This window comes from Paenibacillus sp. ACRRY (assembly GCF_022346995.1).
Taxonomy (GTDB): domain Bacteria; phylum Bacillota; class Bacilli; order Paenibacillales; family Paenibacillaceae; genus Paenibacillus.
The window spans coordinates 112,020-227,362 of sequence record NZ_JAKRNM010000006.1 but is presented as its reverse complement, the minus strand read 5'-3'; the positions used below and the strand labels follow the sequence as shown (position 1 = coordinate 227,362).

The following is a 115,343-nucleotide window of genomic DNA, read 5'->3' as shown; positions in this document are numbered from 1 at the left end:
ACCGTTATAGAACCTGAAGCATCGCCATCGCCCTCATTACTATTTGAACCTTCTCCCGTATCTCCGATCCATACGCGTTCAGCGGCAGCAGCCTGAATCCGTAATGCTTTGCCGAGGAAAGGCACTTTAATCGGCAGTTCATAACTGAGCTCCAGTCTGAAATACGGATTCGTTTTGTTCTTGAGATCCGGCACAGATATCCCGTTAACATGTATACGCTCCATATCCAGCAATACCGGATCTATAAAAGGTTGAAGCAAAGGTTTTACAGCTGGATCAAGTACAGTCTCGATAACGGATGTCTTAATCTCCTGCAAAGGCTGCTCCCCACTGGCTGCGGCCGCACGCACCCAATTGCTTAGCGGTTCCGGCAGAGACGAGGCATACTCTTCAGCCCACTCCGTCAGAGACAACTCTGGTATGCTCCAGCCGCTTCCCGTCTCTCCACCACCAGCGGAATCCGATGGAGTGAAGACAAGTGAGACTGGATAGATCTTGGTGGAGAGCTGCTTTACGGCTTCACCCGCTGTACTTTGCAGGGCTGTCGTGATCAGTGTCATTTGCACAATGTAGACGAGGAACATGACAAAGAACAGAAACACAGGCAGAACGAGCGAAGCTTCCAATACGATGCTCCCCTGTTCCTTTTGCGAAGAGTTTGCCTTCTTCGGCAGAGATTTCAATTGTCCCAGTTTCCGCAACCGTGTTAATCGAAGCAGCCATCGCGCATATTCTTTTTGTTCTAGCTCCTGCTTCTCCATAATCCCTCCACCTGAAAAGATACTGCTTGAATCAATAGGAATAATCTGTCCTCCGGTCTATGAACAATCGTCCATCTTCAACCTGGTCTGCATTCCCCATAACTGCACCTATACTTTTAATCACCCCTGGCAAAAACCATAACTTTACACTGCTGCGTATGTTCCCTGATGCATACGTTTGTTTTTCATCCGGATTAACGCCTGTATTCAGCCGAATCAATGCCAGCATTCTGGACATTTTTCTTTCATTGTTACTGTGCATTAAAAGGAATAGTCTTAGATGGTCCCTGTATGTAAGCTTAACCTTGATAAATTTGGACAACTCCACACTGCCCTCTTTGGAGAGCTTCACCATATCCGCAATAGCGTGGGTAATTCCGTATAATATTGCAGCCGATAACACCAGAAGGGGATTACCGAGTTTACTGTTCTCAATTAATCCTTCTGCGGTTCGAATCGCCAAGCGCATACCAAATATCTCTGCATATGCAGCCGCAATGTTGCCTGAAGGATTGTGAAACCCGTAAATGATATATTCCAGCTCCTGATTCTCCAGTTTGAAGACCTCACTCGAATCCCCGCTCCCTTCAGTCCAATCGAGCAGCTGTCCAAAATCCATCGAATTAAAATAAGCGAGTGCGTATTCATTCTGGAATAATTCATCCCCTAGACTATCCAGCAGGCCAGACATACCGCCAAATAAACTGTCCATTCCATTCATGGCGTCACCGCCTGAATCGTAAGGATCACCTGCAATTTTCGCCTTTTTGGCCTCCTCCCGGTTAGCCTGGTTAAATGCAATGTTGGCATTATAATATTGCTCCAACTGCTTGAATGCTTCCGTTGATCCGGAATGTCCATTTTCAATCTGTGACAATATGCGCTTTATGTCTTTTAATTTTGCCTTGGACTCCTTGTCGTTGGCCTTGCGCTGCGCATCAGATCCCCGACCTTCCTCAAGCAGCTGTTTGCTTTGAAGAATGACATTGGATGCACCATTTCGTACATAAGAGTCCATGTATCGTTCTGTGACCTGACTTGCCTGTCTCACAGCAGGCTTAACAGGCACACCGCTCTGACCCGTCACATTGCGAAGCTGTGTATTCAGCTCAAGGCTGTCTTTTCTAACCTGATTAAAGTCTGAGGTCTGGGAGCGGATATGTCCTTTTAACTGATCAAACAATGAATCGGCTCTCACCAACTCAGAGGCAAGTGAACGAGTATCTTTGGCTTCGCTGCCTGATCCGGTAGATGGTGGACTCTGCCCAGGGAGGCTTGAATTCCCAACCTTTTCATAACTCGCATTTTGCGAACGGTTCTCCCCTTCAGCGATAACCCGCTTCATTTCCTCGTTAAGATTACGTGCTTCTTCAATTAGAGTCTGAGCTTCCTCGAGTTTCGTCTGATGCGCCTGTTGTGCCGACTGCAGAACCATACTTATGCCGGTCACCACATTACCAACACCTGTCCGGTAACGAGCCAGCTCCAGAATATACTGCTGCTGATTGAATGGCAGTCCTTCATCTGCTTGTTTTTTGCTTAGATAATCCGTATAACGTGCTGCGATCTCGCCAGCAGTCTCCGGCGTTTCTTCCATCATTTCATCGTAAATGGCAGGTGAGGGAGGGCTCATGATCAGATCAGGAAGATCTTTCAATGTATTCGCCGAATCAATCTGATTGGCTATCGCCTCATCCAGCAATTCTTCTCTTTTGTCATATAGCTTCTGTAATTTCTTGAGCAAGTCTACCGTATGCGCGGCTTCTTTCATTTCCTCCGACATTGGCTTGAAGCGATTGACCACCTCTAACGTGAAATCAACCGGAGCCCGATATTTCATGTCCTCCTGGATCTGCCGATTGAAGATATCATACCTGCCTAGTTCCCGTTCCATGCTTAGGGAGGTTGTGTCCCACTGGATATCCAAAATGGGGAATCCATCCTTCACAGCCGATGGCTTCACGCTATCATTCAGCACCTTAGCCATAATGGCTTCACCACTGCTATCTCCATAACCAAACAGGCCATACTCCCGGAGTGAAGTGTCGTATGCAGACATCACCGATCTCAACGCTGCATGAGCCATGCGTTCTGACTGAACTTTGAAGGCGGCTATCCGGGCATAATCAATGAATACCGCGACAAACATGTAGATTCCCGCCAGGATTAAGATCAAGAACAGGGTCACAGCACCTGATTCACCGTCTTTTTTTCTGAACAGCGCTGGTCTCCTCCTCTCTCTACTTTTTGGTTTTGCCAAAATGCTGCAGGACTTGTCCTGCTTCAGCTGCTGTACCGGTTGCCACGCCGCCATTCCCTTTGAATTTGGCAGCGTAATAACGGACCAAATCCACCGTTCGGATAAATTCCGCCGGCTCGACAACCGCTGATGAACCTTGCGTCAGAACGCGGTTACCCGAATCAAACAAAAAAGAAGGCAGCGGCAAAGAAATAACCTGCTCCAGCTTGGTCGTAACTTTCCGCTGTATCAAGGAGTTCTGATATTCAATCGTCCCGCGCATCCCACCGGGCATGCCTTGAACGGCTTGGGACAACTTCTGTTCAGTCAAGCTCCCGCCTTCACCAGCGGGCACGGAGACACTGATCTGATTATCCGCGCCAGCCCAGCCAAACAGAGCTCCGAGCAATCGGTCATCCGTTAATCTCCAGTAGAGATTGTCATGTTCGCCTGCCGCTACTTCACCTGTCATGGCCTGCTTGTGACTGTTATCCCAACTGTAGGCGGCTCGTTCCGATGCTGCATAGGCATGCTGGTTTAAAAAGGTTTTTTGATACATATACATCGTGAAAAACAGAATTAACACAAGAATAAACAGCACCACCGGGAAGACCAGGGAAGCCTCGATCGTGAAGCTTCCATCTTCCCTTTTGAATCGTTTACTCAAAGAATTCATCACTCTTCTTGCTAACTTGACCAAGTAAACGAGTTACCAAGGTTTTAATTTGATCTTTGAAAATCAATGCAATAATAATGATGACGCCAATAATCAGAATCAGCTCCAGCGTACCCAGACCGTCCTCTTCGTTCCAAAATGTACTTGCTTTGCTTTTCAATATCTCCTGCATTTCCATTCCTCCTACATATTCATCATCATAAAAGCAGGTGCTCCGATCATTACCACAATCGTAAAAAAGATCAGAACCATCGGAAACACCAATTTGGAAGATGCCTGTTCTCCCTTTGCCCGACTGACAGCCTTGCGTTTCTCCCACAACACATGTGACAGATCCCGCAGCGCGAGTACAAAGTCACCTCCCCCACGCCGGAAATTCAGCAGGACTGTCGTCGTAAAAATCGTAACTTCCTGCACACCACAGCGGCGGCTGAACTGTTCAAACGACTGTTGAAAAGAGTAGCCATTATTCCAATCCCCGACCGTCTTTCGCAGCTCGTTGTAGAGCGGATGGTCTCGCTCACCCTGACTTGCCACACAGTGAACGATAGCCCTTTGCACGGTTTCCCCTGCCCCAACAAGCAGCACAATCCGGTTTAACAACTCGGGCAGCTCCATAAGAATATCCTGGTCTCTTCGCTGTACCTTGGTATGAAGATCTTTATAGAGTGCAAAAGGCAGTGCAACCGCGAGGGCAAGCCCGCCTAACAGACCTCCATTTCCCATATCGCCAACGAGTGATAACAAGCAGCCCACAAGCAGCATCAGCCAGGCATACGTCAGCATTTCAGCACTATAGAGCATCGTTTTCTCTCCGCTGTGCTGTATGCCGTACATTTTCTGGATGGCATGCTGCATGCGGTACATCAGCACGGGCAATCTTCGGCCTACCTCGTATCTGTCCAGTAAAAACAGAAAGGGACCATGCAGTTTTTTCAGACGCAGTCCTTCCATATGAAGTTTGCGCAGATGACGATAGGTCTGTCCTCGCGTTCGATCCAGCACCAGCCACCCCGCTCCGAGCACCCCTCCGAATATAACGGGAAGCAGCATCGAATCAGCTCCTTATACTTTGATATCCATAATGCGTGTAATCCACAGATAACAGCAGGCGAGCAATACCAAAGCCACGCTGGAGATCAGATATCCCATACCGCTATACAGTGGTTCCATGAAATCCTTGGCCGTCAAATTCAAAAAAATAAGAAAAATAAAAGGCGCAGCAAACATCGCCTTGGACTCAAACCTTTTCTGTGCCACAGCGACCATGATATCCTGCTGGATGTCCAACTTCTCGCCAATCACAGCAGAGGTTCGGCGAACCACCTCGACCAGGTCTCCACCAGTCCGCTTGCACGTGATGAATACGTCTGCAAAATTCGTTATATCCTCGATGCCAGCCCGATCAGAAAAGTCCTGCAGCGCCTCCTCAATCGGTTGCCCATATTCCATTCTTGTCCGCAAAATAGTGAACTCCCGAATGAGATCGGTATCCGCTTCAGGATTGAGCATCCGCAGATCTTCTACCGATTCCTTAAATCCATTCTCCACGGATTTCCCCGCAGCCAGGGCGGAGGATAACGCATATAGCGCTTGTTTAAAATGTAAACTCAGTGTCATTCGTCTTCGTTCCAGCAGTACCTTTGTCCAGTGTTTTGGCACCCATATGCATCCCGCAGCCAATATCACCCCTGCCAGCCAGTGGTGATAGAACAAAATACCGACACCGAAAAATAGCAGTCCACTAATCAACATGCAGACGGTTTGTTGTCTACCGGATAGCGTGTATACGGTATAATCTGTTAACACCTGCCTGGACTCACCCAACCTAATCACCTTCTAACCGCTTCAATTTACCTTGTTATCCGAAACTTCTAATTGCTTATAGTACCGCCCTATGTATTCACTCAGCCAATCCCCAAGCCCGGCCATTTGGATTTTCTCAACCTGCTTCAACTTTCCAACCTGTACCAACCCTCCAATGATCTTGCCTTCCCTTTCATCCCGTTCCTGGAATCGAAAGAGTGGATTTAGCAGCACTTCTCCGTCCTTCATGCCAATGACTTCACTGATTTCCGTCACTCGTCTTGAACGGTCTCTCAGCCGTGATAGATGAACGAAGATATCAATTGCCGAGCTAATCTGCTGCCGCACAACTGAAATAGGAAGTTCGGCCCCGCTGAGTACCATCGTCTCCAATCTGCTGATCATGTCCGAGATGTTATTGGCATGCCCTGTAGACAATGATCCATCATGCCCGGTATTCATGGCCTGCAGCATATCGAGTGCCTCTGCCCCCCGAACCTCACCGATCACAATCCGGTTGGGTCTCATCCGTAGTGAGGACTTGATCAGATCCCGGATGGAAATTTCACCCTTGCCCTCGGTATTGGCGTTCCGCGTCTCCAGCGACACCAGATTCGGCACCGTGACAATCTGCAGCTCGGCGGAATCTTCAATCGTAATAATCCGTTCATCCGGAGGGATAAACTGTGATAATGCATTCAGAAAGGTCGTTTTCCCTGACCCGGTTCCTCCCCCGATGAAGATATTGAATTTGCTGCGCACCAACTGCTGCAGCAGCTCTGCCGCTTCCTCATGCAAGGCACCTTTTCCAATCAGGTCCGACATGGTCATCGGTTCACTTGGGAACTTCCGAATCGTCATGGTGGGACCTTTTAGCGCAATTGGCGGTAACACAATATTGACCCGTGAACCGTCCTTGAGGCGCGCATCCACAATAGGGGAAGACTCATTTACGATCCGGTTCACCCCGGAGACGATCATCTGGATAATATCCTCCAGCCGTTCTCTGGATTCGAATTCGAGCTGAATTTGGCTAACTTCCCCTTCCTGCTCGACAAAGATCTCCCGGTGACTATTAATCATAATCTCCGTAATGTCAGGATGATCCACCAGGGGTTGAAGAATATCCAACCCGCGAAACGAATCAAACAGCCTCTGCACCAGCGCATGTCGTTCTCCAGATGTCAGGTCATCCAGTTCCGGATCAGATAACACCTTGCGCTCAATCCCCTGCCACAGTTCCTTGTCTCCCGCTGAAGACGTTAAGTCAAGGCCTGCCCTGACTTCCCGGCGCATGTTCTGGAATTGTTCTTCACGGTCCAAAACTCTATGGGATGCATCACTCATCATGCCCACCCATCTCCCATATGGATGCGACCCGTCTGCTTCGGATCATCCTCTCCGTCCTGTACAAGCATGGCACACAGCCTTTTGACCTCACGCTGAAATATGGGAGAGCTTAGCAGCACTTCCTCCTGATGAAGCTGCTTCCAGGAAGGAATATAAGGCAGCACTGCATCCAGCTGCAGCTCGGGCCGTGGAACGGCATTGACCACGCTGTCTCGGTACTTGTTTACCACAAAGCGAGCACGATCCAGTACACTTTCAGCCAAGTCAGGCTCAGTCCGCTCTGCATGCGCCAGCCATTGTCCCCAGCGATGCATGGCAGACAGGTCATCTTCAACCAGCCATACCAAGGCATCTGCTGCTTTCAAAACGCCTTGACTGCGTCCATCCCAACCCGAGTCTCCATCCAGAATCAACACGTCATATTGCCCGGATGTGGACAAATAATCTACGAGCCCCATCGTATCTTCACACGACATCTGCAGTAATTCCTTCCGGTTGGATAATGGCCAGAACACATCGGCCTTCAGTCCATCATGACGAAGCACGTAACCATCTATGCCCTTGGAGGTAGCCTGCGCAGTCACCTGCCCGTGCTTGCCCGATTCCTTCCTCCCAACCTTGAGATCATACAGCAGCCGGGACAGCCCCGTTTCAGCATCCGGAACACGCTGTACACTTCGGGATAACCCCTTCTCGAGGAACGGCAGCACACTATCCAACGTCTCCAGATTAAGATAGAGTACAGCGTAGCCTGCCAGTCCGAGTTGCTTTGCCATATGCAGTGCCACTGCTGTCTTGCCGCTTCCTCCCGAAGCTGACACCACTCCAATGGAAAGGGTTTGCTGTCCTGGGCGATAGACCTTTTTGCGACGAGGCTGCCTGCTTGCATTCAGAACGCTATCCAACAATGCAGGCAGAGGTTGATATTTCATTAACCGCTTGTCTTCCTCCACCTCCTCATAACCTTCACTGAGAAGCAGCCAAGGCACACCAGGACTTTCACCCAAACTTTCCAGCCAGGGATTTAGAAACTCAGGTTCCGCAATAACCAGATCCGGCGGTTCCTTTCCTTCATGTTCATGCATATGCTCCTGGAACGATCCCCACTGTGAAAAGGCGGTGAATCGCATCGCTGCACCAAACGAACTCCCCTGCACGAAATCAAGCCAGGCACTGACATACTCCTTGTCTTTTGAAGCAAGTACAGCCTTCAACACAATCAATTTCTCCTCCCCTCCCTGTAGAAAAGCACAAAAAAACACCGACCATGATCCGCATGTAACATGCAAGATTATGGACGGTGCTTCCGTCACGTGCTATGAATGTATGGATAATATAGCATACAATTTCTGGGCGAGCAAGAGATTTATACAATTACAATATGATGCCGCCATCCTTATGAATGATAAGGTGCATCAAATTCAATAATGTTACGATCCGGATCCAGGACAAAGATCTGCGCGAACCCGGCAACGCTATCCGGTCTTGCTTCATACTCAATCCCCTGCTTTTCCAGCCAGGCTATCGTTTCGTTGTGACTTTTCACCCAGATGGCAAAGTGCCCGTCCGTCGTATCAATTCCCGCCTCACGCAGCGTATGTCCTTGCGGATGCTGGAGCAGATGCAGCTGCTGACTGCCAATCGCGTACCATGTGCCTGTAGAGCGGAAAGGCGGACGTTCAATCTCCTGCATACCTAGCAGCCCGGTATAAAATTGCTTGGCAACATCCAGATCACGCACAGCCAGGCTAACATGATGTATATGAGCATATTCAATCATCGCATAATTCTCCTTCCAAGTAATTTGATATCAATATAAGTTAATCGCTTACACGACTATACTATACCTTCGTGCTTCCTGACCAGTTGTTGAAAAGAGAAAAAACACCCTTGATCCAAGCGGGCATCCTCTCTGGCACGCCTACTTGAGTCAAAGGTGTTTTCAAAAATAAGCCACGTTACATGGATTTAAAAAGGGAGGCCTACCCTTTTATCAAGCTCGAATCTCTCTCTATTTTGCGCTATCCAATGCTTCCTGTGGAATCTCAATCTCTTCTACCTGGTTATGGTTGGAGAAGGCGCTGGTCATCTTCATGTCCATCGTGATTTTCTGGCCTTCCTGCTCCATCTCCATCACCATATTCACGTCTGTACCAACAGGGAGATACGTCTCCTTATTCACCATATATTTCATTTGCATACTTGTAATATTCATTTGCTCAAGCATCGCTTGTGTCTGGGCGTCCGTTCCATTCTGCTCCATGACGGATTGAGCGAGTTCCTTCACGTTATCACCGGATACGTCTGCGTTAATGACATAATTGTCGCCCTCTTCGGTGATTTTCGTATCTTCCGCAATTTTATTGAATTGATCCAATTCTTCTTCCGGGTTCAGGGTTGATTTCATTTGCTCAATCAGCTGCTTCGTTTGATCATCCGGGATTTTAACCCATTGATCTCCCACCTGCGAATAGATGGCATCGGAAGTAATATACTGCTTCACATTTTGTGCTTCCTGGCCGGACATTTCCATGTTCATCTCCTGATAAATCATCATTGGATCTTTGATGATATCCATCTTCAGTGATGTTTTTACCTGCTGATCCTGTGACTGTTCGCCAGCCTCCAGCTTCAAATTCTGATCAATGGTTGCATCGCTCGAGAAGCTTTTCAATTCCTTGGCTGCTTCATTGGTTTTGGTAATCAATTCTTCCAGTGTAGGGACCTGTGTTTCCTGCTCTGCAGGTGTATTCCCCTCGTTTGTCGCTTCGTTGCCGGCCGGCGGCGTTGCAGTGCTGTTATCCGCATCGTCACCGCATGCTGTCAAGCTTACTGCCAATAATGCCCCGATAATGAATGTAGTCCACTTCTTCAACTGTTTTTCCTCCCAAAATAAATATGATCCGTATTCATTACCCAAATGTTTCCTTTATTAATCATGTTTGTTGTATACACCATTGCTCTAGCACGATTTACAAAAACCGATTCTTGATCTCAGGTGTCGGCAGCATACACGCTTCATCCTTGCCAAACCACCGGTAACGATTACGGGCAACCCAGTTATATACGGCATTACGAAGGAATTTGGGCACAATAATGAAGACATATAATAATGGATATGGAAATTTCAGACCTTTGGCCAGCCGCAGTGCAGCTGTCGAACGTGTATAGTAACGGCCATTCTCGATAAGGACAAACGTATCCATGCTGTCTGTAGATAGATTCCCTTTCTTCAGCAAGTCCTTGGCTACATCGGATTGGAGCGATGCAAAATGGTATTTTCCTTCCGGATCACGTTTGATAATCCATTTGGTTAATCCTTGGCAGAAGTGACAAACCCCGTCCACAAGTACAATCGGGTGTCCCTCATGCTCATCCGCTCGAATTGATGTCATAATTGAAGCCTCCTCATTTATGCTGTTAGATTAACTTACCCACTTTTCACCTTCACGTTCGGTTATCCTCAAAATTTATACGACGCAAAAGAAATAGAATAGAAAAAGAGCGCAGGCTCTAAAGCCTACGCTCGTATCTGTTTGGGCAATTACTCAGCAATTGCCTTTTCCATCCACTCATCTTCAATCATTTGTTGGTGCAGGTCTCCTGCCCATTGGTCCATGCATTTGCAAATGAAATCTTTGCGGCATACTGGACAAGGCGTTTTCTGCAGACGGCTGATCGCTGTCATCTTCCATTCCGGAGATTTGGAGTAGAATACGCGGCACTGTGTGCCATCTACCAGCTTCATCGTAAATTCATACAATCCGTCATTTTCGTTTTTGCTAGCTACTTGCAATTTTGCAATACGTGGTCTATAAGACATGGATATCACCTGTCAATTCAAATTTGTTTCCTGCATGACTTTTCTCAGTACTAAGTCATATTAAAGAAATTTTAGTTCGATGTCAACTCAGGGAGCACGAACCTTCCAGCTTATTTTGAATTGATTCCATGCCGACCAAGTTATGCCACACTATCCACCGAACAAAATATCCAATATTGTGCCTACCTGGCCCTGCTTTTTGCCTTTCAGTACATCGGGGTCGAACACTTCCACATAACCACATGAGGAACAGGCTACGAACAAATAGTGGTTATGCTGGATGTCGAACATTTTGCTAAGACCAGCCCCGGACATGGACACTTCCTTGATGTTACAATCTGTTCCCCGACATTTCGTACATACAAACCTTCGCTCAATCATCTCTTCAATACTCATTTGCGTTCCCCCTTTTTCAGATGCCTGGCATGAAGCAAGAGTATAATTATGTAAAAGAGTACGCGATCTGACCTGCAATCTCCTGCATTTCATAGGATTTTAAAATACAAAGCCCTGCCGTTTGCCAGCAGGGCTTGTACCGAACAACAGGTATCCAAGATAGCCTGCTTAATATATCTCTCCCTTTACTTCAGCGAGTATCGGTTTATACCACGTTCAGTACGACATCAATGTTGCCACGAGTCGCTTTGGAATACGGACAAAAATCATGAGCTTTGCGAGCCAGATCCTCTGCCTGACTATGATCCACACCCGGCATGCTTACATCCAGCCGGACCGACAACTGGAATCCGTCATCCGCAGGGTCTTTTCCAATGGATACATTACTTGTTACCGTCACATCTTCCAGTTTAACACCGGCTTTACGCGCCACGTTGGCAAGAGCACTTTCGTAACATGCACCGTAGCCTGCTGCAAAGAGCTGCTCAGGGTTTGTACCTTCACCGCCGGATCCACCCAGCTCTTTTGGCATTTTCAGATCATGTTTAAGGACTCCATCCGATGAAGTTACCGAACCTGTACGTCCACCTTTGACTGTCGCAGTTGCTGTATATAAAGCTTCCATTAGAATCTCTCCTTTTACTCCAATATTTTTGCTGCCTACAATTCAATTTAAACTTCTGGCTCATTTTGAAACGGATTTGGGTTACTTAATCAGCTTCTGCTTCTTTGTGATTTTCATGCATCAGCCCCTCATCCCGCATAAAGCCATTTCTCTATGAAGGTAAATTTTCTGAAGTTGGGTAATATACTAAGGATCTGTGACCTCATCCGCTTCTCATTTTGTCCATCTACATAAAAGTTGCACTAGACAAAAATTATTGAATGAGTACAATGTAAGTAACGACATATATTTTCAGACATATAAAAGTGAATGGCCCCGGTCTTCATCATAAGGAAAATCAATACGATTATTATTAAAAAGTCAGGTGAACATGTATGAGTAAAAAAAATCCATTCAATTCTCCTTCGGCTGAGCAATTAGCCGCAGCAGGCATGGCTCCCTCCCTCGGGGAAGCACACAGCTCCATGAAAGTTCCGAAAAACGCCGTCTGGTGGAAAAAATTCCTCGCCTTTGTTGGCCCCGGTTATCTGGTCGCTGTCGGCTATATGGACCCGGGTAACTGGGCAACTGATATTGCCGGCGGTTCCCAGTTCGGTTATACGCTGTTATCCGTTATTTTAATCTCAAACCTTATGGCCGTCGTATTACAGTCCCTTGCAGGTAAGCTTGGTATTGTAACCGGACGGGATCTGGCCCAAGCTTGCCGCGAACGGTTCAGTATGCCGGTTGTCATTATGCTCTGGGCCTTGTGCGAACTGGCCATTGCTGCTACAGATCTGGCTGAGGTCATCGGTTCAGCCATCGCACTGAAGCTTCTGTTCAACATCCCGATGTTATACGGCGTCATTATTACAGCTGTGGATGTTCTGCTTATCCTTTTGCTGCAAAATAAAGGCTTCCGCGCCCTGGAAACGCTGGTCATCGTGCTGATGGCAACCATCGCCCTCTGCTTCGGGATTGACCTGTTTCTTGCCAAACCGGATATGGGCGGAGTGCTCACTGGCTTTGTACCAAGTGCCGAGATCCTACAGAATCCAGCGATGCTATATATCGCCATCGGAATCATTGGAGCAACGGTTATGCCACACAATCTGTACTTGCATTCTTCTATCGTGCAAACCCGGCAGATCGAACAGACAACTCAAGGAAAAAGAGAAGCGATTCGTTACTCCACCATGGATTCGACTATCGCTTTGACCCTGGCCCTTTTTATCAACGCTGCCATACTCATTGTGTCAGCCGCTGTATTTCATAGCGCAGGCATGACGCAGGTCGCTGAGATTGCAGATGCTTATCACTTGCTCACACCTCTGCTGGGCACAACCATTGCAAGTATCCTGTTTGGTGTCGCTCTGCTGGCCTCTGGTCAGAATTCTACGCTGACAGGCACACTGTCCGGACAGATTGTCATGGAAGGTTTCTTGAACATTCGGATTCCGGCTTGGCTCCGCCGGCTCGTGACCCGATTAATCGCAATTATCCCTGCCGTCATTGTGACGGCCATCGCCGGAGAACACGGAACGGAAGAATTACTGATTTTGAGCCAGGTTATTCTATCGTTGCAGCTGCCTTTTGCCGTTATTCCACTTGTGATGTTTACGAGTGACAAGAAAAGCATGGGCGCCTTCGCTAACAAGTTGTGGCTCAAAATCGTCTCTTGGATCATCGCTGCCGTGATTGTAGTTCTGAATGTCTATCTGATTATCCAGACCATCATGCTGTTTTAATCTAAATATGCGGTAAAACAGTTTACCGTTTACCAAAGATTCGATAAAAAAAGGCGGATCCTCTCAAGTATATATACTCGAGAGGATCCGCCTTTTAGCTTGCCGTGCATTTGCCTTGTCCATTATTTAATGACGCTAAGGTCATTTATTTTTTTAATTTTATCCACTAACTTCAGCAGACACAAGCAGAGGAATAAGCTGCTCCAGGGCTTCGATAGTCCAGTCTGCATGCTCTTGGCCCTCCAGCTCAGGCTGAAATCGTCCATAGCCCTGCAAAATCCGAATCGTCCGCATCCCCAGCTTCTTGGCAGGAATGATATCGTTATCAATCCGATCCCCAATCATGACCGCTTCCTCGGGTTCACAACCCGCCTGTTTCAGAGCCACGGCATAGAGTTCCGGGTCTGGCTTGGATACGCCTTCTTCTGCCGAGCAAGCCAGTACATCCACGTACCTCCGCAGACCGTAGCTCTCCAGGCGCTCTGCTGTCCCTGGACTCTGATTGGCAATGATACCGATTCGATAGTGCTGTGACAATTCCTTCAACACCGCGTCAGCAGAAGCGAAAGGTTTCTCCAGTTCCTTCCGGAACTTCAACTTCTCCTGGATTTGCTCCCTATGACGTTCATCGCTGATCAGCGTTCGAATGGCTACCCTCATGGGCCACTGCTCATAATTTCGGTAACAGGAGGCAAATATCTCTCGCACTTCCTCTATTTTCACCGGATATCCAAGCAAGCAGGCTTCTTTTACAAACTGCCCTATAATATCATCTACTGGCTCCCATTCGTCCACCAACGTATCTCCTACATCAAAGAACAACCATTTTAACCCCCGTACATCCGGCACGCCTATTCCTCCTTGTTAGCCATGAACGCAATCTCTATAAATCTGCAATGTGCATTAATGCTCAAATAAAAAAGAAGACCCACCATCATGCATGAGTCTCCTCAGAATTCCGTTTTTCCACAAGTTCAATTATAACAGGCACCTTACACCGGATCAATCGGCTGCTATCAAATTAACCATTAAGTAAGAAACCAACTTCTCCATTAAGTGAATACACAATGCGGTCAGCTCCCATTCCGCGGTAAATGCCTTTGGGATGACTCTGTTCAGTAATCACACATAGTGATTTGGAGGTCCATGAACGGCAGATCTGCAAATAGCGGCAGGTCAGGTTCAGACTGTTCTCAAAAATAAAAACGTTGCCTACACTCGATTGCGGTAGAAACCACTTCTGAGCTTCAGCTGTATTCATGCGAATGACGTTTTCCACTCCGATTCTGCGGAGCTTCCGTTCTTCCCCTGCACTGTTGGTCAGAACGGCAAACTGCATTTTTTTGTACATCAACAACTTGATAAACTTGCGGCCTGCTTCATTCGGTGCTGTTACTAAAATCATCTCATTATCCATCATTCGTTCCTCCCTTGGCGTGAAAAGACAACAAAAAAGAAGCGTGGGGGACCAAGGCCTCCCGAACGCTTCTTGAATAATCCATGACGAAAACGCCATGAATATGCGTACGGCTTGTTGCCTCTCCCTTTGACGCTTACGAGGTTAGCTGACGGATTCGGGCGCGAGAGTCGCCCTATTTCCGGCTTGCACCGAAAAATTCACCCCATGGATTAGCCGCATTAACAGCTATTCCGATTGGTTCCCCCGTTTCCCACCCATGAATGAATGGAAACTCAGCGATTAAAACATCGTTCCTGTTTCATATATTGATCAGAGCGATATTATCGTATGTTTCGTTGTTCATGTTAAGTTTAATTGAATTAGAAATTACGATATGAATCATACACCCGCGCCATGTTAGTGTAAAGTCCGGTCAGATCACCGAATGGACGAATTTAAGGCATTAAACATCAATGATATCGCTTACAACCAATCCATTCTCCATCCATCTCTATGAAGCTCGCTAATTCTCGTCCTTATGAAAAACGTATGTAATTTAAAAATTCTGTAGGTAAACATAGCAACCGTTCAATTAATTTTGCATTATCTAATTGCAGGCAATATAATGTAGATATACGAATCATTAACCTATTATACGATATGGAGGCGACAGATCATGTCCGTTTATGACTACAAAGTCAATACCCTTCGAGGCCAAGAAGTGGAGATGTCCGATTATCGCAACAAGGTGCTGCTGATTGTAAATACGGCGAGCAAATGCGGCTTGACCCCGCAATTTGAAGGCTTACAGGAACTCTATAACAAATTCAAAGACCGGCAGTTTGAAGTATTGGGCTTCCCAAGTAACCAGTTTGCTCAGGAAAAAGGATCTTCCGATGATATTGCTGAGTTCTGCCAGATGAATTACGGTGTAAGCTTTCCTATGTTCGAGAAAATTGATGTCAATGGTTCAAGTGCTCACCCTCTATTCCAGCACCTGACAACAGAGGCACCAGGACTGCTCGGATCCAAAGCCATCAAATGGAACTTCACCAAATTTCTCGTTGATCAGAACGGACGTGTCGTGAAGCGTTATGCTCCAAAAACGACTCCTGACCAAATTGAGGCTGATATTGAGAAACTGTTGAAATAAGTCAACACAGAGAGGCCATAATCAACATGGAACCAGGAGAAAGTCCGGTTCTCTGTGAATGGCCTTTTTTTATTATCTTGTTTCTCCAAACACACAAAAAAGAGGTTCTCCGTATTCGGAAAACCTCTTCTTATCGTACAATATGATGCGGTCGAGAGGACTCGAACCTCCACGGGCATACGCCCACTACCCCCTCAAGATAGCGTGTCTGCCATTCCACCACGACCGCATGTCGTAAATAATCGGCAACAAAAATGATTATACAGGATTACATTATAAAAGTAAAGCACTTTTATAAAAACTACTTTGCACCTGTGTTTTTCCTCCAAATATCGGTTTTTATCGTCATGATCTCTTAACTATTGCATACATTTAATTTCAATTCATTTTTTAATTTCATTATATATGTTAGTTTATCTCCCTATAAGAAAACATCTCAAACACCTCACATTTTTTAGAGGTATCCAACTAGTGTGAGTAATATAATGTAACATAAAAAATAATAAACGAACTAAACACAAAGAAAATATTGACAAAATACGGATGTTTATGTGATGATATATATCATATAATTCGGATTTTAAACATAAAAGGATTTAAAAAAGAATATTAATGTTATATAATATAACATTTTACGAACGTAGGAGGCGAAAGACCGTGAACCGTGGGAATAAGCTGCTCGATTATGTCAAACTGCTTGATTCCTCCATTCATGTCGGAGGTTTCACCCATTCCTTTGGTATGGATGTACACATTGCTGAAGGTAGCATTCGAAATGCCGATGATCTGGAATCCTTCATGCGCTGCCAGCTGCATCCCAGTATCGTTCGACTTGAGGGCATGGCGATTAAAGGTATCTATAGCGCAACGGATCATAACGACACATGGCGAACGGCTCTCATTGACAAGTTGGTTCACGTTCAGCGGACCCCTTCCGATCAAAGGGAGCAAGCCACTGCCATGGGCAAAAGACTGATTAAGCTGGCCAGAGCTCTTCACCCCTGGATTGAATTCAGCCAGCTCGAACACACCCTTGCCAAATACGAGTCTGTAGGCTGCCTCTCCACTGTTCACGCCTGGATCAACCACTACCTCGATATCCCCGTCGAGGAAGCAGTAATGGGTTACCTGCACTCAGCCATGAATGCATGCATAACCGAAGCATCCAAAGTCCTCCCCCTGCATAACGAAACAACCCAGGAACTGCTGGTTCGCCTGGCCGCAGACCTGGAGCATGAATGGAATACCGTCAGCGCCTCTGCTGCGGATGGACCGGCACAACCAACCTCCATGTCCATGAAATCGTTGTTCCCCAGCTTCCACATGCTTGGCGCAGGGCTGCATGCTTATCGCGCCTAATCTTTCTACCTCCAAGATCCCCTCATATTTCCCCAAACGAAAAAAGCACGCAGCAACCTCCTTGCTGACGTGTTTTTTCACGTATACCTATAAAATATAACGCTTTTACGTCATTATCAGATATAAAAACACTATTTTTCATCGTTTGTAATTGTTACATGACGTAAATACGTATATAATAAGATGAACAGCTCGCATCTCCCTCAATTCTACACAGCCGAAGGCGGGTTGAAATACTTCTATGAGGGGTGAACCCTTTTGAACAAAAAGAAACCCGTGACTCCGTTCGGATGGGCCATCAAACGCCGCTTAACGGAGCTTCAGATGGACCAGAAAACGTTCTGCGAGAAGCACGACATCCCGCCGTATCGTTTATCCAATCTCATCCATGGCACACGAAAAGCAACCCGTTTCCGAAACCAGGTCGCAGACATTTTGCAGATTTCGGATGAACTACGATGACACCGCCATTACCATGCCGTCCCGATCCTTTAACTGATTGCCAAGGAGGGCCTATTCATGAGCTTCTTTACAACCGACCTTGAAAGGTTATCCTTTCAATCCATACGCCATCAACTCATCATCGTCGACCGCGACTGGAGAATCCGCAGCTGCAATACCGCATGGCAGAACGGACTCGGGCGACTGCATCTCTCACAATACAAAAAGTCCGACGTTCACCGACCATCTTACGAAACGTTTCATTATCTTCAGCTGCTGCAGCTATGGGCAGCCCAAGAGGAAGAAACGGAGAATTCATCGATTATTCAGAAGTTGGAGAAGATTCATTATCCCCTTGTTCACTGCCATACATATGACATATCCATACAGCCTGCGAACCTGGACCTTAGATGGTTTCGACTGGAGCTGACACCCCTGAATCAGACTGATCCTCCGTCTCCGATGGGACTAGTTCTGATCTCGCATACAGACATCACGGAACAGAAGCGAATCGAACAGCAATTGAAGCTGGCTCTGTCCGAAGTGCGGACACTGCGGGGACTACTTCCCATTTGCGCCGTCTGCAAACAGATTAAGGACGAGCAGGACGTCTGGAATTCAGTCGAAGGTTACTTGGAGAGGCATACCCACGCAGAATTCACACACGATATCTGTCCGGACTGCATCCGCAGGTTATATCCAAAGTACTCCAATATTTTGGATAAGCGCTCATAAGCAAAACAAAAAAAGTAACCACCTCTCCTACACGGACAGGTGGTGTTCAAATTGAGACATATCCAATTTCTCCGGTGATCCTTGCAGCGCAATTGCTCCCTTGTCCATGACATAGATAAAATCTGCAGCACCACGCACGAAGTCAATACTCTGCTCGACGAGAAGCACCGAAATGTCGCCCTTCGCCTTAATTTGCAGAATGACCTGCCGGATATCTTCGACAATCGAAGGCTGTATGCCTTCGGTTGGTTCATCCAGCAACAATAGTCCAGGCCGCGAGGCAAGCGCTCGCGCGAAGGCAAGCTGCTGCTGCTGGCCACCACTCAGATCACCGCCCTGCCGTCCATACATGGTCGCAAGGACTGGAAACATCGCGAGTACATCTTCAGGGAACGTCTTCACCCCAGGTGCAGATGTCTCCAGACCGAGCAGCAGATTTTCCTTTACCGTCAGCTGAGGGAAAATTTCACGCCCCTGAGGGACATATCCAATGCCAGCCTTGGCACGTTTGGCAGGCTCCAAAGCGGATATATCCTGCCCTTTCCAGTGGATGGCCCCTTTCCTTGTTTTGAGTAGGCCCATTAACGTTTTCATCAACGTCGTTTTACCGACTCCATTCCGGCCCATGAGGCAGACCACCTGTCCAGGCAGGACATCCAGATTAACACCACGCAGCACATTGCTTTCCCCGTAGCCGGATTCAATTCGTTGCAGCGACAGCATGGTCATCTCTCCTTTTTCCCAAGTAGACTTCGGCCACCCTGGGATCTTCCTGCACCTCAGCCATGGTACCTTCCTTCAACAGCTTCCCTTCATGCATCACGGTCACTTTTGCCGCGTACTCACGGACAAACTCCATGTCATGCTCCACGACCACAACCGAACGTTCACGCGCTATCCCCTGTAACAACCTGCCCGTTTTATGTGTTTCCTCGTCCGTCATCCCGGCAACCGGTTCGTCCAGCAACAATACCCGCGGTTCCTGAAGAAGTAACATACCAATTTCCAGCCACTGCTTCTCACCGTGAGATAGCGCACCCGCTCGTGTATACACACGGTCTTGTAATCCAATTTGCTGGATGACCTGTTCCATTGCCGTGTTTATTTTCCCAAATCGAGGAATCGCAAGGGTCCGAAGAGGTGAACGCTGACTTTCCGCCGCCAAGGCCAAATTCTCCTGTACGGTAAGGCTTCCGAAGATGGACGGTGCCTGGAATTTACGTCCTACGCCTTTTCTGACGATCTGATGTTCCTTCAGACGCGTTAACTCTGCGCCATCTTGCAGCCGCACCGTGCCGGAGAGGGGTTTGGTTTTTCCGCAAATCACATCCAGCATTGTCGTTTTCCCCGCACCATTGGGGCCAATCAGAAAATGCAGATCATGCTCATGCAGCTTCAGGTTCATGCCATTAACTGCAACGAATCCACCAAAAGCAACAGTAATACTCTCAACCATCAATACGGGTGAAGCTTCAGTAGACTTTAGGTTTTTCCTGACTGACAGGGACATGCACAACCTCTCCTCTCCGCTTCAGCAATCGAACGACATTTCGATAGACTCCAACGAGTCCGTTAGGCATGAACAATACCACCGTTACAAACAACCCGCCGAGAACAAACAGCCACCCTTCAGGGTAAGCCTCACTTATTCCGGTTTTGGCCGCGTTCAGAACCACTGCACCAATCACAGCCCCAATGAGCGTGCCGCGACCACCCAATGCAACCCATAACACCATTTCAATGGATGGAACGATTCCCATCATGGACGGCGAGATAATCCCGACCTGAAGAACAAACAGCATACCCGCTATTCCTGCAAGAGCCCCGGAAAGGGCAAACGTCAACGTTTTATAACCCGCAGGATCATAACCAAGGAAACGAACCCGGTTTTCTCCATCCCGCGAAGCTTCAAGCACCTGACCAAACCGGCTATTTACTATTCTCCTGCATAGCAGGTACGTGAGTACCAGGATGGCAAGCGTAATATAATAGAGCACAATTGTTGTTCCTGCAGAATGCAGCGTGAAACCAAAGATGGAGTTATAGCCAGTTATGCCATTAGTCCCCCCGGTCCACTCCTGTTTGCCGATAAACAAGGTAACCGTGATAAGCACAAGGGCTTGCGTCAAAATCGTAAAATACACCCCGGTAATCCGGTTGCGAAACGTAAACCACCCCAGCACAAATGCTAGTAAAGCCGGAAGAATAATACCCAGAATTAACGCCACTGGAAATGAACGAAATGGTTCCCAAAACCACGGAAGACCCGACAAGCCGCTCCACCCCATGAAATCAGGCAGGGATGTACCGCTCGCCTGCAGTTTCAAATACATGGCCATAGCGTAACCACCAAGACCAAAGAACACCCCATGCCCCAGACTCAGAACCCCGCCGTAGCCCCAGATCAGATCCAGTCCGATGGCCAGAATAGCCAGTGCCAGGAATTTAGCGAGCAAGCTAAGCCGAAACTCGGTAGAGATTAGCGGGGCAAGACACATTAGAATCAGTACGACGGCCCAGATGATTCTCGTTTTCAAACTGCCTGACTTCAGAAGTGCTGACATCATATAACCCCCTTCTTCGTGTTAGTCGAGACTGCGAGTCCGCATGGCAACCAACCCCCGCGGCTTCCACTGCAGAAAAGCAACGATACATACGAACACCAGCACTTTGCCGATGGAGGCAGATGTGTAGGTTTCAAACAAGGTATTGAACATGCCAATCCCGAGCGCGCCGCATACCGTACCTACCAGTTTGCCAACCCCGCCAAGAACAACGACCATAAATGCGTCTACAATATAATAGGTTCCGAGCGACGGACCAATCGGACCAATGAGCGTCAGAGCACAACCTGCGATACCTGCGATTCCTGAACCAATGGCAAAGGTCATGCCATCTACCCGTCTGGTCGAGATCCCGAGACAGCCTGCCATGCTCCGATTCTGCATAACAGCCCGCATCCGTCGTCCGGAAGAAGTGCGGTATATGTACAGATACATACACAGCAGGACAACCGCGACAAGTGCGATGATAAAAATCCGTTTATACGGAAATACGATACCGTCAGAGATCGCAAGACCGCCGTTAAGCCAAGACGGGCTGGATACCCCTACATTCGGCGCCCCGAAAATGGTACGCGCGAGCTGTTGCAGCATCATTCCAACTCCCCATGTAGCCAGCAAACTGTCAAGGGGTCTACCGTATAAGTGCCGGATCAAAATCACTTCAAGCAGCCAGCCGATAAGTGCAGCCACACCAAACGCGATCGGCAGGGCCACGATAAAGTAAACTTCGAACCAGGCTGCCGGAGCATATGATATGAATAGATTTTGAGTCACATACGTTGCATATGCACCAATCATAATTAGCTCACCGTGAGCCATGTTGATGACATTCATGAGCCCAAATGTTACTGCGAGCCCCAGCGCAATCAATAACAGGATCGAGCTGATGCTAAAGCCATTGAACATTTGCAGAACAAACATATCCATCCCGATCACCCTTTCACATGCTAAAAGCCTCTTCCTGGTTCAAATACATCATTGAGACTTCGCGTCAACGCTTTATTGCAATATTGTACGAGGGTGCGCTGTCCCACCCTCATCCGTGATCTCAGAAGTTTGGACATGAAGAATTACTTATTGATTGCTTAGAGAAGCTCCCCATTCGTAGGTTTTCAAATAAGGATCAGGCTTGACAGGAGAACCGGAGTTCCACAATTCCTTGAATTGACCATCTTCCTGCACTTCTCCGATCCGGACCGTTTTGTAAATATGCTGATTCTCTCCGTCCACGGTTACTTTTCCTTCGGGAGCATCGAATTCCAATCCTTTCGCCGCTTCTCTGACCTTCTCTACATCGGTTGATCCTGCTTTTTCAACAGCTGCCTTCCAGAGGTAAACCGCTACGTAACCCGCCTCAATCGGGTCAGCCGTCACCCGGTCAGCACCATATTTTTCTTTATATTTCTCAACAAATGTCTTGTTCTCTGGAGTATCGGTTGTCTGATAATAATTCCATGAAGCCAGATGCCCCTTCAGCACATCTGCACCAATGCCCCGAATTTCTTCTTCCGCCACACTGACCGACAGCGTCGTCATCTGTTCCGAGGTGATGCCAGCATCCTTCAGCTGCTTGAAAAAGGCTACATTACTGTCCCCGTTGAGCGTGTTATACACGACATCCGGCTTCGCAGCTTTGATTTTGCTTATGATGGTACTGTAATCGGTATGGCCCAGCGGTGTGTATTCCTCGCCAACCACTTCTCCGCCTTCAGCTGCCAATTGAGCCTTGATCACCTGATTAGCCGTTTTCGGGAAAACATAGTCCGAACCAAGGAGATAAAATGTTTTGCCCCTATTCTCGAGCAACCAGGTTACGGAAGGAACAATTTGTTGATTTGTTGTTGCACCTGTATAAAAAATATTGGGAGATGACTCCAGCCCTTCATACTGCACCGGATAAAACAAAAGCCCTTTATTCTGCTCGAACACCGGGAGCATTGCCTTCCGACTCGCCGAGGTCCATCCACCAAAAACAGCGGCCACCTTATCCTGCTGAAGCAGCTTTCCGGCCTTTTCCGCAAAAGTCGGCCAATCCGAGGCCCCATCTTCAACGACAGGCTCAATCTGTTTGCCAAGGACACCACCAGCTGCATTGATCTCTTCAATCGCAAGCATCTCGGCGTCCTTGACAGACACCTCGCTTATTGCCATCGTTCCACTCAAGGAATGAAGAATGCCTACCTTGATCGTCTCATCGGACGCAGCGACTTCCCCTGTTCCACCGGAATTCGAAGCTTCAGGCGGCGTTCCACCTTCCACACATCCCGTTAAAGCAATGACCGCCCCCAGCAAAATTCCCCATAATCTGACCGACCTCTTCTTCAATAGCCTACACTCCCTTTTTTTAGTCTATTGACGAACATTAAGGTCATTTAACTCCGAAATGTTCGTTGATCCAAATTATGGAGGCTTCAACTCTTCATGTCAATAATGCTTACATAATTTTATTTTACGCCTACTTGTTTCATGCATGCTGCTAATATGTTTCAAACCTTATTGACAAAGGGCCACCCTGTGTGAGTATATTTAACATATAACATGAGTCATGAAGATATATACTTTTATGGGAAAGGTCGGATGGCCCTTGCACTGGACGGAGCAGGAAAAAGAAAAACTGCTGATTACCGTAGCCGCCAATCTCGCCCGCGAACGCAGAGGACGCGGACTGAAGCTAAATGTTCCCGAAGCCATCGCTTTGTTAACCTCCGAGCTCATGGAACGAGCGCGGGATGGAATGAGCGTAGCGGATTTGATGAGATATGGCGGTACGATCCTTACACGGGATGATTGTATGGAGGGAGTCCCCGATATGATCCCTGAAGTACAGGTGGAAGCTACGTTCCCTGACGGGACCAAGTTGGTTACCGTGCATGAACCCATACGCTGAGAAAGGCAGGAGAATGCCATGATTCCAGGCGAATATCGATTGAAACCGGATGAGATCGTCTGTCATCCCGATCGCCAAACGATACGATTAATGGTGTTGAACCGCGGCGATCGCCCCGTACAGGTCGGTTCTCACGTTCACTTCTATGAAGTAAATGCCGCTCTGGACTTCGACCGCACCGCAGCGTTCGGACATCGTTTGCATATCCCTGCAGGGACCGCCGTTCGTTTCGAACCTGGGGAAGAGAAGCCGGTTGAACTCACCACTTTTGGCGGCAAACGTCAGATTTACGGATTTAACGGATTAACGGAAGGATCGGCAGACCAGCCTCCAGACCCACAAAAGCTCGAAGCCTTCCTGAAGGCTTTCGCCCCCACGCCATCACAGGATGGAGGAGATTCAGTATGAAACGCATGTCTCGAGAACAATATGCTTCCATGTTCGGTCCAACAACTGGGGATGCCGTAAGATTGGCAGATACGGAGCTCTGGGCAGAAATCGAGCATGATTACGCGGTATACGGGGATGAGAGCAAATTCGGTGGCGGGAAAGTCATCCGGGACGGCATGGGCCAGTCCGCAACTGCTCTTCGCAGCCATGGTACACCGGATACTGTCATTACGAACGCCATCATTATCGATCATTGGGGTATTGTAAAAGCAGATATTGGCATCCGCGACGGAATCATCTGTGCGATTGGCAAATCCGGTAATCCGGATACGATGGACGGGGTCGATCCACTCCTTGTGATTGGCGCTTCAACCGAGATCATCGCCGGCGAAGGCATGATCGTCACTGCAGGCGGAATCGATACCCACATTCATTTCATTTGTCCGCAGCAGATTCAAACTGCTCTGTCTTCCGGAGTAACTACCATGATCGGCGGAGGTACGGGACCAGCAACAGGCACAAAAGCAACCACCTGCACACCAGGAGCCTGGCATATTCACCGCATGCTGGAGTCTGCTGAAGCCTTTCCTATGAATATTGGTTATCTTGGCAAAGGCAATAGTTCTACCAACGCTCCACTTATTGAACAGATCGAAGCTGGTGTCATCGGCTTGAAATTGCATGAGGATTGGGGAACGACTCCAAGCGCCATCGACGCCTGCCTCACTGCCGCCGGAGAGCATGATATCCAGGTGGCCATCCATACCGACACCCTGAATGAGACTGGATTTCTGGAGAATACCCTTGCTGCCATTAACGGGCGCACGATTCACACGTATCATACGGAAGGCGCAGGCGGAGGACACGCACCAGACATTATCCGTGCTGCCGGTGAATCGTACGTGATTCCTTCTTCAACCAACCCCACGCGTCCTTATACGCGGAATACAGTTGAAGAACATCTCGATATGTTGATGGTGTGCCACCATTTGGATCCGGCCATTCCAGAGGATGTTGCTTTTGCCGATTCCCGGATTCGCCCAGAGACCATTGCAGCAGAAGATATTTTGCATGATCTCGGTGTGTTCAGCATTATCAGCTCTGACTCCCAGGCCATGGGCCGGGTAGGCGAGGTTATTATCCGTACCTGGCAGACCGCAGACAAAATGAAAAAACAGCGCGGCAAGCTGGAATTGACATCTGATTCCCCTTCCGACAACGACCGTATCAAAAGATATGTCGCCAAATATACAATCAACCCTGCCATCGCTCATGGCATCAGCCATATCGTCGGTTCTGTTGAAGTGGGCAAGCTAGCCGATCTGATTATCTGGAATCCTGCCTATTTTGGGGTCAAACCCGAGATGGTGATCAAAGGCGGTATGATCACTTTCGCTCAGATGGGTGATCCAAACGCCTCCATCCCGACACCTCAGCCCGTGTTCGGCAGACTGATGTTCGGGTCATACGGCGGAGCTATCGCCAAAGGGTCCATTACTTTCGTATCCCAGGCTGCCGCTGATGCAGGCATCAAGGAGACGCTTGGATTACACAAGCGTGTGGAAGCCGTCAAAGGCTGCCGCTCAGTGAGCAAAAAGGATATGATTCATAACGATGTGACACCTCACATCGAAGTGGACCCTGAGACGTACGAGGTTCGAGCCGATGGGGTACTGCTTACCTGTGAACCCGCGGATGAGCTGCCGATGGCGCAGCGCTACTTCATGTTTTGACATCTAATATAAAAAAACAAGAATATACATTGACTGTTACACTTGCCACTACGCTGGCAGAATAACCTTCCGATCGCTGTTATTTCCAGATTTCTTTTATCCCTTTTTTATAAGTAGGAATCTTGTAATAAAGGCGAGTGCTTCACTTCTTCAGGTTCGTACTACCCTCATCATTATCGTGTAAAAAATGTCCAACCGATATTCTTAAATTATTTTTATATTCGTAAAGAAAGGACTCTTGGCATGATGCAAAGTGGTACGAAGCTGCTTCAATATGTTCAACTGCTCGACTCGGCCCTGCCTATCGGCGGGTTCTCCCACTCTTTCGGACTGGAAGCATACACTTATGATGGAACCATTCAAACAACCGCCGAGCTCGAACAATTCATTCGCAGCCAGCTTCACTCCAGCCTGGTGAGAGTCGATGGACTTGCTATCAAAGGTGTCTACCAAGCAATGGAGAAACAAGACTCCGCCCTGCTCGCTCTCTATGATAAACGGGTACACGCCCAGCGAACACCTCGGGAGATCAGGGAAAGCGGACATAAGATGGGAAAGCGACTGCTGAAACTCGCCCGCTCTCTCTATCCTTGGATGGACTTCTCGCTTATTGATGAAGCTGTGCAGGAGCATGGTGCCTATTGCGGGATCACTACCATTCACGGTTATATCCTTTATCAGTTGCAGATCGGGCTGGACGAAGCGGTTACCGGTCATTTGTATACCTCAGTGAACGCTTATGTAAACAGCGCACTGCGCCTCCTGCCGATCGGGCAAACCGAGGCACAGATGCTCATTCAGAAACTGCTCGATGATATCGACTCCGAATGGATTCGAATTCGGGATGACGACCCCGAAGATATGCACAGTTTCGGTATTGCCCAGGAAATCTACGCCATGCGGCACGAAAGCTTACCTGCACGCCTGTTTATGTCCTGATACCCATATTTATAAGCTACAACTTTCTTTTAAAATAAGCAGATAATCCAAGGAGGAATTTGTTATGTGTGGAGGAGCTAATCATACGCATCATCCGGAGTGGGAACGCAAGGCATTTGATCGCAGCAGACCAATGCGAATTGGTATTGGAGGCCCGGTAGGCTCTGGCAAAACTGCCCTTGTGGAGAAGCTGTCGAAGGCGCTGCGTACCCGCTATAGCCTGGCAGTCATCACGAACGATATTTACACCAAGGAAGATGCTGAAATCCTGCTGCGCCAGAACGCCCTTGCACCTGAACGCATTATTGGCGTGGAAACAGGCGGCTGCCCGCACACAGCCATTCGTGAAGATGCCTCCATGAACTTCGAAGCCGTAGACGAATTGATCGAGCGTTTTCCTGATCTGCAATTAATCTTCATTGAGAGCGGCGGCGATAACCTCTCTGCTGCATTCAGTCCGGAACTTGCAGATGTGTTTATCTATATCATTGACGTCGCCCAAGGGGAAAAACTGCCTCGCAAAGGCGGCCCAGGCATCACCCGCTCAGACTTGCTGCTGATCAACAAAACAGACCTCGCACCCTATGTTGGCGCAAGTTTGCAGGTGATGAAGAATGATACCGAGCGGGTACGCGATGGTCGTCCATACGTGATGTCGAATCTCATGAGCGGTGAAGGTGTATCCGAGATCGTTCATTGGCTTGAGCACCAATACATGGATGATGATGCTGCCGCTGCGCATCTGCATCCACACAGCCATGACCACGGTTCAGCCCACAGCCATTAATTCATCTCCCGTATCGGAAGGAGCCAAAACGAAGTTGGGCATTCGTGCTGAAGGAGCGGTGATAAGACGCAGCGAGCTTCAAGCCACATTTGCCCTTCAAGAGGGACGTACGATCATGACAGATCGTTATTACAGCGCACCTCTCCGGTTCAGTCGTTCCTTTCGCCCACCGGGGAACAGCAATGGGTTATGCCTCTACACATCAGACGTCTCTCCCGGTGTTCTTAACGGGGATCATTATCATTCCGAGTGGCATTTGGGCGAAGGCACCCATGTGATGCTGAGCAGCACATCAGCGACACGCCTTCACCCTACGCCTTCACTTCCCTCGTCGGTCAACCATCACTTCCAGATCAGGAAAGGCGCTGTGCTTGAATACTTCCCGGAATGTGTAATCCCATTCAAAGGTAGTTCTTCTTCGCTTACCGCCACCTTCCATCTGGAGGAACAGGCCATTCTCGCTTATGCAGATGTCTGGTCAGCCGGACGAATTCACCGGGGTGAGGCTTTTGAGTTCAGCAAATATCGAAATTCAACCGAAATATGGCAAGGGGACCAGCTTGCTGTGTGGGACCGATTCGGAATGGAACCCGGACGCGATGATCCCCAAAAATCAGCTGCATTGATGAATTTCACCCACACTGCTGCCCTGTGGATGATCGCTCCTGGGCTGGGGACAGCGGAACTGGAATCAATCAGGTCTGCACTGCCTCCGGATGGTCGAATGATCGCTGGTGCAAGCCTGCTCGCAAGCGGAGGAATCGGCGTCCGTTTGCTCGGCATGGCTGCCTGGGAACTTCAGGAACAATGCCTGCACATTTGGAACACCATTCGACCACAGCTGTTAGGCAACGAGAATCTTACTTTCCGCAAATGAACCATATATCATGATTTCATGAGCCAAAGATGAAGACGACTATAGTCATCTCACATGAACACAAAAAAACCTCTGAACCTTTCCGGATACCATCCGGGTTGGTTCAGAGGTTTTGCATTAGATCGATTCATCCGTTTCGGGTTTATCATCTTCCTTATATCGAAAGTCAGCAGCATTTTTACTTTCCTTGGACTTGCGATAGCGGGTAAATTCAATATATTCGCTGATAAAAGACTGCTCTTCGGTCGATAATTCACTCTCCTGGCAATCCAATTGCCGCAATACGCCAAAAAAATAATCCTCGCGTTTTTCTCGCACCATCGCTTCCTTGGATGGACGTCCAATCATGAGCCAGTCCAGACTCACATCAAAAAACGCAGCGATCTCAATCAGTTTATTCGTGCTTGGAATAGACTTGCCACGTTTCCAGTCACCCAGATTCCCGGTGCTGATCTTCAGTTGTTGACAGAACGCTTTTTTGGTCATTCCTTTTTCGGCAATCAGGTGTTCAATTCGCTCATATATCGACTGCATACAGGACCGCCTTCCAACCGTAATATCTAAAATCATCATGCACATATCTTCATTCTCGGACAACACGATATAGATAATTATACCACAACCGTTATCAATCCTCAGCCCTTCTTCATCCATGGTACTTTTCACACAGATCTAAGAAGAAAATAAAAATAGACTCTCATGGAGATCCATGAGAGTCTATTTCCCTAACGTTACATGTAATGCGGTCGAGAGGACTCGAACCTCCACGGGTATACACCCACTACCCCCTCAAGATAGCGTGTCTGCCATTCCACCACGACCGCATATTCAAATGTAAAAATGGTGAGCCATGAAGGGCTCGAACCTTCGACACCCTGATTAAAAGTCAGGTGCTCTACCAACTGAGCTAATGGCTCTTGCTGTAACTTCACCGATGTGCCATATCATCTCTTGTTTTAAGAACAATGACTTGCGAGGTTTCCTTATTAAAAGGTGGTGAAGATATGACCCGTAGGGGATTCGAACCCCTGTTACCTCCGTGAAAGGGAGGTGTCTTAACCCCTTGACCAACGGGCCTTATTAACAAGTTGTCTTTCTTGGCGACAAGAATGAGTATACCACACTAAATAAAAATAGCGCAACACTTTTTTTTATTTTTTATCTAACGCTTTTTTTAAAGATCATTTTTCAATAAAATTTAGGCTCGTTAAACTGGCTGGCATATACCATCTGAGATATCCGAATTTCATAGCATCGTCATCAGAATCCTTACATCATGTTAAAATTAGTTCAAAACACTTATAAAAACTTATGTTCACTTAAAATATTGCAAACTAAATTGCAAATACTTATAATTAGGTTATCAGTATTACGGTCACTCATTAGCAAGGAGGCGGCATGCTTGTTTCAGGAAGAACGAATGCAGCTGATTATTGAACATCTTCGCAAACACAACCGGATCTCGGCAGACGAGATCGTTTCCCTTTTTGATGTCTCGCGGGACACAGCTCGAAGGGATCTGATTAAGCTGGAAGAACAGGACGCCATTATCCGAACACGGGGCGGCGCCATCCTCCCCTCTCCTCCCCGTGAATATATCTCATACAAGGATCGCCTGCTCCATGTTTCGGAAGAAAAAAGAGCTATAGGTAAACTCGCTGCAGCCATGGTCCGCCAAGGTGAAAACATCATTCTGGATTCATCCACGACGGTGCAGGCCTGTGCTGAGCATCTGAATGGAAAGTCATGCACGGTTATCACCAATTCCATTCATTCCGCAGATCTTCTCTCTAATCACTCGGCTGTCCATATTCGTTTACTTGGAGGCAAAGTCGACAAGGAACAACGTTATGTATACGGCGCCTCGGTGATCGAAACACTCTCCCATTATTATGTAGATAAAGCCTTTATCGGTATAGGCGGGATTACAATGGATGGATTCAGTGCTTCCGAAGAAGAAGGCAAGATTAAGCAGAAAATGATGCAGGCTGCCAAAGAGGTCTTTGTACTTGCAGATCATTCCAAATTTGATAAACGTTACGGGTACCGTTTTGCCGACTGGTCACTGATTGATGTACTGATTACAGACCAATGGCCATCAGACGAATGGCGTAACTTTTTAAATGAACAACAGGTTGAGATTCTCATTCCTGAACCAACAGAAGATAAGGAGTTGTAAAATTATGAAATTATTTGCTACGGATTTGGATGGAACACTGCTAAACAGAGACAGCCAAATTAGCCCGGAAAATGCAGCCGCCATTCACCGGGCCCAGCAAGAAGGATTGAAAGTTACAATTGCAACAGGACGCGTCTATTCGGACGTTGTCGGCATTTGCCAAGAAGGCGGTATTAACACTCCTGTCATTGGGTCCAATGGGGCCACGATTCATGACGCTGATGGAAACCGTCTGTATCATCTCCCGCTCGAACGTGAGACAGCGGCATCCGTCATGCAGTGGCTCGAAGATCATGATTGCTATTATGAAGCTTCCACTCAGCAGGGAATATACGCCCCAATCAGCAGCCATGATACGATGCTTGCCGAGATGGACCGGATCCTGGGAACAAGTCCTGGTGAGGACGTTGAGCGCCTGATTCGCGCCGTTAAGAAGCATTACGACAAGAAAGACTACCATCGCGTACAATCCCATCAGGAGATTCCTGCAGAAGCTTACATTTACAACATTATGGCTTTCTCACTTGATCCGGATCAATTGCAGAAAGGAAGAGCCTACTTTGCCTCCAGATCGGATGTCGCAATGGTGGTATCCTCCGAACACAATTTCGAGATGCAGCATCCCGATGTGTCCAAAGGCAATGCTCTCACTAAACTGGCAGCCCATCTCAATGTCTCCATGGAAGATACGGCAGCTATCGGCGACAATTTCAATGATGTTTCCATGTTGAAAATGGCCGGACTCGGCATCGCCATGGGCAATGGTGAACCGGAGATTCAAGCCCTTGCCAAAGCTATAACATTGACCAATGTGGAACACGGTGTAGCCCATGCCATTCACTCTGTACTGGACGGCAAACCGATCTCCCGGCCCGAAATCGTTGCTGAAGGCGGTCAATAAATTCGGTCCTGTCAGGAAATCGCACGAGCTCTCACTTTAACTCGACGGATCTCACATGCGGCGCATCCTGCAGCAGCACAATCAACTGCTCTCCCCGGAAGGATCCGGGCATCTGAACGGTGAATTCAAGCACAGTCTCCTGAGCCGAGCCTGTGCTTGTTTGTTGTTCTGTCCTGAATCCGATGACCGAAATCTTCTCCTGCCCCAGCAGTGCCAATATGGCTTTCAGGCTGTCTGCTTCCTGCTCCAGACGAATGGTTAATGTTTCCGTTCTCGCAGAAACCAGCCAGCGTGTCGGCCGATGGAGCAGCATCTGTGCGAGCACGATCAGCAGGGTTACACCTGCTCCCGTCCAATAGAGTCCAGCACCCACAGCCAGTCCCATGCCTGCCGTCGCCCAGATACCAGCGGCTGTCGTCAATCCCCGGACAGTATGGCGCTGCGTGAAGATCATTCCGGCCCCAATAAAGCCCACACCACTAACCACCTGCGCTGCAATCCGGGAAGGATCAAGCGACAGATTAGCCCAGCCTGCCTGATCCTGAAATCCATACTTTGAGACAATCATCATTAACGCCGCACCAACAGCGACCACAAAATGAGTGCGTATTCCCGCTTCTTTCATCCGGTTTTTGCGTTCATACCCGATAAGGACCCCGCAGATCCCAGCTATGAGAACTCGCATCAAATATTCCATTTCCATTCTCATCACCTCTCTTATGTCAGCATTTTGCAGATGGATCATCACTTACTGCAATGATGCAATACGCTTATGTATATGCTTACATGTATCCTTCTTTACTATTTACCCATTCCTTGTTCAATAAATAATCCACACAGCAACTTCATAAGATTTCATCGGGCGCATAAAAAAAGAAGGCCAACAAGGCCTCCACTTTTTTCACTCTCCATAACCCATATTACAAAAATGGTCTGTTTCTATCCTTTCTGATTGCACTAATCCCTATTCAGCGCGGAAGTTCTCCCCTTGTCTCTCTCCTAGTCCGTAATAATGGCGGAAATTATAGATTAAAGGGTTCCACTTCGCCGGATCAATTTTATTCAGTCCAGATATTAGCTTCTTATGCGCATGTACCTCCAGCGATTTCACTTCGACTACGGCCATAAAAGGTGTATGCTCCGGCGTGCGCATATGCTGCACAGATGCCTCAATTTGAAGCGGACACTCGGCTATTCTGAGAGGTTTAACCCGAAGCGAATCCTGAGCTGTTAACCCAGCTGCTTCAAATTTCTCGGAACAAAATTCATAGCCCATCTGTCTTTTCTCCTCAGGAACCGGATATGTACCCGTATAACGCCCCAGAGATTCGACCGCTCTCCACATGGACGCATCCGGCAGATTAATCACACATTCAGGATGTCTTTTTAAGTTCTCATAGGCTTTTCCCTGGATGCCCAAGCCGAGAACAAGACAATCCCCCAATGCCCAGGAAGAGGACAATGGCGACAGGTTCGTTGACCCGTCCTCGTTCAGAGTGCTCAAGAGAAGTACTGGCGTTCCATAGTATAAAATGCTTGGATTGATCGTTTTATGCTGGTCCGTTACTACCTCCTCAGCAGATCGTTTTTTCGCATTTTCGAAATTCATCGGTTTCTCCATCTCCTGTCACACATACTTGGCCCCTCAATGCAAGTTTGAACTCCGCGACGGCCTGTCCCAATTGTAATACGCCAATAGTTCAAGTATCATCGAAGTATGAATGCATATCCAAATATATCTGTTACCGCGTCATTAATTGCGGATCCGAGTCGCGCCATCTTCCTCGAAGCACTGCTGGGTGGACAGGCCCTGCCAGCAGGCGAACTTGCCTATATGGCTGGTGTCACACCCCAAACCGCGAGCAACCATCTCGCCAAACTTGTGGACGGCGGGCTGCTAGTTGTTGAACGGCAAGGCCGGCATCGCTACTACCGATTGGCTGGTCAGGAGATTGCTTTTCTGATTGAAACGATGGGCAGTATCGCCCCTCCTGTTCAGGTGAGGTCACTCAAACAGTCCAATCAGCTCCAGCATCTTAGTTATGCTCGCACCTGTTATGGACACCTTGCTGGTAAACTAGGCATTGCTCTGTGCGATGCATTGTTGCGGGAGGAATATCTACTGGAGCCCGAAGCAGATCAGGCCAAGGATTATCACATCACGGAGAAAGGAAGACAATGGTTTACTTCATTCGGAATTGACCTTCAGGTGAAACCGGGATCAAGACGTGCCATTGCCCGCAAATGTCTGGACTGGAGCGAGCGGCGTCATCACATATCCGGACTGCTGGGCGAACAATTGGAACGCAGACTTTTGCAGCTCGATTGGACCCGGAAGAAGCCTGGCAGCCGCTCTGTTGAAGTCACGGATGCTGGCAAGAAGGGTTTATACGAGGTATTGGGAATCTCGCTGTAGGCAGGTTACATTTCAGCTCTCACCGATGGAAAATATAAACCAAAAATCCCCTTCACAACAAACCATTAAATGGTTCGTGTGAAGGGGATTCTATAATTGAATCATCAATACGGAGAGAGAGGGATTCGAACCCTCGCACCGCTTACGCAGTCTAACCCCTTAGCAGAGGGTCCCCTTATAGCCACTTGGGTATCTCTCCAAGAAATGGCTCCCCGAACAGGACTCGAACCTGTGACAACTCGATTAACAGTCGAGTGCTCTACCAACTGAGCTATCAGGGAATAATCTCGAATAAACATAATTTATCATGATTAATAAGCCAAGTCAACAACCTTATCTATACTTTCTTGCTAACTGTAAAAAAGGGAGAAAATACAGCTCATTTCGGTATATTGCATCCCCTCTTCAAGCCGGTTATATCCATTAGGATGAACACTACTCGTTAGAGATGGTTTGAAGAGCCAGCTTGCCGGCGCATCGGCCGCATCTGTATCGTTTGGGATCCATTTTTCGTTTACGCAGATATTCCGTTCCACAACTCTTGCATACCAGCTTGTACCGATAAGGCAGCGGCTTCCTGCCCTTGCCATCCGGAAGAGACTGACAGAACCTTGAACCGCCTACCTTTTGCAGAAGAGCCTTGAATTCCGAGTCTCTGTGGCGATAGCCGCGTCCGCGGATATGCAGGTGGTAGTGACACAATTCATGCTTGATGATCTTCTCGACCTCATCTCGGCCGTATACCTCAAGCTGATGTGGATTAATCTCAATTCGGTGACTCTTCAGCATATATCGGCCTCCGGTTGTCGTCAGGCGTCGATTAAACAAGGCCTCGTGGGTGAACGGAACCCCGAAATGATCCAGAGATACCTGCTCAATCCACTGCTGCAACTCCGCATTATCCACTGGTTCCCCCTCCTTTCTCACCTCTTGGGCCGCTCAATTTCCCTCTATAATACTTGAATTTTAACCGTTTCGTAGGCTACACTGTCAAGTAGAATGTATGAGGGGAGATTATTACACGTTATGCCTACTATGCGTTATGTCATCCTGCAGCAGGAACAGCAATTACAGTTTGTTGAAATGCCCGCTGATTACGCCTATCAACTCAGTGCACTCAACCTGCGTCTGCACAAAGAGATTGATAAACTTACTGCAGCGGATGTACCTGTACTGCCCTGGGCCATCGCTGAATGTGACGACCTTGATCTTCTGAACGAGCAGCTCAGTATCACCGGAGGGCTGGATTATATCAATGCGCTTGAGCATAGTTTCGCCAAACTGCGCGAGACGCATTATCCCTTGATTTCCTTACTCACCGAAATTCGGGCACTTCAAGCCCAGCTGGAACAGTGGTACGAAGAAGAAATGGAAACACTCTGATTCATTTATCATTTTTCTAAAAGTGCACACCCTAACCTGTAAGCGCATTTCCCTAACCGGATTTGCGCTTTTTATCTTATCTGAATCAACAGGTCGGTTGACGAGTCGGATATTGTTTTTTTACTCGTTCCGCGCGGGTTAATCCGCACAGTCCAGGCTATTGCCACATATGCTAACGTACAGATGAATTATGCAAGAGGAGGAGATCCCTTTGCCTCAATGGCTTTGCAATCAACTGATGCGTGCATTTCACAAGAAAGACAGCAGACAGATCAAGCTGCTGAACGAATGCTGGTTTTTTTATCGGAACAAACCTGCTAATGGCACACCGCGCAGCGCGGATCGTGAACTCTAGAATCTAACCTCACTCTTCATGTATACAGCCCATTCTCGCTTCCAACAATAACTCATTCGAAGAATATGGAACGGTCGACAATACCATTCGAGCCGACAACAAACAGCCTTCCCGCCACTGGGAAGGCTGTTCTCGGGTCATGGACTATGAAGTCTGCTTCGAAGCAGGCTTTTTCATGGTCAGGCCGACCCGGCCCTTTTTGGTATCCACATTCATCACCCATACCGTTACATTATCACCGACAGAAACAACATCCATCGGATGCTTGACGTAACCGTTGCTTAGCTGCGAAATATGGACAAGTCCATCACTTTTGATCCCGATATCAACAAAAGCACCAAAATCAATTACATTGCGAACGGTACCTTGGAGTTCCATGCCTTCAACCAGATCCTCAATTTTAAGGACATCCGTACGGAAAATAGGCAGTGGCATTTCTTCCCGAGGGTCACGTCCCGGACGCTGTAAGCTGTCGAGAATGTCGCGCAGTGTAGGCACACCCACGTCCAGTTTCACAGCCAGTTGTTCAGGCTGCTGATCGGATAGAAGCACGGACAACTCCTTGCTGCCCAACTTGTCCAGTTCCACCTGAAGTTCTTTGAACAGCTGATCGACAACCTTGTAGGATTCCGGGTGAATCGGTGTACGATCCAGCGGATTCTCACCTTCACCAATGCGCATGAAACCTACGCATTGCTCATAGGTTTTGGCACCCAGACGCGGTACCTTCTGCAGCTGACGACGGTTCGTAAAGCGTCCATTTTCCTCGCGGTACTTCACAATGTTCTTGGCGATAGTCGCATTCACACCGGCCACATAAGACAGCAGCGATGGCGATGCGGTATTCACATCCACGCCTACATGGTTAACCGCAGATTCCACGACCGCTTTCAGACTTTCCTCCAGAATCTTTTGAGAAACGTCATGCTGGTATTGCCCTACGCCAATGGCCTTTGGATCAATTTTCACCAGTTCAGCCAGAGGGTCCTGTACACGACGGGCAATGGAAGCTGCACTGCGTTCGGCCACGTCCAGATCCGGGAATTCCTCCTGTGCCAGCTTGGAAGCGGAATACACACTTGCTCCTGCTTCATTAACAATGAGGTACACAAGGCTCTCATCGCCATTTTCCTGAATGATCTCGGCTACAAACTGTTCCGTTTCACGGGAAGCTGTACCATTACCGATAACGATCAGTCCGATGTCATACTGCTTGATCATCCGGTGGAATACCTCGGCTGCTTCCCGCTTTTTGTTGTGTGGTGGCGTCGGGTACGTAACAGCTACTTCCAGCAGTTTGCCCGTGTCATCCACTACAGCCAGTTTGCAGCCCGTACGATAAGCAGGGTCGACACCCAGCACACGTTTGCCATGAATCGGCGGCTGGAGCAGCAGGTTACGCAGATTGGCGGAAAATACGGAGATTGCCTGGCTCTCTCCCTTTTCCGTCAGTTCTGCCCGGACTTCGCGTTCAATTGAAGGTGCAATCAGACGTTTGTAGGCATCTTCAATGACAGCGCGTAATACATCCTGCACTGCAGATGCACCTTTGATGACCTGGCCTTCCATATGACGATGGGCCGGTTCAGGTGGAACCTCTAGGCCTACTTTCAGAATGCTCTCACGCTCACCGCGGTTAATGGCGAGAATCCGGTGCGGAGGCATCTTTTTGGCCAATTCACGATAATCATAGTAGTTCTCATAGACCGATTCCTGCTCCGCATCCTTCGCTTCCGAAGTCAACATGCCATGATCCAGCGTATAGCGACGAATCCACGCACGAATCGCAGCATCATCAGCGATATTCTCGGCAAGAATATCCTTGGCTCCCTGAAGTGCAGCTTCTGCATCGTCCACTCCAAGTTCTGCATTGATGTAACCCGCAGCTTCTTCGAGCACATTCCCCTGTTTCGGTTGACTCCAGATCCATACAGCCAACGGCTCAAGACCTTTTTCCTTGGCTACGCTGGCACGCGTTTTGCGCTTCTGGCGATAAGGACGATACAGATCCTCTACCTCCTGCAGCTTCACAGCCTGGGTAATGGACTTTTTCAGTTCTCCCGTCAATTTACCTTGTTCTTCTATAATACGGATGACTTCCACTTTGCGATCCTCAAGGTTACGCAGATATACGAGACGTTCCTCGATCAGTCGCAGCTGGTTCTCATCCAGCTCTCCAGTCATTTCTTTACGGTAGCGGGCGATAAACGGAATCGTATTGCCTTCTTCCAGAAGCTCTGACGTCGTGCGCACCTGCTTCAAGGCCAGTGACAGTTCCTTGGCTACCTGTTTGATGATTCTTTCCTGGCGTTCCGCCTTTATTGTTTCTTCATTGGGTTCCAGAACCGTTCCCTGTTCAGACAAATAAATCCCTCTTTCCTTCCTGAATCGTTTCAGATTAAGCATGTTCAGGGCAGCTATGCTGCTGTAATCACAGTATCGAACCTGCACTCATGCAGATTGCTCTTCCCTATATTATCACAAAATCCCGTTCAGTTTTCCAGCATTCATACCAGTTACAAGTTCTTACAATGAAGTTTATGATTCATCGCTTCGTGTAACCCATAAGAAAAGACCGAAAAACGTCACCCCGACGTATTCCGGTCTTCCCCGAAAAGCACTGCATTAAACGCAGGATTATCTATACCCGTTCAAAACGGAACATCTCGCTCAAATAATCTCCTGTGGCACGGCCTACAGAAATTCCTCCATACATCAATGCATCGCCCGTGTACGTCTCGGAGCTGCCCTTCAAGCGGTAATCAGCGTCAGGATCCAATCCTTTCAGCTTCAGACGTTGGAGAGGAGCATTTGGCTCGGACAACACGCGGAAATAGAATACAACCGCTTCGCTTCCATCTGGTGCTATAAACATCCATGCCGTTTCATTACCCTCAAACGGACTGAGCAGACGACGGAACGTGCCATACTGAATGGTGCCCCGAATCTCCTTATACAGCTCCACTTGAGCCTTCACAATGGCATTCTCTTCCTCTGTGAAACGTGTCAGGTCAAGCTCGTAGCCAAAGTTACCCGACATGGCAACATGTCCACGGGTCTCCAGCGATGTAATCCGGTTAACCTGATGATTCGGTACGGCAGAGATATGCGATCCCATCGAACTTACCGGATACACGAGACTTGTCCCGTATTGGATGCGCAAACGGGATACGGCATCCGTGTTGTCGCTTGTCCACGTTTGCGGCATGTAATACAACATTCCCGGATCAAAACGACCGCCACCACCTGAGCAGCTTTCAAACAAAATATTAGGGAATGAGGACGTAATCCGTTCCATCACCTCATACAATCCAAGCATATAGCGGTGAGCTGTCTCACGCTGTCTATCTGCAGACAGCTGCGCAGAGCCGATCTCCGTCATATTACGGTTCATGTCCCATTTCACATAAGAAATCGGCGCAGATCCCAATACGTCGCTCAGCATACGTACGATTTCATCCCGAACGTCTTGGCGGGAGAAATCCAGGACCAACTGCTGTCTGCCCTCTGTCCGGCGACGGTCAGGTACATGCAGACACCAATCCGGGTGCTTGCGATACAATTCACTATCCGGCGAGATCATCTCTGGCTCGAACCACAATCCAAACTGCATGTCGAGTGCGGTCACACGGTTCGCCAGATCATCCAGACCTTGAGGCAGCTTGTTCTTGTCCACAATCCAGTCACCCAGCGATGAGTTGTCACTGTCGCGATGTCCGAACCAGCCGTCATCGAGTACAAACAGCTCGATGCCAAGCTTCTTACCTGCATGGGCAATTTGTTCAATCTTGTCTGCATTAAAACCAAAATACGTTGCTTCCCAGTTGTTCACCAATACCGGACGCTCTGCATTGCGGAATTTGCCGCGAGCAAGCCGTTCGCGATAAAGTTCGTGATAAGACTGGGACATGCCGTCAAGTCCTGCATCCGAATAGACCATGACTGTTTCCGGCGTTTGGAAAGATTCTCCGGATTCCAGCTTCCAGCTGAATTCAAACGGGTTAATGCCGAGTGATACACGCGTGGTATGGAACTGATCCACTTCAGCTTGCGCTGTGAAGCTTCCGCTGTATACGAGACTGAAGCCGTAAACTTCTCCCTGATCTTCATCCGTACCTGGCGTCATCAACGCAATAAACGGGTTTTGTTGATGGCTGCTTGAACCACGGCGGCTCTCTACGCCTTGCAAGCCGGAAGCCAGTGGGCGACGAACAATATCGCGTTCCCGCGTCCATGCACCCGACAGCTGCAGCAGTTCATAATCAGCATGCGGGAAATCTACGGATGTGCTTAGTGCACGAGCCACATTCACCGGGGTAGCGCTCTCATTAATGATACGCATCGACCGTGTAATGGCATTGAAGGACGAATAAGCTGTGTAGGAGAGCTCGATGCAGACTCCTGCCACGCGATCTTCCATTTCAATTACGAGCGTGTCAGCTTCATCTGCAGCTTCCACATAGGTTGCTGGCAATCCCTGAAGAGCAGGCTTGCCTTTCTCCAACCGATGGCCGACATACGTGAATTCCGAGACACTTGAACCATTCTCCAGTTGAAGCTGTACGGCCGGGTTACGGAAATCACTCGTACCATAAACAGGCAGCTCCAGCGGCAGCGTATCGAATGAGATCGTCCGATCTTCCGGTACCGGATTCGGGCTGAAGGAAGCACGTTCGGTCCGAACATGCAGCCAGCTCAGATCGGAGTCGCGTAATTTTTTGCCATAATACAGATGTACCAAATATCCCGAAGGAAGCACCTGGAATACGTAACTTGCCTTGCGGGTTTGTAAATGAAATTGTAGTTTCTCTTCATTGATATAAATGCTCATATGTCTCCTCCACCTCTATATACGTCTTTGGCGTAAACGGTTTCTCAGGTTCCATTATAGCGAAAAGCACGCCAATGTTCTACGCTTTCATTTTAGTTTAGACAAAAGAGCGTACCGCAGCCTTTGGGCCACGATACGCTCCTCTGAAATGTTGTCTGTAATTGTGTGTTCCCCGCAAGGAACATCCCGCAGCGGGCGGATTGCTGGCAGCCCAAATCGATTGCCATACAACCTAAAAATCGATCAAACCCAGACTGATCTGCAACGCCTCATTGACCAATTTCATGGTCTCCTCGTCCAGATGGGTAATCTTGTCAGTCAGTCTTTGTTTGTCAATCGTCCGTATTTGTTCGAGCAAAATCACAGAATCCCGGTCAAAGCCATGAGCCGCAGCATCAATCTCGACATGCGTCGGCAGCTTAGCCTTCTGAATCTGGGCGGTAATAGCCGCCACGATACACGTTGGACTGAACCGGTTGCCGATGTCATTCTGGATGACCAGCACCGGCCTGACTCCACCTTGCTCGGAACCGACAACGGGAGAAAGATCCGCAAAAAAAACGTCACCGCGTTTTACGATCAATGTCTACACCCCGCTAACTAAGCGGTCCAGAGTGCTGTCCGCATCTTCCTCCGCGTGAAAGGCCTCGGATGCCATGGTCAAATTAATTTTTGCCATCTCCATGTATCCGCGCTGCATGGACTCACGGATATAACGCTTCTTCCGTTCAGTCAAATACAGCTTCATGGCCTGCCTAATCAATTCGCTGCGGTTGGAATTCTCCAGCGCTACGATGCCATCCACTTCCTGCAGGAGATGATCAGGCAAACTGATCATAATCCGCTTGGTGTTCTGCAAGTTGGCCACCTATCTTCCACCCCCACAAACCTTTCGCCATTGTGAACCAGTATTACGTTTTTCCAGAACTTTTATACAAAGGAATATATATGCCCCGAGTATATCAAGTATGCTGTACTCCATTATAAACATGGGGGGCAATATTCGTACAGACCAAACATCTCTTTTCAGGATTTTTCATCCTCGTCAATATAACAACATTCGAGATGCTCCGACAGTTTTCCTTCTGTTCCGAAAAAAAGTTTATTGGTAATAGCGTCCAGTTGACCTGTCAGGATGTCAAAAGAGGATTAACCTTGGCGACTTCAACACCGTTCCGGAAATAGATTCGCGGTATCCGATGAGCCATCATGCAGATTACCTCGTAAGCAATCGTGTTAAGCTGGGAGGCCACTTCATCTGCGGTGATAACACCATCCGATTGATGACCGATGAGGACAACCTCTTCGCCGGCTTGAATTTCTTCCGCCTCTTCAGCGAAAGATTGCAGCGACACCATACACTGATCCATGCAGATCGTACCGACGACGGGAACGCGGCGGCCACGCACAAGCACTTGAGCTTTACCTGTCAGCATTCTTGAAAATCCGTCTGCATAGCCGATAGGCAGGGTCGCAATTCGTTCGTTCCCTTGTGTCACATAACGGGTTCCGTAGCTAACGCCCCAATGAGGCGGCAGCGTTTTGACCAGAACCGCTTTCGTCTTCAGTGTCAATACCGGGACCAGTTTCACTACCTGATGATTCACCTCGGCTGAAGGGTACAGCCCATACAGACTGATACCCACTCGTACCATATTGTAGGATAATTCCGGTGTATCAATGGCAGCTGCACTGTTCGCCGTATGTATAATCGGGATGACACATCCCTGATCCCGCAGCGCTTTAACCACGCTTCGAAACCGTCGATACTGCTCCAGTGTATAGGTCTTGTCTTCTTCATCCGCCTTGGCATAATGAGTGAACATGCCTTCGAGCAGGATCTGATCCATTGCTGCTACTTCCTGTATGAAAGCAATAGCTTCATCACCGGGCAGCAGACCCAGACGTCCCATACCGCTGTCAATTTTGATATGAACCTTCAGTTGGTTCTGAGACGATCCTGTATCCAGATCACGAATCGCTTCAAGCACTTCCCTGCTGAACAGGGTTATGGTCACATCTTGTTCCCTGGCTACAGCAATACCCTCAGGCGGTGTATAACCCAATACCAAGATCGGAGCCTTGATTCCGTTTTGTCGCAGTTCAAGCGCTTCGTCCAGAAAAGCGACACTCAGATAATCCACTCCGATTCGTTCCAGTTCTCTGGCCGTCTCCACAGCTCCATGTCCATAAGCGTTCGCCTTGACACAAGCTAGAAACTTCATGCCTTGCGGCAGAGCCGAGCGGAAAGCATCTACGTTGCTACTCAAATGATCCAAGTTGATTTCCGCTTGGGTCGGCCGATATTGTCCTTGCACGTTCTGTCACCTTCTCTAGTCATCTTAATCCGGCTCACATATCAGACTCCATCGTAATGCTCAAGCATGTGACTGTCAAATGAGCAGAAGAACTGCGACTCAAAAAGCGTGCCCAGCATAATTTCGAAGCCGGAAGCGGATGAAGAAACAGGCTGATAAGCGATACGGTCATGAGTGCAAAATGCAGCCTCACGCCATCTCTATCTGCCTATACCGATTACTTACCCGGTTCATCCCGCATATAAGCGTGTTTTGTATTTATTGGGTCAACCTGCCCATTTCACTGTTCATTTCCCAAGCAATCCCCATTACGAAACGTCCTGCTTTTACTCTCCATAATATGCCGCGGCAACCTAACTGTGTACATCAAAAAGCACCGGAGAACAAGTCCCCGATGCTCCTTAGCATTCCTAATGCCCTAACGACTATACCTTTTACATCATTTACCTGACTGCTCCTGCATGGAAGTTGCAATCTGAACCATTTCACTTTCCGGCAGATCCGCACTCGTAATTCTGTATTCAATTCCATCGGTCATCCATGTTAACGTTTGTAAAGCGTCTCCACTAATCATTCCCAAAGTGAATCCAAGATCCACTACACGGGATGGTGCGAGTGATACGGCTCTGTCCTGCGGTCTGGCTTCGAAAATCGTATAGTTATACGTCCCTTCGTAGCGGAGCATGACCGAGTAATCGCCGGATTCCTCCACAATCTGATCATCCTTCAGCTTGACGCCTTCCGGAGCATATGTCGGTTCGATCACGCCAAAGCTGCCGACTCCTTCCGGTTCAGTCATGGTCGGCTCCTCTGTGCCTGGTTCACCACTCGCCGGGTCCTGAGCTTCTTGTTCCGGGTTCTCGCTCACACCGGTTTGTCCATCAGTGACCCCTTCAGCAGAACCTGTTGTCGGCTCTTGCCCTGGAGCAGTCTCGGAGCTTGCTGGCTCCTTGGTGCCATTTTCTCCTGCCTGCTCGGCCGGATTCGTTGTGTCTGTACCGCTGTTTCCTTCCGTGCCTGCTGTCATGTTGCGCTGCATATCAAAGGCATCTTTGCCGAATTCTGCACCGAATTTGAAGCTGTCAAATTTAACGTCTACGACGACGTTTGCATTGGAGTCTGAAACCTCTACCTGTTTGGGTGCATAATCACTTTTGTTCAGCCAGATTTTCTGTCTGACCAGTGCGTGCGTATTATAATTGGCAGCTACATCAAATACGTAGCTCTCCTTCTCATCGGCGAACTGACGTGTTGTATCGCCTGTAATGCTGCGAATCAGTGTCTCATAGAGATAAACCTGACCCTGGTTATCCGGCCAGTTGCTTTGGAACCGGAAGCTTTTGTTCTGACTTGGTGTCAGGACGAATACACCCTCATCGTTCCGGAGTACAATCTGGGTGACATCCTTCTTCGCATTGGTAAGCGCAATTCGATAATATGAAGGCTTCTGATGCCACACTTCGACCTTATACTGCTGCGGCGTATCCCCGGTATGCAGCGTCATGATGCCTGCTCCCTGATAACTCTCCATCTCTCCTACGACTTCGTTCAGATCTTTGACCACTGCTGCCGCATCCTTCTTCCCGCAGGCGGCAAGTAAGGCCGATAAGACCAATACCATGGCAAGCATCCATGATATTCGGCGCATGACATCATCCCCTTTAGCACATGTTTTCACTTCAGGATTGTGCGTACAGCAGAACCCCTACTTGATTAGTACATGTCTATGAGGGACTTGTTCGATTTATGCGGACTAGTTTGACAAGCTTTCTATTCCCTTGTTAGGACAAGTGATCACAGGCAAATCAGTCTCGGGTCCGATGTTAACTATATCCAAAAAAGGCATAGTTGATATTGAACAACTTCTTGGATGACAACTACATATGCGTTTTGTTTTCTTGGTTTGAACCCACTTCATATTTTCATTGGAGGGATACTAATGACTACCACTAAACATCGCTCATTACTGGACGGATTGGATGAATTTGTAGCTGAACAGCTGCAAACCTGGAAGAGTGTTGGAGCAGCGGTCGCTGTAATTCACAAGAATGAGGTCATTTGGCAAAAAGGCTATGGATATCGCGACCTGGAATCCAAACTTGAAGTAACCCCAAGCACTCTCTTTGCCATCGGGTCCAGTACAAAAGCTTTTACGGCAACAACCGCTGCCCTGTTAGTCGATCAAGAACTACTGAATTGGGATACGCCCGTTAAAACGTATAAGGATAATTTTAAAATGTTCGACCCTGTAGCCACGGAACGCCTGACCATTCGTGATATGTTATGTCATCGCTCCGGATTACCCAGGCATGAAATGGCATGGTACAACTCTCCACGGACCCGGGAGCAGCTCGTAAACGCTTTGCAGTATCTTGAGCCAAATGAGGATTTCAGGAATAAGTGGCAATATCAAAACCTGATGTACATGACTGCGGGATATCTGGTTGGGAACTTAAAGGAGACCACCTGGGAGAAGCTCGTTCAGGATCACCTGTTTAAGCCATTGGGGATGACATCCAGTCTGTTCTCTGTGGAGGAAATGCAAACCCAGCCTGATTATGCCTTTCCGTATATGGAAAAAGACGGCGAGAATGTACGAATTCCTTATCGAAACATCGACGCTGCTGGCCCGGCAGGCTCCATTAACAGCAATCTGGAAGACATGATAGCCTGGCTGCGATTGCAATTGAATAAGGGACAGTATGATGGACAGCAACTCGTCTCCAAGGAACAAATGGAAGTATTGCACAGTCCGCAAATGCCATGTGATTCTCCGTTTCATGGTCCAGAGATGCCTATCAGCACGTACGGACTGGGCTGGTTCATCGAACCTTACCGTGGACATTCGTTGATCCATCATGGGGGCGCCATTGATGGCTTTAGTTCGCAGGTCGCCTTTTTGCCGGAAGAAGAGATCGGGATTGTAGTACTGTGCAATACGAATGGAAGCCTTGTCCCCTACACGGTCACCTTTAACATCATAGATCGATTGCTTGGAATGGAACCTGTGGATTGGAGCGAGAAAATGGCCAAGTTAATGCGTGGCGACGAATCAGCGGAATCTGCAGTTACGGATACGCCAGAAGCGTTGGACCCCGCAGCAGTGCCCGTGGCCGATACAGAGGAAAAAACGGATCATGCAAACGTCATCTCCCTTGACCGACCTGTAACTACCTACGCAGGTATCTATTATCATGCCGGTTACGGAGAATTGTCCATTCAACGGAAAGATGACGGCTTACAAGCGATATTCAACGAAATTGATATGCCCATGGAATACACGGGAAATGACACCTTTTCCGTCCTGCTAGTTTTATTTGGACTCAAAATCACGTTTACGTTCCAAGTTGATCAAGAAAATAACGCTCATTCCATTTCCATTCCTTTCTTGATGGAACCCGGTACGAAACCTATTGAGTTTATCAAGAAAAGCGCAGAATAACTGCTCACTACAAGGCTCATCCCGCTGTGTATTGCTTACCACAGCGGGATGTAAGCCGGATAACTTGCTTCCTTATGATCAGCGTCCGGTTTGCGTTTCACCCACAGACGGCGCAGATCTGGCATCCCATACCCTACCACATTGTAATCACGAAGTGAGGCATGATGGGCATGCTCCTCCCTGAAACGATAGGCGGGTAGCAGCAGCGCCTCTTCAATCAGCTTGGCCTCTACCCCCAGCAGCGCTACCATGCGGTCGCCACCTTCCCGAATTCCTACGATGCGCCTGCATTCCTCGGCTAACTCCTTTTTCCGATCATCATCCATGGCAACCAGAAACAATGTATTCTGAAAGGTAAACATGATGAACAGGCTCAGCATGACATGATCATCGAACACTTCCCCTGTATACACGAGATCACAGGACCTGAATTCATCATGGTACACCGCACTAACGGGATCGCCTGGAACGATATCGATACGCAGACCAATCCGTTCACAGCGTTGTACAAACCAGAGCATGTCCGTCTCCATTTTCTGCCCATCCTCTACCCATAACCGCAGCGTCTGGCCCGCGTAGCTGCTTCGCTTAAGCAGTTCTTCCGCTTGGGCCAATGAGGAATCTGTAATGAAATCTGATGCTCCTGTTCGTTTCTCTCGTATAGAGGAGCTCGCCCTCTCTACCTCCCTTGTATCCCCATAAATATCCCGAACAAGGCTATATGCAGGTTGAGTACGTGGACCCGGGAATGCTTCCATCAACTTCTGCTGATTCAACAGCTGCTGCACCGCCCTACGGAAATACAGATCCTGCTGCGGACCTTCTTTTCGCATATTAAACGTCATATATACTCCGCCCTGAACTTCATGCTGCACCGCATGAGGCGGTCCATCCGGAAACAAATCCTGCTTGATCACCGACTCTACAAGTGCGGACTGCGGGAGCTGCCACACCTCAACCCGATCAATGTAGGCACGCCCTCTGAAATAGGAAGGGAATACATCCAAAACCAGCAGTCTGGGGTGATTACGCGTTAAACGATAAGGTCCTGTTCCAACAGGATGCATCCGGTCAAACTCCACATCCCGCGGCAAAATCGATGCACACATGCTGCTCATTAGATCGGGAAACATGAAGTTTGGGCTATATAATGTAAAACGTACCGTCAGCTCATCAAATGTTTCGATCTTCGCAATGGTGCTAAACAGAGGCCCGCAGGGATTATGTATATCTTCAATAATTCGTTCAAATGTGAACTTCACATCCTCTGCATCCAATATTCGGCCGTGATGGAATAGAACACCCTTGTGCAGATAAAATGTCCATTCCGTTCCTTCAAGATTGCTCTCCCAAGCCACGGCAAGACTTGGCTCACAGATGTGACGCTCAGCATTATAGCGGACCAGGCGATCGAATACCTCTGCCACAATGCCCACTTCTCCCCACATGGCAGCCCGGGTAGGATCCAGGGTCTCAAACGGAAAGTTCTGCGGGATTCGCAGGATATCCATCCTCCCCATGGTACTCTGGTCTGAACGAAGACCAAATTGTTCCTGTAAACCATGCATTAACATTTCCCGTAACGAGAACGGCAGACTCGCGGCCAGCTCATAGGCTTCTTCCAGTCTGTTGCCCTGCAGCAGGCGATCAAAACGTTCACGGGCTACATCAATAAGTGGTACCTGAAAGACAAGCAGTGACTTTTTCCCTCTGCCACGCCTTGGACTCCAATGAATCCAGTTGTTATCCATAAACTTGTTCATGATCAAATTCATGTTACGCATGGTGCAGCACAAATGTTGTGCCAGCTCTCCGATCGTCGTTGGCCATTCTTCATTATCATGAACGTTCGGAAACGCCATACGTAATTGAATATAATGGTCGGCTACTTCCACACCTTCCCCTGCCTTCCCGCTCTGCTAAAATACGAAATTCACTTATCCGCTTCTACAGTTTTTCTTCAGGTTTTCCTCCATTATACTCAGTAACATCCACATGACAAAGCAGGAAGGAAGAAGTGCAACCGATGAAATACGCAGATTTGCACCGCAACATTAAAATTCGCATCATTACTGACTTTTTTACAGACTTGACCCAGAAATCAATCATTCCGTTCATGGCGATTTATCTGAGTGTCCAGATGGGAGCTGGCTGGGCTGGTGTGCTGCTGACGGTCAACATTGTATCCTCCATGATCGCTGGTCTGGGCGCAGGATACTGGTCAGATCGGATTGGACGCAAAAAAATGATGGTCATCGCTCAATGTGTGCAAGTATTCGCCTTGTTCTGTCTGGCTGCGGCGAATTCGCCCTGGTTGAACTCGGTAGAACTCACTTGCATCATGTTTTTTCTTAGCAGTCTAAGCTCCGGTATCACCGTCCCAATCGCAGGTGCGATGATCGTGGACGTAAGCAGTGAACATGAACGGCATTATGTATACGGCTTACAGTATTGGACGACCAATGTAGCCATTACATTTGGCGCACTGATGGGCGGATTGTTATTCGACTCCTTCCGATTCATTCTGTTCAGTCTGGTGTTCATGGAGAGCTTGGTAACCTTGTTCATTCTGTTGTTTTTCATTCAGGAAACCATGGAAAGAGCAGAAAAAACGGGCTCGGTTCAGACTGTCGCACCAGTCAAAAGAAATATGCTAAGGACCTATGGAAGTGTGCTCAGAGACAGAAAGTTCATGGTCTTCTTCACTGCCTCGGTTCTGGCCGTCTCTCTCGAATTCCAACTGGATAAATACATTGCTGTTCGTCTGAAAAGTGAGTTCAGTGCCCAGCTATTCCACTGGAACATTTCGGGGCTGCAGATGTTCAGTCTAATCTTGGCGATCAATACAGTACTGGTTGCCTTGGTCGCAATTCCATTCTCCAAATGGATGGGACGTTTCCAATCCAGATCCATCATGACGGTTGGCATGTGTCTCTACACCGCCGGATTCGCTGTACTTGCATTTAGCAACTGGGCCTTACTCCTAATCGGCTCTGCCGTCCTGCTGACGATTGGCGAATTGATGTACTCCCCGGTACGTCAGGTTCTACTTGCCGGGATAATTCCCGATTCGGATCGAGCGGCATATATGGCTGCAGATGGCATGAGTTATAATGTCGCTGCCTTGCTGGGCAGCTTGGGGCTAATGATCGGTGCTGTGCTGCCTTCATATGGCATGGCCAGCCTGTATGTCATCATCGGGGCCTCTGCTCTTGTATTTTTCCGCCAATCGCTCAGGCCTTCAGCCGAACCGAGCGAGTCCCTGCGATGTGCAGATGCTTCATAAGCTCCTCACCGTTAGGAAACCTTTGAAGTTTCGTAATTTAACTATCATGAAACCTATTGAGCCAATTGGAAGTAATACACAGTGAACAGGCTTTATTGCCAAAATTTGCGCAAGGGAGTGTTTACATGCATTTATCCAATCGAAGGAGCCGCTTCAGATCCACCTCGCTAACGGGTGCATTCATGGCTTTCGTCCTGTCGCTAAGTCTCTGGGTACCAGCGGTTCATGCGGAAACCCCATCACCCCAGGTCAATGAAAAAGGACAAGCCAAGGCTCTAACCTCTGAATCAGCAGAGGCATTTCTGAATACGTTTTTTGATTCAGCTGAAGCCAAGGCACAATATGTCGGTGCTTCCGTTGTTGTCGTCAAGGATGGCAAAGTTCTTGCAGAGAAAGGCTACGGCTATGCCGATCAGGAGAGCAAAACGCCTGTCGATCCGAAGAGTACGGCTTTTCGCGTAGCCTCCGTCTCCAAAACATTTACGGCAGCGGCCGTCATGCAATTGGTGGAGCAGGGGAAGGTAGATTTGCAAGCCGATTTTCAAACGTATGTGAAGGGGCTTGAGTTTGATAACCCTTTTGACAAACCTGTCACGGTGGAAAACCTGCTTACGCACACTACTGGATTCGAGATTCGCGATCCGCAGCAGGAAGATATTCACGCCGACTTCGACAAAACCGTCTCCATGGAGGACTATGCACAACAGCACATGCCTCCTGTCGTCAGAGAACCTGGCAGTGCCTACATGTACGACAACTTCTCATTCCTGCTGCTCGGCATGATTGTGGAGAATGTCAGCGGTGAACCGTTTGAGACGTACATGCAGCAGCACATTTTCAAACCACTCGGTATGGATAACAGCAGTTTCGTGCTGAATGACAAGTTCAAGAATCAGCTCGCGACAGCGTATGATGCGGTACATAATCCGCTCGATCTGTATACCCTCTCTCCATCACCGATGCCTCAAGGAGGCATGTTGTCAACAGCCGAAGATATCGGGAACTTCATGATCGCTTTCCTGAATGATGGGGTGAAAGACAACGAGCGTATACTGAAAGAATCAACCGTCAAAAGCATGGAGCAATATCGCTCCTCCATTCATCCGGTACTCCCGGACACAACGTATGGATTTGAAGCAGCATTTCAGCTGCCTGGCGCGGGCAGCAGCCCTGCGATTATTACCAAGGCAGGCGACCTGATCGGTTTTAGCTCTTATCTCTTCCTTATTCCGGAGCAAAATACAGGCGTCTTCCTTACGTACAATCAGTCGGGAGCTCTTCGTAATCTGTTCTACCCGGCGTTCATTCAGACCTTCTTCCCGCAATATGCGGAACCGGTCGTAATCAAGGATTTCACGCCTCAATCCACCAATGAACTGCAGCGCTTCGCCGGACTGTATGCTGACCTAAGACTAAGCACGATCGTCAGTTCTCTCAAAAACGGTGGCACAGAGCCCGGTAAATTGAGCATTTCAGATGCCTTCCTGGGCCCACGTACCCTGATTCAGGTTGATAAGAATCTGTTCAAGGATGAATTAACGGGTCAATTCACAGCCTTTAAGGAACAAGCAGATGGAACAATCTACATGAAAGAACCCTACCTCAATCCGCTGGGATATGAGAAAAAAGGACAGAAGCCTCAGGGATTCCGGGACGTTCGTCCGAATAGCCCTTATGCCGAGGCCATCTATGGATTACAGTCGCTCGGTCATTATAACAATGATGCAACTGAAGCATTCCAGCCCAAGTCGGCCGTTACACGCGCCGAATTCATAGAGAATGTACTGAAAATGAGCGGTCTCAAACCAAGCCAAACAACGCCGCCTGCGGACAGCGACTGGGCCAGTCACCCTGCAGCAGGCTACATCCAGCTCGGTTATGAAGCTGGCATGATCACGGGTGCGGATTCCAAACAATTCAAGCCGAACCAAGTCATTACCCGCCAGGAAGCCATGGTGATGATCTGGAGATCGCTGCAGGTGCAGTATCCGAGTGAGCTGTTCCAGGATGTGAAGCTTGCCGGACATGCGGATGAGTGGGCTGTACCTGCAATCCAGATGATGGTTAAGCTCGGCATTCATGGTCCGGAAGTGAAGGTACTGGAGGATGGTTCTGTTGATGTTCTTGCCCGCAAACCGCTTATACGTCAAGAAGAGGCTGCCATCATGTATCAATTATTTACGCAACCAACGGATAAGATTGTCGCAGAACTTATGGCCCAGCAGCCTCAACCAGAAGCCTCCAATGTGGATGAGGTTGATGAGGATCAGCCTTCAACTGCCAGTACGGAGGAATCACCTTAAATGACCAAAGTGTAGTAACACAATTCTGACACATCAAACAGGCTTGTTCGGAAGGAGGATCACCTTCTTCGAACAAGCCTGTTTTTCTTATCCTTTTATATTACACTTCGGCGAGCAACGAAGAGACATGGTGATTACCATTCCGTTGATCGTATTTCTCTGCTGCCGCCTTAGCATAACCCTCAAAATAATCAGCCAACGCGTGCAAGTCTCCAGGGTCTCCTTCATACGGGAACGAAGCAGGAAGACGCAATCGGTACCCTGGCGATTCCTCTGCCCAGCGGCGCAGCAGCTCAGCTGCTCTGGCGTAGAACATCATTTTGGCAAAAGGATCTTCATGATCGACAGCCATTACCAAACTTTCTTCCAACACATCAATTCCCTTCGACGGATTGGTTCGTGCTAGATAATCCATCTGTTCTGCGAAGCTCTGTACAAAATCATTTTGACCCTTGATCATCCGGTAACCCTTCTGCTGATGCTTGTTCGCTTCCTCGATCCGTCCAAGACGATATAGCGGCATTAGGACTTCGGATAACGTCAGGTGCGGAATTTCAGCGCAGCTCATACGACCCTTCAAGATCGGCTTGGCCGCCTCCAGGACCTGCTCATCGTCTCCCATTAGAATCCAGTAACGCATGATTTCATCCTGTTCGCAAGCTTCACAATCACTCATAAAGTCACGGTCCATTATTTTGAACTTGGCATAACTGCTTCCTGCTTCCTCCAGGTCACCAAGATCCATGAATATACGGAAACGGTAATACCAGTATGAACGATCACTGTAGCCAAAGGATTTAAACCGTCGTCCAAAGTCCTCCAGCAGTTCCATCATCTTATCGCGAGAGACCTCGGGGAAACTGGAGAGTTCGCCCAGGATCCATTTGTACGACCACATCAATGTCTCTTCGTCATAGCGCTCAGGCTGCTGATCAAACTTCCCGAGCTGCCAGGAAAAGGCGATAAGTGCTTTCATGGGATATCCGCAGAACGTGGCTGTTTCCACAATCTCGGATCGAGCTTCGTATGCCTCTTCCTCCATACCATTTACGTCGGCCACTCTGGCTGCTTCTTCAAGCATGCCCAGTTTCGCTGTACCGTTAGGCAAGCCATAGGCCTCATCCATCAAATCTTCAAATTCCATCTCTGTATTCATCAGGCATCCCCCTTACGATCCGTATTTGCGCGTAAACCCCAGTCAATAAAACGAACGATGCCTTGATTCAGCACCTCAAGCTCCTGCCGGTTCATGGCATAATGCCCCATCATCAGTGCATTCACATAGAGCATCTCAATGGCGATCGGCGTCATTTGAGGATCTGGCGTCGTTAACACGCGCTGAATGATTGGATTGTTTACATTCAGATACAAGGTAGAGTAGCCAGCAGAGCTGATGCCGGCGGATAATGAGCCCAGTACGGAAGAGAACAGTTCCGTACTCTCCTCACTCGCCTTTTCCAATGCACGAAGCGTTGAAGATTCCTGGGATAGAGTGAACAGTACAGGCAGGTCTTCCGGTTTGAACCCCTTCACCTCGGCACGGCAGCGAAAGCGCTGAAGTGCCGAATCCGCCAGACGCAGCGCATCATAGTAATCATTACGCTGGGCTGGAGGGACATCCGTGAAGCTAAGCGACACCTGATCCGGCTGCAGTCGCTCTGTATGCACATTTTGTACCGCAAGTGGCAGAGTCGCCATCAATTCGTTGTCATAGATGTATCCGCCATTAATAACGAGCAGGGATTGTGCAGACGCAACATGGTGAATCTGGCGATACTCATCCACCGTAGCTGTGAAGTATAACGTCTCTCCTTCAGCCATTAACTCTCCCAGCTCCCGGTGGCCCCGTGTGCTCTCAAATGGCAGCCAGCGGTAGATCATTGCGTAAAAATCCTGATCCTGCACAGCCAGTGCCTTCATGGAGAGTGCATGCAGACGTATGAGCTTCTTCAGGCGCTCTGTCTGGTTCTCCGCCATGTCAGACAGTCCTTGACGAAGGGCGTCGCCAAGTTCGGAGCGTACTTCTTCCAGCTTTTCATTTTCATAAAAATGTTCACGCGAAGCCGTTGGTTGAAGTTCATCTGTCCAGATCAGACATTTCACAAAGAAAGCCCAATCCGGCAAAATATTCTCTGCCTTCTCCGAGATCAGCATCCGCTTCAAATACACCCGGTGAGAACGCTTGGCATTCAGATTGACGGCATGTGGAAGTACAAATGCAATTCCTCCGGTACGACCGGAAGCTGTCGTTAGTGGGATGAAATCTTCAAATGTCTCCCCTAGCAGGCGCCCACCAAATGCAAGCACCTCCGCTTTGCGCCCTTTGGCAAGTTCCGGATGCGTAAGCCACACAGGCGAATCGGCATTGACGATATCCTGTATACCTTCGCTCTGCAGCGTCACGGGATAAGGTAACAGGGCTCCATAATAGAACAAAGCTTCCTTCACATAATCCGGTTCAAAATAATGGGCGGCATCTGGCGTACAGCGCAAATACACTTTGGTCCCCGGGGACAATTGGGTCTCAAGCTGGCGAATGGTATAGGTTCCATCCGGCTTGCCACGCCATTCCATCGAAGGTCCTCCCTTCGCGGATTGGGTCAGCATGACGATCTCATTGCTCACCATGAAGCAGGACAACAGTCCGATCCCGAATCGTCCGATAAAAGAAGTCTCTCCATCCAGCAGAGCTTGCTGCCCGCGCTTCGAGGATTGTCCGATCATCGCCAGGAATTCGTGAATATCCGCCTCGGTTAAGCCGATGCCGTTATCCTCCACCATCATCGTTAACTGCTCACCTGTGGCTGTCAGTTCTACACGCACTTCGCCTTGAAAACCTGGCTCTGCCTCACTTCGTGCTGTAATGGCATCGGTCGCGTTCTGCATCAACTCACGCAAGAAAACTTTGGGACTGCTATAGAGATGATTCGATAAGATCTGAATCATGCCACTCAGATTGACCTGAAAACGATACTCATTGGATGCTGCCATTTTTGCTCACCTTCCTCTGGTCCAACACAACAGAACTCCAACTTCATATGTGTACATATAATGTGTTAGACGAATTATAAAATATTACATATGTAATTCTAAGACATCAGCATTTCACACCTGAAAATGCCAAACGACCACGTCAAGCCGGCCCTGGTGGTAACCAAGACCGGCGTTAGATGAATATTCAGGCATACATCATATGTATAAGGCCTTCCCTTTCATTACCTCATTATGGATGGTAATGAAACGGGATATTGCATCCTTTTTACCACAATACAATGAACAAGAGAATGAGAAAACAAACCTGAGACCCGATTTTTCCGGACTTTAGGGCGGAAATGCACTTTTTCCCCGTAGGACTTTTGACGGAATAATTATTTTTTTACAATCCATTTGAACGATTTTGTCCTGTTAAACGTATCATCATCAAATTAAGAACGGATGGTGAAGGCATATGATTGAAGTTCGCAGCATATCCAAACAATTCAAGGAGCATCAGGCCTTGCGTGATGTCAGCTTCACGATTGAACAAGGCAGCGTTACCGGATTAATCGGCCCCAACGGCTCGGGCAAAACGACACTGATCCGCATTATGAACGGTGTTCTTGGGGCAACGAGCGGATCTGTAACGATTAACGGATTGGATCCCTCCACCCATGCGGAGAAGGTGCTGGCCATGTGCGGCACACTCACGGAACAAAGTGGACTGTATGAGAATATGAGCGGACGCGACAATCTCGTTTTCTTCGCAGACGCTTTTGGTATTCAGCAGCGTACCTCACGAATTAACGAACTTGTAGAGCTGTTCGAATTACAGGAGTATCAGCACCGCAAAGTGGGGACCTACAGCACAGGTATGAAGAAACGGCTTGGCCTTGCCCGAGTTCTTCTTCATCGCCCGTCCATACTATTTCTGGATGAGCCGACCAATGGCCTGGACCCAGATGGAATTCAGATGGTACTCCGTATCATTCGCCGGTTGAACCGTGAAGAGAACATGACTGTTCTGGTCTCCTCGCACGTCCTATCCCAACTCTCAGCCGTATGTGATCGATATATCTTCATGGAAAAGGGACGCAAGGTTGAGGAAGGATCGGAGCAGGAGATTGTAAACCGTTATCTCACTGCGCCAAGGCTTGAGGTAGAAGCGGTCTTGGCTGATGGTTGGGGTGCGGCAGCTGAATTTAATCCGGAGATCGTCTCTGCGGGCAAAGCCATATTCCAGCTCCAGTCCCGTGAGGAAATTCCCATGCTCCTCAGACAATTAACCACGAACGGACAAGTCTATCAGGCTCGCCTAATCGGCAGTGATCTGGAAAGTATCTATTTTGCCATCAGGGAGGCACACCATCATGAATAAACGTCAAGCCATAAAAGCACTTGTGCGCAAAGATATCCGGGCCATCACAGCCAGCATTCAGCTATGGCTCCCTATGTTGATTGTTCCGCTCATTATTGGGATTATCATGCCTGCCATCCTCATATGGATGACCTCCAGAGTAGAACTTCGTTCTATTGGAAATCTCAAGTTCCTGCTCGACAGTCTCGATATATTAAGCAGCTCGGGACAGATTCCGGAACTGGCCTCCATGCCTTCAGACAATCATCGCATTGTCTATTATCTGGCCTTATATATGTTCGCACCTTTGTTTCTAATCATTCCAGTGATGGCCTCCAGTATTCTGACAGCGAACAGCTTCGCGGGTGAGAAGGAACGCAAGACGCTAGAAGGCCTTCTGTTTACACCCATCAGCATGGATACCCTGTTTAAAGGCAAAGTACTGGCTGCTCTGATTCCTTCCATACTACTGTCCTGGATTACCTTCCTCATCTATGGGATCATTGCCAATATTCTGATGTACCCGATGTTCGGAGCCATGATGTTCCCGAACTGGAACTGGATCATTCTTGTGCTGTGGGTGGTTCCGTCATGCAGTCTTATGGTCATACTGCTCAATGTGTTGATCTCCGCCAAAGTTCGTGGATTTCAGGAAGCTTATCAGCTGGGAGGACTTATCGTTATTCCACTGCTGGCACTAATTGCGGGTCAGGCAAGCGGAATGCTGCTTATCAGCCCCGTGTTGCTGCTGCTTATCGGAGCTGCGCTTCTGCTCATCAGCCTGGTTCTGCTTCGTCTGGTTGCGCTCTGGAATAGTCGCCAGCAGCTGGCTGAGAGTCAGATCTGATCATGGTGACAGCAAGAGCGTATCCATTCAGATGGCGGATGGATTGAGAAAACAAAAACGAAGGGTTATGATAGGGAGACATGCACTTGGGGATGACCGCAGAGAGGAATGGATCGAACGATGGAATACAGTCTGCTTCAAAAAATGAAATATGCACAGCAATTAACGGCACAGGAGAAGCACATTGTGGACTACATTCTGAACAATCCCGAAGTCGTTTTTGAATCTACGGCTCATGAACTGGCTCAAGCCACGTTTACAAGCTCATCAACCATTGTTCGTTTATGCAAAAAGCTGGGTACCAAAGGGTACCCAGACTTCCAGTTAAAGCTTGCCCTCGATTATCAGCGGGCTCCTGCCACGATTTCTGCTCCGGATCACCCCTTTACCGAACTGGATGATGTTCGTTCTGCGATGGATTCCGTACCTTACCTGTATCATCAGGCATTGGAAGAAACACGCCGACTGCTGAACGCTTCTGTCATGCAGCGAATTGCCGACTGGGTCAAGGAATCCGGCCGGATTGATATCTATGGCAGTGATATGAATTACTATCTTGCACAGCAAGCCTGCACCAAGTGGAATGAACTGGGCATCTCCGCCATTGCGCACAACAGTCCGAACATGCATTATCTGAACACGATGAACCCCAATGTATCTACACTATCCTTTGTCATCTCGCATACCGGGGAGAATCAGTCGATGGTTGATGCCGCCAGAATTCTGAACGAGAAAAACATGAACGTCGTTGCCATCACGGGCAATAACCATTCCAGCTTGTCCAAACAATCTACTGAAACCCTGCTTAGCTACGGCTACAATGAACAAATGAGGCTTTCCAAAATGTCTTCGATGGTTTCTGTACTTTATATCTTCGATATCTTATACATGAGCAGCATTCGTGACAGCTATTAAACACGATCAGCTGCAAATACAATTCCCGCGTCCTTACGCGCTTCTGCCAATATGTTCATCACAGATTGACTGTGGCTGAGAAGCTCATAACATTTCGTGTAATCCTTATTGATGTAGATATTTCTAAAGGCTTCCCATTCGTAATAAAGCCAGTTTGACTGTGCCTGTACATTAATGCTCTCCAAGGGCTCCTGCCCAATCTGGACCTTGATTTCCTGACACCCGTTGGCTCCTCCCACAACTTGAATATATCCCTTCTCCCCCTGGATCAGGACAAAATTCATGCTGCTAGTATCTTTGCAACCTACGCACTCCGCAATAAACTCGGGATATTTCAGAACCACCACCCCTGATGTATCAATTCCATTGACGTGCTGGTTGGCCGTATAGGATACGGTTTCCGGGCTGCCAAACATCTTCATGACAAAATGAAGATTGTAGATGTTGATATCCATCAGCGCACCACCGGAGAACTCGGGGTTAAATACATTCGGTGTCTCCCCGGCAAGCAGCTGATTGTATTTACTCGAATACTGGCTGTAATTGCACTGGATGAACCGAATATTCCCCAGATTGGACAGCTGCTCCTTCACCTTGTTGTAGTTAGGAAGATGGATGTTTGAGATTGCCTCAAACAGGAACAGATTTTTTTCCCGGGCCAGCTCAATCAGCGTTTGGGCTTCCAATGCCGTTGATGTAAATGGTTTTTCACAGACGACATGTTTGCCATGTTGAAGCGCTTGATAGGCCTGCTCATAATGCATGCTGTTGGGTGATGCGATATAGATAAAGTCTACATCCGGGTCAGTATAGAGTTCATTCAGATCCGTGTAGATGGTCTGTACTCCATATTTGTCTGCAAGCGGCTCTGCTGTCTCCCTTTTCCGGGAGTAAATGGCTGTACAGTTCACTCCATCCACTTCGTTCATTGCCGATAAAATGGCATCCACAATAAATCCTGTCCCAATCGTTGCTATATTCATCGTTGTTGCACTCCTCTTCTTCATATTGATTCATCTGGCCTTTTTCGCGGCTTCGACTCCATCATGCAAAATATCCAGTACATATAACACTTCATGATCCTTGACTGGCTTCTCGCCGTGATGACGGATAGCCTCAAGCAATTTCTCATATAACATGCCATAGTCCGTCACTTCAGACGGTACGTTCTCCGTATGGGACTCCCCTTCCTCGTCCACATAGCTCATAGTCCCCCAATTCCTTTCGGGTTCAATGTCATAGGATACCGATGTAGGTCCGGCTCCATTTTTCGATTGATGACCACTGCTAAATTTCACAAAACTACCCCGGTCTCCGTGTATGATAAATTTCGGATGTTCCATTTTGACAAGCAGGCTGCACTTAATGGTCGCTTTCATCCGGCCATACCGGAAATCGATATCAATATAGTCATCCGATTCCCCAGGCGCCACCAGACTTCGGACATCATAATCAATGCGATCTGCTTCACCATATAACGAGATTAGCTGATCAATCGTATGCACGGCCAGGCCATGCAATAACCCAAACCCTTTTGGACTGTACTGCGGATGAAAATAATCATAGTGGGACTGGATCTCCACAATATTGCCCAGCTTGCCGCTCTCAATCACTTTACTCAAAGTAAGAAAGTCCCCGTCATACCTCCGGTTCTGGTTCGCCATCGCGATAAGATGTTTACGTTCTGCCAGTTCAAAAATCTCCTTGGCTTCAGCCGAAGTTGAGGCAAACGGCTTCTCGACCAAAACATGTTTGCCATATTCCAATGCCAATTTGGCGTATTCAACATGACTGTCCACATGAGTCGCAACGACAATCAGTTCGATATCTGGATCTTGTAACACATCGCTAAGCTCTGTAGTAAACGTAATTTCAGGGTAGTAGCTCTCCCGTTCTGTGTCACCCACCCGGTCCTCCTCACGTCGGTAGATCGTCTTCACTTGGATCTGCTCTCTTCTCTCCAGATAAGGCAGATGATAATTCACTACCGCATTTCCAAATCCAATGATTGCTATCTTCAACATTAGAATCTCTCCTCTGCTCTGGTTAAGCGCAATGTTATCATGCACCAGCCTTATGGTGAACGCTTTGGAGAAGGAATGGCCACAACATTCGAAAATGGATTCAAGCCATGGGATGGAGTGAAATTCAATTTCACATGGACATCATCGGGCAGCTAAGATATAACATTATTTCCCTTGTTTACCGATATAACTTAAGAAATGAACTACATACATAAAGATGAAGGGTGTCGATGGAGACATGAGCAAATGGTTTACAGGCATGCAGCGCAAGATCAGTACCTTCCTGTTGTTTACACTGATCACTGCAGCAATATTGGGCGGAGGAAATGCAGCACAGGCAGCTTCACTCAATCAATCTACTGTGTATTAAGATTCGGACGGTGTATTGTACAAAGTATCCGGGGATGGCAGCAATACGACAGAAGTTTTACTTGATTTTCAGGGCGTTGACCTTGTAGCAGCAGGTTCTCACGTCTACTACACTTCAACTGAAACTTCCACAACACTGCTTCGTGTCCCTAATGACGGATCGCGCGATACCGCCGAGACGTTCGCAACCGACGTTCTGCGTTACGATACGGATAACGGATTCATATATTACATGGATGCCAAAGGTTCGATCTATCGTGCGAATGGTGATGGTGAGCCAACTTCCGTTAAAAAGATCGCAGACAAAGCAGATACGGATTTCCCGCTTCTGGCGGTCATCAAAGGCCGCATTTATTACAACGCGCTCGTTAACGGCAATACCTGGATCGTCTCCAAGGCTACAAATGGCAGCGGAACGGTACAACGAATTGCTGAGGGCGCAGTTGAAAGCAGTTATTTTATGAATCCGGCGAAAAACAAACTGCAACTGATGGTTAATACCAATCCTTATGAAACCTACTACTCCACCAATGCAGTGGTCATGTACGCCGTGAACTATAGTACAGGCAAGGCAAGTGCTGTAAATCCAAAAGCCAAGCTGGACGTGAATGCAGTATATTCCGGTGGCTGGGGCAGCTCGGTTTACGTGTATAACAAAGGAATCAGCCTGGACAGCAACAAAGATTACAACTACGCAACAGGCAAAGCATTTGCCCTTACCACTTCAGGCAAGACATTCCAGCTCCATAGCAAAAGTATCAGAGAAGTAAGTGCACTTGGTACAGACAAGGCAGTTATCATTGATGCTGGTAAAAAAGCGTACGCAAAAACGGTATCTGGCAGCAAGGTCACCAAAACGACCAATCTAAATTTGAGTAACGTCAATTACGTTGCGGATCAGCTGACCAATGGTACAGCAACACTTGCCTACATTTCTGGCGACAATGGCCTCTACGCCGTAAGTTCGACGCTCAAAGTAACCAAACTGGTCGGGGATGAATGGGACACCTTCCATTTCAGAGATGACGTACCAGGCATCTTCTACATTAACGCGAAAGACCTCTATCGTTTGTATCATATCCAGGCAAAAGGATCAGGTAATAAAGCGTTAAGCGAAGTCTTCCTGGACGACATTCTGTTGGTAACACCAAACTGAATTTCTTAAATAAAGAGGATTACCTTGCAGCCCTGCGGCTCCCGGTATCCTCTTTTTTATATGTTCACAACAATTTTTGAAAAACGTCTTCCATATGAGAATGATAATTGTTATCATTAAGAAAATGAGACAAAAGGATGGTCCGTATGAATGAACAGCTTCCCTTCATTTCTGAAACGTCAACTCTACCACTCCTCTCTTCCATGTGCCGTGTACGCCGTGGGGAGAATTTCCGTGTGCATGGCAAGACGGTTTCCCGGCCTATGCTGTGTCTTGTTTTGCAAGGAGAAGGTGTCCTGATCCTTAATGATCAAATACATAAAGCCCGCGCTCATCAGTTATTTGTTTTCGAAAAAGGGACCACGATTGAGGCTGCCTCGCGCTCCGGAATTACGGAATGTCTTCTCCTATCGATGAACACGGTCCAGTTGAAGCAAGTACGCGGTGAATGGAAGATGATTTCAGATCCCTGTCTACCCTTCCAATGGTCGACGGGTCCTATGCCTGTTCGCCATGAGCAGCAGATGGTCTCGCGTATGGAACAATTATATACAGCCTATCAGGGCGTTCAGCAGGAACATTTTATTAATATACACACTCAGCTCCACGAATTGTTGCAGTACATTTCCGAGAATCGTCTAGAAGCCAATCAGGAGAAGGTTGACCCTGCCCTGGAGCGAAGCATTATGTACATGCACCGATTCATGGGTGAAGGCATAAGTATGGACCAGCTGGCCAAGATCGCCGGACTTACTCCGAGCTCATACTCCCGCAGCTTCAAGAAGGCCAAAGACATGTCACCAACAGATTACCTGAATCGACTGCGGATTGAAGCAGCCAAACAACAATTGCAGCAGGATCCACGTTCCATCAAAGATGTCGCTGAATCTGTAGGTTATGGCAATGAGTATTATTTTAATCGCAAATTTAAACAAGCCGTCGGTATCTCACCCAGTGTATATATGAATAGAGAGCAATTACGAGTAGCGACGGCTTCCGTTCTGGGCCTGGAACATAATCTATCTTCCCTGGGGCTAGAAGCGATTGCGACACTAAATGGATTCACGGATCAGGAACTGAGCGAGAACGAGCACCAGCGTAAGCTGACATTGCAATTCAACAAGCTTCGCCAATCGAAGCCTGATCTGATTATTGCCGATACACACCATGAACCCTATTACGATAAACTGAAAAGTATTGCGCCAACCGTCCTCCTTGAACCTGTTCAGGACTGGAAACAAATTCATTCCCGTATTGCCGAGCTGGTTGGACGGGAAAAACAAGCCTTGGATCATTTCAAACAGCTTGAATTCAGAACGCTGGATGTGGGCAAACGTCTGCAACATTTTTTTGACCATGAACGGGTTACACTTGTGGAGGTTAAGCCTCCAATGATCCGGCTTCAGGGAACGATCAATCATCCCCTGAGTGATTTGTTGTATACCGAGTTGGGGCTGCAACCAGCACAGATTGCTCCGCCAGAACACCAGTGGGTGGATTATCCTGCTGAGCGCATTCCTTTGCTGGATACGGATCACTTGTTCATTCATCGTCTTTCCATGCATCCAGCCAGCGAAAAACTGCTGCGGCGATTAAAACAGACGTCTTCATGGAATCGTTCGCCTGCTGTACTTGGTGGCAATGTACATGATATTTCAAGTTGGCTGATGATGAGCTGGACACCTTCAGGACGACACCGGATCATGGATGAACTTGTACACCTTGCAGAACAGCACGCGGCCCTCTCTCATGCCGGGCTGATCGGGCAATTCTAATGCATATTGGAATGAAATCTGATTTTTTTCTTCATTATAAATACACAGCAAAAAGGCGCCTCCATCAGGAGAGCGCCTTTTGGGTTCTACTTAAGAGTTATCTTGAATCTCTTCCCGCGGAACCAGTTTATAGATTTCTTCATCTTCCATGGTGTCGATCAGTCGGTCCAGCCATTTGTAATATGCTTCCGCTTGCAACACTTTATTTTTGTCTTCCCTTAGAATGTGAAGAAGTTCGGCATCTGCCTGCTCGTCCAGGTCTTTAATCAAACGATTCAGCTCCTCAACGGACTTACGCAGCACCTGAAGGTTACTCTCCACAGCTTTTCTCCATTTAATCGCAAAATAATCCGTAAACGTCTGATGCCAGTCATACTCCACTTCATATAGGTCTTTCCGGGAGCCTTTGCTCCATACCTTATTTACCATTTTCAGATCCAGCAGTGTACGTACGCCGGTACTCATGCTCGTTTTGCTCATTTCCATTTCCCGGCCCATATCGTCAAGGGTCATTGGTTTGTCTGCAAAAAAAAGCAATCCATATAAGTGTCCCGTGGACAGCGTAACGCCGTATAGATCCATATTACGTCCGATAGCTTCAATGACGCGTTTACGGATTCTAAGCACGGTGGCCTGCTGTTCTTCTTGTAAATGGTCCAAGCCCATGCTTGCAACCTCCATTCTGAACATTCCCAGTCTTGGCACAAATAATTGCAACCATACAAGATCCTGCTTACATGGGAAAGCACCCGGCCGGACATCCTATACGCCAGAGGGCTTTCATTCACCCAATGTATGAAAATGGAACCTTACCAGGTTGCATCTGCCTACGACTATCTTTAACCAAAAAACAGCTTAAATTAGCTCATTGTCTATTGTAGAAAAAGCAATATCAAATGTAAAGCGGCCTTATTAGCCAGAATAAGGAGTATAACAGAGCATTCGGACGTAAAACTTTGTACAGTTTTTACTGTACAAACATTATGTACTGTTTATTCGGTTGATATACTGGTTAAGTATTGATACAATACAAAACGTTACCCAGAAAGACGGGAAGCGAAGCAACAATTACCGGATTTCGTGGCTGGGCGCACAAGTGTATGGGCTTGTGGATGCTGAAAGCCGTTCGAAGTGCACAACACATCAGAAGGGGTGAAAACATGACCATACTTGAAGTAAAAAATGTAAGTAAACTGTTTGGCCCCCAAACCGAGCAAGGTCTGCAATTACTGGAGCAAGGTTGGGGAAAAGAAAAGTTGGCCAAAGAAAAACAAATAACGGTTGGTGTTAACCGGGTCAACATGGAGATTAAGCAAGGTGAGATTTTTGTCATCATGGGACTTTCGGGGAGTGGTAAATCCACACTGGTTCGGATGTTCAATCGACTGATTGAACCAACATCCGGCGAAATTCTCGTTCATGGCAAGGATCTACGTAAAATGAACAAAGAACAATTGCGCGAAGTACGCCGGAAAACAATCAGCATGGTATTCCAGAAATTTGCGTTGTTCCCGCACCGTACCGTTCTTGATAATGTGGAGTATGGACTTGAAGTCCAAAAGGTGGACAAAGCTGTTCGCAGGGAAAAAGCGAAAACCTCACTTGAACTGGTTGGCCTCAAAGGCTGGGAAGATAAGATGCCAGATGAACTGAGTGGTGGTATGCAGCAGCGTGTCGGTTTGGCTCGTGCGCTTGCCAATGACCCGGAAGTACTTTTGATGGATGAAGCGTTCAGTGCACTAGACCCACTGATCCGCCGGGATATGCAGGATGAACTGATTGAGCTTCAGGATAAAATGAAAAAGACAATTATTTTCATTACCCATGACTTGGACGAAGCGCTGCGCATCGGCGATCGTATTGCCCTCATGAAAGACGGCGCTGTCGTGCAGATCGGTACTCCGGAAGAAATTATGATTCAACCGGCCAACTCTTACGTGGCCCGCTTCGTCGAAGACGTGGATTTGTCCAAAGTCCTCACTGCATCACACGTTATGCGGCGCCCTGAAACGATTACGCTTGACCGTGGTCCTCGTGTTGCCCTCGAATTAATGCGCGAACGTGGTATTTCCAACCTGTTTGTCATTGACCGTTCGAAGAAATTGCTTGGTGTCATTACAGCAGAAGATGCGTCCCGTGCGATGCGTGAAAGCAAAACGTTGAATGACATCCTGATCACAGATGGACCTACGGTTCCACCTGAGACGTTGATTCATGAATTGTTTGAGATTACAAGTTCAGCACATGTACCTCTCGCGGTTGTCAATGAAAATGGCCGCCTGCAAGGTGTTATCGTCCGCGGTGCCCTGCTGGGTGCACTAAGCGGTGAAGTTGCAGTAAAGGAGGAACTCGTGAATGATTCCCAAAATACCACTAGCGTCGTGGATTGAATCCATCGTTGACTGGATGAGCTCCTCGCTTTCCGGATTGTTTAGCGTCATTTCAGTTGTTATTCAGGAGGTTGTCGGATTCTTCTCAGGGCTGTTCATGCTCCCACATCCGCTCCTGTTCATTGCCATACTTGGTGTACTGGCGTTTCTTGTTGGCCGGTTGCCGCTTACCCTATTTACGGTGATCGGGTTCTTGCTCGTAGATAACCTGGGCTACTGGTCCCAATCGATGGATACACTCGGCCTGGTTATCACATCAGGATTGATCTCCATCCTGCTTGGTGTACCGGTCGGAATCTGGCTTGCATACAGCAAAACGGCAGCACGTATTATTACGCCTCTGCTTGATTTCATGCAGACGATGCCTGCATTTGTGTATTTGCTGCCAGCCGTAACATTCTTTAGTCTCGGTGTCGTTCCTGGTGTTATCGCATCTGTTATCTTCGCGATTCCGCCAACCATTCGTCTGACTCATCTGGGTATCAAACAGGTTTCTGGCGAACTGGTTGAAGCCGCTGATGCATTTGGTTCAACTTCTATGCAAAAACTGTTCAAAGTACAGCTTCCACTCGCCTTGCCTACCGTCATGTCGGGTATCAACCAAACGATTATGCTGTCGCTGTCCATGGTTGTCATTGCATCCATGATCGGTGCACAGGGTATTGGTGCGGAAGTATATCGCGCGGTAACGCAGCTTCAGATCGGTAAAGGTTTTGAAGCGGGTCTGGCTGTCGTGGTACTCGCGATTGTACTCGACCGTTTCACGCAGAACCTGTTTATGCCGGGTCGTAAAAAGACATCTCGTGTATCTTCTAAACAGAAAGCGTGGATTGCAGCAGCAGCTACACTCGTTGTACTTGTTGCCGGATTCTCCCAATACTTCACTGGCAGCAGTACTTCTGCTGGCGGCAACAACGGAGCAAGCAATGCTGTAGGTGAAGAAGTCAATTATCAGATCATTGGTATTGACCCGGGTGCAGGGATTATGAAATCTGCGGCCAAAGCCATTGAAGATTATAAACTGTCTGACTGGACTCTGATTGAAGGATCGGGTGCAGCCATGACAGCTACATTGGACAAAGCACTCAAAGCTGAAGAACCGATTATCATTACAGGTTGGACTCCGCACTGGATGTTCAACAAATATGATCTGAAATATCTGGATGATCCTCAGAAATCCTTCGGTGATGCCGAAGAAATTCATACCATTGCTCGTAAAGGGTTGAAGGAAGATCATCCTGTAGCTTATGAATTCCTATCCCGCTTCGAGTGGTCTTCGGAAGATATGGGCGAAATGATGATTGCCATTCAGGATGGCACGTCTCCTGAGCAAGCTGCCGAAGACTACGCTAAGAAACATGCAGATCAGATTAACGAATGGACCAAAGGTCTGACTCCTGTTAACGGCGACACATTTAAACTCAGCTATGTTGCTTGGGATTCCGAAATCGCCAGCACCAACTTGCTGAAATATGTGATGGAAAACAAACTGGGTTATAAAGTAAACGCCCTCCAAGTTGAAGCTGGACCGATGTGGACCGGTGTCGCTTCAGGTGATGTAGATGCTTCTCCTGCAGCTTGGCTGCCACTTACGCATGCCGACTACTGGGAACGTTACAAAGACCAAGTGGAGGATCTCGGAGCCAATATGACAGGTGTACGTACTGGTCTCGTTGTTCCTTCATACATGACGGACGTGAATTCGATTGAAGATCTCGAAACAGGTGCTGCTTCCTCCTCCACTCCAACGGCTAACGCTAACGTTGGAGTGGAAGTTAATCACCAGATTGTAGGGATCGACCCAGGTGCAGGTCTCATGAAAGCTACCAAAAATGCCATTGAAAATTATGAATTGTCCAACTGGAACCTGATCGAAGGCTCTGGAGCAGCGATGACTGCTTCACTGGACAAAGCCTACAAAAATCAAGAGCCAATCATCGTTACAGGCTGGACTCCGCACTGGATGTTCAATCAGTATGATCTGAAGTATCTGGATGATCCTGACTTGATCTTCGGTGATGCCGAGGAAGTTCATACTGTAGGACGTAAAGGGATAAAAGAAGATCATCCCGTTGCCTATGAATTCTTCTCTCGTTTTAATTGGACTGCAGATCAAATGAGTGAAATCATGGTCGATATTCAAAAGGGTATCTCACCTGAAGAAGCTGCCAAGAATTATGCAGAAAAGCATCCGGACCAAATTGATGAATGGACCAAAGGGCTAACCCGTGTTAGCGGAGATAATTTGCGCCTTGGTTACGTTGCTTGGGACTCGGAAATTGCAAGTACAAATCTGCTGAAGTATGTGCTTGAGACGAAACTTGGCTATACAGTCAAAGCACTGCAAGTTGAAGCCGGACCTATGTGGGCAGGCTTGGCAGCAGGTGATATCGATGCATCCCCAGCCGTCTGGCTCCCACTTACACACGGAGACTACTGGGAGACATATGGAGACCAGATCGAAGATATCGCCGTCAGCATGACTGGCGTTAAACAAGGGCTGGTTGTTCCGACTTACATGGATATCGACTCAGTTGAAGATTTAAAAGATAATTAAACCATTTTGAGATGTTTAAACCTGATTATGGTAAAAAGACCACCGATAAATTTATCGGTGGTCTTTTGTATATACTTGTTTTTTCTGGAATTAGAACAAACTGATTTCCTTAAGGCTGGATCTACATTTGAGATGCATTTCTAATGGAGCTATGTAGGTATGTATACTTTAAACTGAACTACTACCTTATCCAATAAGCAACAATAAGACACCAATTGTAATGAGTACTATACCCAAAATGCCATACACTACCCTTGCTGCCTGTCGCCCAATCGTTTTCACGAAAAGCCCTGCCTGAAAGGTACTCATAAACCAATCCCAATTCTTCATACCGCCCAACATGCTGAAAATTCCTGCGATTATGGCAACCAATGCAAGTAAAATCGGTTGATCCTGCATATCATCACTCCTTCCATTATAATCCTGTTTACTATACTCGCTCATGGTGAAAATGAACAGTAATTAAATAGTAAAAAAACGGCTTACAGATTGTGGTCTGCAAGCCGTTTAAATCGAGTGCTAGAAGTTAAACTCATTCGGGGTTTGTAGCGATTTGAACAAACCTGATTTGTTTCTGATTGGGAAGCTTAACTTCTTTAATACAGATTCTAATTATAGTTCACTTGCCGAGATCAACAACGTCACCACTTCTGCACGGGTTGCATTCGCAAGCGGATTAAACATGTTATTGCCTGAGCCCTTAACCAATCCGGCTTCATAAGCTGCAGCAATGTAAGGAACTGCCCATGCCGGAACTTTATTTGCATCTGTGAAGCTTAACGTTGCATTGGATTCAATCGGAAGTCCCAGTGCTCTTACCAGCATGACTGTCATTTCCACGCGTGTTACTTTGCCTGATGCACGGAATGTCTCATCAGTGTATCCGCTGATAATGCCTTGTTCAACCGCCTGGGCTATAAAGGATTGTGCCCACGCCGGAATTTTATTCGCATCCTTGAACGTTAACGCCTTGTTGCTGGCTGGAAGTTCGAATGCTCTTGCAAGCATGACTGCAAATTCAGCACGTGTAGCCGGAGCATTAGGACGGAAATTACCGTCTGCATATCCGTTAACAATTCCCCGGGAAATGGCTTCCTGGATTGCAGCAGCTGCCCAGTGATTATCGATATCCTTAAGAATGACACCCGGATTCGGTGTTGTCGTTCCATCGCCATTTCCATTACCCGGAACAGATGGCGTTGTTGGTGTCGTTGGTTCTGTCGGATTGGTTGGCGTTTCCGGTGTCGTTGGTGTAGTCGGTGTTGTTGTGCCCCCACCACTATTGCCACTGCCCGGATTGCTACCGTTGTTTCCTCCACCATTACCAGGATTACTTCCGTTTCCTTCACCCGGAAGCGGAGATCCTTTCAGATCCGTACTGCGTCCTTCTGTTGTCTGATTAACTACACCCACCCGATCCAAATGCTCATGGAAAATCTCATAGTCTACCAGATTCAGTTCATAGAAGCGGTTGTCATCCTTCGCTGCTCTCATGGCGCGGTAGAAGTCTCCGCCGCCAGCCATAAAGGAGTTGGTCGCCACAATGTAGTATCCGTTTGGATCAATATCTGTGTACGTACCATCCGCATTTTTGATTTGCACTTTCACTATGCGTTGACCTTCTTGCGTCACGGTATTGGTCGCAGAATCAATTTTCTCACCTGGTTTCGTGGAATCGTAGTAAAAGCGCATGCCCGATACTTGCGGGAAGCGTCCCTCTCCTGTTTCCACACCGCTCACACCATTTTCCAGAGCAGCTGTAATTTCCTTACCTGTCATTTTCAGTGCAGATAGGTTGTTACCGAATGGCATAACGGTGAGCAGATCACCCAACGTAATGTCACCTTTCTGGAACGATGCCCGGATACCGCCGCCGTTTTGGATGGCCACATATCCTTTCACGTCGTTTTCCTTGACGATGGCTTTCACTTTTTCCAGCATGCCGTCTGTCATCAGGTTACCCAGGTTGGTTTCCTGCTTGCGTACGTTACCACGTTCTCCATCGAGGAATACGTTCGTTTTGCCGATGACTTCTTTCTTGAACTCTTCCAGCTGTGGTGCATATTCTGCCAGCTTTGCTTTTGCTGCCGGGTCATCTTGATATACATAATTACCCGCAGAATCTTTCGCATCCAGACTCAGCAATTTGCCGTTCCACGTTTTCAACACACCTTCTGCATCGAACGTGACATCCAATTGACCCAGGGAAACATCATATTCTCCCGTTTGGACAACCAGAATCGGTTCAGCATGAGTCTCGACCACTACCGGCTCGCTTAGAATCGTGTGCGAGTGACCTCCGACTACAATATCGATGCCCTCCACAGCTTCAGCCAGCTTCAGGTCTTCCGAGTATCCCAGGTGAGTCAGTGCAATAATTTTGTTAATTCCTTCTTGCTCCAGCATGGCAACGGTTGCCTGTGCACTTGCAATGTAATTCTCGAACTTCAGATCATCTCCCGGTGAGGACAGAGATACGGTATCTGTAGTCGTTAAGCCGAAGATTCCCACCTTCTCGCCGTTTACTTCCGTAATGATAGCCGGATAGATCTCAGCCTTTTCAGCCGGTCGACCAATGGTATCTTTGTATAAGCTGCCCAAGTTGGCATCCTTCGTAAAGTCGATATTGGCACTTACGAATGGGAATTCCGCTTTCTCAATGAATTGCTTCAGCACGCCAGTCCCTTTATCAAACTCGTGGTTACCAAAGGTCATTGCGTCGTATCCGATCATGTTCATGAATTCCAGATCCGCTTGACCATTGAACAGATTGAAATACAGGGTTCCAGAGAACACGTCCCCGGCATCCAGCACCAAGGTGTTATCGTTACGTGTTTCTTTGATCGCCGTTACGCGGCGCGGAATGTTATCCAAGTGCGCATGCGTGTCATTGGTGTGCAATACACGAAGGTTGAAGTCACCTTCCTCTGCGTTACTTCCAATGCTCAGTTGTGCAAGCAGTGGATCATGGTCACTGACGCGTCCATCAGCTGTTTCAAAATCCGCATTCACATGCACCACTTCAATGGCTGCTGTTTCAGACAGATTTTTGCTCACCAAAACGTGGTCCAGTGTTTGAGAATTACCGTCATAAATGTAGGAATAACGTTTATTTTCTGGCAGCTTATTCACCAGATTGTCCAGTTCATTGCCTTCAATAATATTCAAAGTCTTGGAGAACTGGAAGTCATTGAAATCCCCAAGTACAGCTACATTAACGTTAGGATCTTTGTCTAAGAGCTCTTTCACAAAACCATTCACTGCAGTTGCCTGTCTGGCACGCTGAATTTCACTGCTTCGTGTCGCAGGCTGAATACTACCGTAAGGCTTCAGATCGCCACCTTTGGAATTCAGGTGATTCGCAATCACGACTACTCGTTCTCCATTAAATTCAAATTCAGCTGCTAGAGGTTTACGTGAGCTGGCAAATGCATCGTTTGTGGGATCAATACGCCCTGGATTCAGGGACAGTGTTCCATCCGATTCCACTTGGATCGCTGTTGTAGCATCTCCCTTAGTTCCTTGTTTCAAAGAAACTCGCGCCTCGTTGTACAGGAAACCTACACGAATGTTGGCACCCGGAGCCCCGCCATCCAGGTTGTTTACCGGAGCAATATCCGTGTACTTATAAGTAGGACCACCATTATTAGCAATTGCATCAATTAAAGTCTGGAAGCTCGCATCCGCAGCAGTTGTCCCGCTGTCGGTAGCTCCATCGTTATCCTGTACTTCCATGATACCGATAACATCAGGATTTTTGAGGTTGTTAACCACAATACTACCGATTTTCACTGCTCTTGCTGCGTCCTTCTGGCTGAAATTCTCCACGTTGAAGGTTGCAATCGTCAGTTTATCATCAGCTTGCTCAATTTCCGTTGTTGCCTGTTTCAGGTCACTCGAAATAATTGCCGGCAGCAAATTCCCTTCTGGAACTACTTTAAAATTGCCGTTAGCGTAAGTCATAACACCTTTGACAGAATCAGCGAGCTTGTCCCCCGTCTTAACTGCCTGAGACGGTTTTTTATTGATAAATAGCCGCTGCGGATTCAGGGAGCTCTCGAATGGTTCCGCACCATCTCCTGTCAGAATGACTCCTCCTGCAGGCGTTCGTAACGGATTGTTTTCACCATTATCTACAACAACTGCCAATCCTGGTTCACTGGAGTACGGACCGACAATCGTAGCTTGATCAAGCTGCACTCTCATGCCTTCCAAACTCTCGTAAAAGTCGATTGCATCCACATCCGGATTAAACTCACCGAACTGATCAGAATCAATTACGGTAGGGATCATTCGGCCATTCTTCCCAAGAATTACAGGTTCAGGCAGCGTCTGACTTTCACCTTCAACCGTAATCGCTGTAGCCACAATTTCAGTTGTCGCCAGTTCGGTCGTTGCTGTCGCATATTCCTTCACTTGACCGGATACGCTGACTTTGTTGCCTACCGCCATGCCATGAGTGGATTTATAAATAAGGATACCCTCAGATGTTTTTACATCGTCATCTTCCATGCCAGGAATCTCCTGCATATAGAACGAACTTGCATTGACAACATGAGTCACGATACCTTCAACATTTTGGACAGCGAGACCATCATACAGGGAGTTATGAGAGGCTCCTTGAATATCGTGGATTCTAAGGTTGTCCAGCTCCTGAAGAACGGTGTACGTAAAGCTATATACATCACTTGTGTTTCCACCTGATACGGCCATCGCTTTAACAACCGTATCTTCGTCTACTGTGATCGGGCCACTATAAAGTGTAGATGTTTGGGTTGGTTCTGTTCCATCAACCGTGTAATAAATTTCCGCTCCTGCTGTTGGTGAGGACAAGGTTACGGTTGATCCTTTGACAATACCACCGGACGGGGCACTGGCTGTTACGGAGAGCAGATTTTCGACAACATCTGCTGCCGTACGTGGAATCAGCTCAAGGCCATAGCTTGTGTGATACGTCATGACGCCTGTCACTTTTTCGTATGTTTTGCCTACTGCCAGTGCAGTTGGACTATTTTTGGCATAGATCGTGATTTCTGCACCATCGGCATCTGTCGCAAAGAAGGTAGAACTGCTGCTTCTTGTCACTGTGACTTCATTCACTTCGACAAGCATCCCCTCAAAAATACCGCCTGCACCCTTGCCTCCGCCCTCAGCCGGCATGAAGTCTTTGGATATCAGAGTGATCGGTGCTGGAATTCCTTGATTCTTGTCCAAAATTTTGATGTAACCGCCCGGGAACCCGGCCTTGTCTTTCTCTATCTGAAGTAAACCGTTATAAATTGTGAGTGGGCCATACGCTTCAATACGGTCTCCCGGCTCTACTGTGGAATCCGTTCCGCGAACGACGATTCCGGCATTCTCATCCTGGATGTACAGATTGGCCATGCCTCCGGACTCTTCCCGGTAGGTCACAATGCCTTGAACGGTAATCGGGGTGTTCTCCGATTGGTTTCTGGCACTGGAGATTGAGATTGGCGTATTATCAACGATTGTATAATTGAAATGAATAAGTTCACTATTTTCTAGACCGTCTTTTGCTGCATAGGTTTCAATATAAGTTGCATCATTTACTGTGATGGGTACGGTGTATGGGAGGTAATTGGTGTCTGTATCCTGCTTGTAATAAACTGCTGCACCAACTGTAGTTGTTTCCAGTGTAACCTGTGTCCCAGCCGGAACAGCACCAGAGGAGGGATTTGCGGTGACGTTTGCCACCTTGGTTTCAGGCGTCTCATCAATCAGTTGAAAGGTGGTTGAAGAGGTGCTTTTAATTCCATTAACCGTAAAATAGGTTTCAAGTGAAGCGCTATTGATACGAACTTTGGAATGATACAAGGCAGTATTACTTTGTAAACCAAAAGTGCTACGAGGAGCATTTGTTGGGACTTGAACTGGCATCATTTTGCTTACATCCGTTTCATCAGGGCGATCTGCCAAGGCAAAATTAGTGTCTGAAGTAAACGGAGGACTTAACTGGATAGAAGATCCACTGTTGTAGTAACCAACAACATACCCTTCAACAGTTGCTATTGATTTGTCAGAATTTTTAGCCTGTGCCTGGGCAACTGTCAATGGCTCGTCCGCTGCAGCTGCCTTGCTGCTGAATAATCCAGCAGGAATAGCCCCTGTTACCAGCAGGATCATCGCTAAGAATAACCTGAGCCAACTCTTTATTTGCTTACTGTGCATCTTTTTCCTACCCCCATGTTTTGAATTTACAATCATTTGTTCAGAGAGCTTGTACATTAGTTCAAATATAAGATAACTGAACCACAGGCTCATGTAAACATTATTTTTGCTGAACGGAAGAAAATAGAACATGCATGTTACAAAAACAAACTATTTTCTATATAAAAATATTAAACAGGACTATTTCCAGGTCTAAATTATGTCTTTTTAATCTTTTTGAGTCATATCCATGTGCGCATTAAACTATTTATGTAACCTAAACTAACACCATATAATCAACTCCATTAAAATTTCGACATTTGATGACAATCCCTTTTATCCCAGAAACGCTAAGAACCATGACTTAAGCCATGTATTTTCACACGACAAAATGATATGACGATCAAGTTTGATCACCACATTGCTCCATTTTAAAGATGAAGTATTAACATCAGAGTCAATCCTAATTAATGGAATGTTAATTTTTTAACAGTATGTTAAATAACAAAGAACCTACACTTGGTATACAAAAAGGGATAGATACAGCGATTCTGCTGCACCCATCCCTACAAACTTTAAAATACGATCTTACTTCTTCACCGTGCTGTTATACTGCGCAATCTTGTCTGTAATTTGTTTCGCAGCTGTATCGAGTGCTTCTTGCGGTGTACCTTGTCCGTTTAGTACCGTCTCAATCGCCGTTTCGACAAGTTGTCGAGCCTCAGGGAATACGCCCATTACAGCCCCGGATGTTGCTGTCGAATCAGCGGAAGCGTGCAATTGGTCGACTGCTGTCTGGAATTGCGGGTACTTCGCCATATTATCCTTTAATACTTGCTGATCGTAGGCTGCTGTCGTAATTGGGAAGTATCCTGTCGCAACACTCCAGCTCGCTTGTACTTCAGGGGTCGCCAAGTACTTAATGAATTCCCAAGCAGCTTGCTGCTGTGCTTCCGATTTATTGTTCATGATGTACAGGCTTGCACCACCAACAACCACGCCGCCTTCATTGGCATCTGCCGGACGAGGCAAGAAGCCTGTTCCCAGTTCAAACTTGCCGCCAGCACCTTCTACAATTTTGCGCAATCCAGCGGTAGAATCCAGTGTCATACCGATTTGCTCTGCGGTAAATGCTGCCGTTGTATCGTCTGTGCTGCGACCCAGATTGGAGAGAGTCTTCTCATCAATCATCTTTTTCCACCATGTCAGCGTCTTCACACCCGCTTCGGAATTCAAGAGAGATTCCGTCGCAGCGCCGTCTCGTCCGTTACCATTGTTTACATAATTTGCATTCTGGTTTGCGAAGAACTGCTCCATGAACCAGCCGTAGATCGCCATGGATGCACCCGGCTTGCCGTCTTTTGCGAGTGCTTTTGCAGCTTGTTCAAACTCTTCATATGTTTTTGGTGGATTCTCTGGATCAAGACCTGCTGCCTTAAACATATCCTTGTTGTAGTACAGAATCGGATTGGATGTGTTGAAAGGCATGGCGTTCAGTTTGCCATCAATCGTGTAATAACGGATGATATTCGGCTCCAGTTGGGACAGGTCGAACTTGTCTTTGTCTATAAAGTTTTGTACTGGTGTGATCATGCCCGAATCAATCATAAACTTGCTGCCAATCTCGTATACCTGGATGATGTCTGGACCGCTGTCCGATCCCATCGATGCTTTCAGCTTGTTTAAGCTCTCATCGTATTTTCCTTGATAAATTGCTTTTACCTGAATATCTGGATGACTTGCGTTGAAATCGGAAGCGAGCTGGTTAATGGCCTTCTCCCCTGCTCCGGACATGGAATGCCACCACGTCAGTTGAGTCGGCTCAGCAGCTGCCGCATCCGCTTGAGCTCCACTTACCGGACTGCTTGTCTCTGTTTTGCCGCCACAGGCGGATATCACCAACATAAGTGCAGCCAGCATTAATGCAAATGTCCCTCTTTTTTTCAAACGCATAATCTCTCTCCTTTTTTGTGGCTCATTTCAAAATAAGTGCTTTATGTTTGCAAGGTAGCCGTTACGGATATGAATCGTTCTTTCGATCGCTGTTGTCTCCAGATTTACTTGAATAGATCTTTTAGTTGTTTAAATTTTGAGACAAAGGCGAACGCTACGCTTCTACAGAATCGATTCCTCTCCTCCACTACATTTGCAGCCTTTAAAGAACCCATTTTAAGAGTGAGCCTTGTTTGTTTGTTCGTTCCTTGGTATAAAACCTTCGTTCTAACTAGCCTTTCAGCGCGCCTGCGGCCATACCGCGGACAAGCTGTTTCAACCCGAAAACAAGTAGCAACAACGACGGCAGGATAACTAGTGCCGTTCCGGCAAACACCAGATTCCACGCCGTGGATTCCTGGAACTCCAGCATCGAAATTCCGATCTGCACCGTTCTCATCTCTGGCGTGTTGGTTACGAGCAGTGGCCACAGATAGGAGTTGTACATATTCAGGAATGAATAGATCGCCAGCGTTCCTAATGCAGGACGGGATAGCGGCAGAACATGTGATATAAAATAGCGGATATGTCCGCACCCATCGATCTTCGCCGCTTCAAATAGCTCCTTCGGCAGCTGCATAAAGAACTGTCTTAACAGGAACGTACCAAATGCCGTTGCCAGAAATGGTACAGTGAGCCCTTGATAACTATCCAGCCATCCCCAACTGCGGATGGTCAGATAATTGGGAATCATGGTGACTTCCCAAGGGATCATCATCGTTGCAACAAACATGCTGAAGATGAGGTTTTTCCCTTTAAACTGCATTTTGGCAAAAGCATACGCAGCCATACTCGCTGTTATCAGCTGTCCCAGCATCGTCAGACCTGCAACCAGGAATGTATTACCGATGAAGGAACCGATGGGGACGATATCAAACACTTCGGTAAAGTTGGATAAATCGATCGACTGCGGAATGATATGCGGCGGATAGGCACTGGCATCCTCAGGCGTCATGACGGCCATGAAAAAGGTGTACAGCACCGGATACAACACTAGCGCCGCACAGATGGTAAGCAATACATACAATAGCGTTTTCGTCCACGGTGTCCTCATTGGTAATGCACTTTCCTTTCCACCCACTTGAACTGAATCAGGGTTAGCAGCATAATGACCGCGAAGAGGATGAGTGCCTGTGCACTTCCCGTTCCGAAGCGGAAATTCACGAAGGCTTCCTGATAGATGGAATAGACGAATACATTGGTACTGTCCATTGGTCCCCCACGGGTTAATATGTTAATCTGCCCAAACGACTGAAATGCTCCGATGATCGAAACGACTGTAACAAAAAACAGTGTTGGTGAAAGCAGTGGCATGGAGATTTTGCGAAACGTAAGCAGAGGTCCTGCACCATCCATTTTCGCACTTTCATAAATCTCATCCGGGATGCCTTGCAATCCGCTGGACAAGATAATGTAATTGAATCCAAGATTCATCCAGATCGTCATGATGGAAATGGAGACTAGCGCCCAATCCGGACTGGTCAGCCAAGGGATTGGATCGATGCCCACCTTGCTAAGCAAATAATTCAACATGCCCAGAGTCGGGTGGAACAGGAACTTCCAGATGACGGCCGACGAACCAACCGATAATACAACAGGCAAAGAGAATACAAACTGGAACAAGCGCATGCCCTTGAAACGGTTGTGAGTGAGCGCGGCCAGAATTAAGGCAGCCAGTATGCCGGTTGGCACAGTGAACAGGACAAACAGCAGCGTTACTTTCATGCCCTGTAAAAACAGCCCCGACTGAAACACGGCCTTGAAATTGTCCAGTCCCACATAAGCCGCGATTTGGCCGGTAGGATCTGTGGAGTGCAAACTCAGATAAACAGACTTGAACATTGGGTAAAACAGAAACACTGCAAACAAAAGCAGCGATGGTGCCAGGAAACCATAGGCCAGCAGATTCTCCCGCGTCCGCTGCACTCGCAGCGAAGCTGTCCGGCGCTCTTTGGTATCGGATACGCGCCGTCTGGCGGCGGGCAAGCTGATCCGGTTATCAAGCTCACTCATCGGATTTTCTTCCCCCTTGGTCTACGCATTCGGTGTGTGAATGTTACTTCAGCTTCATCAGCACCACGTTATCTAGTGTAAAAGTCGAATGTCACAGCAGAATTCACTCAGAATCAACTTAGCGTTAATCGTGGACAAGGGACTTTACCATATGAGCGAGCATTCAGATTGATAGGTTGGACGCTTAGAAACGAACGAAAAAACCGCAGGAATCCCCATTCCGGGATATTCCTGCGGTTCGTTGTGTAAATGAAATATAAACGAGGATGCCATGATACCCTCATCCTTTTTTTACAATAATCTACAATAAGTCCAAATAAACTTGTCGTTTCACACAGCTATCTACCGATTAAGATGATACGGGACCGTCGTCACAATGACGTCTTTATAATTAATCAGATAGGCGCGAATCATGAAGCTGGTCTGGTTATGAAGTACATTTTGCCACCAATGCTTGGTGATAAATTGCGGAATCAAAATGGTGATGTGGTCAGTCTCGGCCGTTTTCCACTCCACGGTATCGATGAATTTCTTCAGCGGGCCCATAATGCTGCGATATCTTGATTTAATAACAACCAAACGCACACCCGGGTTCCATTCCTCCCACTTCTGCTCCATCTTGCGAATCGATTCATCATCGAATCCGATATACAAGGCCACCACATGATCCGACATCGTCTTTGCATAACTGATCGTGTTCATGACCACCCGCGTGATCCCAGCTACCGGAATGACGATTGTATTGCCTTTTTGCGCTGGCTTATCGAGTTTGATATCAATACGCAGTTCATCTGCAATATTGCAGTAATGACGGTGAATACGCATGAAAACATATACGACGAGTGGCAAAAAGATAAAGATGACCCACGTTTGCGTGAACTTGGTGAAAATGAAGATCAATGTGATCGACAATGTGGTCAGCATACCGATTGTATTCACCAGCAACTTCATCTGCCAGCCTGACGGCTTCACTTTGATCCAGCGAATCATCATGCCCAGCTGTGACAAGGTGAATGGGATAAATACACCCACCGCGTAGAGCGGGATCAGGCTTTCCGTATTTCCTTTGAATCCAACAACAAGCAAGGCCGACATGACACTCAGAAAAATAATGCCGTTCGAGAAGCCCAGCCGGTCTCCCCTAACCATAAACATATGAGGCATATATTTGTCCTTAGCCATCATGAAGGACAGCAGCGGGAATGCGGAATAAGCCGTATTCGCTGCCAGGAACAAGATGAGTGCCGTCACCCCCTGGATGATAAAATACATCCACCCTCTGCCGAAGGTTGCTTCGGCAATCTGTGAAATCACCGTAGCATGGGGATCCGGTTTCACCCCGTAACCGAAGGCAAGCAACGTAATCCCGATAAACATAACCCCGAGAATGCATCCCATGAGCATCAGCGTGCCGGCTGCGTTTTTCTCTGCAGGCTGCTTGAAGTTCGGAATGGCATTACTGACGGCCTCCACACCGGTCAGAGCGGAACAGCCGGAGCTGAACGCCTTCAGCAGCAGAAATATACTTACATGAGACAGACTTGTTCCGAATTCAGGCGCGGCTGCTTCCATGCCGCCTGTCAGAAACTTAATGCCGCCCGATATAATGAGAACCGCAATCGAAAAGATAAACAGGTAGATCGGGATCGCCAATACGGAAGCCGATTCGGTAACTCCCCGCAAATTCATAATCGTTAGAAAAACAATCATTATCAGTGCAATCACTACGCTGTAATCATGAAGCACTGGAAAAGCAGAAGTAATGGCATCCGTCCCTGCAGATGAACTTACAGCGACCGTTAGAATATAATCGACCAGCAGAGATCCTCCAGCAATTAGGCTGGATGTAGTCCCCAGATTATCCTTGGCTACGATATACGCACCGCCACCCGTAGGATAAGCAAATATCGTCTGACGGTAGGAAAAAATTAAAATGACGAGTAATCCGAGCACCGCGATGGAAATGGGTACAGAATACCACAAGGCGGCAAATCCGGCCGCTACAAGCACCAGCAAAATCTGTTCCGTTCCATAGGCCACGGAGGATAGCGCATCGGAGGACAGGATGGCGAGAGCCTTCCATTTCCCCAACTTTTCTGCATCCAGTTCAGCCGATTTCATCGGTCTGCCGATTAAGATTCTCTTCATTTTGCCAAGCATGATCATAACTTCCTTCCGTCTCTCATCTGTGAAGCATTGTTATTATGCAAAATCCAAAGCTCCCTGACAATACGTCATTTCACCCGAAAATCGCCAGCGTGTGATAATGCATCCTACGATTCAATAATGGATAACAAAGCGGTGCTTTATCAGTGTTTTGAACTTTTTTGAACCGAAATGACGTTTGTTAGCCGAAAAATAAGAAATGGCCCCCGGTTCATAGAACCGAAGACCATTCATTTTATCAGCTTCTCAATTATTAAGAATACCTGCACGCGGGGTAACCCCAAATGCCTGAGCCAACGTTGTCAGCTGTTCGTCCGTAATTCGCTGCCGAATCTCATGACCCGCAACCAACATGTAAACCTGAGCTGCTTTCTCAATTGTCTCAATGAGACCGAAGGCCTCGTCGATCGTTGTTCCTGTCCCGAAGATCCCATGCTGCGGCCAGATGACCGCATGAACTTCCTTCATTTTCTCCGCCGTCTCACGGCCGATCTCATTCGATCCAGGTACCATCCACGGGATAATGCCAACGCCGTCCGGGAAAACGACCACACATTCCGTACACATCTGCCATAGAGTTTTCGTGAATTTCGCTTCATCCAGTTCGTGGATAAACGTCATCGCCAGCACGTTAGTGGCATGGTTATGCATGACCACCCGGTGGTTCGGGTCCACTTTCAGACGTTCAATATGGCTCATAAAATGCGTAGGCAGCTCACTCGTTGGATTCGCCCCATTCTTCAATCCCCAGAGCACTTCCAACGCCTCTCCATCATCCGAAACGCGCAGCAACCCCAGATTACTCTCCGGATCGGCAAGTACATTTTTGAAATATTTGCCCGAAGCGGTCACGATTACATATTTACCTGCCAGTTCATGTACTGAAAATGCAGGTTTAATCCGCCTTATAACCTGATGGATATCAATGTATCTCGCTACTTCTTCTTCTTCCAGCAGATAACTGACATTCCCTCCGTTGCGCTCATCCCAACCATTTTTCCACATATGCTGCGTAATCTCCGCCATCTCACGGATAAAGGGAATATCCCAACCCACTGCTTGCGTCGCTTCGTTTCTAAGGGTCACGTTCATGATCATTCTCTCCTTATTTGGAAAATGTCGATATGGTTCACGTACATAGTAAGTTCCTTTTTTCACATTCATTATACCTTTGTTTATCTTTACTAGTCAATAAAAAAACCGCAATTAATCTTTATTTATTTTTGTTTATATTTGTTTTTATCATTTTTTTTAAAACCTCACACAAAAAAATACCCTGCCGGATTCCGGCAGGGCTAGTCACACATCTATCTAACACGAGAAGGGGTTTACAAGAAATATCTTACCCTCTCTACCTTAATAGAAGCTGAAAATCGCATAAAAAAACAATGAAAAACGGAATAGCAGACCTTCCGCACAATTACTTCATTTCTGATTCCAACAAAAGGTACGATGGATGCATCTTGCCTGTCGACTCGTAGAATTCATCTTTCTTATAAGTAAACCCAAGCTTCTGCAGCAGCCGTTTGGATACGCCATTCTCTGGATGATGTCCTGCGAAGAGTGCTTGGACACCCAATTGCTCAAATGCATAGCGGATAACGGCCTTCCCCGCTTCAAGTGCATATCCTTTACCCCAGTGATCTCTGGTCAAATGGACACCGAATTCATAGATTTTCTCATCCGATGCATAAGGGCGCAATCCGCAGCAACCCACGAATACACCTGTTTCCTTATCAAAAAGTGGCCAGTACTGTACCTCCATCTCCCGCTGCCGTTCCATCTCCTGCGCGAGTCTGGCTTCGATCTCATCCTCGCTCATAAACCCTTTGCTGCTAATCCACTTTGTCACCTCGGGGTCGCCCCAGAGTGCCGAAGCCAACGGTCGATCCTCCTCGCTCCAGGTGAAGAATTCAAGCCGCTTCGTTTCCAGAAATGGTTCTCTGCTTTTCATGCCTGTTTTATTGCTTTGATCCATATTTCTACCCCTCCTGCCTCTATGCATTGTCCTACTGGATGTCTCTACTATAAATTACTCGTATAGCTTCCCTCATAAACAGAAGGATGTAATATTAGAAATAGCAGGCTGTGACTCTATTCATACATCTATTTAAATGATCTCCTTGAATTAGAAAAGCCCCCGTCGACATCATGTCCGACAAGGGCTTATCAAAGCATGCTGCGTTCATTAGAAATCAGATGTTGCGATTTGGATCGTACCGGTCGAAGCACCTGCAACCGTAGTTAACAAGGCAGCAACGAGCAGCAAATGAACCGACAACGTGAGGCTGTTACCCGCAGGAATCGTATACGTGATCACCGGTGCATTGACACGAGTGACAACCAGTTCTACCGGAGCAGGTCCAAAGTTGTTCACTGTGATGCTGGCATTGGTACCTCCAAACAGATTTTCGTAATACGATTTCCCTACGCCAGCAGCCAAGTTGTAAAACTGTTGTGGTAAAAGGATGGCCATTGAAATCACCTCCTTTTGCTTTGATACGGTATTCTATGTTTGGAATCTAGCATTGTAACGGTAAATTGACCATGGAATTACGTCCATTTTTGATAGACTTCATAGTTTATATAGGCCACTAACACAAAAAGGCCCAAAGGGATCGACACAGATGTGTCTGCCTTCAGGGCCTCATGATTATGCGTATAACATGAAAAAGTTTAGCTCATGTCCTTGCTGCTTAAGATAGTTGTACAACTGGGAACGATGATGGAACACATGGGTAACGGTCTCAATTTGCCATTTCACCTGTACATGTCCATGTTCCATATAAAAGGCAGTAGTAGACCGATTCAACAGGTCCTCTTCACTCAGTGATACGATGTACGCTTTGTATGTTTCAAAATTGCGCCACAGGACCGCTTCCAACTGTTCAATATTCTCGATACCAGATAGACTATTCTCTATCGTTCCAACTTCCGCTTCACTCTTCTCCTGCATGATGGCAAGGTCAGATGCCGTAATCTGGATCCAGTGGTGAACCAGCTCCACCAGTGAACGCATGTTTTCCTGAGGGCGATAAGCCCAGTCTTCCGGACGAATCAGACGAATTAGAGAAGCTCCGGTCCTTACACCTGTCTCCAACTCATTCAACAAATGATCCCGAATTTGCATTGTCCCATTCATAGGTTAAATCTCCTTTATTATAAATTCTCACATTTCCAGTATATACTAAGGCTCGTCTCTTCTATTGTACAATTCGGACATCATCCGGCGATGTTCATTGGCAGCGGTCAGCGGAGTCTCTCCATACAATTTGCGGAATTGCCGAATTAGATGGGCCTGATCGAAGAATCCATGATTCTGTGCAAGTGCCGCCCAGTCTGTACGATGCCCCTGATGAATATCTCTCAGAACACAATGAAATCGAACGACCTCGCTAAACCGTTTGGGGCTGATCCCCACCCATTCACCGAACCTGCGATGCAGATGACGCTCACTGACAACTTCACAGCTGGCCAGCTCTTTCACACTCATTCGTCCACCATTAGTAAAGATCCGGTGCATGGCATTCTTCATCAGATCTTTCTCGTATGTACTTCCATCCCCAGATAATAGGCACAAATACGTCTCCATGACTTGCACCCTCTCTTCAAAATGTTTGGTCCCAGCCATTCGTTCACGGAGCTCGTCGATGTTAGCTGGCCAGCATTCCTCCAAGGGGATGCGCCTATCCGTAAAGGATTCTAGCGGCATACCATGAAAGTGACGTGCTCCACCGGGGAAAAATCGAACACCAAAGGTGTAATCCGCAGGCGGGTTAACATCTACACTCACAGGAATGGCAAACGGCTCTGTATAATTGCCACAGTAGGCAAAAGAATGCTGCTGAAGAACAGCATCGTATGTTATCAGGATATCCGTACAGCCATCAGGTAATACTCTGCTGGGAACGTTCTCTATAAGGTTGCAACCACCAGCATATAAAGTTGTTCCCGATTCCCAGGAACAGGCGATATAGGCCGTCATCGGGTGAGATGGTGGTTGTTCAATATAATAGGTTTGTGAATCGGTCCCATTCATCTGAATCGGCCTGAACAACGGGTGCAGCCTGGCGTCCACCGAAAACTCCCCTCCTAAACATAAGAATAAGTATTTCATTCACTCTATTATTTTCTCTATCATATCATCTGTAGGATAATTCAGGAAAAAAAGCGCCCTACCGGAGGACAATCCGATAGGGCCAGTCACACATCTATTTAACACGAGAAGGGGCTTACAAGATTGATATTACCTTCACTACCTTAAGTGAATCTGAAATTCAGATGAAAGGTACATCAAATTTTAGATTACCCATGAGTAATCTCCCATCCTTATGTCATCGAACGAAACAAAAGACCCCAAAAGAAGTCACTTGTTTAAGTGCACATCTCTCGGGGTCTTCTTCTACTCATAAAATAGGAGTTGCTAGATGGTTCAAAAAGGTTGTTAAACCTTTCTTACATCATGCCGCCCATTTCGGAATATACTGTAACATGTTTAACATCAGAAGAAATGATGGCGATAATTCACGGTTTCCTTCTATTATATTTGTAACATCGTTAACTTTCGAAGATAATCGTTAACAACAGTTGGTTAACAAATCGTTTACATGTTAGCAGTTTTCATGGTTTTCACAGCATCTTGGTAACCAGCTTCATAGGCAACCGTGCAATACACTTCCCCTTTTTGAATATACAAATCCTCTATCTCTGAAAGCAGATCTTTACTCACTCCAGGCACGTCCCAAAGTTCATTTAAGATCCCAGCAAGTCTGGTATGCAACGGGTCCTCTTTAGTTTCACAGTATAATAAAATTTGTTTTATCTTCTCACCATTTTCACCACTACTTTTTATTTGTGTCATCGCAACTTCTCCTCTTAGATGTGCGTTTTTAGTATCAATGTTCATTTACCTGTAAGTATATTGATGTTATAATTTCCCTCGAACCAATTATGTTTTCCCCGAGTAAGGAGAATTAAAGTGCCTAACATCTCCCGGGGACGATGTCTGTTGAAGCTGCGGATCGCTGAAGCCAAGACTACTCAAGCGCAATTGTCGAGGAGAACAGGTTATGCTCCTCAACAAATATCCAACTGGGTTAACAATCGCGAGAAAATGTCTTATGAGGCTGCCGTTTTGTGCTCGTATGTCCTTAACTGTCACGCCGAGGATCTTTACGAATGGCACTTTTCCTAGCGCTTAACAGGCGTCTCCCCGGGATAATGTATAGCCTGGACTATACAAAGTGCGGAAATATTCAGTTAACAACTATAATAAACCACCCCTCTGTATGTTCTATTATTTCCATATAAATCATACCACATGTAAATAGTGGAACGTGTCGATAGATGTCGTATTATAGGACGACACCGCTGATTTCCGTACTAGTATCGAAATTTCTTGACATATAAATGATATTATGGTAAATAAAAAACCCATGTCCTAATGACTGGGCCTATTTCATTAATCTTTTTATAATATCAAGATCCTTTTTGTTCTTGGCAATCTCCGTTTTAAGTCCGCTATAAAAATGCGCATAAAGTCCGAACCTCGTCTCTTCAACATGCTCAACTTCACTCATGTTAACAAGCAAACCACTATCTAATTGAATGAGATTAGGAAATAGTTGTTTGCATGCTTCAAATGTCCGGACATCCGAAAACGAATACTGGTTAGTATGATATTGAGGTACTAAATAGTTTCGTTTCGGAGAGTACATATTTATATAGCAAAGACCCTTTAGATTCTTGAGTCCATACTCACCTATTTCTTTATCGTTAACAACGGTGGAACCAATCACATAATGATCGAGATTGTCCATATTAAATCCTACTTATCTTTATTTTTCTTTTTAAGCGAGGTTGGAATAGGTTGTGAACCAATGAACACCTTTGCATCTTCAACGCTTTTTTTTGCGCTGTCTTCTAGTCGGATGGATAAAAATTTAGCTAAAGTTTTATTCATAAAAATCTCCTCCTCTCAAAGGTAATAGTAAAATCATTTGTGCAAGCAGAGCTAGTACCACCGTTGATGAAACCATACTTATGTTCGCAATACTTACAACGCTAATCAACCATGCCTTATCCTTATTAATTGAAGTTATCATGAAAAAAATGGATGTAAGTATGCTTAATATTACCACAAGAGATGTACTCATGTGAATTACAGGAATGATGGAAAATAGACCCACCGAAACAAAAGTACACACAGTTAAATTGAAGTGAATTCCACCAGTTAACTTGCGAGCAAAAGCGAATAATATCATCCCTATAATAGAAGAGAAAAAATGCCCTGATAAAAATCCGATTATCATTGTGCCTACTATGATGGAATAATGATTAATTTTTCTGCCTAGTTCGAATTCTATAATTTCAATATCGGCTTTTGGATAAGCTGTTTTAATACTTAACGCCAACCGCCTCGAGATTGTTTCAATCAATTATCAGATCCCTCCTATTCGAGAAGTAATAGGAGACTCCAAAACTCAACAACGCTGCCGGGATCAATAAGACGATCACATAATTCATCAGCATTACCATTGCAAATGATATAAATATTAATGTCGCAATGGTAGTGATGAGTAAAGCTCTATTCTTGTTGTAATCAACTTTTATATTAAAATCATGTGGAGGTACTGGGATAAAGGAAAATCCCCATCTAAATATAAACATTAGTGTTGTGATTATATAAGCTACGGCTATTGAACATATTTGCATTAGTTGGACTTTGTATCCCTGCGTTTCTAAAACAACACTTTGAACATCTCCTCCAATTGCCATATAAATCATAGCTAGAGAAAGTTGAATAATGACATACGCGCTCATTCCAGCACTTGAGATCAGAGCTGAGTAGAAAAACTTTATTTCTAAATAGTATCGAAAAAAAAGTATAACCATCAACATCAAAACGGCAGTATCGATAATTGGTATGTTCAAGATCATTCTAATTAAGTACGAAACACCCGCTGCAAGTATAGAAAAAATTACTTTCCCCAGTAATTTGTCCTTAACCGGCAGTCGATATAGTTTTAGCATAAGAACCAACACAGCAAAAACATCAAGCGCACCAATCAAAATATATGTAGCAGCCCCCACTTAAACACCGTCTCCCTTTGTAATCGATATAGTTTGATTATACTGGAAGGGAGACAAATTCCACAGTCAATTTCATACAGATGCAGAAGTTATTTCAGCTAATTTTATCCATCTAAATTCTTCATCTAACATCAACTTGACTTCACGCCGGCCGACATTTAGACCTACCACGACACCGGACAATTCTTCATCGAAGAAAGGGTTAAATAATACCAAATCAATCGTACATCTTCTATTATAAGACTCAACTATTTTGCGTTCGATTTCTTGTACTTCCTGATCGTCTAATTCTGGCTGCCCACGTCTCTTCTGCTTCTCCATTTCAGCCAGATAAGCTTCACGGTGCTCAGGTAAAATGAGCCTTGATGATCCCTCGAATAATCCGTTACCAGCTAATTTGCTACCCATGATAAACGCCTCCCTTAGTATTCGGTCCAGTAGCTTATATCAGTTTGTTTTGGTTTTGGTTGTGGAGTTATAGGTCGCTCTGAATCGCGTTCCCAGCCCTCCAGGATGACGATTGTGTTTGTATCTGATTTATCATCCCAACTTATGTATCCAGCGTCTATAAGAGCGTTGAGGGCATCCTTAACGTCAGGCTCGTGCTTACCTGTTTTAACAGTCAGTTCATGGATTGTCGGGAATCTACGCCGAATGCCACTATAGTTGTACAAGATCCGAAGCACTTTACGTTGGTAGTCCGTTAACATGTTATCACCTCGTATTTATTATATGCGAACGTACGTTCTTTGGGCAACAGTAAAAATACCCAGTCCGAGGACTGAGCATCATTTAGGTATTAATTGCACAAGTGCTACGATCGTGGTAATGACGAGTGCTGCAACCCCGATAAATGTAGCAATAGCAGCAACAATATTAGTTGTAACCATCGTTTGTGAATGTTTAACACTAGCTGAGACTTCACTTTCTATAGCAGCCAACCGTTTTTCGGTGCTCTCATTCCCCTGCTCAATTGCTCTCAGGATGCGTTCTTCACGCTCTTTAGTCTCTTGTCTCCAACGCTCATCTTGCGCTTTCAATTCTTCGCGATACCTATTCTCACGTTCTTTTGCATCTGTAAGGATGGAAGCATCACGATCCCTAATCTCCTGCTTATGATCACGCATGTCTTGATCTAAGCGATTGAGTAAAACTTTAGTGGAATCATCCATAGTGTGTTCCTCCTTCTTAACACTAATATACGCTGTAGGTGACTGATTGTATACATTCATTTCTTCTTTTGATGCTTCTTCTCCAATAACAATGCTATCCGAGGTGTATTGAGGATCGACGTTAGGCATAAAAACTACCTTATTAGGTTTTGCCATTTCTACACCTCTCCTTGCCACACATGTAAAGTGTACTTTTCAGATATAACATCCCTAAAACCTGCTTCAAAAGTATATTTACCCGGTTCAAACAAAGTAATTTCAATATCCTGAACAAAGGTGGTGACAACAAGTGATACGCTGTGAGTATCGCAAACTATCTTTTTTTCCTTTTCTAAAGCCACCTTTCCATCGGGTTCATTGACTTTGAAGAATGTTCTGTAAGCTTCTCCGTATTCCATCCCAGTCGCTGTAAAAGCGACTCTACATTTAAGTAAGGTAGGGAATTCGGGAATATGTATGCTAACTAATGGTTCTACAATTGAGAATTGTATATCTCCGTCATTCACTTTTACATAATTAATGTTTTGAGCAACAATCATGTATGATATTTTGATGTCTTTCACGCTTATTACTCCCTCGCCTAAGATTATTGATAGCATTATTCGCCACCAATCATCAATTACCTCTTTTTATTTGAAAACTAAGAAAGCCAACTCTATGTAGCGGACTCAGCTTTCTTAGCGGCAGTAATTTGATTAACAATTACACTAACAGTACATTTTTGCTTTTCAGCTTCCTCGCGCAGCCACTCAATAAGCTCTGGTTCAAAGTAAATTGCCTCTCTTATCTTCTTTTCTTTCTTCGGCGGTCTGCCTGCCATAACATCAACTCCTTGTCCACCAATTTTACAGCATTTAAAAATATTTAACAATATTTGAATTAGGTATTTACACAGCATTTTAAAGCATGTAAAATAGGCTCATAAGATCAAGGAGGCGGTTAAAAATGTTCCCTTATCACGCAAGAATGGCTGAGTTATGGTCCATCAATAAAAAGCGTCCGTTATCGGAGTCTGAATTGATTGAACTTGAACACTGTATGGCTTTGAACGCCAAACACTGTTGGACATTAGCACGGTTGCAAAATGAATCCCTGCTTGCTTCTATGACCGAGGATACCGAATGGCAGCATGAAACGTGTGCTCGCTTGGAGGAACTGCAGATCACCGGCAAAGTTACATATGGTGATGCACGATGAACTGTGAACGCTGTGGCGGCTCCGGCCGCTACTCTTCTGGTTATGTGTGCTATCAATGTGCTGGTACAGGTAAGCAAAACCCTGAGTCTGTCCGATTAATATGTATAAAGGCATTTGATAAGTATGGGTTTAATGTGGATGATCGCTGTACGGGATGGGTAACCACTCCTGCGCTCGTTACACAGGAGAAACGGTACATTATAAGGAACTGGCGTATAAAGCGTGAATACACCCTTCTAGAGCGTCAGGTGAAGGAGTATTTCAAGGAGTTACCGAAGTATTAAATGGGAGGTCAGAGAATGAGGAAGATGCTTGTAACAATTGCCTTAGCGGTGATTATCGTTGGATCAATACTGAATTGGAACGACACGGATCCGGAAGTAATACCAGAAGAAACAACACCTGTAACACGGCAGGAACAAGAAGCAACGGTACAGATCACCTTCCCTGCTGATCGCTATCCAGAGACAGCTCAGCACATCCAGAACGCCATAGAGAGCGGTCATCCAGCAACATGCACTATTGACCGGGACGGAGCAGAAAACAACCGTAAACTGTCACTGAGAGGCGTAGAAACGAAGAAAGGCTATGACCGTGATGAATGGCCAATGGCAATGTGTGCAGAAGGTGGAGAAGGCGCAGATATTGAATACATAAGTCCATCCGATAATCGTGGTGCCGGCAGCTGGGTAGGAAATCAGTTAGAGGAATATCCGGATGGGACCTTAGTGGAGTTTATTTTTGAATAAACAAAGAGCAGCGAGGCTATCCCTCCTGCTCTATTTTTGTACTCTGAATTCGTACATATTGCGAAAGTATCTGCCACCCATGATTTTAATTGAAAGAGGACTATACTCTTCTATTGGTCCACCATAGTCCATGAGCGCTTCTCTGTCGTCCTGAACGTGCCATACCGATACACGTACCTGGTTTATGGCAGCTGTGAAGAATTCCATATCTGTGGTTAGCACTTTGTATGTATTGTTCATTAGGTCACCAATAATTATAAAAATTATAGAAAAACCCGCTTTTTTATAGCGGGACTAAGATACAAATTAATTAGACTTAGTGCACAGAGCTTTCAACTCATCTTTATTAATTGATCCGTTTGGTTGACCGACTTTAGAATAAAAGTAGCCAAATCTTTGTGATAACTCTTCGACATATGGACTTTTTAATCTCAATCTCTTTTCAGTATTCAATCTAAAAGAGTCTAATAGTGCATAAGTAATGCTATAAATGTTCGCAAAGTCCACTATAGAATAATCAATTTCAATTTCTAGATCCGATTTATTTAAAAGGTAATATGGAGGTCTTTCTCCCTTCATTATTGCAGAGACAGTACCCCAACTATCTTCCTTGGCGTCGCTAAATGGCGCCACTGTTACCATATCTACTTTCGGACCACTTGGTCCAGCAATCAGACATCCTTGAGTTAAAACTACTACGTTATCAAAATATACTTTTGCGGATGCCTCTTTTATAGTTTCATTTTTTAATTCCAGGTAGTCTTTAGGGTATTCAGGAATAATAATTGGGCATCCTAAAAGTATATCTCCTTGATTTATTGGATCATCACTCTTAATAATATCGTACCAGCTATCTGCCATTTCAATCACCTCAGATTCTAGGGCGCTTTGGCAATCGACCCGCGTATTCTAATGAGAACTTTACCTCAGATTCTTTTAAATGCTTCATTGGTTTTATCTCAAAATTCTCTGTGATATCTATACGTGGGTTGGACGGCAGTTTATTGTGGTATTCAAGTTCTGCATTGAAATCAAAGGAATTATTTCTTGAGATCCTCCTCACTTCCATCGCCTCCAACTCCCCATTTGTTGAGCCAGTTAACTCAGTGGTTTTTATAGAAGTATAACCACCTACCACAGAGTTTATGCCTGTTGTTCTGTTCGCAGTTAGGTTATTGCCTTGTTGAACATGCGTACTTGCTGGATAAATCATGTTCGCTATAACTGTCAAACCAACAACGGTCATTTTGGTCAAGTTATTTAGGGATTTATTGTTTCCCCCTTCTACCTCTACAGTCGCCTTGGCTTCGACATTCCCTTGATAATTGGTCATTGTAAGATTAGGCATTGTTTGTCTCCATCTTTTGTGGTTGTGGGAAAACTTCAAAATACGTTGTACCCAGTACCTCGCCATATGTTTTTAAAGACACTGTATATTGGCCTTCGTTAGGAATTATAAGATTTCTGATGTTAGAAATCATAATGCCAGTAGAGGTTATACCAGTTGGTTGTTCGATCTGCTCAATTTGCCAAGGGATAATCATAATATCTTCTTTAGTTAATTCATTTGTAATTACAATTTCGACGTTGTTCACATCTTCAGGTTTAAAATCTGAAACAGCAGCGAATACACAAAAGCTCAACTGAGTAGGTAAAAAAGGGACTAAGAAATTCAACACGGGCTGAACCAAACTGACTTGCGGGTTTGCTTGATTTTCTACAATATTGACATCTTCAAATACCATTAGAGATCTAAAATTGATAGGTAGGGTCATTATAGCAACCTCTCAGAAATAAATTATTTTAGCTTTATTATAATCTTTAAAATCTACTAATCAATATGTTTCTTGGAAAACTATATAATCTATCAAATTTTGGCCGTCTATTCAATAGCCTATTTTATATTATAAAGCATTCTACACCTCCTACTAAATAACCTCCTACCTTTTTGTTTATTCTATGACAAATTTATGTATGTTGAAGAAGTTTAAAAGCTGTTTTATTGGATGAAAAAAGACTAGCCTCGCTTAATTTATAAACGAGGCCTTGTATGTTATCTTTGAACTGCTCTATTGATTTCCTCTTTAAGCACCTCAGCAACTACTTCCTTACTAGCTACAGAAGCAGCTTGTTGCTTTGGAATCTTGTCCAGCTTAACCCAAGCCTCCTGGATCTTCGCTCGGATTTCATCTGCATTAACCACAATACCTAGTGCACGTAATCGTTTGACTGCATAATTAAGAGCCACGTCCATCTTTTCGGACCCGGCTAATTCACCTAATGCATGTTCAGCCTTAGCGTATGCTTCTTGCGCCACACTCCATAGCGTATTTTGAATGGACTCAGCAGACTTCGCCTCTGCTGCTGCTTTACGTGCCGCAATCCAAGCGCCAAGCTGACGCCATTCCTTCAGCAAAAACCAGAACAGCAATGCCACCAACAGACATGCAATAGAGACAAGAACCGTTGTTACAGTAGATTGGATAATTTCATTCATTTTTGCACCTCACCTTTTTTTATTAGGATTGAACTTTAATGCCAGCTTCTTTGCGATAGTTGATTACTAATTGCCGCCAGAAGTCATAACTACCCTTGCTGTCAGCAATATAAGGCTTGTAATACTCATAGGCCGTCTTAGCCCAGCTTGGACACTCCATATTAGCTTTCGCTTTCTCGGCCTCGATCCACTTGGCCTGAGCATCTACAGTTGCTTGCAAATCGTCAACACGTTTCTTTTCTGATTCTGTCATTGGTTCATCGCCTCCCATTTGAATTCGCATTACTTCAGCTTTTACAGCTGGTATAAATCCTTGCGCTGCTGCCAATCGTGTATTACCATCACCGAAAAAGTTAGTTCCCGGGCACGTTTTACTGGAACGCCCCTGCACGTAGTCACCTATCCATTGTCCAGAGGCCGTGTACCAAGCGTGATAGACAATATTGTTTGTGTTGACTGGTATGTTAAGTTTGATCGCCAAACAAGCATAGAGATGCAATACAGCCTGTTTCTGCTCGTCTGTCATGCGGTCACCGCCGACATCAAAATTGCCGATGATCTCCACGCAGAGAGCACCTGTGTTTGCACCTCGTATACCTGCAGGTGTTTGATTTAAATCTCGATCCATACTAATCGCTATCTTGCCATCTTCAAATACAGTTATGTTTTGGCCTGTACCAGTCCATCCATTTGCAAGGTGTGTATTTCGAATCCCTTCCAGCGCCTTGAAATGGTCCTGATTACGCCGTGTGCTGTAATTAGGGAGCCATGTGTGATGGACCTGCAGTTTATTTATCAGTCTGGTTATTTTCTGTTGTTGGAGCCACCCTTGGAATTCGGATGACTCCATCAGCAAAAAGTTACCTTTCTTCAACATCGTCTGGTTCCCCCTTTTTATCGATCTTCCGCAAGTACACAAACAAGTCATATCGCTTGGTGTAAGTTAAGATAGATAAGATCACCAGACCCGTTGTGGTTCCGAACATTGCAATGGTCCATGCGTAAGTCTGGATTGCTTCCAGAACAGCGTCGCGACCCGTTAGAGACGTGCTGAGCCTAATCCATATTGCGACAAACATCTTGAATGTGTATGCTCCCAAAAAAAAGAGCATCGCCAGCATAAATGCACTGACAACACCCGATTTAAATCGTTCTTTAAAGTACTTCCCATGTGCTAAAAGGTTATAGACACCGCATATAGCGCAAATAAAATACGTAGTTAGTATGATCATATCAATTGTGTGCATGCTCCGTGCTTCCCCCTTTTTCATAGACCAAATAACGTGCAAAGTGATTTTGCTCAATCTTTGCCTTGATCTCTGTTGAGCATTCGCTGTAACGCTGCATCGCTAACGATGCTTTATGCTTTACCGCTTGGAGCTCCCTCTCTTTCTCTCTATCTTGACGTGGGAGTAGCCGTTTAATCCACTTTATCACCGGTTTCAGCCTCCTCGATCCTCGCCAGAATCCTTTTTTAAGTTATTAACCATATTCAGCAACGGCTCCATGAATTTCTCTCGCTCGGCATTCATTTTCTCGGTTAGTTTTTGGAGTTGTTCCTGTGCTTCATCTCTCTCTTTTCTAGCATCCGTTATAGCCGATCTGACTAAATAGATGCATACGCCAAAAAGCACGAACATTAGCACTAAAGCAAGTCCGTACTTTTCAGCCAGCGGCAGGACTTCCTTTAATGTATCCAACCAGCTCATCCCCTCGCTCCCCTATCTCTATATAATGTGACCCCATGACAAAAAGACACGCTCCAGATCCAGACGTGTTACGCTACCCTATTGAATTGCCCCAACCATCTCCCCAAACCAATGTTTATATCTCTGTTGTATGTTGTCATCTTACCTCAGACCCGAAACGCTTCCCATGTGTAACTAACGTTAGCGGAGATAACTGGCACTCTAAACGCCGTATCATTCACATAAGCATGAGAAGTACCGGACGTTCCGGTACCAGTGTACTCATATACTCGAATGGAATAAGGGTTTAACGTCTCCCCTCGCATCATTGTGTAATAATTGAAGTTAGTGCCTGCTGATGTTGGCACGCCTTGTCTCATCTCGAAGTTGTACACGCTCAGTTCTGTTCCGGCAGAAACTTCAGGTTTGATAATTATCCTGTTCGGCCTAAAACCTAAATTAGCAACATTTATATAAACGGAATTTATATTACCCGCTGTAGCGGTCGCCATTGTCATTGCTGAACTGCTAGATGTCGCTGTACCTGTTGCATATCTCACCGCTTGCAAAGCTTCTATTTTTGAAGCCAACGTTGCCCATGTATCAGATGTGGATGCACTTCCACCCTTGGCGTTAATGGCATCCACGACACCTTGTTTTGCACTAACGCCAGATTGAAAAACCTCGTTTATAGCTGCAACAACGTTAGTTTTTGCTGTGGTTTGCAAGCTGGTAAGTGTGCCAACCTGACCAGTAACGGTTGACAATAAGGCGACATCATCAGTAGCGCTCGGCGCGGCAAACTTAGCTCGACCATTAGCATCACGGATAACAAGCCTATTTGCCGTAGCGGTGCTGACAGCTCCATGAATGCCTGTGGTCAAATTGTTATGTGTAGTTACTTTTGATGTCGCATCGGTTGCAGCTGCTGTGATTGCAGTTTGTCTAGCGTCGTTGACTGCCTTTTCTGTGGTGGCAAGCACCTCTGATATACCATCTGTTTTATTGGATAGCTGCACAATACCAGGAACAGTTAATGAAGCTGGAGGGATTTCGATATTATCAACTTCTGAACGCAATTCGTTAATCTCCGTTCCGATGGCATTCATATCTGCTGGCTTGACCTCATCCTCCATAGTCCAATCTATTTTAGCCATTAAGATGTAACCTCCTCTATTTCAAACGTTTCAAGCATCAGGTTATCTGAAGTGATAGGCACATTGACTGCTTTGGAGCTAACTTTAATTGTTGGACCCATAACCTCGATAAGCGTCACCAAGGAAATATCTGAAGCTGGGATAATAAAGTTAAGTGCCACCGTTGAGTCTGTGACTGCCTTTTTTTCAAATTGGGTTATCTCATACACCCCATTCAGAACAACCTTCGTTATACGAGAGTTGAGATGATTTGCTAAGTCATTTAATGCCTCTTGATAAATCACAGTGTCACCTCCGGACCTAGTGTGGCAAACGGTTTCTCTCCAAGCTTCCACGATCCATCCAATTTATAATTCCAAGTGATATCCCGTCTTGTGGTTGTATGTTTTATGCCAATTTTATGAACAAGCGATGTATTTTGTTGATAAATCAGGTTAGCAGGTTTAACGGATTGCACTGTATGTTGAACCTCTTTAAATAAATTTGCGTTTTCAATGTTGGTCGTGACATACAAAATAAACTGTTGCACATCTACCGATACAACAGCCAAACCGGGACCGATAAGCCTATCAAGTTGTTCCTGCAGCCATCGGATTGTAAATGGTGGTTTCATGGACTGCCGGTTTATAATCCGTTTACGTCTGAATTCCAATGGTTCTGTTGATGGATCAGCCTGGATACGTAGCATTTTTTCTCGCCGCCTGATGGATTGGGCGCTTGCTGTCATTACATACATATCATCCCGTTGTCTCAGAATGCCGGCTGCGATGTTGTCTAACTCGATTTCCTGAGCCATCAACAATGCAGCCATCTGTTTACTATCCACATAATAGTCCGGGAGGTACTCCATTAACCTACTCACTCAGTGTCACCGTCCCTTTTTGCGGAACCTGATCGTCTGTTAGAGACAGGTTATCAGTGGACCCGTTCAATTGTGTTCCCATGACGTCTACAACGCCTGAAACGGTCAATATACGCGCCTCAATCTGTGCCACACGGATAATTAAAGGTGCATCGGTTTCCCATGATTGCCGCAAAGCTAGAAAATACGCCTCTATAGCATCCTCAATATCCTGTTGTACCTGTCCGATAGTCGTTTCAGGTGCTAGTGTTAAAGTGGATGATATGTTAATTGTTAGCCAGCTTATCCCCGTTATGGTAACGGTATGACCAATAGGAGCTAAGCCTAGTCCTAGGCCAGCGAACGGGATAGGGTCAACAATCTCCTGCACCTGTGCAACTAGTGCTGTGGATGGTGGAATATAGTTGGTTGCCATGATTGTAGCTTTGACTGTGCCGCCACCTTGCCACACAGGTGTAATCTTAACTGAAGCAACACCGTCCAATGCACGTATCTTTTGACGATAGTCTGCGACATTACCACCGAATGGTTGTTCATTAATTTCTGTATAGTAACGATCACGCAAATTTTCGTCTGATTCCTCGTCCTCACCAGGTACAAGCACGTCACCTAGAACTGCTGTAGAAAGATTATTGATGTAATCTACCGCAAGCATTGCGCCAAATGGAGCATTACCTATAGCCCCGGCTGTTTCGGATCTAACTTTAAATAACCCTGTTGAAACCTTTTCGGTTACTACATAGTTGATATCCTCAATAAAAAAACGACTTCCTATGGGCACGTCCATTAGAACGCCTTGCCCATCAAGGAATGTCGCCTGTCTCACTGCAAATGTTGCTGGTTCCCGGTTAACTCCAAACTCTGCTGTACGTCTACTCAAGTATTCACCTGAAGCCGTGTCAGCATAGTACATGTCGTCTCCTGCAGACATATCAATATACATTTGGGCCATTTCCGCAGCAGCAGGTGCTAGGGCATCGTAGATTACACTACCGGGTCGTTTATCCATATTGTCCGGGACATCATCTAACATTCGTTGCAAAATGGCTTCAAAGTCGTATTCCTCTGTATCATACATCGCTTATCACCTCCGTCAGTTGCAATGTTCCAGCTATCGTGGTAACCGTGAATGTTACCGTTACACTGTCGCCCACCTGGACTATATCAAAGCTACCCACGTCACTAATGCGTTCGTCATATATCAAAGCCTCTGTTATGACTCGTGGTAACTCCGATTCAATAAACCCTGCGCTTGAATCCTTACCAAGCACTGTATCTGTCTCAGCTCCATAAGAATCTGGATAGATAATGTTTTCGAACCTGATCGTTCTTAGCGCCTTGATAATGAATTGCTTCATAGCCTGAAGGCCATCGATTGAACGTCCAATCTCTCCAGTGTCTGGGTCCAGTGAATACGTCTTAGAAGGTTGTATCTCTGACGTGAATAGTTCTGGTACCTGAATGTTTAAATCAGGCGTTAGAGCCATACCGCACCCCCTTAGCTGCAATGTAGAACGATTGTCCACCTTGAACGCTTATCACCAACACTTTATCCCCTGCCTGGAGTTCATCTTCATACCTAATGAACTGGTCCGCTGCTGATTCCAGCCCTTCTTCTGTAGAGGCTACCCGAATTTTTCGTACAGCCTTGGTCAAACCTTCGTCAACAATTAACATTTCAGCAGGTATCGGGTTTTTCGTATCCAGTCCTAGCTGAATACTTAATCCGGGTGGTGGTGTTAAAACAGTGGCTTCAAGCAATTTAACGGGTCCGGCCGCTTCAACCGCAGCTATAGCGGCTTGTTTGATAACGTCTAGCATGTCATCACCCCAATATCTCTTTCCGGAGTTGTTCAGCGAACTCCTTATCTTCTTCCTCTTTGCTTTTCTTCTCGCTTGATTTCTTTTTGGATTTATCTTTGTCCTCAGCCGGTTCATCTGGTTCATCGGGTTCAACGGTAGCATCGATGTCTGGTAAATCATCGGTCTTGGTTAATGTGAGAGACATCATGTGTTCATTGCCGTGGAATGTATGACTGTCCTCATCGACATAAAAAGCCCGGTTAACTCCGAGCTCCTTGGCGATCACATATACAGCCGATCCGGATATAACAGGTGCTATTCCCAACGCATCGATTGTGAAAGATTCACCCATCTTACCTTTTTCCATCATCATGGCCGTGGCCCGTTGCATTAGCTGAGCCTTGTTGAGTTCGTCCGACACTTCCTCGTAGTACTGCAGGGTGCCGTATCGCTTCTTGGTCGTGGGATTATCCACCTTAGCAATGTGAGTGGAGGTAACCTCTTTACCATCTTTGCCTTCAGCAGATGTGGTAGAAGTCAATTTAACCTGTGTGTACGTGTCCTCAATGGATTGCGAGAAGGCATAGTCCACTAAGTTAGATCCATCCTCAATAACCCATTTACGGGCTAAATCTACGCGTTTGGTGAGATGTAGCTTGCCTTTGTCCGAATACAGGTAGTATTTGACTCTGGTGTGCTTGTACGTTAACGAGATGGCTGTCAGGATGATATCAAATAGAGTCCCTTGCATGATGCGAGTCAGCTTGTGTGGAGTAGCTGCTATCGTCCCGATTGGAATCCCGAAGTCTGCACAAATACGCCGGACTATTTCACCCAGCGTTTTCCCGGTAAACACATATTTGTCTTCACTCTTTGTGAGGTACACCAGATCATCATAAGCAGTTAAAGCGAGGCTTCCGCTTTTGGTACGTTCTTTGGCAAATATCGTTCCTCGGAATAGTTCCTCACCTTTCCACCTGAACAACAGTTGGTCACCCACATCCACCGGCTGTTTACGATGCATTCCCCTTGTGGTTGATAAGATAGTTGCAGCCAGTGTCCTTGGCGCTTGAAGTTTAGCACCAGACCATTCCACGTCCTGCACCGGTAATTGATATGTACCACCGGACCGGACCACAAACAATTCCATCATTTCAGCTTCAACTCCTGACCAGGACGGATGGTATATGGCGCCTTGATCTTATTGATCTCAGCAAGCTTTTGCCATGTGGTGTTGTTAGCTTTGGCTATCTTCCAGAGAGAATCACCTGATTTAACCTTGTACGTTGCCGGCACCGTCTTTGTGCTTGGTCGTGCAGCCGTTGTGCTTGTGGTCACCTTCTTGCTACCGTTTGCCGCTGTTTTCTTCTCATCAAGCTTCCGAATCGTAACGAACTTGTATTCTCGCAAATTTAGGTCAAAATGGATCGTTTCCACATCCCCGCCTTCTTCACGGTATACAAAGTCCTCAATGGTCACCGCAAAGTTCCAGGCTGTACCACTCACCAGAAAGCGTATAGGCTTACCTGTGGCTTTCCACTTGCTTATGGTAGCTGCAGCTTGTTTTGGTATCGGGATGTCCTTATATTCGCAATACGGACCCCACGTAGACGGGAAGAAACTTGAGAACTCAAATGTTTTGAGAACCGGATCATTGATTATCGCCACCTCACCGATGCCTGCAACATCTACCGTAGTCGTTTGGCTACCGTTACCTATGCTGATTTCAGGTGGGTTAACCGGTAGCCGTAAACGTTCTGCATTGTTGTTATACGAAAGCCATATTTCTCTACTCATACCATTTGCACCCCGCTTGGACCGTAGTCATGTTCATTCTTCAGGGCATCTTTAATGATTTTAACTACCTTTTTGGCATCCATATCATTCGAATAGTAGTTGTCACCAGTGATATTGATGTTTACCATTCTGCTTCCCGATACAGGTGAACCACTTGTGCTGCGTGTTCCGGCCATATCACGGATCAATGAAGCTTCCTCAGCTGGCAGGACTGTCTCTCCCTTATGAAGGTTTGCAGCATAGTTATCAAACGGTACATCAGAAATACCCTTAGCATGGGATCCATCGAATCCTTTGATAAGGTTAGGGAAGCCTGTATTTTGCAAAGTAGATGCTGCTTTCTTGTTGTTGTCTCGCATCTCTTTTGTCTCGAGTAGACCAAATTCTTTTATATTGAATCCAACCTCACCATAGAATGGAATATCAACACTGATGCCATTGAGCTTTTCTATCATCCAGTTAACTTTCTTGAGAATCCAGTTAACACCTTCGGCAATAGCGTCTTTTGCACCCTGAAAAGCATTGGAAACGATGCTCTTAATGGTGTCCCAATTCTTCCATGCCGCCCATAGCAATCCAAGCGCCGTAATAACCCATCCTATAACCGGAACAAATCGCACCAATCCGCCGACAACACGACCTATCCATGGTATAAAAGGTTTGGACCATTTCAGAACTGATACAAATCCTCTACCTAATGATAATATGCCGCTACCCAGCCATTTCGCTACTGACCAAGCAGTTTTCATGGTTTTGCCCACAAAGGTAAATACAGGAGCAAATTCTTTAAATACCTTAGCTACCTTCCCCGCAATAAACAACCCTCCAAGGACTTTTGCGCCTGTTTTCAGATAAGGTAATAACACATCCCAATTATCAATAACCCACTTAATTCCAGTAGCTAAGTCTTTAGCGAGCGCACCTGACAATTCAGTTACGCTTTTTGTGAAGTTGGCAATAGATTTTTGACCTTCTTCAGAGGAAGCCCAGGCATTCAACTCAGCAAATGCGGGAGTGACGGCAACAATCATGCTTTGTCCCATGTCTTTTAAAGATTTACCGAGTGTTAGGACAGTATTGTTTATTTCTGTCATTGGGTTATTTCCCTTAAACACACCAAATTGTTTATTCAATTCACCTGCTGCCTTTACAGGATCGCTTATAGCTTCGGCTGCAGCAAGCATGGGTTCTTTTAAATCTTCATATTTGGTACCAAGTAATTCAGTAGCATACGCGGCCTTCTGAGCTTCGCTAGGCAAGTTAGAAAGTGCAGTTGCATATTCAAACAACACTTGTTGACCTGACAAGGTACCAGCATCCATTGCTTTGTATATTTCTCGTGTTCTATCCTTGCCAAGTAATTTGCTCATTGCTGTTATTTGAGTATCTGACATCTCGTTACGTCTAATATTGAATTCTCGGAACATGTCAGAGGGTTCATCAAAGTTTCTACCTCCAGATTGAACCGCAGCTATATACGCAGCACCAACTTGATCAATATTTAGTTTCAAGTCTTTAAATGTACTCGAGTATTCATTCAAAGAATCAAGATAGTCATCGTATTGATCACCAGCGTACTTCATTACAAATGCAGATACATCGGCAATTTCGCCGAATGAACCCAATTCATTTTTTAAGCTGGAAGCAAATCCTCTTGCCGTTTCAGAAATGTCAGTTCCATAAATCTGAGCATACATCGCAGTCCCTTCAACCGCTTCACGTAAAGCCTTGCCTTCGAGTTTAGTCTGTTGGGAGTAATCAACCAACGCTTGAATAACATCGTTTCGTGAATTACCGATCTTTTTATCATAATAAATGCTGTCGGCAATATTAGTGACTGCCGGTTGGCTAAGATTGGTCATAGCAGATGCTCTTGCATCAGATTCAAAAGCATTTGCTCCAGCCGAGAACATTCCTGCGCTTGAAATACCAGCTACAGCACCGAGCGCAAGTGTCTTATTTGCCAATCCATCAAGTCTACTTTCAACATTGGATATAGTTCGAGATGCATTATCCTTGACTCTAATGGTTGCAGTAGCCACGGTTGAACCAATGGTATTTAAACTTCGAGTCAATGTTCTTAATTTCCTTGTAGCCTGGTCTTTTAACCCTACTCTAGGATTTATTCTCATCCGAGAAAGACGCCTAAACATTTTGTTGGTTTTATCTGTAGTTTGAGCTACCTTCTCGAGCGCTTTTGCTGGTCTAGCTAGTTTGCGTGATATTCTGTCTTGGAAGTTAAACACCGCGTTAATGCTCGCCATGTGATTCCTCCTTTCTTAGGGAATAAAAAAAGACTCCTCGAAGGAGCCCTTAAAATAATTTAAAGTTTTCCACCACTAAACTTTAGCCATTCTTGGAATGTTGATAAAGTTAGTATGAACAAGAAAAAACCTATGCCTATATTTGCCCAGAAATTAAAATCTCCATGCAGATTTACTGGTAGCGTCACTAACCACGATGCAGATACAACGATACCTGTGTATTTCTGAGTCTTTGAAACGCTCAATAAAGCAATGATAGCAAACATGATAATGATGGCTAAACCCACAAACCAAAGAAATCCAATGGACGGCCTCAAAAGGTTCGCTAGTGTGAAGGAACCAAAACCCGTCGCCATCAAAATCATTGTTCTACCTAATTTTCTAGCTTTATATTCAGATTTCTGTTCAACCATTTTCCCGTAGTCATTCATCTGCGTTCCCCCTCAAAGTAACAATAAGAGAAGGAAGCCAGAAAAATCAACCATTTTTTCCAATACGGCGGCCTTTCCCTTGTGATCCTATACGGTGTTGCCTGTCTTCGCGTTTCAATCGTTCGAATTCAAGTTGGAATGATCCGTATAAAAAAGCCCGGCGAAGGCGATCCATATTCCACAAATCTTCTATATCACTTGGCTTATAACGCATCTTGTGAATAGCATAATGGGTATATACGGCATCACGATCACCGGACTCTATTAGTTTTTTGCGTCTTCAATAAGTTCTTCAAAATCGTCATCGAAATCATTGGCCTTCTGCATCGCCTCAAACCATGCGCCCATCTCCCCGGCAGTTTCCAATACTTTAGGCACAACATCCACAGGGTCGGTCACACCGTAAGATTTAAGCAACTCAGCATCTTTAAAGTTAGGGAACACTGTGGTTTCAATACCTACTTTGATATTAAACCGCCGCGCATCAAATTCTTCTCGTGCTGGAGTGCCTTTACGTGCTGGGATACGTTTTGTACATTCATCCCTGAGTTCCTCTACTCGCTCCGATCCAAGTGGCCGGAACACAAAAGGAACGGGCTCACCTTCCTCGTCAAGATAACGCCGGGTGACCACTTCCTCCAATTCTTGAATAGGTTTAGCGTTGCCTTTCATGAAAAATGCCATATTGCGTTGTGTCATATATTTAATCCTCCGATAGGTTTATTTTAGCCTGGTGTTACTTCGCTGAATGTTTCTGGCATGTCAGCATCTTCAAAGGTAAATTCAACATCCTCAGACAAAGCCTCGGCATCTGTGTTGAGAGATGCCAAAATAACGCTGTTCAAGTTGACGCCACGCAGCGTAATTGTTTGACGACCCGTTGCAGATGTTGGGTCCTCGTTGGTTACTGTGATATCAAAGTAAGTATCAACTCCGTTTTTAATGTAATCCAACATCAATTGACGGAAACGGGATGTAACGTAGTAAATCGTCATGGAACCTGTGCCCGTCCAACCCGTGGCTTTGTTTTGTACACCACGGCGTCCAAGCGTACGGATCTCCGTTTTATTCTTTTCGGCTGTAGCTTCAAGGTTTTGCAGGTAGAACATTTCCTCTACCACGCCGTTAATTGTTGCATACGCTCGGCCCTCTTGGCCTGAGATGGTATCCTGGGCTCTCAAGAATGGCATATTACTTCACCTTCACTCTCATATAAAGTTTTTCCATCGCATCAACCGGCTGAGCGTTGGCTTCTACGTACACTGCATCCTTAGCGGCACCCGCTTGAACAAGGATATCTGTTTGAGCATCGAAGTTTTGGATGGCTCCGATTTCCTGGTATGTGTTAAACAGTGAAACAAGTTCAGCACGGAACAGCATACGACCATCTTGATTGTTATCCACTTTACCGATGTAAAATCGATCAAATACCGATTTCGTATCGTTAGCGATGCCATCCAGGACACGCAGTACCCGGTTCTTCTGGAACTCTGAACCTTTGGTAGGTGTAAAGCTTTTGAAAGTGTTGATGTCTTGCTGAACCACAGCTTGACCACGGTTTGCAATGAACAAGAACTCGCCATTAAGCAGCGCCGTTTCAATTGCACCGTTGGTATAGCGTGTATCCACATCCACCGCATCATCATAAGCCGAATAAGTGAGTGATTGGTTAACCGCAGCACCTGCAGTAGCACCCGCCACCCATGCAACTGCTTTGATCCGGTCAATCACCGTTTGGTCAGACAGGATTACACCGTTCTTAACACTGATTACACCTTCATGATCGGCTGTTGTGTAGTTTGAGACTACCAACTGTACTTTCTTGCCCTCGCCGTCTCTCAGACGCTTCACAAACGCCGTATACAGCGCTTTAAGGGTGTTGTCATCAGATACCAATGCAATTGTGTTGAAGTCCTGAACCTCAATCGCTGTCAGGTAATTTGTATGGTCAGCATTTGTCACTGAACCATCAGTACCACCAGTCAGCGGAGCACCTGCAGTTGTCGCTAATGCATTATCCGAAGCAGCTGCCGCAAACGTCACCCAGTCATTAGCAACTAACCCTGTGATATCGGAAACAACCTGAGTTTCTTGTTTATCGCCATCAACCAACGTGATTACATCGAACTTAGAAGGATCATCAACGTTTGTTTGCACCACTACTGAGATACCGTTGCCTCTTAGGCCGCTGTATTTTGCCGTGACAACGAGATTGCCCGTTGTGGCTGTTGCCGCTACCCCATCATTCAACCGATACAAGATAAGCGTTCTAGCTCGTTTCAGAGCTTCTCTAATCAGCAACAATTCAGGTGATGTCGCATCATATCCTAGCAGTTCAAAATAATCCTCACCTGCTTCAATAGTCACCAACTGTTTAGCCGGTCCCCAGCTAAGCGGAAGGGCCATTGTCACCGTACCGCGTTCGCCAACCGCGCTCAGCGTAGTGGCTTCAGATACGAAATTCATATAAGTACCAGGAATAACTTTATTTTGCGTTACCCATGTGCCTCCAGCCATCTATTTGACCTCCTTTGCTTTAAATTCCTCAAACTTTTGGTTTACCTCGTCAATTGAATAAGACTCTCCATCTTCTAAAAGAGTGTTAATCAGATCTCGGGAAGAATCGGTAAACTGTTTTGACGTGAGCCATTGTTCCTTAGTGAACTTAATCTTGCTTGGCTCAAGCTTCACAGTGATATCACCGGCATTAAAACTCTCGCTCTGTTTTGCTTTAGTTGTCATTTCAATCTCCCTTCCTGTAACAAGCTCTGCATCTTATCGCCCGGAGCTCTCTCACGCAATACGTGAAAGTCGTACCGAACGTTAAAATGCAACACACCATCCACAATTTCATGGGTCATGGCTTCACCACGGATCAAGTTCCCATCCATCGTGATTAAATCCATGAGGCTATACAGCTGTTCGGCCATGTCGTGGCATGCGGTGTAGTTGTCATCGTGAAAATAGTGGATATCGAACGAATGCGATCGTATATAACGTCTGTCCCTTTGCTTGGTATGGGCAACAGGAAACATCAACACAAAAAAGCACGGTTCGTTAAAACCCTGCGGCACGCGTTCGTCATATACTTCCATTGTTGAAAATGTTGTCGCTATCGTTGATACCACTGCATCCTTCACATCATTTATCACTACCATGGGCATCACCCGAAATATTTATTTAGTGCTTCTTCCAGTTTACGGTCCAAGAACTGCTGCATTTCTCTTTCGATCTCTTGAACAGATATCTTGAGCATGAACTTCCCTTCAACCCAACCTGTCTTGTCCTTACCAGTACGATGTCCATTTTCGATAAAAGAAGCATAGTAAGTGTTGTTGAAGTATTCTATGCTGTAAAAGCCTCCGGGCAATTCTTTTATTGAACTAATACGAAACATCCGTCTTAGATAACCTTGATCCACTGGCGTCCTTGGTTTAACCTTGGCATCCAAGCGATAAACCAGTTCAAGCAAGAACTCTTGCAGCAGATCACCGACTACTTGACCACGTGAAGCCTTATCTAGCTTCTTTGTGAACTCATCCAAACCGCTCATATCCAGCATCAGGATTTCACATCCCTCTCCAGATTGATTTCCTGATGAGTAGGATAAATAAACGGTTCACCTGCTGTGTATTCCCGCGTTAACCCTTCGCGAGTCACTGCAAGCTTATCGCCATGTTTAATCTCCACAAGTGGAGAAAGGAACAATTTAGATGAATAATCAATGTCGTTGGTAGTGTCGGTCTGAGTATTAGCAGCTAATCCTGTTTGAGAGATGCGACACGCCACGTTCAGGTGTTTGGTTACCCAAGCAAGCTCTGTCGCTCCATTGGGCTTCTTAACACGCTCAGAGCGTTGAACTGTCACCGCGTCCTCATACATCTTCTCATACTCGACTCTGATAGCTTCGTAATTGATCACACTACCACCTCAATCTACGAAAAGCATTTAGCTCACCTTGATAATCTCTCAATACACCTTCAATAACCGCAACCGTAGGCGTGGCAGGGGCCGTTTTAGCCGCCGGTGCTGGTTTGATGGATGTATCTCCTATCTTGACTTCAAAAGCTTCAACAGGAGCAACAGGAGGGCGCAGGACATTGATTTGCTCCGTGCTTACTGCGCTGGCTACCATAGCCACCCAAGTGTATGAGAGCTCATCTGGAATAACGGTTATGTTGCAATAGTTCATGATACGCAAACCCACCTCATCAACGTAGGTACCAATGAGGTAATCATGTTCGGTATCGTTCACATCAAGTTTGAGGCGGCGTTTAACCTCGTTTATTATTGCTTCACGCTCAGCCTTAAGACGTTGTATTTGCATTGGCTACCGCCTCAGCTTCCTTGATAGCCTTCAGGATTTCTGGCTTACCCTTGGCATCACCCAGATCGATACCGTTCTTTTCGGCGTAATCCTTGAGTTGGTCAACCTTCATTTTGTTAATGTCAGTCTCCTCTTCGGCTTCGACCTCTTCAAGGATTCCACGCTCTACCAAACGAGCCCCTTTTGTTTCATCCAATTCAATCTCACCGGAATTAACAATAACCCCGCCAAAAATGACGGGGCCCAGAACTTTATATTTAAACATGTTGTTTCCTCCTTACACCGACAGACGGTGGATTTGGGATGGCTTCTTGATGCCGACAAATGCAGACTTACCAACATAGATTTCATCTTGTGGTGGTGGACCCATATCCTCTTTAGTCAACACGTAGATACCTGGTTCGAATCCTTTTTCAACAGTAGGGCCTTCAACAGTGATAACCGGTTGGCTACCAAGCACCGCAACTGTACGCACTGGCAACAAACGAGATGCAGGAGCACCGTTGAGAGAGATTTGGTTATCATTTACACGGATCTTAACAGGAGCATCAGCCACCTGAGCAATAATGCTTTCAACTTGGGACCGAGTAGGAATCATTTGGCTGTTGATGCCATAGATCGCACTTCTCAGTTGTTGGTTCATGATGATATCTTGCAGCACCACACCTGACAAATCGATGTATTCAGGTGCCTCGCCGCCGTTAGCATCTTTGTATGCTTGAATAATTGCACGCAGGTCGTCAAGAGGCACAGAGTCCACACGATCACTCCATGAATCTGTTGGAGTAACGATAGGTGGCAATTGAAAGTCCACATTGATTTTTACATTGTTCGCATCGTATGAAATAGCACCCAAGTATACTGCTTGAGCACGCAACCACTCTTCTGTGTCGTTAACACCTTCAATGAGGCGGTCCGTTTGATCATATACACGTTGGATTGCACGATCCCGCTCAGCTTGTACCCGCGGATTTGTGAACTTCAGTTGTTCACGCTCATCAATACGGATACCATGTTGGATCTTAGCGACTTCTTGTGTCAGCGTTTTGAATCCTTCTTTGTCACGCAAAGGCGCTCCGGAATTCCATCCAGTCAAAGCAGCACTTGGAGCGTATGTTTGAGTGAAAACATCATAGTCGAAAGTTAGATCATAAGAAGTATCTGTTTCACTGATTGCTTTCAGCAGATATGTTTTAGTTGGCAGTCGATTTTCGACATACCCCAAAAATGTTGGTTGTTTAAATTGATCAAGAGAAAGAATTCCCATTATTTATACACCTTCCTTTTTCTAATTAGTAGAAACGGTAACGCGCGCCAGCAGCTGTTTTAAATGCTGCAGTCACACCCGTCAGTTTGCTTTCAACAACAAGAGCCTCAGCCCATGCACCGACAATAACATTGACTGTTGTAACATCAGCAGTAAACACATCGTGGTTAGTCAGGTATGGTGTACCTGTGTCAGCATCAGCCCATGGCTTTGCGAGTCCATTTGCTTGGATACTCACCGCTGTACCTGCAGGAATCAATGTGTTAACCGCAAACTTTGTACCATCAAGTGTCAAACCGCCAACCTTTTCAATCGAACCTTTGACTGTATACAGAATTTCCTTCTGAGAACCGTACTCTTTTACTCGTGGATTCAAGTTCATTACTTGCCACTTCCTCCCTGGTTTCTTTGTTCTGCTAATGATTTACCGGCATCGTAACCCTTCGGATCTGCAGGTGGATTACCACCACCGCCAGCATCAGGCGGCTTGATTCCTTTGAACAATGGCGCTGTAGGTGCTGTTTCTTCTTTTTGAACAAACAAAAAAGCCTTGCTATCACGCAGGCCATTTACTTGTTCTTCGAGTCCACCCTTTACAGAGCCATCCTCATTCAATTCAATTTTCGTTTTGTCCAACAGCCCTGCCACGATATCCGGATCGTGTACCTGACCGCTCAAGGACAGTTTCAATGCGGTGTTAAGACGTAACTCTTTCATGTCAGCCTCGTATTTCTCTTTGGCTGTCTGGTTCTCAGTCTGCAATGCATCAATTTGTTTTTTTAGATCCTCACCCAATCCTGCAGTCTTGCCAAGTTCCTCAATCTGCTTGTCACGGTCAGCGATTCCCTTCTCAGCCTGCTTCTTTGCCTCGTTCACCTCATCAAACCGAGCTTTGGGCACAAACCCTTTCAACTCATCTGCTGAAGCTGTAGCGGCCTTTTCAGCCAAATCCTCACTCAATCCAAGTGCGATAAATTGTTCTTTATTCACGTTGTTATCCTCCATTTCATCTTCGCTTGTTAACCCGGTCGCGTCCGGTGATGTCTTGTTCTTTAACGTCCGCAATACCAAAAGGACGGCATAATAAAAGGCTATGACGTTTCAGCCACAGCCCAGTTATCCAACCAATTCGTATTCTGCTTCAAATGCTGCCTTCTTCATATAAATCAACTGTTTCCCGGTAGCATCCTTAACGATATAATCACCAACAGGTACAACCAATACATCCAATTGGCTTTTAATCACTCTTAAGTTAAGACCACCAGTAAAGTCCATCATCACCGGTACCTGAACAAAAGAGATAATCTCGTTAATGTGATTGGGATCCATACCTTCAAACTGGATTGCATCCACAGGCACACGCTTTTCATACCGTTTAACGCCCATCATGCTCCCTCCCTAGTCGATAATGTCATACTCGGTAAATTCCAACTGACGGCCCGACTGTGATGCTTTACCTCTGCTTTTCTTAGCAACGGCTTCGACCTCTTTTATCTCAACACCATATTCTTTCTTCCACTCAGCATATGTCATCGATCCTGGGACCGTAATCGTTTTGCCGCTTGCATTTCGTGCAACCTTTGTGTTGATTGGGTCATCTTCAAAGAATACCGTGGTTGTCGTTCTGCAGTTGGCGTGGAACGGTGGATACGTGACATTTACTTTCTTCTCACTCAGCGGGAATACTTTCCCATCCATGCCTTGGCAGATATCAGATGTCCGTTTATCCAGAGTAGCAAGTATCTTATACTTCTCTACCAATCCACTCGCTTTGTACCCGTCAAATGAAGCTTCTTCAATCACATGTGCACTCTCAGTGCGGATCAAGCGCTCTGCTGCGCTTCTCCCAACTTCCATTCGTGCAGAAATAACTCGTGTCATTTCCTCTATGCCATCACCGCGAATAATCGCTTGGGAAAGTGTTCGTTGAATCTCCCTAACAAGCTTGTCCCGATCATCCCAAATTCGTGAGCTGTAGTTTTTACCCAACCAAGGCATAGCGATTATTCGTTGGACCGCTGCTGTATCCACTTGTGCAAAAGACAATCCTACGCCTAACCCTTTGTGGATTTCGAAGATATTACGGTAATAGGTGTCTGTGTATATGTTGTGGAGAAGCACTCCATAGCCCGTTTGCTGGTTTGCAGCTAATACCTCTATCTGTTGTTGAAGCTGTATCAAAAGGGCTTCTATCCGGGTTATACGCGTTTTGATGTACACATTGTCCAGTTGTTTCGTCCAAGTGCCATCAAGATTGCCCTTAGCCATTGCTGTAAACTCTTGAAGAGTCATCTTAAACTCTTTTAATTCGTCTGAGTTAAGCAGCTTTTGGCCTTCTGCATATGAGACTTCATTATTCTTGGCGAACCGGTAATACCACTCGCGCAGATCCTTGAGCATTGATTTAGTTGCAAACTCATACTCACGTGCTATTCTGGCTTGATACCCATCTGCTTTAGCATATTGATGGTTTACCGTTTGCTCAGTTCGCTTCTCCCAGTAGGCTTCTGATTTCATTCATCCTCACCACCGCCTGGATTAGCTTGTTCCTGACCAAACGTATATTGACCTGAAGCGAATTGCTCCATGGCTGTTTTTTGTTCTTTTTCCTTGCGTTCCTTCTCTTCCTGAACATCACCAGTCCATGGATGGTTTGCAATGTTCGTTTCATCGGACAGGATACCGATACTGTTTTTAACATTGTTGATAGCCTCAGTTTCATTGATGACGATATCCCGGTTAAACAGGAACGTTACGTCAATATCTGAGTAATCAGCATTAGTTGTGTTGTACAAATGCTGATCTACGAACCACAGAAGCTGTTCAAGGCTTGCCTGGAACTCTGTCTCAATGATGTTAGCGTCCATATCCAAGTCGCTGTATAAGAAGCGTAGAGCGATTCCTGATGGGCTATTACCGAATTTATCGGCTTGGGTATCAACACCTCTACCAAACTCATAAATAGCCTTACGCAGCCTGTCCATGTGTGTGGTGAATGCCTCAGTGTTGATTTCAAGGCTGATAGTTTCTACACCACCCGTTCCAGATACCTTAATCGTTCTGAACTGAGTCATGTTTTGTCTCAATTCACCAAGGTCTACTCCATCATAGTCTTTGACGATGTACATGCTGTTCGGTAAGTCCTGTAGATTGTTTGAGTTATCCGACATCCGACTATCATAGTCATCCACAAGCGACTTAAGCATTTCCACAAGTGGCATTTCCTCATCGTTGTACTTAAACGGGATGAAGGGCACCTTCTCCCAGTTCATACCTCCCTCGATCAACGTTTCAGCTCCGGTTTCGTCTAATCCTGGCTTAACTACAAAAAAATGATAGCCTGGTTCGCCATCCGCAACCCTTTCAGATGTAGTTACACCATCTTGCGTGAACCTTAGTACGCCGTTAGTGTCCCAGAATTCAATTATCGTTACAGTAACCTTCTTCTTAGCCTCATACCTTTCTTGCTTGTAGAAACGAACAATCGCATCCAATTCTGTATGGGCGTTATCTTTCCATAATGGAACTATTTCTTCTGAAGGGATGATTTTGAACGACAGTTCGCCATTCTCATCATAGTAAACTTGGAGCCAGCCGATTCCCTTGTTGATTGATTCTTTGCCAAGGTTCTTCAGCTGCCGTTGAAATTGCTTGCCGAATATATCATGTAGATAGTCCTTGTAAGCGTCCGGACCATCCGTTTGGATACTGAAAGGCTTAGACAGCAAATAGCCGGTCTTTTGATCAACCAGCTTCCGGATGAAACCATGTACAAGTTTATTGTTGGCAAGGTTTGTTGCTTCCTGCAGTGCACCACCTTCACCAATAACCATACGCTTATGATCCAAGATCTTAGTTTGATTACGGTAGTACGCTTGCCCTTCAAGCATCCACTTGTATTTATCCGTACCCTTGAACGTGTTCATTTGCTCAATAGCTATTTCTTTATTAGTCATAGGCGAGTTTTCATCAAGGTTCCGAAGTATCTCACTCAGTGTACTCATATGTACCTCCTTTCGCTTGTCTTTAACGCATTAACGTGTAGACTCTTGCACAAAACCTACATTTGGTAGTCATGTACTAGACCTTTACACCCTTAACAAACCCTTATGCATCAAGGCTTTGCGGTAAATAGGCGGTTTGATAGGTTCGACAATTTGCATTATCCTACATAAAAATCACTAGAATTCGAATGTTGGACCTCTCATATCATCTTCAAATGCATACCGTGTGGCATCGATTGTATGATTGTCCTTGTCGTCCAATCTAGCCCTCGGATTCCCATCCGAGTCCGTCTGGTAATCAATGTTCTCAAACTCTCGAGCGATGTTCGGTGTACGTGCTGGATCAATAACGATCTCTTCCAGGTCATCCAACCACTTCTCGCCATACTCTACTGAGTTAGGGCCTTTCTTCGCTCCCTTAAACCTGCATTGAAGCTGCGTACGCATTTCATCAACTGATTTAGGCTCAGCACTATCAGCAATGGTTATCTGAGTGTGGTAACCTTTCTTCTTAATCCTCTCAGCCAACTCACGGTTTGATAGCTTAACGCCGTATACCTCATCCAAGGCGTATATCTTGCGGCGAGTCTTATCATAGTGCCAGCGGACGAACGCTACTGGATCGACACCATAACCCCAGTCATTGCCTTGCCGGATGTTATCGAATGACTTAATTTCCTCATCAGTAATCTTCCGGAAGTTCAAATTATCGAATGGAACAACACCACTACCTATCGCCTTGCCGAGATATTCCCATTCATACCGTTGTAGTCGTGTTCGTTTCAGTTCCTCAGCCTCTTCTATACTCTCCTTTGATAAGTAAGGGTTATTAAGGTAGGTTGAGTGATGAACGTACGTGTTATTCGGGATAATGTGTGATTCATAAAGCTTGTTCACCCATGACTGCTTACGCTTTGGAGGATTGTATGAGTAATAGAATGCATAAAAAAGACCATCGCCTAAATCCGCACGTAAAATGGATTTCTCGATAGTCGATATCTCGTCTTCGGTTTTAAACTCTGCCATTTCCTCTATCCATAGAAATGCGATAGGGAACTTGGACATCTTAATGGACTTGATCTTAGCAGGATCATCTGCACCACGAAAAATGATCTTATTTCCATGTGGAATGTAGACCAACTGCAACGGGCTTTTAACCACTTTCCAGTATTGTCCCACACCAAGTATCTCGATTGCCTCTTTAAGTTGCTCAAACACGCTCTCTTCAAGCGTGCGAGCTACTTTACGGACACATAATGTGGTGACTGGGTATTTCATCATGTCTTTAATAATCTTAAGACCAATGTGTGCCGACTTACCAGAAGCACGACCACCTTTGAGTACGTGTTTCAGATATCTATGTGAATTGGATACACGCCAGAAGTCGTGAAAGTGTGGCGTAACCTTCTCAGAAAGCCTAACCTTCAACATCGGCATCACCCAAATCATCGATTATCTGCACACCCACATTGCCTTCAAGCTGCTGTTTGTCTGTCCACAGTGCATAACGTTTACCCAATAGTTCGGCCGCTTTGATGCGATCCTTGCCATCGAGTTCTTTCTTCACGAGCGATTGTTCGCCCATACCCATGCCTAACGGGAACTGTTCCTTCACTTCTCCCCTTAGCACATTAGTGAGAAATTCAAGCACTTCATCTTGCTTTGCGATACGTTTTGCGTCCTTTTTTGCTATCAATTCATCAACATACTGTCTAACCTTAGCATTCGCTAGCAGTCTAGAAGCATTAACTTCAGCTGATTTACCTTTAGCTTTGTATCCTGCATTGTGATAACTTTGCGTTGCGTTACCAGTTTCAATGTAATAATCAGCGAATCTTTTCTGTTGTTCACTTAGACTCATGTCATATCACCCACCGCCTTATATTAAATTACACGAACAATTACTTATAAGTCAGTCCCTTTTTGTAGATATATCCCCCACCTGTTGGCTGTACTAAAATCGTCTCTATTTCACCGCCAACTGTAGGGAAGCGGGGTTCAAATCGCAGCTGATCAATAGTAGTTCTAATAAGATGTCGAGAATAATCGATAGCGTCTTGAACGTTCATAGCTATATATAAAGGCATATGGTTCTCAGATCTTAGTCTGTTAACTATTTCAGTATCCCCTTGCCAAGCAGCACCATATATAAGATTGTCATCTTTATCAGTGTTTCGACTAAAAATCTCCTTTTCTCCCATGGTATCAAAGCTGTTTACAATTGGAGTGCCAAACTCATACCCAGCGACA

General features: G+C 46.4%; 125 protein-coding genes, 6 tRNA genes and 1 riboswitch (2 of these 132 cut by a window edge). Of the genes, 31 read left to right on the top strand and 100 right to left on the bottom strand.

Translation table 11 applies throughout. The features are described 5' to 3' along the window. The 14 genes from MH144_RS21465 to MH144_RS21400 all read right to left on the bottom strand — a co-directional run. Positions 1–761, bottom strand: the 5' portion of a protein-coding gene (locus tag MH144_RS21465; protein ID WP_239304068.1) for a TadE/TadG family type IV pilus assembly protein. The gene continues 271 nt to the left of window position 1, outside the view; 761 of the gene's 1,032 nt are visible here — the first part of the coding sequence; its start codon is at positions 759–761; its stop codon lies off the left edge, out of view. Between the two features lie 31 nt (positions 762–792). Next, entirely contained in the window at positions 793–3,075 is a 2,283-nt protein-coding gene (locus MH144_RS21460; protein ID WP_239304066.1) for a hypothetical protein, read from the bottom strand. Beyond that, complete coding sequence (locus MH144_RS21455) at positions 3,002–3,676, bottom strand: TadE/TadG family type IV pilus assembly protein (RefSeq protein WP_239304064.1); 675 nt, start codon at positions 3,674–3,676, stop codon at positions 3,002–3,004. Before MH144_RS21455 ends, MH144_RS21460 begins: the two co-directional genes overlap by 74 nt. Continuing rightward, complete coding sequence (locus tag MH144_RS21450) at positions 3,660–3,848, bottom strand: Flp1 family type IVb pilin (protein WP_095289191.1); 189 nt, start codon at positions 3,846–3,848, stop codon at positions 3,660–3,662. The genes MH144_RS21455 and MH144_RS21450 overlap by 17 nt, the downstream gene beginning before the upstream one ends. 11 nt (positions 3,849–3,859) lie before the next feature. Next, positions 3,860–4,729 (bottom strand): type II secretion system F family protein, encoded by an 870-nt coding sequence (locus MH144_RS21445; RefSeq protein ID WP_239304062.1) that lies wholly within the window; start codon positions 4,727–4,729, stop codon positions 3,860–3,862. Positions 4,730–4,741: 12 nt separating this feature from the next. Continuing rightward, on the bottom strand, positions 4,742–5,503 hold the full coding sequence (locus tag MH144_RS21440) for a type II secretion system F family protein (RefSeq protein ID WP_239304060.1): 762 nt from the start codon (positions 5,501–5,503) through the stop codon (positions 4,742–4,744). 21 nt (positions 5,504–5,524) lie between these two features. Beyond that, positions 5,525–6,829, bottom strand: coding sequence for a TadA family conjugal transfer-associated ATPase (locus MH144_RS21435; RefSeq protein WP_239304091.1), 1,305 nt, complete (start codon positions 6,827–6,829; stop codon positions 5,525–5,527). Next, positions 6,829–8,049 (bottom strand): nucleotide-binding protein, encoded by a 1,221-nt coding sequence (locus MH144_RS21430; RefSeq protein WP_239304090.1) that lies wholly within the window; start codon positions 8,047–8,049, stop codon positions 6,829–6,831. The genes MH144_RS21435 and MH144_RS21430 overlap by 1 nt, the downstream gene beginning before the upstream one ends. Positions 8,050–8,228: 179 nt before the next feature. Next, on the bottom strand, positions 8,229–8,612 hold the full coding sequence (locus MH144_RS21425) for a VOC family protein (protein WP_095289187.1): 384 nt from the start codon (positions 8,610–8,612) through the stop codon (positions 8,229–8,231). 231 nt (positions 8,613–8,843) lie between these two features. Then, entirely contained in the window at positions 8,844–9,707 is an 864-nt protein-coding gene (locus MH144_RS21420; RefSeq protein ID WP_239304058.1) for a DUF6612 family protein, read from the bottom strand. A gap of 97 nt (positions 9,708–9,804) precedes the next feature. Then, on the bottom strand, positions 9,805–10,227 hold the full coding sequence (locus tag MH144_RS21415; RefSeq protein ID WP_239304056.1) for a thiol-disulfide oxidoreductase DCC family protein: 423 nt from the start codon (positions 10,225–10,227) through the stop codon (positions 9,805–9,807). Between the two features lie 149 nt (positions 10,228–10,376). After that, positions 10,377–10,655 (bottom strand): hypothetical protein, encoded by a 279-nt coding sequence (locus tag MH144_RS21410; RefSeq protein WP_095289182.1) that lies wholly within the window; start codon positions 10,653–10,655, stop codon positions 10,377–10,379. Between the two features lie 150 nt (positions 10,656–10,805). Further along, positions 10,806–11,051, bottom strand: coding sequence for a zinc ribbon domain-containing protein (locus tag MH144_RS21405; protein WP_024629326.1), 246 nt, complete (start codon positions 11,049–11,051; stop codon positions 10,806–10,808). Between the two features lie 205 nt (positions 11,052–11,256). Further along, on the bottom strand, positions 11,257–11,676 hold the full coding sequence (locus MH144_RS21400; RefSeq protein ID WP_095289181.1) for an organic hydroperoxide resistance protein: 420 nt from the start codon (positions 11,674–11,676) through the stop codon (positions 11,257–11,259). A gap of 431 nt (positions 11,677–12,107) precedes the next feature. Here MH144_RS21400 and MH144_RS21395 point away from each other — a divergent pair, with 431 nt between their 5' ends. Further along, positions 12,108–13,403 carry an Nramp family divalent metal transporter gene (locus MH144_RS21395; protein WP_239304089.1) on the top strand — a complete coding sequence of 432 codons (1,296 nt, stop codon included), beginning with the start codon at positions 12,108–12,110 and terminating at the stop codon, positions 13,401–13,403. Between the two features lie 159 nt (positions 13,404–13,562). Here MH144_RS21395 and MH144_RS21390 read toward each other — a convergent pair whose 3' ends face one another. Both MH144_RS21390 and MH144_RS21385 read right to left on the bottom strand, forming a co-directional pair. Continuing rightward, positions 13,563–14,252 carry an HAD family hydrolase gene (locus MH144_RS21390; protein ID WP_239304054.1) on the bottom strand — a complete coding sequence of 230 codons (690 nt, stop codon included), beginning with the start codon at positions 14,250–14,252 and terminating at the stop codon, positions 13,563–13,565. A gap of 172 nt (positions 14,253–14,424) precedes the next feature. Further along, positions 14,425–14,820, bottom strand: coding sequence for a hypothetical protein (locus tag MH144_RS21385; protein WP_239304052.1), 396 nt, complete (start codon positions 14,818–14,820; stop codon positions 14,425–14,427). 118 nt (positions 14,821–14,938) lie between these two features. After that, positions 14,939–15,111, bottom strand: a riboswitch (cyclic di-AMP (ydaO/yuaA leader). 367 nt (positions 15,112–15,478) lie between these two features. On the opposite strand from MH144_RS21385, the gene MH144_RS21380 reads away from it, so the two are divergent. Next, on the top strand, positions 15,479–15,955 hold the full coding sequence (locus tag MH144_RS21380; RefSeq protein WP_095289177.1) for a glutathione peroxidase: 477 nt from the start codon (positions 15,479–15,481) through the stop codon (positions 15,953–15,955). A 146-nt stretch (positions 15,956–16,101) separates the two neighbouring features. On the opposite strand, the gene MH144_RS21375 is transcribed toward MH144_RS21380, so the two are convergent. Then, positions 16,102–16,184: transfer RNA gene (locus MH144_RS21375), tRNA-Leu, on the bottom strand. Positions 16,185–16,612: 428 nt separating this feature from the next. Here MH144_RS21375 and MH144_RS21370 point away from each other — a divergent pair. From MH144_RS21370 to MH144_RS21360, 3 genes are all read left to right on the top strand, one after another. Then, positions 16,613–17,314, top strand: coding sequence for an urease accessory protein UreF (locus tag MH144_RS21370; protein ID WP_239304050.1), 702 nt, complete (start codon positions 16,613–16,615; stop codon positions 17,312–17,314). A 258-nt stretch (positions 17,315–17,572) separates the two neighbouring features. Further along, positions 17,573–17,776 carry a Rha family transcriptional regulator gene (locus MH144_RS21365; protein WP_095289174.1) on the top strand — a complete coding sequence of 68 codons (204 nt, stop codon included), beginning with the start codon at positions 17,573–17,575 and terminating at the stop codon, positions 17,774–17,776. Between the two features lie 57 nt (positions 17,777–17,833). Further along, the gene (locus MH144_RS21360; protein WP_239304048.1) at positions 17,834–18,490 is read left to right on the top strand and encodes a nitrogen regulation protein NR(II); all 657 of its coding nucleotides are present in this window, start codon (positions 17,834–17,836) and stop codon (positions 18,488–18,490) included. A 27-nt stretch (positions 18,491–18,517) separates the two neighbouring features. Here the strand turns inward: MH144_RS21360 and urtE are convergent, their stop codons facing one another. The 5 genes from urtE to urtA form a co-directional block, all read right to left on the bottom strand. Continuing rightward, complete coding sequence (urtE, locus tag MH144_RS21355) at positions 18,518–19,213, bottom strand: urea ABC transporter ATP-binding subunit UrtE (protein ID WP_239304046.1); 696 nt, start codon at positions 19,211–19,213, stop codon at positions 18,518–18,520. Beyond that, positions 19,191–20,000 (bottom strand): urea ABC transporter ATP-binding protein UrtD, encoded by an 810-nt coding sequence (gene urtD / locus MH144_RS21350; RefSeq protein WP_239304044.1) that lies wholly within the window; start codon positions 19,998–20,000, stop codon positions 19,191–19,193. Before urtD ends, urtE begins: the two co-directional genes overlap by 23 nt. Further along, entirely contained in the window at positions 19,963–21,054 is a 1,092-nt protein-coding gene (urtC, locus tag MH144_RS21345) for an urea ABC transporter permease subunit UrtC (RefSeq protein WP_481857381.1), read from the bottom strand. The genes urtD and urtC overlap by 38 nt, the downstream gene beginning before the upstream one ends. Positions 21,055–21,075: 21 nt before the next feature. After that, the gene (gene urtB, locus MH144_RS21340) at positions 21,076–21,981 is read right to left on the bottom strand and encodes an urea ABC transporter permease subunit UrtB (RefSeq protein ID WP_239304040.1); all 906 of its coding nucleotides are present in this window, start codon (positions 21,979–21,981) and stop codon (positions 21,076–21,078) included. Between the two features lie 147 nt (positions 21,982–22,128). After that, positions 22,129–23,379: an urea ABC transporter substrate-binding protein gene (urtA, locus tag MH144_RS21335; RefSeq protein WP_183522702.1), complete on the bottom strand. Its 1,251-nt coding sequence runs from the start codon at positions 23,377–23,379 to the stop codon at positions 22,129–22,131. A gap of 238 nt (positions 23,380–23,617) precedes the next feature. Between urtA and MH144_RS21330 the strand changes: the two genes are divergently transcribed. The 6 genes from MH144_RS21330 (at position 23,618) to MH144_RS21305 (ending at position 28,667) form a co-directional block, all read left to right on the top strand. After that, entirely contained in the window at positions 23,618–23,941 is a 324-nt protein-coding gene (locus MH144_RS21330; protein ID WP_371859961.1) for an urease subunit gamma, read from the top strand. Positions 23,942–23,959: 18 nt separating this feature from the next. Next, a complete protein-coding gene (locus MH144_RS21325) occupies positions 23,960–24,349 on the top strand; it encodes an urease subunit beta (RefSeq protein WP_239304038.1) in 390 nt (129 codons plus the stop codon). Continuing rightward, positions 24,346–26,064 carry an urease subunit alpha gene (ureC, locus tag MH144_RS21320; protein ID WP_239304037.1) on the top strand — a complete coding sequence of 573 codons (1,719 nt, stop codon included), beginning with the start codon at positions 24,346–24,348 and terminating at the stop codon, positions 26,062–26,064. The genes MH144_RS21325 and ureC overlap by 4 nt, the downstream gene beginning before the upstream one ends. A gap of 243 nt (positions 26,065–26,307) precedes the next feature. After that, positions 26,308–27,003, top strand: coding sequence for an urease accessory protein UreF (locus tag MH144_RS21315; protein ID WP_239304035.1), 696 nt, complete (start codon positions 26,308–26,310; stop codon positions 27,001–27,003). A gap of 64 nt (positions 27,004–27,067) precedes the next feature. After that, positions 27,068–27,790 carry an urease accessory protein UreG gene (gene ureG / locus MH144_RS21310; RefSeq protein ID WP_239304033.1) on the top strand — a complete coding sequence of 241 codons (723 nt, stop codon included), beginning with the start codon at positions 27,068–27,070 and terminating at the stop codon, positions 27,788–27,790. Beyond that, positions 27,705–28,667 (top strand): urease accessory protein UreD, encoded by a 963-nt coding sequence (locus tag MH144_RS21305; protein ID WP_239304031.1) that lies wholly within the window; start codon positions 27,705–27,707, stop codon positions 28,665–28,667. Before ureG ends, MH144_RS21305 begins: the two co-directional genes overlap by 86 nt. A gap of 117 nt (positions 28,668–28,784) precedes the next feature. Here MH144_RS21305 and MH144_RS21300 read toward each other — a convergent pair whose 3' ends face one another. The 4 genes from MH144_RS21300 to MH144_RS21285 form a co-directional block, all read right to left on the bottom strand. After that, positions 28,785–29,201, bottom strand: a complete 417-nt coding sequence (locus MH144_RS21300; protein ID WP_239304088.1) for a helix-turn-helix domain-containing protein — start codon at positions 29,199–29,201, stop codon at positions 28,785–28,787. Positions 29,202–29,408: 207 nt separating this feature from the next. Continuing rightward, positions 29,409–29,491, bottom strand: a tRNA-Leu gene (locus MH144_RS21295). Between the two features lie 17 nt (positions 29,492–29,508). Then, positions 29,509–29,584 (bottom strand) — tRNA-Lys (locus MH144_RS21290). Positions 29,585–29,672: 88 nt separating this feature from the next. After that, positions 29,673–29,744 (bottom strand) — tRNA-Glu (locus MH144_RS21285). Between the two features lie 325 nt (positions 29,745–30,069). Here MH144_RS21285 and MH144_RS21280 point away from each other — a divergent pair. After that, positions 30,070–30,846, top strand: a complete 777-nt coding sequence (locus tag MH144_RS21280; protein WP_183522697.1) for a DeoR/GlpR family DNA-binding transcription regulator — start codon at positions 30,070–30,072, stop codon at positions 30,844–30,846. Positions 30,847–30,850: 4 nt separating this feature from the next. Further along, complete coding sequence (locus MH144_RS21275; protein ID WP_239304029.1) at positions 30,851–31,747, top strand: Cof-type HAD-IIB family hydrolase; 897 nt, start codon at positions 30,851–30,853, stop codon at positions 31,745–31,747. Between the two features lie 31 nt (positions 31,748–31,778). Here MH144_RS21275 and MH144_RS21270 read toward each other — a convergent pair whose 3' ends face one another. Beyond that, a complete protein-coding gene (locus MH144_RS21270; protein WP_239304027.1) occupies positions 31,779–32,450 on the bottom strand; it encodes an MgtC/SapB family protein in 672 nt (223 codons plus the stop codon). A gap of 261 nt (positions 32,451–32,711) precedes the next feature. Beyond that, positions 32,712–33,356 carry a flavin reductase family protein gene (locus tag MH144_RS21265; RefSeq protein WP_239304025.1) on the bottom strand — a complete coding sequence of 215 codons (645 nt, stop codon included), beginning with the start codon at positions 33,354–33,356 and terminating at the stop codon, positions 32,712–32,714. Positions 33,357–33,464: 108 nt separating this feature from the next. Here MH144_RS21265 and MH144_RS21260 point away from each other — a divergent pair, with 108 nt between their 5' ends. Next, complete coding sequence (locus MH144_RS21260; RefSeq protein ID WP_239304023.1) at positions 33,465–34,163, top strand: ArsR/SmtB family transcription factor; 699 nt, start codon at positions 33,465–33,467, stop codon at positions 34,161–34,163. A gap of 110 nt (positions 34,164–34,273) precedes the next feature. On the opposite strand, the gene MH144_RS21255 is transcribed toward MH144_RS21260, so the two are convergent. The 3 genes from MH144_RS21255 to MH144_RS21245 form a co-directional block, all read right to left on the bottom strand. After that, positions 34,274–34,362: transfer RNA gene (locus MH144_RS21255), tRNA-Ser, on the bottom strand. 6 nt (positions 34,363–34,368) lie between these two features. Continuing rightward, positions 34,369–34,444: transfer RNA gene (locus tag MH144_RS21250), tRNA-Asn, on the bottom strand. A gap of 154 nt (positions 34,445–34,598) precedes the next feature. Continuing rightward, entirely contained in the window at positions 34,599–35,069 is a 471-nt protein-coding gene (locus MH144_RS21245) for a SprT family protein (protein WP_239304021.1), read from the bottom strand. A 120-nt stretch (positions 35,070–35,189) separates the two neighbouring features. On the opposite strand from MH144_RS21245, the gene MH144_RS21240 reads away from it, so the two are divergent. Together MH144_RS21240 and cmpA are read left to right on the top strand one after the other, a co-directional pair. Further along, a complete protein-coding gene (locus tag MH144_RS21240; RefSeq protein WP_239304019.1) occupies positions 35,190–35,546 on the top strand; it encodes a hydrolase/acyltransferase in 357 nt (118 codons plus the stop codon). 211 nt (positions 35,547–35,757) lie between these two features. Then, positions 35,758–35,901: a cortex morphogenetic protein CmpA gene (cmpA, locus tag MH144_RS21235; RefSeq protein ID WP_095289070.1), complete on the top strand. Its 144-nt coding sequence runs from the start codon at positions 35,758–35,760 to the stop codon at positions 35,899–35,901. Positions 35,902–36,045: 144 nt separating this feature from the next. Here cmpA and MH144_RS21230 read toward each other — a convergent pair whose 3' ends face one another. From MH144_RS21230 to MH144_RS21205, 6 genes are all read right to left on the bottom strand, one after another. Beyond that, complete coding sequence (locus MH144_RS21230) at positions 36,046–38,265, bottom strand: Tex family protein (RefSeq protein ID WP_239304017.1); 2,220 nt, start codon at positions 38,263–38,265, stop codon at positions 36,046–36,048. Positions 38,266–38,542: 277 nt separating this feature from the next. Continuing rightward, a complete protein-coding gene (locus MH144_RS21225) occupies positions 38,543–40,732 on the bottom strand; it encodes an alpha-galactosidase (RefSeq protein ID WP_239304014.1) in 2,190 nt (729 codons plus the stop codon). Positions 40,733–40,964: 232 nt separating this feature from the next. Next, positions 40,965–41,315, bottom strand: coding sequence for a type II toxin-antitoxin system PemK/MazF family toxin (locus MH144_RS21220; protein ID WP_024630714.1), 351 nt, complete (start codon positions 41,313–41,315; stop codon positions 40,965–40,967). Between the two features lie 3 nt (positions 41,316–41,318). After that, a complete protein-coding gene (locus MH144_RS21215) occupies positions 41,319–41,600 on the bottom strand; it encodes a CopG family ribbon-helix-helix protein (protein ID WP_056699650.1) in 282 nt (93 codons plus the stop codon). A 262-nt stretch (positions 41,601–41,862) separates the two neighbouring features. Beyond that, complete coding sequence (gene alr, locus MH144_RS21210; protein WP_239304012.1) at positions 41,863–43,050, bottom strand: alanine racemase; 1,188 nt, start codon at positions 43,048–43,050, stop codon at positions 41,863–41,865. A gap of 439 nt (positions 43,051–43,489) precedes the next feature. Further along, positions 43,490–44,698 carry an outer membrane lipoprotein-sorting protein gene (locus tag MH144_RS21205; RefSeq protein ID WP_239304009.1) on the bottom strand — a complete coding sequence of 403 codons (1,209 nt, stop codon included), beginning with the start codon at positions 44,696–44,698 and terminating at the stop codon, positions 43,490–43,492. 291 nt (positions 44,699–44,989) lie between these two features. Here MH144_RS21205 and MH144_RS21200 point away from each other — a divergent pair, with 291 nt between their 5' ends. Then, positions 44,990–46,492, top strand: a complete 1,503-nt coding sequence (locus MH144_RS21200; protein ID WP_239304006.1) for a serine hydrolase — start codon at positions 44,990–44,992, stop codon at positions 46,490–46,492. Between the two features lie 35 nt (positions 46,493–46,527). On the opposite strand, the gene MH144_RS21195 is transcribed toward MH144_RS21200, so the two are convergent. Further along, positions 46,528–48,387, bottom strand: coding sequence for an ABC transporter substrate-binding protein (locus MH144_RS21195; protein ID WP_239304004.1), 1,860 nt, complete (start codon positions 48,385–48,387; stop codon positions 46,528–46,530). 131 nt (positions 48,388–48,518) lie between these two features. Here MH144_RS21195 and MH144_RS21190 point away from each other — a divergent pair, with 131 nt between their 5' ends. Together MH144_RS21190 and MH144_RS21185 are read left to right on the top strand one after the other, a co-directional pair. Beyond that, a complete protein-coding gene (locus MH144_RS21190) occupies positions 48,519–49,778 on the top strand; it encodes an MDR family MFS transporter (RefSeq protein WP_239304003.1) in 1,260 nt (419 codons plus the stop codon). Between the two features lie 125 nt (positions 49,779–49,903). Beyond that, positions 49,904–52,081, top strand: a complete 2,178-nt coding sequence (locus tag MH144_RS21185) for a serine hydrolase domain-containing protein (protein ID WP_239304002.1) — start codon at positions 49,904–49,906, stop codon at positions 52,079–52,081. Between the two features lie 100 nt (positions 52,082–52,181). On the opposite strand, the gene MH144_RS21180 is transcribed toward MH144_RS21185, so the two are convergent. Beyond that, positions 52,182–53,237 carry a hypothetical protein gene (locus MH144_RS21180; RefSeq protein WP_239303999.1) on the bottom strand — a complete coding sequence of 352 codons (1,056 nt, stop codon included), beginning with the start codon at positions 53,235–53,237 and terminating at the stop codon, positions 52,182–52,184. Next, complete coding sequence (locus MH144_RS21175) at positions 53,237–55,072, bottom strand: HSP90 family protein (protein ID WP_239303996.1); 1,836 nt, start codon at positions 55,070–55,072, stop codon at positions 53,237–53,239. Before MH144_RS21175 ends, MH144_RS21180 begins: the two co-directional genes overlap by 1 nt. A 457-nt stretch (positions 55,073–55,529) precedes the next feature. Between MH144_RS21175 and MH144_RS21170 the strand changes: the two genes are divergently transcribed. The 3 genes from MH144_RS21170 (at position 55,530) to MH144_RS21160 (ending at position 58,176) form a co-directional block, all read left to right on the top strand. After that, a complete protein-coding gene (locus tag MH144_RS21170) occupies positions 55,530–56,435 on the top strand; it encodes an ABC transporter ATP-binding protein (RefSeq protein WP_239303993.1) in 906 nt (301 codons plus the stop codon). Next, positions 56,428–57,261 (top strand): ABC transporter permease subunit, encoded by an 834-nt coding sequence (locus MH144_RS21165; RefSeq protein WP_239303990.1) that lies wholly within the window; start codon positions 56,428–56,430, stop codon positions 57,259–57,261. Before MH144_RS21170 ends, MH144_RS21165 begins: the two co-directional genes overlap by 8 nt. 108 nt (positions 57,262–57,369) lie before the next feature. After that, the gene (locus MH144_RS21160) at positions 57,370–58,176 is read left to right on the top strand and encodes a MurR/RpiR family transcriptional regulator (protein WP_239303988.1); all 807 of its coding nucleotides are present in this window, start codon (positions 57,370–57,372) and stop codon (positions 58,174–58,176) included. Here the strand turns inward: MH144_RS21160 and MH144_RS21155 are convergent. After that, positions 58,173–59,159: a Gfo/Idh/MocA family protein gene (locus tag MH144_RS21155; RefSeq protein WP_239303986.1), complete on the bottom strand. Its 987-nt coding sequence runs from the start codon at positions 59,157–59,159 to the stop codon at positions 58,173–58,175. The genes MH144_RS21160 and MH144_RS21155 overlap by 4 nt on opposite strands. 30 nt (positions 59,160–59,189) lie before the next feature. Continuing rightward, positions 59,190–60,200 (bottom strand): Gfo/Idh/MocA family oxidoreductase, encoded by a 1,011-nt coding sequence (locus MH144_RS21150; protein WP_239303984.1) that lies wholly within the window; start codon positions 60,198–60,200, stop codon positions 59,190–59,192. Positions 60,201–60,438: 238 nt separating this feature from the next. On the opposite strand from MH144_RS21150, the gene MH144_RS30860 reads away from it, so the two are divergent. From MH144_RS30860 to MH144_RS21140, 3 genes are all read left to right on the top strand, one after another. Beyond that, positions 60,439–60,570 carry a hypothetical protein gene (locus MH144_RS30860; RefSeq protein ID WP_275440228.1) on the top strand — a complete coding sequence of 44 codons (132 nt, stop codon included), beginning with the start codon at positions 60,439–60,441 and terminating at the stop codon, positions 60,568–60,570. A gap of 15 nt (positions 60,571–60,585) precedes the next feature. Next, the gene (locus MH144_RS21145) at positions 60,586–61,725 is read left to right on the top strand and encodes a DUF5050 domain-containing protein (protein ID WP_239303982.1); all 1,140 of its coding nucleotides are present in this window, start codon (positions 60,586–60,588) and stop codon (positions 61,723–61,725) included. Between the two features lie 146 nt (positions 61,726–61,871). Next, positions 61,872–63,500: a helix-turn-helix domain-containing protein gene (locus MH144_RS21140; RefSeq protein WP_239303980.1), complete on the top strand. Its 1,629-nt coding sequence runs from the start codon at positions 61,872–61,874 to the stop codon at positions 63,498–63,500. Between the two features lie 90 nt (positions 63,501–63,590). Here the strand turns inward: MH144_RS21140 and MH144_RS21135 are convergent, their stop codons facing one another. Next, a complete protein-coding gene (locus MH144_RS21135) occupies positions 63,591–64,166 on the bottom strand; it encodes a GbsR/MarR family transcriptional regulator (RefSeq protein WP_239303978.1) in 576 nt (191 codons plus the stop codon). A gap of 494 nt (positions 64,167–64,660) precedes the next feature. Between MH144_RS21135 and MH144_RS21130 the strand changes: the two genes are divergently transcribed. Both MH144_RS21130 and MH144_RS21125 read left to right on the top strand, forming a co-directional pair. Further along, positions 64,661–65,890, top strand: coding sequence for a quaternary amine ABC transporter ATP-binding protein (locus MH144_RS21130; protein WP_239303976.1), 1,230 nt, complete (start codon positions 64,661–64,663; stop codon positions 65,888–65,890). Continuing rightward, positions 65,856–68,447: a glycine betaine ABC transporter substrate-binding protein gene (locus MH144_RS21125; RefSeq protein WP_239303974.1), complete on the top strand. Its 2,592-nt coding sequence runs from the start codon at positions 65,856–65,858 to the stop codon at positions 68,445–68,447. The genes MH144_RS21130 and MH144_RS21125 overlap by 35 nt, the downstream gene beginning before the upstream one ends. 186 nt (positions 68,448–68,633) lie before the next feature. On the opposite strand, the gene MH144_RS21120 is transcribed toward MH144_RS21125, so the two are convergent. From MH144_RS21120 to MH144_RS21065, 12 genes are all read right to left on the bottom strand, one after another. After that, positions 68,634–68,846: an immunity 17 family protein gene (locus MH144_RS21120; protein ID WP_239303972.1), complete on the bottom strand. Its 213-nt coding sequence runs from the start codon at positions 68,844–68,846 to the stop codon at positions 68,634–68,636. A gap of 213 nt (positions 68,847–69,059) precedes the next feature. Next, positions 69,060–74,591 (bottom strand): S-layer homology domain-containing protein, encoded by a 5,532-nt coding sequence (locus tag MH144_RS21115; protein WP_239303969.1) that lies wholly within the window; start codon positions 74,589–74,591, stop codon positions 69,060–69,062. 612 nt (positions 74,592–75,203) lie between these two features. After that, positions 75,204–76,568, bottom strand: a complete 1,365-nt coding sequence (locus MH144_RS21110; protein ID WP_239303967.1) for an ABC transporter substrate-binding protein — start codon at positions 76,566–76,568, stop codon at positions 75,204–75,206. A 271-nt stretch (positions 76,569–76,839) separates the two neighbouring features. Further along, positions 76,840–77,661 (bottom strand): carbohydrate ABC transporter permease, encoded by an 822-nt coding sequence (locus MH144_RS21105; RefSeq protein ID WP_239303964.1) that lies wholly within the window; start codon positions 77,659–77,661, stop codon positions 76,840–76,842. Further along, positions 77,658–78,620, bottom strand: coding sequence for a carbohydrate ABC transporter permease (locus tag MH144_RS21100; RefSeq protein ID WP_239303961.1), 963 nt, complete (start codon positions 78,618–78,620; stop codon positions 77,658–77,660). The genes MH144_RS21105 and MH144_RS21100 overlap by 4 nt, the downstream gene beginning before the upstream one ends. Positions 78,621–78,962: 342 nt before the next feature. Further along, a complete protein-coding gene (locus MH144_RS21095) occupies positions 78,963–80,780 on the bottom strand; it encodes an APC family permease (RefSeq protein WP_239303959.1) in 1,818 nt (605 codons plus the stop codon). Positions 80,781–81,032: 252 nt separating this feature from the next. Beyond that, positions 81,033–81,878, bottom strand: coding sequence for a rhamnulose-1-phosphate aldolase (gene rhaD, locus MH144_RS21090; RefSeq protein ID WP_239303957.1), 846 nt, complete (start codon positions 81,876–81,878; stop codon positions 81,033–81,035). A gap of 328 nt (positions 81,879–82,206) precedes the next feature. Beyond that, positions 82,207–82,764, bottom strand: coding sequence for a GNAT family N-acetyltransferase (locus MH144_RS21085; RefSeq protein WP_239303955.1), 558 nt, complete (start codon positions 82,762–82,764; stop codon positions 82,207–82,209). Positions 82,765–82,974: 210 nt separating this feature from the next. Further along, complete coding sequence (locus MH144_RS21080; protein ID WP_127538166.1) at positions 82,975–83,262, bottom strand: hypothetical protein; 288 nt, start codon at positions 83,260–83,262, stop codon at positions 82,975–82,977. A gap of 177 nt (positions 83,263–83,439) precedes the next feature. Beyond that, positions 83,440–83,928, bottom strand: coding sequence for a DinB family protein (locus tag MH144_RS21075; protein WP_239303953.1), 489 nt, complete (start codon positions 83,926–83,928; stop codon positions 83,440–83,442). A gap of 45 nt (positions 83,929–83,973) precedes the next feature. Beyond that, a complete protein-coding gene (locus MH144_RS21070) occupies positions 83,974–84,864 on the bottom strand; it encodes a DUF6597 domain-containing transcriptional factor (RefSeq protein WP_239303951.1) in 891 nt (296 codons plus the stop codon). A 525-nt stretch (positions 84,865–85,389) separates the two neighbouring features. Then, positions 85,390–85,647 (bottom strand): oxidoreductase, encoded by a 258-nt coding sequence (locus MH144_RS21065; protein WP_239303949.1) that lies wholly within the window; start codon positions 85,645–85,647, stop codon positions 85,390–85,392. A 117-nt stretch (positions 85,648–85,764) separates the two neighbouring features. On the opposite strand from MH144_RS21065, the gene MH144_RS21060 reads away from it, so the two are divergent. Next, positions 85,765–85,980 carry a helix-turn-helix domain-containing protein gene (locus MH144_RS21060; RefSeq protein WP_239303946.1) on the top strand — a complete coding sequence of 72 codons (216 nt, stop codon included), beginning with the start codon at positions 85,765–85,767 and terminating at the stop codon, positions 85,978–85,980. Positions 85,981–86,239: 259 nt separating this feature from the next. Here the strand turns inward: MH144_RS21060 and MH144_RS21055 are convergent, their stop codons facing one another. From MH144_RS21055 to MH144_RS21025, 8 genes are all read right to left on the bottom strand, one after another. Beyond that, positions 86,240–86,605, bottom strand: a complete 366-nt coding sequence (locus MH144_RS21055) for a hypothetical protein (protein WP_239303944.1) — start codon at positions 86,603–86,605, stop codon at positions 86,240–86,242. Between the two features lie 8 nt (positions 86,606–86,613). Next, positions 86,614–86,748, bottom strand: a complete 135-nt coding sequence (locus tag MH144_RS30855) for a hypothetical protein (RefSeq protein ID WP_275440227.1) — start codon at positions 86,746–86,748, stop codon at positions 86,614–86,616. Then, positions 86,741–87,223, bottom strand: coding sequence for an accessory gene regulator B family protein (locus MH144_RS21050; RefSeq protein WP_239303942.1), 483 nt, complete (start codon positions 87,221–87,223; stop codon positions 86,741–86,743). The genes MH144_RS30855 and MH144_RS21050 overlap by 8 nt, the downstream gene beginning before the upstream one ends. Continuing rightward, positions 87,216–87,878, bottom strand: a complete 663-nt coding sequence (locus MH144_RS21045; protein ID WP_239303940.1) for a hypothetical protein — start codon at positions 87,876–87,878, stop codon at positions 87,216–87,218. Before MH144_RS21045 ends, MH144_RS21050 begins: the two co-directional genes overlap by 8 nt. Positions 87,879–87,950: 72 nt before the next feature. Next, complete coding sequence (locus MH144_RS21040) at positions 87,951–88,286, bottom strand: YolD-like family protein (RefSeq protein ID WP_239303939.1); 336 nt, start codon at positions 88,284–88,286, stop codon at positions 87,951–87,953. A gap of 380 nt (positions 88,287–88,666) precedes the next feature. Beyond that, the gene (locus tag MH144_RS21035; protein WP_239303937.1) at positions 88,667–89,206 is read right to left on the bottom strand and encodes a hypothetical protein; all 540 of its coding nucleotides are present in this window, start codon (positions 89,204–89,206) and stop codon (positions 88,667–88,669) included. 2 nt (positions 89,207–89,208) lie between these two features. After that, positions 89,209–89,613, bottom strand: a complete 405-nt coding sequence (locus tag MH144_RS21030) for a hypothetical protein (RefSeq protein WP_239303935.1) — start codon at positions 89,611–89,613, stop codon at positions 89,209–89,211. 92 nt (positions 89,614–89,705) lie between these two features. Beyond that, positions 89,706–89,870: a hypothetical protein gene (locus tag MH144_RS21025; protein WP_239303933.1), complete on the bottom strand. Its 165-nt coding sequence runs from the start codon at positions 89,868–89,870 to the stop codon at positions 89,706–89,708. A 125-nt stretch (positions 89,871–89,995) separates the two neighbouring features. On the opposite strand from MH144_RS21025, the gene MH144_RS21020 reads away from it, so the two are divergent. Genes MH144_RS21020 through MH144_RS21010 form a run of 3 tightly spaced genes read left to right on the top strand, consistent with a single transcriptional unit; the run spans position 89,996 to position 90,996 of the window. Further along, positions 89,996–90,247 carry a DUF7667 family protein gene (locus MH144_RS21020; protein ID WP_239303931.1) on the top strand — a complete coding sequence of 84 codons (252 nt, stop codon included), beginning with the start codon at positions 89,996–89,998 and terminating at the stop codon, positions 90,245–90,247. Further along, complete coding sequence (locus MH144_RS21015) at positions 90,244–90,531, top strand: hypothetical protein (protein ID WP_239303929.1); 288 nt, start codon at positions 90,244–90,246, stop codon at positions 90,529–90,531. The genes MH144_RS21020 and MH144_RS21015 overlap by 4 nt, the downstream gene beginning before the upstream one ends. A 15-nt stretch (positions 90,532–90,546) precedes the next feature. Next, positions 90,547–90,996, top strand: coding sequence for a NucA/NucB deoxyribonuclease domain-containing protein (locus tag MH144_RS21010; protein WP_239303927.1), 450 nt, complete (start codon positions 90,547–90,549; stop codon positions 90,994–90,996). A gap of 30 nt (positions 90,997–91,026) precedes the next feature. Here the strand turns inward: MH144_RS21010 and MH144_RS21005 are convergent, their stop codons facing one another. The 37 genes from MH144_RS21005 to MH144_RS20825 form a co-directional block, all read right to left on the bottom strand. Further along, positions 91,027–91,236 (bottom strand): hypothetical protein, encoded by a 210-nt coding sequence (locus MH144_RS21005; protein ID WP_239303925.1) that lies wholly within the window; start codon positions 91,234–91,236, stop codon positions 91,027–91,029. A gap of 66 nt (positions 91,237–91,302) precedes the next feature. Further along, entirely contained in the window at positions 91,303–91,857 is a 555-nt protein-coding gene (locus MH144_RS21000; RefSeq protein WP_239303922.1) for a hypothetical protein, read from the bottom strand. 10 nt (positions 91,858–91,867) lie between these two features. After that, positions 91,868–92,344: a hypothetical protein gene (locus MH144_RS20995; RefSeq protein WP_239303919.1), complete on the bottom strand. Its 477-nt coding sequence runs from the start codon at positions 92,342–92,344 to the stop codon at positions 91,868–91,870. Beyond that, a complete protein-coding gene (locus MH144_RS20990; protein ID WP_239303917.1) occupies positions 92,337–92,771 on the bottom strand; it encodes a hypothetical protein in 435 nt (144 codons plus the stop codon). Before MH144_RS20990 ends, MH144_RS20995 begins: the two co-directional genes overlap by 8 nt. A 278-nt stretch (positions 92,772–93,049) precedes the next feature. After that, positions 93,050–93,493 (bottom strand): hypothetical protein, encoded by a 444-nt coding sequence (locus MH144_RS20985; protein ID WP_239303914.1) that lies wholly within the window; start codon positions 93,491–93,493, stop codon positions 93,050–93,052. A gap of 22 nt (positions 93,494–93,515) precedes the next feature. Further along, the gene (locus MH144_RS20980) at positions 93,516–94,370 is read right to left on the bottom strand and encodes a peptidoglycan recognition protein family protein (RefSeq protein WP_239303911.1); all 855 of its coding nucleotides are present in this window, start codon (positions 94,368–94,370) and stop codon (positions 93,516–93,518) included. Then, positions 94,354–94,725, bottom strand: coding sequence for a hypothetical protein (locus MH144_RS20975; RefSeq protein ID WP_239303909.1), 372 nt, complete (start codon positions 94,723–94,725; stop codon positions 94,354–94,356). The genes MH144_RS20980 and MH144_RS20975 overlap by 17 nt, the downstream gene beginning before the upstream one ends. A gap of 1 nt (position 94,726) precedes the next feature. Continuing rightward, complete coding sequence (locus tag MH144_RS20970; protein ID WP_239303907.1) at positions 94,727–94,930, bottom strand: hypothetical protein; 204 nt, start codon at positions 94,928–94,930, stop codon at positions 94,727–94,729. 5 nt (positions 94,931–94,935) lie between these two features. After that, positions 94,936–95,202, bottom strand: a complete 267-nt coding sequence (locus MH144_RS20965; RefSeq protein WP_239303904.1) for a DUF1635 domain-containing protein — start codon at positions 95,200–95,202, stop codon at positions 94,936–94,938. Positions 95,203–95,348: 146 nt separating this feature from the next. Beyond that, positions 95,349–96,338, bottom strand: coding sequence for a tail fiber protein (locus MH144_RS20960; RefSeq protein WP_239303902.1), 990 nt, complete (start codon positions 96,336–96,338; stop codon positions 95,349–95,351). Beyond that, positions 96,338–96,622, bottom strand: coding sequence for a ketopantoate hydroxymethyltransferase (locus MH144_RS20955; protein ID WP_239303899.1), 285 nt, complete (start codon positions 96,620–96,622; stop codon positions 96,338–96,340). The genes MH144_RS20960 and MH144_RS20955 overlap by 1 nt, the downstream gene beginning before the upstream one ends. After that, the gene (locus MH144_RS20950) at positions 96,619–97,200 is read right to left on the bottom strand and encodes a putative phage tail protein (protein ID WP_239303896.1); all 582 of its coding nucleotides are present in this window, start codon (positions 97,198–97,200) and stop codon (positions 96,619–96,621) included. The genes MH144_RS20955 and MH144_RS20950 overlap by 4 nt, the downstream gene beginning before the upstream one ends. Then, positions 97,193–98,278, bottom strand: coding sequence for a baseplate J/gp47 family protein (locus MH144_RS20945; RefSeq protein WP_239303894.1), 1,086 nt, complete (start codon positions 98,276–98,278; stop codon positions 97,193–97,195). Before MH144_RS20945 ends, MH144_RS20950 begins: the two co-directional genes overlap by 8 nt. Further along, a complete protein-coding gene (locus MH144_RS20940; protein WP_239303892.1) occupies positions 98,271–98,687 on the bottom strand; it encodes a DUF2634 domain-containing protein in 417 nt (138 codons plus the stop codon). Before MH144_RS20940 ends, MH144_RS20945 begins: the two co-directional genes overlap by 8 nt. Beyond that, the gene (locus MH144_RS20935; protein WP_239303890.1) at positions 98,671–99,021 is read right to left on the bottom strand and encodes a DUF2577 family protein; all 351 of its coding nucleotides are present in this window, start codon (positions 99,019–99,021) and stop codon (positions 98,671–98,673) included. The genes MH144_RS20940 and MH144_RS20935 overlap by 17 nt, the downstream gene beginning before the upstream one ends. A 4-nt stretch (positions 99,022–99,025) precedes the next feature. Continuing rightward, the gene (locus tag MH144_RS20930; protein ID WP_239303888.1) at positions 99,026–100,156 is read right to left on the bottom strand and encodes an XkdQ/YqbQ family protein; all 1,131 of its coding nucleotides are present in this window, start codon (positions 100,154–100,156) and stop codon (positions 99,026–99,028) included. Then, positions 100,153–100,800 (bottom strand): LysM peptidoglycan-binding domain-containing protein, encoded by a 648-nt coding sequence (locus MH144_RS20925; protein WP_239303886.1) that lies wholly within the window; start codon positions 100,798–100,800, stop codon positions 100,153–100,155. The genes MH144_RS20930 and MH144_RS20925 overlap by 4 nt, the downstream gene beginning before the upstream one ends. Next, entirely contained in the window at positions 100,797–103,064 is a 2,268-nt protein-coding gene (locus MH144_RS20920; protein WP_239303884.1) for a phage tail tape measure protein, read from the bottom strand. Before MH144_RS20920 ends, MH144_RS20925 begins: the two co-directional genes overlap by 4 nt. Positions 103,065–103,123: 59 nt before the next feature. Beyond that, the gene (locus MH144_RS20915; protein WP_239303882.1) at positions 103,124–103,495 is read right to left on the bottom strand and encodes a hypothetical protein; all 372 of its coding nucleotides are present in this window, start codon (positions 103,493–103,495) and stop codon (positions 103,124–103,126) included. Positions 103,496–103,759: 264 nt separating this feature from the next. After that, positions 103,760–104,194, bottom strand: coding sequence for a phage tail assembly chaperone (locus MH144_RS20910; protein WP_239303880.1), 435 nt, complete (start codon positions 104,192–104,194; stop codon positions 103,760–103,762). A gap of 26 nt (positions 104,195–104,220) precedes the next feature. Then, a complete protein-coding gene (locus MH144_RS20905; RefSeq protein WP_239303878.1) occupies positions 104,221–104,685 on the bottom strand; it encodes a phage tail tube protein in 465 nt (154 codons plus the stop codon). A 1-nt stretch (position 104,686) separates the two neighbouring features. Next, positions 104,687–106,012 (bottom strand): phage tail sheath family protein, encoded by a 1,326-nt coding sequence (locus MH144_RS20900; protein ID WP_239303876.1) that lies wholly within the window; start codon positions 106,010–106,012, stop codon positions 104,687–104,689. Then, the gene (locus MH144_RS20895; RefSeq protein ID WP_239303874.1) at positions 106,013–106,237 is read right to left on the bottom strand and encodes a hypothetical protein; all 225 of its coding nucleotides are present in this window, start codon (positions 106,235–106,237) and stop codon (positions 106,013–106,015) included. Then, positions 106,234–106,653: a phage tail terminator family protein gene (locus tag MH144_RS20890; protein WP_239303872.1), complete on the bottom strand. Its 420-nt coding sequence runs from the start codon at positions 106,651–106,653 to the stop codon at positions 106,234–106,236. Before MH144_RS20890 ends, MH144_RS20895 begins: the two co-directional genes overlap by 4 nt. Before the next feature lie 5 nt (positions 106,654–106,658). Beyond that, a complete protein-coding gene (locus MH144_RS20885; protein ID WP_239303870.1) occupies positions 106,659–107,057 on the bottom strand; it encodes an HK97 gp10 family phage protein in 399 nt (132 codons plus the stop codon). Continuing rightward, positions 107,057–107,362: an ABC transporter ATP-binding protein gene (locus MH144_RS20880; RefSeq protein WP_239303868.1), complete on the bottom strand. Its 306-nt coding sequence runs from the start codon at positions 107,360–107,362 to the stop codon at positions 107,057–107,059. Before MH144_RS20880 ends, MH144_RS20885 begins: the two co-directional genes overlap by 1 nt. Positions 107,363–107,417: 55 nt before the next feature. Then, positions 107,418–107,822 carry a hypothetical protein gene (locus tag MH144_RS20875; protein ID WP_239303867.1) on the bottom strand — a complete coding sequence of 135 codons (405 nt, stop codon included), beginning with the start codon at positions 107,820–107,822 and terminating at the stop codon, positions 107,418–107,420. Continuing rightward, positions 107,803–108,087 carry a hypothetical protein gene (locus MH144_RS20870; protein ID WP_239303865.1) on the bottom strand — a complete coding sequence of 95 codons (285 nt, stop codon included), beginning with the start codon at positions 108,085–108,087 and terminating at the stop codon, positions 107,803–107,805. The genes MH144_RS20875 and MH144_RS20870 overlap by 20 nt, the downstream gene beginning before the upstream one ends. Before the next feature lie 12 nt (positions 108,088–108,099). Next, positions 108,100–109,089, bottom strand: a complete 990-nt coding sequence (locus MH144_RS20865; protein ID WP_239303863.1) for a major capsid protein — start codon at positions 109,087–109,089, stop codon at positions 108,100–108,102. Positions 109,090–109,114: 25 nt separating this feature from the next. Next, complete coding sequence (locus MH144_RS20860; RefSeq protein ID WP_239303862.1) at positions 109,115–109,471, bottom strand: hypothetical protein; 357 nt, start codon at positions 109,469–109,471, stop codon at positions 109,115–109,117. Beyond that, complete coding sequence (locus tag MH144_RS20855; RefSeq protein WP_239303860.1) at positions 109,471–110,079, bottom strand: phage scaffolding protein; 609 nt, start codon at positions 110,077–110,079, stop codon at positions 109,471–109,473. Before MH144_RS20855 ends, MH144_RS20860 begins: the two co-directional genes overlap by 1 nt. A 126-nt stretch (positions 110,080–110,205) precedes the next feature. Continuing rightward, complete coding sequence (locus MH144_RS20850) at positions 110,206–110,475, bottom strand: hypothetical protein (RefSeq protein ID WP_239303858.1); 270 nt, start codon at positions 110,473–110,475, stop codon at positions 110,206–110,208. Between the two features lie 12 nt (positions 110,476–110,487). After that, positions 110,488–111,606, bottom strand: a complete 1,119-nt coding sequence (locus MH144_RS20845) for a minor capsid protein (protein ID WP_239303856.1) — start codon at positions 111,604–111,606, stop codon at positions 110,488–110,490. After that, on the bottom strand, positions 111,603–113,093 hold the full coding sequence (locus MH144_RS20840) for a phage portal protein (RefSeq protein WP_239303835.1): 1,491 nt from the start codon (positions 113,091–113,093) through the stop codon (positions 111,603–111,605). The genes MH144_RS20845 and MH144_RS20840 overlap by 4 nt, the downstream gene beginning before the upstream one ends. A 177-nt stretch (positions 113,094–113,270) precedes the next feature. Next, on the bottom strand, positions 113,271–114,524 hold the full coding sequence (locus MH144_RS20835) for a PBSX family phage terminase large subunit (RefSeq protein ID WP_239304087.1): 1,254 nt from the start codon (positions 114,522–114,524) through the stop codon (positions 113,271–113,273). After that, complete coding sequence (locus MH144_RS20830; protein ID WP_239303833.1) at positions 114,511–114,954, bottom strand: terminase small subunit; 444 nt, start codon at positions 114,952–114,954, stop codon at positions 114,511–114,513. The genes MH144_RS20835 and MH144_RS20830 overlap by 14 nt, the downstream gene beginning before the upstream one ends. 40 nt (positions 114,955–114,994) lie before the next feature. Next, on the bottom strand, positions 114,995–115,343 hold the 3' portion of the coding sequence (locus MH144_RS20825; RefSeq protein ID WP_239303831.1) for an Ntn hydrolase family protein. Its footprint extends 302 nt past the window's final position; 349 of the gene's 651 nt are visible here — the last part of the coding sequence; its start codon lies beyond the right edge, outside the window; it ends in the stop codon at positions 114,995–114,997.

Coding starts and splice junctions, on each gene's coding strand:
- MH144_RS21270 (WP_239304027.1), bottom strand. CDS start 32,450: ATGGAAATGGAATATTTGATGCGAGTTCTCATAGCTGGGATCTGCGGG.
- MH144_RS21455 (WP_239304064.1), bottom strand. CDS start 3,676: ATGAATTCTTTGAGTAAACGATTCAAAAGGGAAGATGGAAGCTTCACG.
- MH144_RS21040 (WP_239303939.1), bottom strand. CDS start 88,286: ATGGGTAGCAAATTAGCTGGTAACGGATTATTCGAGGGATCATCAAGG.
- MH144_RS21360 (WP_239304048.1), top strand. CDS start 17,834: ATGAGCTTCTTTACAACCGACCTTGAAAGGTTATCCTTTCAATCCATA.
- MH144_RS20835 (WP_239304087.1), bottom strand. CDS start 114,524: ATGTTGAAGGTTAGGCTTTCTGAGAAGGTTACGCCACACTTTCACGAC.
- MH144_RS21180 (WP_239303999.1), bottom strand. CDS start 53,237: ATGAATACAGAGATGGAATTTGAAGATTTGATGGATGAGGCCTATGGC.
- MH144_RS21005 (WP_239303925.1), bottom strand. CDS start 91,236: ATGAACAATACATACAAAGTGCTAACCACAGATATGGAATTCTTCACA.
- MH144_RS21330 (WP_371859961.1), top strand. CDS start 23,618: ATGGGAAAGGTCGGATGGCCCTTGCACTGGACGGAGCAGGAAAAAGAA.
- MH144_RS21140 (WP_239303980.1), top strand. CDS start 61,872: ATGAATGAACAGCTTCCCTTCATTTCTGAAACGTCAACTCTACCACTC.
- MH144_RS21435 (WP_239304091.1), bottom strand. CDS start 6,829: ATGAGTGATGCATCCCATAGAGTTTTGGACCGTGAAGAACAATTCCAG.
- MH144_RS21100 (WP_239303961.1), bottom strand. CDS start 78,620: ATGAGTGAGCTTGATAACCGGATCAGCTTGCCCGCCGCCAGACGGCGC.
- MH144_RS20995 (WP_239303919.1), bottom strand. CDS start 92,344: ATGCCTAATCTTACAATGACCAATTATCAAGGGAATGTCGAAGCCAAG.
- ureC (WP_239304037.1), top strand. CDS start 24,346: ATGAAACGCATGTCTCGAGAACAATATGCTTCCATGTTCGGTCCAACA.
- MH144_RS20850 (WP_239303858.1), bottom strand. CDS start 110,475: ATGGGCGTTAAACGGTATGAAAAGCGTGTGCCTGTGGATGCAATCCAG.
- MH144_RS20945 (WP_239303894.1), bottom strand. CDS start 98,278: ATGTATGATACAGAGGAATACGACTTTGAAGCCATTTTGCAACGAATG.
- MH144_RS21200 (WP_239304006.1), top strand. CDS start 44,990: ATGACTACCACTAAACATCGCTCATTACTGGACGGATTGGATGAATTT.
- MH144_RS21175 (WP_239303996.1), bottom strand. CDS start 55,072: ATGGCAGCATCCAATGAGTATCGTTTTCAGGTCAATCTGAGTGGCATG.
- MH144_RS20875 (WP_239303867.1), bottom strand. CDS start 107,822: ATGCAAATACAACGTCTTAAGGCTGAGCGTGAAGCAATAATAAACGAG.
- MH144_RS21415 (WP_239304056.1), bottom strand. CDS start 10,227: ATGACATCAATTCGAGCGGATGAGCATGAGGGACACCCGATTGTACTT.
- urtE (WP_239304046.1), bottom strand. CDS start 19,213: ATGCTGTCGCTGCAACGAATTGAATCCGGCTACGGGGAAAGCAATGTG.
- MH144_RS21115 (WP_239303969.1), bottom strand. CDS start 74,591: ATGATCCTGCTGGTAACAGGGGCTATTCCTGCTGGATTATTCAGCAGC.
- MH144_RS21080 (WP_127538166.1), bottom strand. CDS start 83,262: ATGGCCATCCTTTTACCACAACAGTTTTACAACTTGGCTGCTGGCGTA.
- MH144_RS21120 (WP_239303972.1), bottom strand. CDS start 68,846: ATGCAGGATCAACCGATTTTACTTGCATTGGTTGCCATAATCGCAGGA.
- MH144_RS21405 (WP_024629326.1), bottom strand. CDS start 11,051: ATGAGTATTGAAGAGATGATTGAGCGAAGGTTTGTATGTACGAAATGT.
- MH144_RS21395 (WP_239304089.1), top strand. CDS start 12,108: ATGGCTCCCTCCCTCGGGGAAGCACACAGCTCCATGAAAGTTCCGAAA.
- MH144_RS20935 (WP_239303890.1), bottom strand. CDS start 99,021: ATGCTAGACGTTATCAAACAAGCCGCTATAGCTGCGGTTGAAGCGGCC.
- MH144_RS21110 (WP_239303967.1), bottom strand. CDS start 76,568: ATGCGTTTGAAAAAAAGAGGGACATTTGCATTAATGCTGGCTGCACTT.
- MH144_RS20840 (WP_239303835.1), bottom strand. CDS start 113,093: ATGAGTACACTGAGTGAGATACTTCGGAACCTTGATGAAAACTCGCCT.
- MH144_RS30860 (WP_275440228.1), top strand. CDS start 60,439: ATGAGCAAATGGTTTACAGGCATGCAGCGCAAGATCAGTACCTTCCTG.
- MH144_RS21410 (WP_095289182.1), bottom strand. CDS start 10,655: ATGTCTTATAGACCACGTATTGCAAAATTGCAAGTAGCTAGCAAAAAC.
- MH144_RS20915 (WP_239303882.1), bottom strand. CDS start 103,495: ATGAATGACTACGGGAAAATGGTTGAACAGAAATCTGAATATAAAGCT.
- MH144_RS21460 (WP_239304066.1), bottom strand. CDS start 3,075: ATGGCGGCGTGGCAACCGGTACAGCAGCTGAAGCAGGACAAGTCCTGC.
- MH144_RS21085 (WP_239303955.1), bottom strand. CDS start 82,764: ATGGATCAAAGCAATAAAACAGGCATGAAAAGCAGAGAACCATTTCTG.
- MH144_RS20860 (WP_239303862.1), bottom strand. CDS start 109,471: ATGAACTTGAATCCACGAGTAAAAGAGTACGGTTCTCAGAAGGAAATT.
- MH144_RS21240 (WP_239304019.1), top strand. CDS start 35,190: ATGCCTACTATGCGTTATGTCATCCTGCAGCAGGAACAGCAATTACAG.
- MH144_RS21010 (WP_239303927.1), top strand. CDS start 90,547: ATGAGGAAGATGCTTGTAACAATTGCCTTAGCGGTGATTATCGTTGGA.
- MH144_RS20895 (WP_239303874.1), bottom strand. CDS start 106,237: ATGACAACTAAAGCAAAACAGAGCGAGAGTTTTAATGCCGGTGATATC.
- MH144_RS21315 (WP_239304035.1), top strand. CDS start 26,308: ATGATGCAAAGTGGTACGAAGCTGCTTCAATATGTTCAACTGCTCGAC.
- MH144_RS21325 (WP_239304038.1), top strand. CDS start 23,960: ATGATTCCAGGCGAATATCGATTGAAACCGGATGAGATCGTCTGTCAT.
- MH144_RS20930 (WP_239303888.1), bottom strand. CDS start 100,156: ATGATGGAATTGTTTGTGGTCCGGTCCGGTGGTACATATCAATTACCG.
- MH144_RS21055 (WP_239303944.1), bottom strand. CDS start 86,605: ATGGACAATCTCGATCATTATGTGATTGGTTCCACCGTTGTTAACGAT.
- MH144_RS21075 (WP_239303953.1), bottom strand. CDS start 83,928: ATGAATGGGACAATGCAAATTCGGGATCATTTGTTGAATGAGTTGGAG.
- MH144_RS21380 (WP_095289177.1), top strand. CDS start 15,479: ATGTCCGTTTATGACTACAAAGTCAATACCCTTCGAGGCCAAGAAGTG.
- MH144_RS20990 (WP_239303917.1), bottom strand. CDS start 92,771: ATGACCCTACCTATCAATTTTAGATCTCTAATGGTATTTGAAGATGTC.
- MH144_RS20885 (WP_239303870.1), bottom strand. CDS start 107,057: ATGCTGGATATGAGCGGTTTGGATGAGTTCACAAAGAAGCTAGATAAG.
- MH144_RS21425 (WP_095289187.1), bottom strand. CDS start 8,612: ATGATTGAATATGCTCATATACATCATGTTAGCCTGGCTGTGCGTGAT.
- rhaD (WP_239303957.1), bottom strand. CDS start 81,878: ATGAACGTGACCCTTAGAAACGAAGCGACGCAAGCAGTGGGTTGGGAT.
- MH144_RS20845 (WP_239303856.1), bottom strand. CDS start 111,606: ATGAAATCAGAAGCCTACTGGGAGAAGCGAACTGAGCAAACGGTAAAC.
- urtC (WP_481857381.1), bottom strand. CDS start 21,054: ATGTCAGCACTTCTGAAGTCAGGCAGTTTGAAAACGAGAATCATCTGG.
- MH144_RS21035 (WP_239303937.1), bottom strand. CDS start 89,206: ATGGCAAAACCTAATAAGGTAGTTTTTATGCCTAACGTCGATCCTCAA.
- MH144_RS21155 (WP_239303986.1), bottom strand. CDS start 59,159: ATGAATATAGCAACGATTGGGACAGGATTTATTGTGGATGCCATTTTA.
- MH144_RS21265 (WP_239304025.1), bottom strand. CDS start 33,356: ATGAATTTCGAAAATGCGAAAAAACGATCTGCTGAGGAGGTAGTAACG.
- MH144_RS21105 (WP_239303964.1), bottom strand. CDS start 77,661: ATGAGGACACCGTGGACGAAAACGCTATTGTATGTATTGCTTACCATC.
- MH144_RS30855 (WP_275440227.1), bottom strand. CDS start 86,748: ATGAATAAAACTTTAGCTAAATTTTTATCCATCCGACTAGAAGACAGC.
- MH144_RS21025 (WP_239303933.1), bottom strand. CDS start 89,870: ATGGCAGGCAGACCGCCGAAGAAAGAAAAGAAGATAAGAGAGGCAATT.
- MH144_RS20900 (WP_239303876.1), bottom strand. CDS start 106,012: ATGGCTGGAGGCACATGGGTAACGCAAAATAAAGTTATTCCTGGTACT.
- MH144_RS20905 (WP_239303878.1), bottom strand. CDS start 104,685: ATGCCATTCTTGAGAGCCCAGGATACCATCTCAGGCCAAGAGGGCCGA.
- MH144_RS21185 (WP_239304002.1), top strand. CDS start 49,904: ATGCATTTATCCAATCGAAGGAGCCGCTTCAGATCCACCTCGCTAACG.
- MH144_RS21170 (WP_239303993.1), top strand. CDS start 55,530: ATGATTGAAGTTCGCAGCATATCCAAACAATTCAAGGAGCATCAGGCC.
- MH144_RS21225 (WP_239304014.1), bottom strand. CDS start 40,732: ATGAGCATTTATATCAATGAAGAGAAACTACAATTTCATTTACAAACC.
- MH144_RS20975 (WP_239303909.1), bottom strand. CDS start 94,725: ATGATCATACTAACTACGTATTTTATTTGCGCTATATGCGGTGTCTAT.
- MH144_RS20890 (WP_239303872.1), bottom strand. CDS start 106,653: ATGGTAGTGATAAATGATGTGAAGGATGCAGTGGTATCAACGATAGCG.
- MH144_RS21020 (WP_239303931.1), top strand. CDS start 89,996: ATGTTCCCTTATCACGCAAGAATGGCTGAGTTATGGTCCATCAATAAA.
- MH144_RS20920 (WP_239303884.1), bottom strand. CDS start 103,064: ATGGCGAGCATTAACGCGGTGTTTAACTTCCAAGACAGAATATCACGC.
- urtB (WP_239304040.1), bottom strand. CDS start 21,981: ATGGATATGTTTGTTCTGCAAATGTTCAATGGCTTTAGCATCAGCTCG.
- MH144_RS20940 (WP_239303892.1), bottom strand. CDS start 98,687: ATGGCTCTAACGCCTGATTTAAACATTCAGGTACCAGAACTATTCACG.
- MH144_RS21450 (WP_095289191.1), bottom strand. CDS start 3,848: ATGCAGGAGATATTGAAAAGCAAAGCAAGTACATTTTGGAACGAAGAG.
- MH144_RS21095 (WP_239303959.1), bottom strand. CDS start 80,780: ATGCTTGGCAAAATGAAGAGAATCTTAATCGGCAGACCGATGAAATCG.
- MH144_RS21385 (WP_239304052.1), bottom strand. CDS start 14,820: ATGGATAATGAGATGATTTTAGTAACAGCACCGAATGAAGCAGGCCGC.
- MH144_RS21165 (WP_239303990.1), top strand. CDS start 56,428: ATGAATAAACGTCAAGCCATAAAAGCACTTGTGCGCAAAGATATCCGG.
- MH144_RS21065 (WP_239303949.1), bottom strand. CDS start 85,647: ATGACACAAATAAAAAGTAGTGGTGAAAATGGTGAGAAGATAAAACAA.
- MH144_RS21160 (WP_239303988.1), top strand. CDS start 57,370: ATGGATCGAACGATGGAATACAGTCTGCTTCAAAAAATGAAATATGCA.
- MH144_RS21400 (WP_095289181.1), bottom strand. CDS start 11,676: ATGGAAGCTTTATATACAGCAACTGCGACAGTCAAAGGTGGACGTACA.
- MH144_RS20985 (WP_239303914.1), bottom strand. CDS start 93,493: ATGAATGAAATTATCCAATCTACTGTAACAACGGTTCTTGTCTCTATT.
- ureG (WP_239304033.1), top strand. CDS start 27,068: ATGTGTGGAGGAGCTAATCATACGCATCATCCGGAGTGGGAACGCAAG.
- MH144_RS21260 (WP_239304023.1), top strand. CDS start 33,465: ATGAATGCATATCCAAATATATCTGTTACCGCGTCATTAATTGCGGAT.
- MH144_RS20910 (WP_239303880.1), bottom strand. CDS start 104,194: ATGACACAACGCAATATGGCATTTTTCATGAAAGGCAACGCTAAACCT.
- MH144_RS20870 (WP_239303865.1), bottom strand. CDS start 108,087: ATGTTTAAATATAAAGTTCTGGGCCCCGTCATTTTTGGCGGGGTTATT.
- MH144_RS21015 (WP_239303929.1), top strand. CDS start 90,244: ATGAACTGTGAACGCTGTGGCGGCTCCGGCCGCTACTCTTCTGGTTAT.
- MH144_RS21205 (WP_239304009.1), bottom strand. CDS start 44,698: ATGCGCCGAATATCATGGATGCTTGCCATGGTATTGGTCTTATCGGCC.
- urtD (WP_239304044.1), bottom strand. CDS start 20,000: ATGTCCCTGTCAGTCAGGAAAAACCTAAAGTCTACTGAAGCTTCACCC.
- MH144_RS20980 (WP_239303911.1), bottom strand. CDS start 94,370: ATGTTGAAGAAAGGTAACTTTTTGCTGATGGAGTCATCCGAATTCCAA.
- MH144_RS21150 (WP_239303984.1), bottom strand. CDS start 60,200: ATGTTGAAGATAGCAATCATTGGATTTGGAAATGCGGTAGTGAATTAT.
- MH144_RS21125 (WP_239303974.1), top strand. CDS start 65,856: ATGATTCCCAAAATACCACTAGCGTCGTGGATTGAATCCATCGTTGAC.
- MH144_RS21300 (WP_239304088.1), bottom strand. CDS start 29,201: ATGCAGTCGATATATGAGCGAATTGAACACCTGATTGCCGAAAAAGGA.
- MH144_RS21135 (WP_239303978.1), bottom strand. CDS start 64,166: ATGGGCTTGGACCATTTACAAGAAGAACAGCAGGCCACCGTGCTTAGA.
- MH144_RS21275 (WP_239304029.1), top strand. CDS start 30,851: ATGAAATTATTTGCTACGGATTTGGATGGAACACTGCTAAACAGAGAC.
- MH144_RS21130 (WP_239303976.1), top strand. CDS start 64,661: ATGACCATACTTGAAGTAAAAAATGTAAGTAAACTGTTTGGCCCCCAA.
- MH144_RS21190 (WP_239304003.1), top strand. CDS start 48,519: ATGAAATACGCAGATTTGCACCGCAACATTAAAATTCGCATCATTACT.
- MH144_RS20925 (WP_239303886.1), bottom strand. CDS start 100,800: ATGAGTAGAGAAATATGGCTTTCGTATAACAACAATGCAGAACGTTTA.
- MH144_RS21000 (WP_239303922.1), bottom strand. CDS start 91,857: ATGGCAGATAGCTGGTACGATATTATTAAGAGTGATGATCCAATAAAT.
- MH144_RS20865 (WP_239303863.1), bottom strand. CDS start 109,089: ATGGGAATTCTTTCTCTTGATCAATTTAAACAACCAACATTTTTGGGG.
- MH144_RS20830 (WP_239303833.1), bottom strand. CDS start 114,954: ATGAGTCTAAGTGAACAACAGAAAAGATTCGCTGATTATTACATTGAA.
- MH144_RS20965 (WP_239303904.1), bottom strand. CDS start 95,202: ATGAGCTGGTTGGATACATTAAAGGAAGTCCTGCCGCTGGCTGAAAAG.
- MH144_RS21445 (WP_239304062.1), bottom strand. CDS start 4,729: ATGCTGCTTCCCGTTATATTCGGAGGGGTGCTCGGAGCGGGGTGGCTG.
- MH144_RS20960 (WP_239303902.1), bottom strand. CDS start 96,338: ATGGCTAAAATAGATTGGACTATGGAGGATGAGGTCAAGCCAGCAGAT.